Origin of the sequence: Gallibacterium genomosp. 1 (genome assembly GCF_000771875.1) — a bacterium.
In the GTDB taxonomy this organism is placed as follows: Bacteria; Pseudomonadota; Gammaproteobacteria; order Enterobacterales; family Pasteurellaceae; genus Gallibacterium.
This window is the reverse complement of sequence record NZ_JPXX01000005.1, coordinates 1-115,343: the sequence shown is the minus strand read 5'-3', so window position 1 is coordinate 115,343 and position 115,343 is coordinate 1. Positions and strand designations below refer to the sequence as shown.

General features: G+C 39.1%; 96 protein-coding genes and 1 riboswitch (1 of these 97 running past the window's edge). Of the genes, 38 read left to right on the top strand and 58 right to left on the bottom strand.

What is annotated here, in order from left to right; all coding sequences use genetic code 11:
• The 3 genes from pheT to JP36_RS01790 all read right to left on the bottom strand — a co-directional run.
• On the bottom strand, positions 1–1,934 hold the 5' portion of the coding sequence (gene pheT / locus JP36_RS01800; RefSeq protein ID WP_039171373.1) for a phenylalanine--tRNA ligase subunit beta. 454 nt of this gene lie to the left of the window's left edge; 1,934 of the gene's 2,388 nt are visible here — the first part of the coding sequence; the start codon lies at positions 1,932–1,934; the stop codon falls past the left edge of the window.
• A gap of 23 nt (positions 1,935–1,957) precedes the next feature.
• Complete coding sequence (gene pheS, locus JP36_RS01795; RefSeq protein ID WP_039171372.1) at positions 1,958–2,941, bottom strand: phenylalanine--tRNA ligase subunit alpha; 984 nt, start codon at positions 2,939–2,941, stop codon at positions 1,958–1,960.
• 234 nt (positions 2,942–3,175) lie between these two features.
• Positions 3,176–3,874 carry a TIGR01621 family pseudouridine synthase gene (locus JP36_RS01790; protein ID WP_039171368.1) on the bottom strand — a complete coding sequence of 233 codons (699 nt, stop codon included), beginning with the start codon at positions 3,872–3,874 and terminating at the stop codon, positions 3,176–3,178.
• Between the two features lie 200 nt (positions 3,875–4,074).
• Between JP36_RS01790 and cdd the strand changes: the two genes are divergently transcribed.
• Together cdd and fbp are read left to right on the top strand one after the other, a co-directional pair.
• Positions 4,075–4,992 (top strand): cytidine deaminase, encoded by a 918-nt coding sequence (gene cdd / locus JP36_RS01785; protein ID WP_039171365.1) that lies wholly within the window; start codon positions 4,075–4,077, stop codon positions 4,990–4,992.
• A gap of 133 nt (positions 4,993–5,125) precedes the next feature.
• Positions 5,126–6,130 (top strand): class 1 fructose-bisphosphatase, encoded by a 1,005-nt coding sequence (gene fbp / locus JP36_RS01780; protein ID WP_039166874.1) that lies wholly within the window; start codon positions 5,126–5,128, stop codon positions 6,128–6,130.
• Between the two features lie 67 nt (positions 6,131–6,197).
• Here the strand turns inward: fbp and gorA are convergent, their stop codons facing one another.
• The 4 genes from gorA to JP36_RS01760 all read right to left on the bottom strand — a co-directional run bounded on the left by gorA (position 6,198) and on the right by JP36_RS01760 (position 9,994).
• A complete protein-coding gene (gene gorA / locus JP36_RS01775; RefSeq protein WP_039171363.1) occupies positions 6,198–7,547 on the bottom strand; it encodes a glutathione-disulfide reductase in 1,350 nt (449 codons plus the stop codon).
• A gap of 106 nt (positions 7,548–7,653) precedes the next feature.
• Positions 7,654–8,496 carry a 23S rRNA (adenine(2030)-N(6))-methyltransferase RlmJ gene (locus tag JP36_RS01770; protein WP_039171358.1) on the bottom strand — a complete coding sequence of 281 codons (843 nt, stop codon included), beginning with the start codon at positions 8,494–8,496 and terminating at the stop codon, positions 7,654–7,656.
• 10 nt (positions 8,497–8,506) lie between these two features.
• Positions 8,507–9,049: a methylated-DNA--[protein]-cysteine S-methyltransferase gene (locus tag JP36_RS01765; RefSeq protein WP_039171354.1), complete on the bottom strand. Its 543-nt coding sequence runs from the start codon at positions 9,047–9,049 to the stop codon at positions 8,507–8,509.
• 57 nt (positions 9,050–9,106) lie between these two features.
• Positions 9,107–9,994: a DMT family transporter gene (locus JP36_RS01760; protein WP_039171351.1), complete on the bottom strand. Its 888-nt coding sequence runs from the start codon at positions 9,992–9,994 to the stop codon at positions 9,107–9,109.
• Positions 9,995–10,213: 219 nt separating this feature from the next.
• Here JP36_RS01760 and ruvA point away from each other — a divergent pair, with 219 nt between their 5' ends.
• A complete protein-coding gene (gene ruvA, locus JP36_RS01755; RefSeq protein WP_039171348.1) occupies positions 10,214–10,822 on the top strand; it encodes a Holliday junction branch migration protein RuvA in 609 nt (202 codons plus the stop codon).
• 22 nt (positions 10,823–10,844) lie between these two features.
• Positions 10,845–11,843 (top strand): Holliday junction branch migration DNA helicase RuvB, encoded by a 999-nt coding sequence (gene ruvB, locus JP36_RS01750; RefSeq protein ID WP_039171345.1) that lies wholly within the window; start codon positions 10,845–10,847, stop codon positions 11,841–11,843.
• 363 nt (positions 11,844–12,206) lie between these two features.
• Here the strand turns inward: ruvB and hutZ are convergent, their stop codons facing one another.
• From hutZ to JP36_RS01735, 3 genes are read right to left on the bottom strand one after another with little or no spacing between them, the layout of a single operon-like run.
• The gene (hutZ, locus tag JP36_RS01745) at positions 12,207–12,725 is read right to left on the bottom strand and encodes a heme utilization protein HutZ (RefSeq protein WP_021461822.1); all 519 of its coding nucleotides are present in this window, start codon (positions 12,723–12,725) and stop codon (positions 12,207–12,209) included.
• Positions 12,719–13,228: a heme utilization cystosolic carrier protein HutX gene (gene hutX / locus JP36_RS01740; RefSeq protein ID WP_021461823.1), complete on the bottom strand. Its 510-nt coding sequence runs from the start codon at positions 13,226–13,228 to the stop codon at positions 12,719–12,721. The genes hutZ and hutX overlap by 7 nt, the downstream gene beginning before the upstream one ends.
• 23 nt (positions 13,229–13,251) lie before the next feature.
• Positions 13,252–15,384, bottom strand: a complete 2,133-nt coding sequence (locus JP36_RS01735) for a TonB-dependent hemoglobin/transferrin/lactoferrin family receptor (RefSeq protein ID WP_039171342.1) — start codon at positions 15,382–15,384, stop codon at positions 13,252–13,254.
• A gap of 146 nt (positions 15,385–15,530) precedes the next feature.
• Here JP36_RS01735 and JP36_RS01730 point away from each other — a divergent pair, with 146 nt between their 5' ends.
• Both JP36_RS01730 and JP36_RS01725 read left to right on the top strand, forming a co-directional pair.
• Positions 15,531–17,234: a ShlB/FhaC/HecB family hemolysin secretion/activation protein gene (locus tag JP36_RS01730; protein ID WP_039171339.1), complete on the top strand. Its 1,704-nt coding sequence runs from the start codon at positions 15,531–15,533 to the stop codon at positions 17,232–17,234.
• Positions 17,235–17,278: 44 nt separating this feature from the next.
• Positions 17,279–21,100: a filamentous hemagglutinin N-terminal domain-containing protein gene (locus JP36_RS01725; protein WP_039171336.1), complete on the top strand. Its 3,822-nt coding sequence runs from the start codon at positions 17,279–17,281 to the stop codon at positions 21,098–21,100.
• Between the two features lie 139 nt (positions 21,101–21,239).
• Here the strand turns inward: JP36_RS01725 and nanA are convergent, their stop codons facing one another.
• The 12 genes from nanA to pepN form a co-directional block, all read right to left on the bottom strand.
• Positions 21,240–22,121 (bottom strand): N-acetylneuraminate lyase, encoded by an 882-nt coding sequence (gene nanA / locus JP36_RS01720; protein WP_013747029.1) that lies wholly within the window; start codon positions 22,119–22,121, stop codon positions 21,240–21,242.
• A gap of 23 nt (positions 22,122–22,144) precedes the next feature.
• Positions 22,145–23,011 (bottom strand): MurR/RpiR family transcriptional regulator, encoded by an 867-nt coding sequence (locus JP36_RS01715; protein WP_013747028.1) that lies wholly within the window; start codon positions 23,009–23,011, stop codon positions 22,145–22,147.
• Positions 23,012–23,026: 15 nt separating this feature from the next.
• A complete protein-coding gene (gene nanQ / locus JP36_RS01710; RefSeq protein ID WP_039171332.1) occupies positions 23,027–23,494 on the bottom strand; it encodes an N-acetylneuraminate anomerase in 468 nt (155 codons plus the stop codon).
• A gap of 9 nt (positions 23,495–23,503) precedes the next feature.
• On the bottom strand, positions 23,504–24,388 hold the full coding sequence (locus tag JP36_RS01705) for an N-acetylmannosamine kinase (protein WP_039171329.1): 885 nt from the start codon (positions 24,386–24,388) through the stop codon (positions 23,504–23,506).
• A 10-nt stretch (positions 24,389–24,398) separates the two neighbouring features.
• Positions 24,399–25,085 (bottom strand): N-acetylmannosamine-6-phosphate 2-epimerase, encoded by a 687-nt coding sequence (locus JP36_RS01700; RefSeq protein ID WP_039171325.1) that lies wholly within the window; start codon positions 25,083–25,085, stop codon positions 24,399–24,401.
• Between the two features lie 211 nt (positions 25,086–25,296).
• Positions 25,297–26,268 carry an HTH-type transcriptional regulator CysB gene (gene cysB, locus JP36_RS01695; RefSeq protein WP_039171322.1) on the bottom strand — a complete coding sequence of 324 codons (972 nt, stop codon included), beginning with the start codon at positions 26,266–26,268 and terminating at the stop codon, positions 25,297–25,299.
• A gap of 21 nt (positions 26,269–26,289) precedes the next feature.
• Positions 26,290–27,183 (bottom strand): 23S rRNA pseudouridine(2605) synthase RluB, encoded by an 894-nt coding sequence (gene rluB, locus JP36_RS01690; protein WP_039171318.1) that lies wholly within the window; start codon positions 27,181–27,183, stop codon positions 26,290–26,292.
• A gap of 34 nt (positions 27,184–27,217) precedes the next feature.
• Positions 27,218–27,841: an L-threonylcarbamoyladenylate synthase gene (locus JP36_RS01685; RefSeq protein ID WP_039171314.1), complete on the bottom strand. Its 624-nt coding sequence runs from the start codon at positions 27,839–27,841 to the stop codon at positions 27,218–27,220.
• A gap of 77 nt (positions 27,842–27,918) precedes the next feature.
• Positions 27,919–28,758 (bottom strand): PHP domain-containing protein, encoded by an 840-nt coding sequence (locus JP36_RS01680; protein ID WP_039171311.1) that lies wholly within the window; start codon positions 28,756–28,758, stop codon positions 27,919–27,921.
• Between the two features lie 16 nt (positions 28,759–28,774).
• Positions 28,775–29,320 (bottom strand): cell division protein ZapC domain-containing protein, encoded by a 546-nt coding sequence (locus JP36_RS01675; protein ID WP_039171310.1) that lies wholly within the window; start codon positions 29,318–29,320, stop codon positions 28,775–28,777.
• A gap of 102 nt (positions 29,321–29,422) precedes the next feature.
• Entirely contained in the window at positions 29,423–30,439 is a 1,017-nt protein-coding gene (pyrD, locus tag JP36_RS01670) for a quinone-dependent dihydroorotate dehydrogenase (protein WP_039171307.1), read from the bottom strand.
• A 73-nt stretch (positions 30,440–30,512) separates the two neighbouring features.
• A complete protein-coding gene (gene pepN / locus JP36_RS01665) occupies positions 30,513–33,125 on the bottom strand; it encodes an aminopeptidase N (protein ID WP_039171305.1) in 2,613 nt (870 codons plus the stop codon).
• 205 nt (positions 33,126–33,330) lie between these two features.
• Here pepN and purE point away from each other — a divergent pair, with 205 nt between their 5' ends.
• From purE to JP36_RS01650, 3 genes are all read left to right on the top strand, one after another.
• Positions 33,331–33,831: a 5-(carboxyamino)imidazole ribonucleotide mutase gene (gene purE / locus JP36_RS01660; protein WP_039171303.1), complete on the top strand. Its 501-nt coding sequence runs from the start codon at positions 33,331–33,333 to the stop codon at positions 33,829–33,831.
• 2 nt (positions 33,832–33,833) lie between these two features.
• Complete coding sequence (purK, locus tag JP36_RS01655) at positions 33,834–34,922, top strand: 5-(carboxyamino)imidazole ribonucleotide synthase (protein WP_039171302.1); 1,089 nt, start codon at positions 33,834–33,836, stop codon at positions 34,920–34,922.
• Positions 34,923–35,019: 97 nt separating this feature from the next.
• The gene (locus JP36_RS01650) at positions 35,020–36,210 is read left to right on the top strand and encodes an amino acid aminotransferase (RefSeq protein ID WP_039171299.1); all 1,191 of its coding nucleotides are present in this window, start codon (positions 35,020–35,022) and stop codon (positions 36,208–36,210) included.
• 80 nt (positions 36,211–36,290) lie between these two features.
• Here the strand turns inward: JP36_RS01650 and JP36_RS01645 are convergent, their stop codons facing one another.
• Positions 36,291–36,731, bottom strand: coding sequence for a YcgN family cysteine cluster protein (locus tag JP36_RS01645; protein ID WP_039171297.1), 441 nt, complete (start codon positions 36,729–36,731; stop codon positions 36,291–36,293).
• A 194-nt stretch (positions 36,732–36,925) separates the two neighbouring features.
• Between JP36_RS01645 and ppc the strand changes: the two genes are divergently transcribed.
• From ppc to JP36_RS01625, 4 genes are all read left to right on the top strand, one after another.
• The gene (gene ppc, locus JP36_RS01640; protein ID WP_039171295.1) at positions 36,926–39,562 is read left to right on the top strand and encodes a phosphoenolpyruvate carboxylase; all 2,637 of its coding nucleotides are present in this window, start codon (positions 36,926–36,928) and stop codon (positions 39,560–39,562) included.
• Between the two features lie 108 nt (positions 39,563–39,670).
• Positions 39,671–40,219, top strand: a complete 549-nt coding sequence (locus JP36_RS01635) for a PadR family transcriptional regulator (RefSeq protein WP_039171292.1) — start codon at positions 39,671–39,673, stop codon at positions 40,217–40,219.
• Positions 40,220–40,234: 15 nt separating this feature from the next.
• Positions 40,235–40,735: a GNAT family N-acetyltransferase gene (locus JP36_RS01630; protein WP_039171290.1), complete on the top strand. Its 501-nt coding sequence runs from the start codon at positions 40,235–40,237 to the stop codon at positions 40,733–40,735.
• A 22-nt stretch (positions 40,736–40,757) separates the two neighbouring features.
• Positions 40,758–41,078, top strand: coding sequence for an HI1450 family dsDNA-mimic protein (locus JP36_RS01625; protein ID WP_039135810.1), 321 nt, complete (start codon positions 40,758–40,760; stop codon positions 41,076–41,078).
• A 56-nt stretch (positions 41,079–41,134) separates the two neighbouring features.
• On the opposite strand, the gene JP36_RS01620 is transcribed toward JP36_RS01625, so the two are convergent.
• Complete coding sequence (locus JP36_RS01620) at positions 41,135–41,962, bottom strand: D-hexose-6-phosphate mutarotase (protein ID WP_039171288.1); 828 nt, start codon at positions 41,960–41,962, stop codon at positions 41,135–41,137.
• Positions 41,963–42,097: 135 nt separating this feature from the next.
• Here JP36_RS01620 and JP36_RS01615 point away from each other — a divergent pair, with 135 nt between their 5' ends.
• Positions 42,098–44,032, top strand: a complete 1,935-nt coding sequence (locus JP36_RS01615; RefSeq protein ID WP_039171286.1) for an ATP-dependent DNA helicase — start codon at positions 42,098–42,100, stop codon at positions 44,030–44,032.
• Positions 44,029–44,742: a tRNA (adenosine(37)-N6)-threonylcarbamoyltransferase complex dimerization subunit type 1 TsaB gene (tsaB, locus tag JP36_RS01610; protein WP_039171283.1), complete on the top strand. Its 714-nt coding sequence runs from the start codon at positions 44,029–44,031 to the stop codon at positions 44,740–44,742. Before JP36_RS01615 ends, tsaB begins: the two co-directional genes overlap by 4 nt.
• A gap of 282 nt (positions 44,743–45,024) precedes the next feature.
• On the opposite strand, the gene aroG is transcribed toward tsaB, so the two are convergent.
• The 9 genes from aroG to prfA form a co-directional block, all read right to left on the bottom strand.
• Positions 45,025–46,113: a 3-deoxy-7-phosphoheptulonate synthase AroG gene (gene aroG / locus JP36_RS01605; RefSeq protein ID WP_039171280.1), complete on the bottom strand. Its 1,089-nt coding sequence runs from the start codon at positions 46,111–46,113 to the stop codon at positions 45,025–45,027.
• A 77-nt stretch (positions 46,114–46,190) separates the two neighbouring features.
• Positions 46,191–47,441, bottom strand: coding sequence for a lipoprotein-releasing ABC transporter permease subunit LolE (lolE, locus tag JP36_RS01600; RefSeq protein ID WP_039171461.1), 1,251 nt, complete (start codon positions 47,439–47,441; stop codon positions 46,191–46,193).
• Positions 47,441–48,160, bottom strand: a complete 720-nt coding sequence (gene lolD, locus JP36_RS01595) for a lipoprotein-releasing ABC transporter ATP-binding protein LolD (protein ID WP_052119428.1) — start codon at positions 48,158–48,160, stop codon at positions 47,441–47,443. The genes lolE and lolD overlap by 1 nt, the downstream gene beginning before the upstream one ends.
• Entirely contained in the window at positions 48,153–49,337 is a 1,185-nt protein-coding gene (locus tag JP36_RS01590) for a lipoprotein-releasing ABC transporter permease subunit (protein ID WP_039171278.1), read from the bottom strand. The genes lolD and JP36_RS01590 overlap by 8 nt, the downstream gene beginning before the upstream one ends.
• A 109-nt stretch (positions 49,338–49,446) precedes the next feature.
• The gene (locus JP36_RS01585) at positions 49,447–50,388 is read right to left on the bottom strand and encodes a 2-hydroxyacid dehydrogenase (RefSeq protein WP_039171276.1); all 942 of its coding nucleotides are present in this window, start codon (positions 50,386–50,388) and stop codon (positions 49,447–49,449) included.
• Between the two features lie 95 nt (positions 50,389–50,483).
• Entirely contained in the window at positions 50,484–51,338 is an 855-nt protein-coding gene (kdsA, locus tag JP36_RS01580) for a 3-deoxy-8-phosphooctulonate synthase (protein ID WP_039171274.1), read from the bottom strand.
• Positions 51,339–51,354: 16 nt separating this feature from the next.
• Positions 51,355–52,197 (bottom strand): SirB1 family protein, encoded by an 843-nt coding sequence (locus JP36_RS01575; protein ID WP_039090390.1) that lies wholly within the window; start codon positions 52,195–52,197, stop codon positions 51,355–51,357.
• 1 nt (position 52,198) lies between these two features.
• Positions 52,199–53,065 carry a peptide chain release factor N(5)-glutamine methyltransferase gene (gene prmC, locus JP36_RS01570; protein ID WP_039171458.1) on the bottom strand — a complete coding sequence of 289 codons (867 nt, stop codon included), beginning with the start codon at positions 53,063–53,065 and terminating at the stop codon, positions 52,199–52,201.
• A 7-nt stretch (positions 53,066–53,072) separates the two neighbouring features.
• Positions 53,073–54,155: a peptide chain release factor 1 gene (gene prfA / locus JP36_RS01565; protein ID WP_039135818.1), complete on the bottom strand. Its 1,083-nt coding sequence runs from the start codon at positions 54,153–54,155 to the stop codon at positions 53,073–53,075.
• A 243-nt stretch (positions 54,156–54,398) separates the two neighbouring features.
• Here prfA and JP36_RS01560 point away from each other — a divergent pair, with 243 nt between their 5' ends.
• The gene (locus tag JP36_RS01560) at positions 54,399–55,607 is read left to right on the top strand and encodes an aromatic amino acid transporter (protein ID WP_039135819.1); all 1,209 of its coding nucleotides are present in this window, start codon (positions 54,399–54,401) and stop codon (positions 55,605–55,607) included.
• 84 nt (positions 55,608–55,691) lie between these two features.
• On the opposite strand, the gene JP36_RS01555 is transcribed toward JP36_RS01560, so the two are convergent.
• From JP36_RS01555 to hemC, 7 genes are all read right to left on the bottom strand, one after another.
• Positions 55,692–58,757, bottom strand: a complete 3,066-nt coding sequence (locus JP36_RS01555) for a type III restriction-modification system endonuclease (protein ID WP_039171272.1) — start codon at positions 58,755–58,757, stop codon at positions 55,692–55,694.
• A gap of 9 nt (positions 58,758–58,766) precedes the next feature.
• On the bottom strand, positions 58,767–60,401 hold the full coding sequence (locus tag JP36_RS01550) for a site-specific DNA-methyltransferase (RefSeq protein WP_418904658.1): 1,635 nt from the start codon (positions 60,399–60,401) through the stop codon (positions 58,767–58,769).
• Positions 60,402–60,442: 41 nt separating this feature from the next.
• Entirely contained in the window at positions 60,443–60,631 is a 189-nt protein-coding gene (locus JP36_RS11940; RefSeq protein WP_418904657.1) for a hypothetical protein, read from the bottom strand.
• Positions 60,632–60,741: 110 nt separating this feature from the next.
• Positions 60,742–62,007, bottom strand: a complete 1,266-nt coding sequence (locus JP36_RS01545) for a heme biosynthesis protein HemY (protein ID WP_039171270.1) — start codon at positions 62,005–62,007, stop codon at positions 60,742–60,744.
• A gap of 15 nt (positions 62,008–62,022) precedes the next feature.
• Positions 62,023–63,552, bottom strand: a complete 1,530-nt coding sequence (locus tag JP36_RS01540; protein WP_039171268.1) for a uroporphyrinogen-III C-methyltransferase — start codon at positions 63,550–63,552, stop codon at positions 62,023–62,025.
• A gap of 27 nt (positions 63,553–63,579) precedes the next feature.
• Positions 63,580–64,338: a uroporphyrinogen-III synthase gene (locus tag JP36_RS01535; protein WP_039171266.1), complete on the bottom strand. Its 759-nt coding sequence runs from the start codon at positions 64,336–64,338 to the stop codon at positions 63,580–63,582.
• Complete coding sequence (gene hemC / locus JP36_RS01530) at positions 64,339–65,268, bottom strand: hydroxymethylbilane synthase (RefSeq protein ID WP_039171264.1); 930 nt, start codon at positions 65,266–65,268, stop codon at positions 64,339–64,341. It lies immediately after the preceding gene.
• Positions 65,269–65,479: 211 nt separating this feature from the next.
• On the opposite strand from hemC, the gene JP36_RS01525 reads away from it, so the two are divergent.
• From JP36_RS01525 to JP36_RS01485, 9 genes are all read left to right on the top strand, one after another.
• Positions 65,480–67,951 carry a class I adenylate cyclase gene (locus JP36_RS01525; RefSeq protein ID WP_039171262.1) on the top strand — a complete coding sequence of 824 codons (2,472 nt, stop codon included), beginning with the start codon at positions 65,480–65,482 and terminating at the stop codon, positions 67,949–67,951.
• Between the two features lie 172 nt (positions 67,952–68,123).
• Positions 68,124–68,753, top strand: coding sequence for a response regulator (locus JP36_RS01520; protein ID WP_039135826.1), 630 nt, complete (start codon positions 68,124–68,126; stop codon positions 68,751–68,753).
• Positions 68,754–68,888: 135 nt separating this feature from the next.
• A complete protein-coding gene (locus JP36_RS01515) occupies positions 68,889–70,028 on the top strand; it encodes a hypothetical protein (RefSeq protein WP_039171259.1) in 1,140 nt (379 codons plus the stop codon).
• A gap of 1 nt (position 70,029) precedes the next feature.
• Positions 70,030–70,395: a DUF488 domain-containing protein gene (locus tag JP36_RS01510; RefSeq protein WP_039171258.1), complete on the top strand. Its 366-nt coding sequence runs from the start codon at positions 70,030–70,032 to the stop codon at positions 70,393–70,395.
• 179 nt (positions 70,396–70,574) lie between these two features.
• The gene (locus JP36_RS01505) at positions 70,575–71,285 is read left to right on the top strand and encodes an OmpW family outer membrane protein (protein ID WP_039135829.1); all 711 of its coding nucleotides are present in this window, start codon (positions 70,575–70,577) and stop codon (positions 71,283–71,285) included.
• A gap of 132 nt (positions 71,286–71,417) precedes the next feature.
• A complete protein-coding gene (gene bioD, locus JP36_RS01500) occupies positions 71,418–72,059 on the top strand; it encodes a dethiobiotin synthase (RefSeq protein WP_039171255.1) in 642 nt (213 codons plus the stop codon).
• 58 nt (positions 72,060–72,117) lie between these two features.
• A riboswitch (Lysine riboswitch) is annotated at positions 72,118–72,288 on the top strand.
• Between the two features lie 82 nt (positions 72,289–72,370).
• The gene (gene lysC, locus JP36_RS01495) at positions 72,371–73,723 is read left to right on the top strand and encodes a lysine-sensitive aspartokinase 3 (protein ID WP_039171252.1); all 1,353 of its coding nucleotides are present in this window, start codon (positions 72,371–72,373) and stop codon (positions 73,721–73,723) included.
• A gap of 232 nt (positions 73,724–73,955) precedes the next feature.
• Positions 73,956–74,939 (top strand): sialic acid TRAP transporter substrate-binding protein SiaP, encoded by a 984-nt coding sequence (locus JP36_RS01490; protein ID WP_039171251.1) that lies wholly within the window; start codon positions 73,956–73,958, stop codon positions 74,937–74,939.
• Between the two features lie 66 nt (positions 74,940–75,005).
• Positions 75,006–76,856 carry a TRAP transporter large permease subunit gene (locus tag JP36_RS01485; RefSeq protein ID WP_039171248.1) on the top strand — a complete coding sequence of 617 codons (1,851 nt, stop codon included), beginning with the start codon at positions 75,006–75,008 and terminating at the stop codon, positions 76,854–76,856.
• A gap of 60 nt (positions 76,857–76,916) precedes the next feature.
• Here the strand turns inward: JP36_RS01485 and JP36_RS01480 are convergent, their stop codons facing one another.
• Together JP36_RS01480 and JP36_RS01475 are read right to left on the bottom strand one after the other, a co-directional pair.
• Positions 76,917–77,612: a CidB/LrgB family autolysis modulator gene (locus tag JP36_RS01480; protein ID WP_039089263.1), complete on the bottom strand. Its 696-nt coding sequence runs from the start codon at positions 77,610–77,612 to the stop codon at positions 76,917–76,919.
• Entirely contained in the window at positions 77,609–78,022 is a 414-nt protein-coding gene (locus JP36_RS01475; RefSeq protein ID WP_039135835.1) for a CidA/LrgA family protein, read from the bottom strand. Before JP36_RS01475 ends, JP36_RS01480 begins: the two co-directional genes overlap by 4 nt.
• Before the next feature lie 82 nt (positions 78,023–78,104).
• On the opposite strand from JP36_RS01475, the gene JP36_RS01470 reads away from it, so the two are divergent.
• From JP36_RS01470 to JP36_RS01460, 3 genes are read left to right on the top strand one after another with little or no spacing between them, the layout of a single operon-like run.
• Positions 78,105–78,800, top strand: a complete 696-nt coding sequence (locus JP36_RS01470; protein WP_039171246.1) for a thermonuclease family protein — start codon at positions 78,105–78,107, stop codon at positions 78,798–78,800.
• 8 nt (positions 78,801–78,808) lie between these two features.
• Complete coding sequence (locus JP36_RS01465) at positions 78,809–80,017, top strand: aminotransferase class V-fold PLP-dependent enzyme (RefSeq protein WP_039171244.1); 1,209 nt, start codon at positions 78,809–78,811, stop codon at positions 80,015–80,017.
• Positions 80,014–80,388 (top strand): SufE family protein, encoded by a 375-nt coding sequence (locus tag JP36_RS01460; protein WP_039171242.1) that lies wholly within the window; start codon positions 80,014–80,016, stop codon positions 80,386–80,388. Before JP36_RS01465 ends, JP36_RS01460 begins: the two co-directional genes overlap by 4 nt.
• Positions 80,389–80,495: 107 nt before the next feature.
• Here JP36_RS01460 and thrS read toward each other — a convergent pair whose 3' ends face one another.
• A complete protein-coding gene (gene thrS / locus JP36_RS01455) occupies positions 80,496–82,427 on the bottom strand; it encodes a threonine--tRNA ligase (RefSeq protein ID WP_039171240.1) in 1,932 nt (643 codons plus the stop codon).
• Between the two features lie 196 nt (positions 82,428–82,623).
• A complete protein-coding gene (folE, locus tag JP36_RS01450) occupies positions 82,624–83,280 on the bottom strand; it encodes a GTP cyclohydrolase I FolE (RefSeq protein WP_039171238.1) in 657 nt (218 codons plus the stop codon).
• A 181-nt stretch (positions 83,281–83,461) separates the two neighbouring features.
• Here folE and JP36_RS01445 point away from each other — a divergent pair, with 181 nt between their 5' ends.
• Both JP36_RS01445 and rimI read left to right on the top strand, forming a co-directional pair.
• Positions 83,462–83,896 carry a DNA polymerase III subunit psi gene (locus JP36_RS01445; protein ID WP_039171236.1) on the top strand — a complete coding sequence of 145 codons (435 nt, stop codon included), beginning with the start codon at positions 83,462–83,464 and terminating at the stop codon, positions 83,894–83,896.
• On the top strand, positions 83,868–84,314 hold the full coding sequence (gene rimI, locus JP36_RS01440) for a ribosomal protein S18-alanine N-acetyltransferase (protein WP_039171234.1): 447 nt from the start codon (positions 83,868–83,870) through the stop codon (positions 84,312–84,314). The genes JP36_RS01445 and rimI overlap by 29 nt, the downstream gene beginning before the upstream one ends.
• A 29-nt stretch (positions 84,315–84,343) precedes the next feature.
• On the opposite strand, the gene ribD is transcribed toward rimI, so the two are convergent.
• The 9 genes from ribD to aceE form a co-directional block, all read right to left on the bottom strand.
• Positions 84,344–85,462: a bifunctional diaminohydroxyphosphoribosylaminopyrimidine deaminase/5-amino-6-(5-phosphoribosylamino)uracil reductase RibD gene (gene ribD, locus JP36_RS01435; RefSeq protein ID WP_039171232.1), complete on the bottom strand. Its 1,119-nt coding sequence runs from the start codon at positions 85,460–85,462 to the stop codon at positions 84,344–84,346.
• Entirely contained in the window at positions 85,462–85,914 is a 453-nt protein-coding gene (gene nrdR / locus JP36_RS01430) for a transcriptional regulator NrdR (protein ID WP_013746959.1), read from the bottom strand. Before nrdR ends, ribD begins: the two co-directional genes overlap by 1 nt.
• 110 nt (positions 85,915–86,024) lie before the next feature.
• Positions 86,025–89,969 carry an ATP-dependent RNA helicase HrpA gene (gene hrpA / locus JP36_RS01425; RefSeq protein ID WP_039171230.1) on the bottom strand — a complete coding sequence of 1,315 codons (3,945 nt, stop codon included), beginning with the start codon at positions 89,967–89,969 and terminating at the stop codon, positions 86,025–86,027.
• A gap of 9 nt (positions 89,970–89,978) precedes the next feature.
• Positions 89,979–91,274: an adenosylmethionine--8-amino-7-oxononanoate transaminase gene (gene bioA / locus JP36_RS01420; RefSeq protein WP_039171227.1), complete on the bottom strand. Its 1,296-nt coding sequence runs from the start codon at positions 91,272–91,274 to the stop codon at positions 89,979–89,981.
• Positions 91,275–91,355: 81 nt separating this feature from the next.
• Positions 91,356–93,221: a peptidylprolyl isomerase gene (gene ppiD, locus JP36_RS01415; RefSeq protein WP_039171225.1), complete on the bottom strand. Its 1,866-nt coding sequence runs from the start codon at positions 93,219–93,221 to the stop codon at positions 91,356–91,358.
• 112 nt (positions 93,222–93,333) lie between these two features.
• Positions 93,334–95,736, bottom strand: coding sequence for an endopeptidase La (lon, locus tag JP36_RS01410; RefSeq protein WP_209434461.1), 2,403 nt, complete (start codon positions 95,734–95,736; stop codon positions 93,334–93,336).
• Positions 95,737–95,903: 167 nt separating this feature from the next.
• The gene (gene lpdA, locus JP36_RS01405; RefSeq protein ID WP_039135847.1) at positions 95,904–97,328 is read right to left on the bottom strand and encodes a dihydrolipoyl dehydrogenase; all 1,425 of its coding nucleotides are present in this window, start codon (positions 97,326–97,328) and stop codon (positions 95,904–95,906) included.
• A gap of 96 nt (positions 97,329–97,424) precedes the next feature.
• Entirely contained in the window at positions 97,425–99,311 is a 1,887-nt protein-coding gene (gene aceF / locus JP36_RS01400; protein ID WP_039171218.1) for a pyruvate dehydrogenase complex dihydrolipoyllysine-residue acetyltransferase, read from the bottom strand.
• A 31-nt stretch (positions 99,312–99,342) separates the two neighbouring features.
• Positions 99,343–102,006 carry a pyruvate dehydrogenase (acetyl-transferring), homodimeric type gene (gene aceE / locus JP36_RS01395; RefSeq protein WP_039171215.1) on the bottom strand — a complete coding sequence of 888 codons (2,664 nt, stop codon included), beginning with the start codon at positions 102,004–102,006 and terminating at the stop codon, positions 99,343–99,345.
• 371 nt (positions 102,007–102,377) lie between these two features.
• Between aceE and rimO the strand changes: the two genes are divergently transcribed.
• Together rimO and msrB are read left to right on the top strand one after the other, a co-directional pair.
• Entirely contained in the window at positions 102,378–103,715 is a 1,338-nt protein-coding gene (rimO, locus tag JP36_RS01390; protein WP_039171209.1) for a 30S ribosomal protein S12 methylthiotransferase RimO, read from the top strand.
• 120 nt (positions 103,716–103,835) lie between these two features.
• Complete coding sequence (gene msrB, locus JP36_RS01385) at positions 103,836–104,798, top strand: peptide-methionine (R)-S-oxide reductase MsrB (RefSeq protein WP_039171207.1); 963 nt, start codon at positions 103,836–103,838, stop codon at positions 104,796–104,798.
• A 74-nt stretch (positions 104,799–104,872) separates the two neighbouring features.
• Here the strand turns inward: msrB and pepA are convergent, their stop codons facing one another.
• A complete protein-coding gene (gene pepA, locus JP36_RS01380) occupies positions 104,873–106,381 on the bottom strand; it encodes a leucyl aminopeptidase (protein WP_039171204.1) in 1,509 nt (502 codons plus the stop codon).
• A gap of 182 nt (positions 106,382–106,563) precedes the next feature.
• Between pepA and lptF the strand changes: the two genes are divergently transcribed.
• Both lptF and lptG read left to right on the top strand, forming a co-directional pair.
• Entirely contained in the window at positions 106,564–107,655 is a 1,092-nt protein-coding gene (gene lptF / locus JP36_RS01375; protein ID WP_039171202.1) for an LPS export ABC transporter permease LptF, read from the top strand.
• 3 nt (positions 107,656–107,658) lie between these two features.
• The gene (gene lptG / locus JP36_RS01370; RefSeq protein ID WP_039171199.1) at positions 107,659–108,729 is read left to right on the top strand and encodes an LPS export ABC transporter permease LptG; all 1,071 of its coding nucleotides are present in this window, start codon (positions 107,659–107,661) and stop codon (positions 108,727–108,729) included.
• A gap of 81 nt (positions 108,730–108,810) precedes the next feature.
• On the opposite strand, the gene JP36_RS01365 is transcribed toward lptG, so the two are convergent.
• Positions 108,811–109,479, bottom strand: a complete 669-nt coding sequence (locus JP36_RS01365; protein WP_039171195.1) for a YtjB family periplasmic protein — start codon at positions 109,477–109,479, stop codon at positions 108,811–108,813.
• Positions 109,480–109,567: 88 nt separating this feature from the next.
• Here JP36_RS01365 and serB point away from each other — a divergent pair, with 88 nt between their 5' ends.
• From serB to ligA, 4 genes are all read left to right on the top strand, one after another.
• Positions 109,568–110,494 (top strand): phosphoserine phosphatase, encoded by a 927-nt coding sequence (gene serB / locus JP36_RS01360; RefSeq protein ID WP_039171193.1) that lies wholly within the window; start codon positions 109,568–109,570, stop codon positions 110,492–110,494.
• 12 nt (positions 110,495–110,506) lie between these two features.
• The gene (locus tag JP36_RS01355) at positions 110,507–110,998 is read left to right on the top strand and encodes a YajQ family cyclic di-GMP-binding protein (RefSeq protein WP_039135857.1); all 492 of its coding nucleotides are present in this window, start codon (positions 110,507–110,509) and stop codon (positions 110,996–110,998) included.
• A 21-nt stretch (positions 110,999–111,019) separates the two neighbouring features.
• Entirely contained in the window at positions 111,020–111,184 is a 165-nt protein-coding gene (locus JP36_RS11595) for a DUF5363 family protein (protein ID WP_167332832.1), read from the top strand.
• Positions 111,185–111,268: 84 nt separating this feature from the next.
• The gene (gene ligA, locus JP36_RS01350) at positions 111,269–113,284 is read left to right on the top strand and encodes an NAD-dependent DNA ligase LigA (RefSeq protein ID WP_052119427.1); all 2,016 of its coding nucleotides are present in this window, start codon (positions 111,269–111,271) and stop codon (positions 113,282–113,284) included.
• 54 nt (positions 113,285–113,338) lie between these two features.
• Here ligA and JP36_RS01345 read toward each other — a convergent pair whose 3' ends face one another.
• The 3 genes from JP36_RS01345 to JP36_RS01335 form a co-directional block, all read right to left on the bottom strand.
• Positions 113,339–113,806 carry a GNAT family N-acetyltransferase gene (locus JP36_RS01345; RefSeq protein WP_039171191.1) on the bottom strand — a complete coding sequence of 156 codons (468 nt, stop codon included), beginning with the start codon at positions 113,804–113,806 and terminating at the stop codon, positions 113,339–113,341.
• A gap of 2 nt (positions 113,807–113,808) precedes the next feature.
• On the bottom strand, positions 113,809–114,069 hold the full coding sequence (locus JP36_RS01340) for a DUF1778 domain-containing protein (protein ID WP_021462499.1): 261 nt from the start codon (positions 114,067–114,069) through the stop codon (positions 113,809–113,811).
• Positions 114,070–114,221: 152 nt separating this feature from the next.
• Positions 114,222–115,343: porin (locus tag JP36_RS01335; RefSeq protein WP_156106913.1), on the bottom strand; the 1,122-nt coding region annotated here is incomplete at its 5' end.

The window sequence follows — 115,343 nt, the reverse complement described above, 5'->3', positions numbered from 1 at the left end:
TGTAAGGCTGGATACGATTTTGCAACAAATTTAATATTTTTTCCAGCGTTGGAGAGATCAAAAATACTTTCTAGATCACCTTTCAAATCAAAGAAGTTGACAGCTTCCGACTTAATCGCCCAATGTTCATTATGACGATTACCTGAAATTACCCCACCAATCACAAACTCTTGACGCACACCAATCGGATGATCGGCATCAACAACAAAACGCAAACCGCTTTCAAATAGACGGATTCGAGATTGTTGACGATTTTGGTTATATGCCACTGCACCAAGCAATCCGCTCAATAAGGAAACACGCATTGCTGACATCTCAACAGAGATCGGATTTGGCAAAATCAACGCTTCTTGCTCAGGGTGCAATAAACGCTGCACTTTCGGATCAACAAAACTATAAGTGACCGCTTCTTGATAATCGTGCTCAACAAACGCTGTTTTAATGCGGCTTAATGAAACATCAGACTCTTTATGTTCGCGCATCATTAAATGTGCCAACGGTGCATTATTAGGAATTGTGTTATAACCATAAATACGAGCCACTTCTTCGATTAAATCTTCTTCGATTTCAATATCAAAACGCCAACTAGTAGGTACCACAGTCCAAACATCGTTTACATAGGAAACCTGGAAGCCTAAACGCTGCAAAATATCAGTAACACTTGCAGTTTCAATATGATGACCTAGCAAGTTATCCAATTTTTCACGACGCAATGTTACCGGATTTAATTTTGGTAATGCATTTTCATCAACAACCTCACAAATTTCACCAGCTTCACCACCACAAATTTCGATTAACAATGCAGTGGCACGTTCCATCGCATAGCGCTGTAATTCAAAATCCACACCACGTTCAAAACGGTGCGAAGCGTCTGTATGCAAGCCATACTGTCTGGCTCGTCCGGTGATTGCCAACGGTGCAAAAAAGGCGGATTCTAAAATCACATTTTGTGTATTTTCATTCACACCGCTTGCTTCTCCACCAAAAATACCTGCCATTGCCAATGGACCATTTTGATCAGCGATTAATAACGTATTCTCTTTTAACTCTGCGGTTGAACCGTCCAACAATACTAATTTTTCACCGTTTTTCGCCATTCTGACTTGGATTGGTTGCGTCACCTTATCGGCATCAAATGCGTGCATCGGTTGACCTAACTCCAACAAAATATAATTGGTGACATCAACCACCGGATCGATAGAACGGATACCGCAACGACGCAATTTTTCTTGCATCCAGATCGGGGTTGCCGCTTTCACATTGACATTTCTTACCATACGCAATAAATAACGTGGGCAAGCTTCAGGTGCTTTTAATTCAATCGCCACTTTGTCGCTGATAGTGGATTTAACCGGTGTAAACTGCAATTCGTTCATTGCTGCTTTATTCACCACTGCCACTTCTCGAGCAATGCCTCGGATACTTAAACAGTCCGCACGGTTCGGTGTTAAACTGATCTCAATCGCTTTATCATTTAAGTTAAGATATTCACGCAAATCCATACCGATCGGTGCATCTGCCGGTAATTCGATAATACCGCTGCCGTCAGTTGAAATGGCTAACTCGGCATAGGAACATAACATTCCTTCCGAAGGTTGCCCGCGCAGCTTGGCTTTCTTGATTTTAAAATCACCCGGTAACACTGCGCCGACTTTCGCACAAGCCACTTTCAATCCTTTACGACAATTTGGTGCACCGCAGACGATATCTAATAACTCACCGCTACCGACATCCACTTTAGTTACGCGCAGTTTATCGGCATCCGGATGTTGTGCGCATTCCACCACTTCACCAACCACAACATTACTAAATTCACCGGCAACCGCCTCAACACCATCAACTTCCAAGCCTAACATTGTGATTTGATCACATAACTGTTCGGTGCTAATCGCAGGATTAACCCATTCTCTCAACCACGATTCATTGAATTTCATTTTGTCAAATATCTCCCTGCAAATTAGTTAAACTGTTTTAAGAAACGTAGATCATTTTCAAAGAAAGCGCGCAGATCGGTCACGTTGTAACGCAACATTGTTAAACGCTCTACCCCCATACCAACCGCAAAACCGGAATATTCATTCGGATCAATACCGACATTGCGTAACACATTTGGGTGTACCATTCCGCAACCTAACACTTCCAACCATTTTCCATTTTTTCTCATCACATCCACTTCCGCAGAAGGTTCAGTGAATGGGAAATAAGAAGGACGGAAACGCACTTGCAAATCTTCTTCAAAGAAATTACGCAAGAAATCGTGCAACAAACCTTTTAATTCAGTGAAATTTGCCTTTTTATCAACAAACAATAACTCAATTTGATGGAACATCGGCGTATGTGTTTGGTCATAATCGTTACGATAAACACGACCCGGCGCAATAATACGAATCGGCGGACGCTGTTTTTCCATGGTTCTAATCTGCACGCCTGAAGTTTGCGTACGCAATAAACGTTCCGCATCAAACCAGAAGGTGTCGTGGTCGGCACGTGCCGGATGGTGTGCCGGAATATTTAGAGCATCGAAATTATAGTGATCGGTTTCAATTTCCGGCCCTGTTTCCACCGCAAAGCCAAGTTCAGAGAAGAATTTCACCACACGTTCAATGGTTAATGTCACCGGATGAAGCCCACCGTTTTCCAATTTACGTCCCGGCAAAGTAACATCAATCCGTTCTTTTGCCAATTTGGCATTCAATTCCGCCTCTTCCAATTCAGCTTTTTTCGCATTCAATGCGGATTGTGCTATCTGTTTTGCTTCATTAATTTTTGCTCCCATTGCCGGACGCTCTTCGACAGAGAGATCACGCAGCCCCTGCATTAATAATGTGTAAGGCCCTTTTTTCCCGAAATACTCAACACGAATGGCTTCCAACGCTTTTCCGTCCTGAGCTGCTGCAATCGCCGCTAAGGCTTGCTCTGTAATCTGTTCTAGGTTTTGCATACCTTTCCTCTATGATTTAGATAACTCAATAATCGTCAAAATTTGTCATAAAAAAAGCCTCCATACTGAGGAGGCTTGTCAGTTTAATTGCCAAGATTTTAGTTAAACCAATCGCCTCTTAGATACTAAGAGCAAAAAAATCGAAAACTAAAAAATAATGTGGTCATAATTAAACTGAAATGAAATTGTTAAAAGTGAAGTAATGATAATACTAACCGCTTAAAAAATCACGTTTTATTGTTGTATTTCTGTAATTTCTTGTTGTAATACCGCCGCAATTTGCGCTTTTACGCACTCCCGCTCAAAATAAACACCTTGCGGTAACAGCGAATAGCAAAACCGCTCTCCGGCAAATGAAAACGCCAATAGGGCTGCGTGTAGATAGCAACGATCTGCCGGTGATTTATCGCCATACAAAGGATCACCCAAAATCGGGCTGCCCAAACTTTTCATTGCAACCCGCAGTTGATGTGTTTTTCCGGTTTGCGGTTTTAAGACAAACAAACGCAATCCGCTTTCACAACTGATTGAATAAAAACGAGTAATTGCCGGATTACTGCAGCTTGGCGACAATTTCCACATTGATCGCCGGCTCCGCACCATATCGCCTTTAATCAAACCCTGTTTTTTCTTCGGTTTTCCCGTTGCCAATGCCAAATAAATTTTTTGCACCTGATGTGCGGCAAACTGTGCCGATAATTCCGCTGCCGCTTGTCGATTCAAGGCGCACAATAATAAGCCGGAGGTGCTTTTATCCAAACGATGAACCAACCAAACCTGCTCCACACCAAGCTGTTCGGCAAGCTGTGTCGTTAAACCCTGTTCATTATCATCTTTATGTACACTGACACCACAAGGTTTATTGATTACCACAAAATTTTCTGTTTGAGCCACAATCTGAAAAGGCATTAACACCACTTCTCCAATAACCATAAAAGTTCGCCAGTATAAGCGATTTCAAAAATAATGGTATGAGTGCATAAAAATATTCACAATTTTTCCAAGAAAAACCGACTCAAAAACAGTATTTATCACAAATAATTTTACCTACATCACAAAAATGAAGGTTATTTAAACCGGATAGCATAATTTGTTCTATCATAACGCCATAGGTCAGAAATAAGAGGGATATTATGATGGCAACAACTAATCCAAAAATTAAAGCAATTCAGATGCAGCTCGCGCAGTGGGATGATCAAATTCTCGCTAATGACATTTATCAAGCCCTTTCTCAACAACATTTTGTTGGAAAATTATCGCCACAAGTCGTCAGTGATCTTTGCAAAAATTTCAAATTGAGCGTAAATCACTTGGCTTTGCAATTACTACCTATCGCTGCCTGTTATTCCGTTACGCCTGTTTCCAATTTTAACGTTGGTGCTGTGGCACACGGTATCAGCGGTGCGCTTTATTTCGGTGCAAATCAAGAATTTTGCGATAGCAGTATGCAGCAGACCATCCACGCCGAACAGAGTGCGATTTCGCACGCTTGGATGAATAATGAAGCCACCATTACCGCTATCACCGTAAATTACACACCCTGTGGGCATTGCCGCCAATTTATGAACGAATTGAACAGTGCGGAACAGTTTTATATTCATTTACCGCACGCCCAAAATAACCGTTTACACCAATATTTACCCGATGCTTTCGGTCCGAAAGATCTTGATATCAAGACTTGTCTGTTTGATCCACATAACAACAAATTAACCATTGACAGTTTTGAACCGTTGGCTCAACAGGCATTATTGGCGGCGAACCGTTCTCACGCACCTTATAGTCAGGCTTATTGTGGTGTCGCACTGTTATTAAAAGATGACACCATTTTAACCGGTCGCTATGCCGAAAATGCCGCATTTAATCCAAGTTTGCCGGCATTACAAGTGGCAATAAATCTGGTGAGATTATCCGGTTATCACGATCAGGATATTACCGCAGCGGTGATGGTTGAATTGCCTACCAAAATGCAACAACGCTCAATGGCAGAGCAACTATTGCAAGCAATTAACCCGAATATTAAATTTCAATATTTCGTTGCGAAAATAAACTAATCGAATCGAAAGGTAAAATAAATTTGTGATCCGTTTCGCATTTTTTTATTTTAGTTTAAAAAATTTTTATAACATTTATTAGAAAATGTTATCTTTAATAGTATAACTTCTCATCCTAAAAGTAAGGTTTATTATGAAAACTCTAGGTCAATTTATTGTAGAAAAACAAGCCGAATACCCTAATGCCAAAGGTGAACTTAGCGGTATTCTCTCCTCTATTCGTTTAGTGGCTAAAATTATCCACCGTGATATTAACAAAGCCGGTTTAACGAATGATATTATCGGAAATTCAGGTGTTCAAAATGTACAAGGCGAAGCACAAATGAAACTTGATGCATTCGCCCACGAAAAAATGAAAGCAGCACTTATTTCTCGTGATGAAGTTGCCGGTTTCGGTTCGGAAGAAGAAGAAAATATCGTTGCTTTCGATACAGAACGTGCACGCAATGCAAAATATATTATCTTAACCGATCCTTTGGACGGCTCATCTAATATCGATGTAAACGTTGCCGTTGGTACTATTTTCTCTATCTATCGCCGTGTTTCACCAATCGGTCAACCGGTTACCTTAGAAGATTTTCTGCAACCAGGTAATCGCCAAGTTGCCGCCGGTTATATCGTTTACGGTTCATCCACCATGTTGGTTTACACCACCGGTAACGGCGTAAACGGTTTTACTTACGATCCTTCGCTCGGTCTATTTATTCTTTCCCACGAAAATATCAAAATTCCACAAGATGGGGCTTGCTACTCCATTAATGAAGGACATTATTTGAAATTCCCAATGGGCGTGAAAAAATATATTAAATATTGCCAAGAAGAAGATGAAGCAAGCAATCGTCCTTATACATCACGTTATATCGGCTCATTGGTTTCCGATTTCCACCGTAATATGTTGAAAGGCGGTATTTACATTTACCCAACCACCACGCGTTATCCGAACGGTAAACTTCGTCTATTGTATGAAGGCAACCCAATGGCGTTCCTTGCTGAACAGGCTGGCGGTATGGCGACTGACGGTTATCGTCGTATTCTTGATATTCAACCGACCGCATTGCACGAACGTACACCGCTCTTTATCGGTTCAAAAAATATGGTGGAAAAAGCCGGTCAATTTATGAAAGACTTTAAAGAATAATTCCTATCAAAAAAACAAAAAATCCTCGCTATTTCAATAGAATAACGAGGATTTTTATTATAAAAAATTAACGCATTGTTACAAATTCTTCCGAACCGGTCGGGTGAATTGCCACTGTATTATCAAAATCTTTTTTAGTCGCGCCCATTTTAATGGCAACCGCAAAGCCTTGAATCATTTCATCGACACCGAAACCAATGCCGTGCAGACCAACAATTTTCTCTTCCGGACCGGCACAAACCAATTTCATTCGACAAGGCTGACGATGTTGTGTGACCGCCGTGTACATCGAAGTAAAGGTAGATTTGTACACTTTCACATTTTCTGCGCCATATTGTTCAATGGCTTGAGGCTCGGTCAATCCTACAGTACCGATTGGCGGATGGCTGAAAACAACAGTCGGGATTAAATTGTAATCTAAATGTTCAGTCGGTTTATTGTTGAATAAACGTTCAGATAAACGGCGACCGGCAGCTACTGCAACCGGTGTTAATTCAACCGCACCGGTATTATCGCCGACCGCATAAATACCTTGCACATTGGTATTCTGATATTTATCAACTTCAATAAAGCCTTTGCTGTTGGTTTTCACGCCGGCAGCTTCCAAATTGAGCTGATCGGTCATCGGTACACGACCGATCGCCCAGACAAGGCAATCTACGGTTTGTGAGCGACCGTCTTCCAAAAAGAGTGTGAGTGAGCCGTCATCATTTTTCACCACTTTTTGTGGAATCGCGTGAGTGTGCAAAGTTGCGCCCTCGCTATTCATAATTTCCACTAAAGTTTCAACAATTAACGGGTCAAAATTACGCAACGGCGCGTGTTTGCGCACAAATAGATGCGTTTCAACGCCCAAACTATGTAAAACGCCTGACAATTCCACTGCAATGTAACCGGCACCGACTACAGCAACACGTTTTGGCAATGCTTTCAATGCAAATACACCATCGGAATCAATGCCGTATTCAGCACCTTCAATGTTTGGATGACTTGGACGACCGCCGGTTGCGATCAAGATATGTTTCGCTTTGATTAATTCGCCGTTGACTTCAACAGTGTGTGCGTCAACAAATTTCGCAAAACCGCGAATGACATCAACTTTGTTATTGCCGAGAACTCGCTCATAGGATTGATGAATACGATCAATATAGGCTTCACGGCTTTCACGTAATTTTGTAAAATCAAATTGGTTAACAGTCACATCAAAACCATAATCCGGCGCATAAAGGTTAATGGCTTCTGCAATTTGCGCACCGTACCACATCACTTTTTTCGGCACACAACCCACGTTTACACAAGTACCGCCAAGATATTTGGCTTCAATAATGGCACATTTTTGACCATAGCTGGCAGCACGGTTAATCGAAGCGATACCGCCGCTGCCACCGCCAATCGCAATATAATCATATTCTCTCATTTTTGTTCTCCCATTAAATTTAAACTGTTATGGCGTCTATTTTGACGAAATTAAATAAAATACGCCAACTGTTAACATAAATTGGTTTAATTGGTAATAGCGATATTTATTCCGGCGTAATCCAATGAAGATCCCAATGCCCGGTGCCATCCGGCGCTAAAACGTTGGTTAAATACGGCAGAATGGCTTTCATTTGTGCTTCTAATTTCCAAGGCGGATTAATCACAATCATTCCGCTTGCCGTCATTCCTCGTTGTGCGGTATCAGGGCGAATACCCAATTCAATTTGTAGGATTTTACGGATCTGAGTCTCTTCTAAAGCGCGCACCATTTTCTTAATTTGTTGACGTAAAACCACCGGATACCAAATGGCGTATGTGCCGGTAGCAAAACGTTTATAGCCCTCAACAATGGCATCCACTACAAGCTGATAATCCTCTTTTAATTCATATGGCGGATCGATCAGAATAAATCCACGCCGTTCTTTGGGCGGCAAGACTGCCTTCAACTGCTGAAAACCGTCATCACGTTTAACCTGTACATTTTTATAAGGCTGCATATTTTTGCGTAATAACGGATAATCGCTCGGATGTAATTCGGTTAAAATGGCTCTGTCTTGCGGACGCAATAAATTTGCCGCCAATAGCGGAGAACCGGGATAAAAACGAAGTTTTTGTTGGGAATTTACTTTCGCAACTTGATCCAGATAATATTTCACCGTTTCGGGAAGATCTTGGCGTTGCCATAAATAACCGACGCCTTGCTCAAATTCCGCTGTTTTTTCTGCTTCAAAACTTTGTAATGAATAAAGACCAGCGCCGGCGTGTGTATCTAAATAGAGAAAGCCTTTCTCTTTCTGCTGTAACGCATCAATAATTAAAAGTTGCACAATATGTTTCAGCACATCGGCAAAATTGCCAGCATGAAAACTGTGGCGATAACTTAACATAAATTTCCTCTTATTTTTCTAATTGATGCCAATGTTTCGGATTGACAAATTCAATGCCTTTATCAACAAAAGCGATGTTTTCGTGTTGCAACAAATAGCGTTTTGCCGGCAATCCGCCACCAAAACCGGTGAGCTGCTGTTGTTTGCCGAGAATACGATGACAAGGCACAATAATGCTGATAGGATTTCTTCCAACAGCACCACCGACCGCACGCACGGCTTTTGGTTTTCTTATTTGATGAGCAATATCAGCATAACTAGCAGTTTGACCAAAAGGGATTTTTAATAATGCAAACCAAACGGCACGTTGAAATTCCGTGCCAATTAAATGTAATGGCAGATCAGAAAATTCTGTTCTTTGTCCAGCGAAATATTGTATTAAAGCGTTTTTTGTTTGTTGCAACACCGGATGTTGATCATCATAACGCCAATTTTGCTGTGTCTGTACCTGTTCGCGTTCAAACAATACACTAATTAAATGTTGTTCTTGAGCAAAAAGCTGTAAATTGCCAATCGGAGAAGACATTGTCAGCCAATAAATATGATCTGCCATTTGATTAATCCTTTTTAAAAGCTCGCTATTGTATTGGAAGCGGTTGAAATAGAAAAGTTAATAATTTTTACGGCGAATAAACGCGATTAAATTTTTAATTCGATAAATTAATAAGGCGGCGAGGATTAATACGCTACCAGCCAATTTTAATGCTGTTAATTGTTCATCAAGCCACCAAACACTCATTATCATTGTCCACACCGGTTCAAGCAACATAATAATAGAAGCGTTAGCAATATTGCAGTAACGTTGCCCGATTGTTTGCAACATATAACGGAAATTGGTACCGATTAGCACGCTAATGGTTAGCCACATAATTGCTGAAGTCGGCACTTCACTTTTCCACGGTTCAACTATTAATGAATAACTAAGGCAAAGCACACCGACTACAGAAAGTTGCAATGTAGTTAAAGCTAAAGCCGGAATTGATTTTGAATATTGATTGTGTAAAACAAAATAACTTGCTGAGAATAGCGAGGCAAGTAAATAGAATAGACTGTCAGTCGAAAAATGCAATTCACCTTTAGAAATCGCCAATAAATAAACACCGGAAAGTGCAATCGGCAAAGCAATCCAAAATGAGCGTAACGGTTTATTATGAAACACCAACCAAGAAATCAATGGTGCGATTAACATTGAAATGCTCATCAAAAAAGCTCCCTCACCAAGATTATTGCTATAAGTAATAGCAATAATCCAAGTTGCCATAAAAGCAGCGAATAACAGCCCTGTGGCGCTGGCACGCATTACTTCGATTCGAGTTAAACGTTTAAATTGTGGATAGGCAAATGGCAAGAATAACAAAGCAGCAGAGAAAAAACGCAATCCAATAAAACCGACAGGCGGAAAGCCGACTAAAGCATACTTTGAGAAAAACCATCCCAAAGCTGCCAAAATGGATACAAAAAACAGAATAATTTCACCAATGCCATCTTTTTTTGCCATAAATTTTTCTTCTTATAGGAACAATGAAGGACAATGTTTCTATTATGAGCATTCAGGAAAGGCGTGTAAAACTTTTTTCAAGTCAGTCGCGGATAATGGCATAATAAATCAGGAAAAAATACTAATTAACTGGATATTTATACAGTTTAAAGGTATGCTAACGAACACATTTTTATAGGGCAAGGCGCACTTGTGCTATGAAGACAAAATGAGGTAATTATGATTGGGCATTTACGCGGTATTTTATTGGAGAAATCGCCACCAGAAATTTTGTTGGAGGTTAACGGCATTGGTTATGAAGTGTTATTGCCAATGACCAGTTTTTATCATTTGCCGGAAGTGAATATGGAAGCCGCCATTTATACGCATTTAGTGGTGCGAGAAGATGCGCATCTGCTATTCGGTTTCTATCATAAGCAGGATCGCACACTATTTAGAGAATTAATCAAAACCAATGGTGTCGGCCCTAAATTAGCGTTGGCTATTTTGTCAGCGATGTCGGTAAGCGAATTTTCTTATGCGATAGAGCGCGAAGAGTTGTCGAAGTTGGTGAAGATCCCCGGAGTGGGAAAGAAAACCGCCGAGCGTTTGATTGTTGAACTGAAAGGCAAATTTAAAGCGTATCAGCACGATGATTTCTTTATTGAACAGACCGCAACGCAAAGCGGCATCGATACAGAGAAAGTTTCCGCAACGGATGACGCCATTTCTGCGTTAGTTGCGTTGGGTTATAAACCGGTAGAAGCAGAAAAAATGGTGAAACGTGTGGCAAAACCGGAATGGGATAGCGAACAGTTGATTCGTGAAGCCTTGAAGAATGCCTTATAACAATACATAGAAGCAAAGAGATATGATTGAAGCAGACCGTATTATCAGCCCTACAGCAAAAGCGGAAGAAGAATATATCGACCGCGCAATTCGTCCAAAATTATTGCAAGATTATGTTGGACAGCCACACGTTCGGGAACAGATGGATATTTTTATCAAAGCGGCAAAAATGCGTAATGATGCACTTGATCATCTATTGATTTTTGGCCCTCCCGGTTTGGGAAAAACGACATTAGCCAATATTGTCGCCAATGAAATGGGGGTGAATATTCGCACCACTTCCGGCCCAGTGTTAGAAAAAGCGGGAGATTTAGCAGCAATGTTGACCAATTTAGAGCCTTATGATGTGCTGTTTATTGATGAGATTCATCGTTTATCACCGGCAATCGAGGAAGTGTTGTATCCGGCAATGGAAGATTATCAGCTGGATATTATGATTGGTGAAGGGCCAGCAGCACGGTCGATTAAATTGGATTTGCCTCCTTTTACTTTGGTTGGCGCAACGACTCGTGCTGGATCATTGACTTCGCCATTGCGAGATCGCTTTGGCATTGTGCAACGCTTGGAATTTTATTCCATTGAAGATTTAACCTCCATTGTGGTGCGTAGCGCAAATTGTCTTAGTCTCCAGATTGATGAGCAAGCAGCACACGAAATTGCACGCCGTTCACGCGGTACACCTCGAATCGTGAATCGATTATTGCGTCGTGTTCGCGATTATGCCGATGTAAAAAATGGCGGTTTTATTTCGGTAGAAATTGCTAAACTAGCTCTAACAATGCTAGACATTGATTCAGAAGGCTTTGACTTTATGGATCGTAAACTATTAATGGCAATTATTGAACGTTTTGACGGGGGACCGGTCGGTTTGGATAATTTAGCGGCGGCAATTGGTGAAGAGAAAGAAACAATAGAAGATGTTTTGGAACCTTATTTAATTCAACAAGGCTTCTTACAACGTACTCCACGAGGAAGAATCGCCACATTGCATACTTATCGACATTTTGGAGTAAGTAAATAAAATCTATTATCAATATAAGCTTTGCTATGTTTAAGGAGTCTATGTAATCCCGAAGCATTATCGAAATTATCTTTTCACTTATGAAGGCAAACTATTCAAATAATTGAAGCAAGAACTTGCGGGTAATAATAGCTACGAAATCATATAAATTATGTTTATAAAGCGTGCTTCGATAAATACAAATGGGTTATTACCGAGATATTTTCGAAACAGCAAGAGATAAATCAGTATAGTAATGGGGAAACTCTAGCAAAAGTCGATGAATTAAATCATCGACCTCATAAATGTTTAGGTTAACGAACGTCTTATGAAATTTATTTTGACGAGGAATTGCATTTGGCTCGACAATTTAAGCCTCAAAAACTACGACTCCTCAATATGCCCCTGATCTAAATGCACAATATCAATTTCATTATTGGCATCAACTTGGAAGGCTTGTCCAAATCCTTTTACAAATAGCCCCTGTTTCGGAATAAGGTGGAAGAGGGAGAAATCTTGCATTTTGACCAATTCCTTCATTAGATTGCCGTGGCGTTGTTGCAGTAAGCCTGTGCCAAGTTCCCATTCGGGAGCGTTTCGCGGCACTTCAATCACTTCTGCCTCGGCGGTTAAGCGGTGGCGGGCGAAAATTTGGCGGCTGGATTGCTCGTCTTCAATCAACATTAAAGACACCTTGCCATTTTGTTTCAAATTGCGGGCGTGCTTGGCGATGGTGGAAATAAAAATGTAGTAGCCTTTTTCGCTTTCCGCAAAAGGGGCGTAGCTCGCGTTCGGCATTCCCGCTTCATCTACAGTGGCTAATAACAGGGTTTTACATTGTTGTTTTAATTCTTCAATTTCGGGTTTTAAGCGCTGATTTAAACGCTGTTGGCGATCTAGCATAAAATTTCCTTATTTTTCAGTTGGTTAAATTTTTCTACTTGATGAGGGAAAAGCTGGCGTTGCGTATCTCTGCCGAGATAAATTTTAAATAGTACATTGTCATCTTCGGTAATAAAGGCGATGGCATAGCTTTCTTTGCCACGAAATGGCTTGCTGATAAGGGCAATGTCTTTTACGCGGTCTAATTTGAGATGCCCGTGCAAGGCGATATCTGGCTGTTTATCCATATTCAGATTGAAATAGCCGTAGCCTATTTTACCCTGCGGAAAAACGCCCGATATTTCAAAGATCGAACCCGCTTTTTCGATAATCGTCACCACCTCGCCCCAAGTGTGGATTTCCGCAAGCAGGGCTTCCACTTGCCCCGTAAAGAAAGACACAAAGTGCGGTGGTAAATTTTTGAGAATTTTTCCTTCGGGAACTTGGAATTTTTCAGCTAAATCAAGGGTGTGTAAATCAGGCTGAGATTCTAACACCTGAGCAATTTGTTGTTGCAATGTCATAACTTTCCTTTTTTATTGAACTGTTAGAATTGATAAGCCACGCTCACTTTCACATTTCGCCCTGCCGATGGCGTGAGGCTAAAAGCTTGGGTGTAGGCTTTGTCAAAGAGATTTTCAATCGCAAAATCAACACGTAAGTTTTCCCACTCCCCTTGTTTTGGTGCATAGGTCGCGGTGAGATCCGCGAGGGTGTAAGCGGGATATTCTTGCGTGGTTTTGCTTGGTAAGCGTTTTTGGGCAAAGTAATGGCTTAAGCGACCGCCAACGGAAAATTTATCTGCCACCACGGCATAATTTCCGCCAACAATGATCCTATCTGCATTAATATTTTCCAAGGCTTCACCCGTTTGACGATCTTTTCCTCTGAGCATTCCATAATTGGCATAGAGCGACCAGCTTGGCGTTTGGTATTCTGTGCTGAATTCTACCCCACGCAAACGGGCATTTTGAACATTGCGGTATTGAAATATTTCAGGAATATCTTTTGCTTCATCATTATATTTAATTACTTCAAGATTAATAAAATCTTTCACGTCATTTTGGAAAAGTGCGGTGCTAATTTTTAACGAATCTTCCGCTTTCCACAGATTTTGCCAATGGAAGTTAAAATTAATTTCTTTATTACGGGCAACTTCGGGCTTGAGATCCGGGTTTGATTGGAAAGAAGTAACCAGCATTCTGTCATAACCAAAATGATTGCCCGAAACATAACGTTCTTGCAGGCTCGGAGCACGGAAAGCCTCGTTATATTTCACATTAATGTCAAACCAGTCTGTTGGCTGATAGCTGAGCGTCAATGCAGGCGATAAATGGCTTTTTTGATAGCTTTGTGAGCTGACTTCTGAGGTTTTGTAATGATCAAATCGCAACGCTGGGGAAAGCGTCCATTGCTCTGCAAGTTTCAAGTGGCTAAGCAAATAGGTTCCCCACACATTGGCTTTTGCATTGTAAGGGTTTGGGCGGTATTTTGCGGTCGCAAGATCTCTACAGCCCGCGAGGGGATTATTGGCACAAGTCCCATCAAGTTGTTTTTTCTCCCTTGCGGTAATGGCGTGATCTTGATAAAAATCCACCCCATAAATAAAAGCAGCTCGCTCAAATTCTGAGCTATTGCGGAAATTAAAACCCCAAGTGCGATAACGAGTTTCGTCATTAGCGAGGGTGCGTTGGTTTTGCTCCGTTTCTTTAGTGCGGTTAGTGTAGAGGGTCAATTCACTATTTATCCAGTCTGATTCTGGATTAAAAAGATAACGCAAAGAAAGCCCTGTATCGACAATTTTTTGCTGTGCTAAATCTGTTGTTCCGCCCGCTTCGCTGTAATCCACTTTACCACCTGTGTCACGGCTTTTCTTAACATAATCAAAAAAATCAATAGGCGTATAAGGCTCTGCCATTTCATTATTAGCAGGGGCGAGTTGCTTATTGACTGTGTGGCGGAAATTTAGTTCAAGACGGTTAGTTTCGTTAATTTGCCAGCCCGCTTTCAACAAGCCCCCTTGTTGAGTTAAGCCACTGTAAGGCAACTCACCCAAACTTTCACCCAAACGTAAATTATTGCTTTTATTGCGAAAACCCTGAACTAGCACATCAAATTTTTCATTCGCACCATAAGCTGCCACTTGCGTCTCACTAAGGGAACTAGCGGATTGGTAACCCTGTTTGACTAACACCCCCCAAGGCTCATTATTTTTAAGTAAGTCAAAGGCATTAAGCGTTCGCATTGCCATTACGCCACCTAATGCACCACTCCCCCACAAGGCACTACTTGGGCCTTTCACCACTTCAATTTGCCCCAAGGTGCTTGGCGGAAGAAAATAAGATCCGCGATGTTCCAAATTAAAATTTTGTCGAACGCCATCAATCACTTGCACAACACGGGTTCCGCTAAGCCCTCGTATATTTACTTTTTGAGCAAGTGGACGACTCCCTCCAGAAATTGAAATATTCGGTTTAGATGAAATTGCTTGAGCAACGCTCGTTGCTTGTGCTTCCTCTAACTGATTTCGATCTAAACGTTCAATTTTATTTTGTGTTTGAGCATACTCTGTCGGATCTCGTAAAGCAGAAACTTCTATTTCCTCTAACATTTCTGCCCCGCCTACTGATGGCAGCAATGAACAAAGTGCAAAGTAAATAGGTGATCGCTTTAATTTCATTGGAAAAACCTCTCATTCACTGTTTTATTAATTGAGTTGATAGTATTTGTTAAAAAATAAAAAGTCAACACTATTGATAATAATTTTCATTTGTGTATGATCGTTTTCGAAATAAACTCTTAACCCTTTTTTATTAGGTGAATATTATGCGTTATTCTAATTATCTACTTGGTTGTATTCTTACTTTACCGTTATATGTTCAAGCTCAAGAAAGCTTTCAAGATCAATTGCAACAGGCTGGGGCTATTTCACAGGAACTCAATCAACAACGTAAACGTTTAGAAAAGCCTGATGGGCAGTTATTCAAACAACCCGTACATATTCATTCGCAAAGCAATAATGCACTGCGTTTTGAATTAAATCAGATACATATTAAATTGCTCAATGAGACAGGTTTAGAAACGCCAGTAAAACAAGATTTATCGCATTTAATTAAACCTTATCTTAACAAATCAATAACACTTGATGATTTAAACCAACTCACAGAAAAAATTACGCAATATTACCGTGAGCATAATTATTTAGTTGCTCGAGCTTTCTTACCCCCTCAAGAAATTGAAAATGGTGAGCTTACAATCGGCGTGATGGAAGGGAATATTGGGAACATTAACATTGATAATCAAAGCAAATTATCCGCTAATTTTGTCAGACGAATGGCAAATACAAGTATTAATAGCCAACGTTATTTATCTCAAACAGAAACGGAAAAATTAGCATTACTATTAAATGATATTCAAGGAATTAAATCTAAATTAAGTGTACAGGCTGGGGAAAAGACAGGCACAACAGATGTTAATGTCCTTTTGCAAGATGCCAAACGTTGGCAAGCTTATGTTTTTTCCGATAACCAAGGCTCAACGAGTACAGGACGCTATCGGATAAGTGCGGGTGGAAAATTGTTCAATTTGGCCGGATTAGGTGATGAGCTGAGTATCAATGCGTTAAGCTCCCAAAACCGTCGTTTGAAAAATATTCGGATTGAATATTCGGCGTTATTAGATGGATATGGAACAAAAATCGGTACTTACTTCTCATATTTAAACTATAAATTAGGCGGTGATTTCGCTGCATTAAATGCTAAGGGATATAATCAAAATGTAGGGATTTATCTTTTACATCCAACTATCCGCCAACCTGATTTACACGTTAATACCAAACTTACACTTTCACATAATCGTATTGCAGATAGCCAAGTCGCTAGCCAAGAAGTAGAAAATCACACTCGGATTAATCTCGTTAATTTAGAATTAAATGGCGTTTGGAATAGCCTACCAAAGGGAACGACCTATTTTAATATGGCAATGAGTATTGGGCTGGAACATAATCAAACGTCAGAAGCCTATCAAAATCGTCCTCTAGATTGGCAAGAAAATAATAAATTTACCTTAACCAATATTGAATTAGGACACGAGCAGATCTTACCTTATGATTTTGCCTTTGATATTAATGTGAAAGGGCAATTAAGTGATCGAAACCTCTCTTCTAATCAAAAAATGTTATTAGGCGGTCAATCTGCTGTGCGAGGATATCGAGCCGGTGCGTTTTCCTTATCTGACGCCATCATTGGACAATTTACGCTCAAACATTATTACCCACTTTTCAAAGAAAGTTTACTCACGACATCAGCATTTTATGACATTGGTGCGGGTAAAAAATACCACAAGATCAGTACCTATAATCAACGTCCTGAAGAAACGAATCAAATCAAATTACAGAGTATAGGTGTGGGATTCCAGCTTTCTGCTCCGAATAATTATTCAATAAATGCGTACTATAGCCGCCCTATTGGTCACAAATTGGCAAATGAAAAAGATCACCAATTTGTATTGTCATTCTTAAAATTGTTTTAAGTTATTGGAATATCAATGTCTTACAATCATTTAGGAGCTAAACTATGAAAACTTCTCTTAGCCTTATTTCTTTAGCCATACTGTCTAGTTCAGCTATCGCTAACAATATTGATGTAAATGCGTTACCTAAAAATCACAAACTCACTCAAGGTGACGCCAGCATTTCACAAAGCAATAATGCAATGACTATCGATCAAAAAAGCGATCGTGTTTCTATTGATTGGAAAAGTTTTAATATTGGCAAACAAGCCAGTGTTACATTCAATCAGCCCGCTTCCTCAAGTATCGCCTATAACCGTGTAACGGGGGCGGATGTTTCCACCATTCAAGGCAAGCTTAATGCCAATGGACGAGTGTTTTTATCTAACCCTAACGGCGTGATCTTTACCAAAGACGCACAGGTGAACGTGGGTGCGATTCTTGCCACGACGAAAGAGGTGGAAAAACTCGCGGAGAAACCCCGAAATAGCTATTCGCGTGATGAGCTTCGTTTCCAATCTAAAAATCAGCAAAAGCAAGGCGAAATTCGCAATGAGGGAGTCATTCAGGCGGAAGAAGCCATTTATTTGGTGGGCGATAAGGTCGTGAATAACGGAAAACTTCACCTAACGGGAAATCCTGAAGAGGTAATTAAACTGAATTATTCGGGCAATCTTGATGGCATAGCGGTGAAAAATAAAACGGTACTGTTGGGGGCGGGGGATAGTTTTACCTTTGATTTAGCCAATTTCAGCATTAGCTTAACGGGTAAACAGGTAGCAGGGCTAATTGAAAACAAGGGAGCGATTATTTCTAATGACCGCATTTTGCTTACTGCCAAAGGGGAAGATCAGCTTAAGCATTCAGCGGTAAATAATGCGGGCTTGCTGGAAGCCAATGATATCGCCATTGAGGGCGGAAAAATCGTTCTCACGGAACAATCGGATATTCGCTATGGCAAAGATAGCCGTAATGGGGCTACCCTTAAAATTACGCAAACGGGGAAAGACAAAGACGCGAGCATAAAAATAGGCGGAAAAATTACCGCACTTGCACAAACAGACAACGTTAAACAAGCCACTTATCACCATAATGATCGCTTCCAATCAGGAAAAATGGCGCGTGATGAACAAGGAAAAATTCTTTATACAGCGGACAAAAAAACGATTGCTAAAGCGGAACAATCCGAGAATGGTTTAATTGGAGATGATGGGAAACGCTATACCAATCAAAGTGATGTCGTTTTTGTGATTAGTGCTAAAAATGGAGGCTATCAAACAGACAGGAGAGGTTATAGACCTGAGTTTAACAAGAAATTTGATGCATTACGCTTGCCTTATCGTGATGAACGCATTTTAGAAATTGGTTATAACGAAAAAAATGGTGAATTGAGCGATATCAAAATTATTAAACGTAATAATAATCTTGATTCCATTAACAGTAAAATTGCTGACATATTAGAAGAGAAGATTAAGGCAAAAGATTTTTCTTTCCTCAAGAAAAATGAATTGGATTCTTTAACCGCAAAAGTTATTGAGGAGCAAAAACAAGAACTTATTAATAAACTGGGCATTAATGAGAAACAGTTATCTCTTTTATCGGGCGATCAAACCGTTAAGGTTGGGGAACGAGTTTATACTGCTCCAGCCGTTTATTTATTAAAATCAAATGTCACTCAGATTTTAGAAGAAGTGAAAAAAACCAAACCCGATGCAAATTTTGAAGATTTGACATTATTAGCATCGATTTTGAATAATCGTCGTCCTGTTTCTCAAGGTATTGACAACAGTAAAACGAAAACAGGCTTTCTGAATGACGAGAAAAAACAAATTTATCCTTTAATGGTGTCACAGAGTTTATCGGAAAAGCTAAAACAGAATATTGCCTTACCTTTAACAACAATCAGTACACAAACTCAGCTTGAAATTCAAAATGCAGATTTTAATCATATTGAAGGCGGAAAACATAATGTAATGATTTTAGCCAATAATTCCAAAGATAATGAAGCAACGATTCGTTTACAAAGAAGCCATATTAATCTTGGTGGAGGTGCTTTCGGCATTGGAAGTACAACAGGATTTGTGCCTTTACAAGAAAATATCTTGCAAGTAAAACAAGAAAACGGGCAATTGATTTCCTTATACAATGTAACAGGTACATCTCTAAAACAGAAAACGCTAAATGAATTATTAAAAAACATTAAGTTTTATGATTTTAACTCAAAATTCCAAACTAAAGATAATCAGCAGATTTCTTTACCTGAACTTTGGACGCAATTTGTAGAAAATCCAACGATTCAAAATAAGAATGTTGAAAATGCTAATTTTTATACTTTTGTGAAAGAGAATTTCAAGGCGTTTGTGCAAGACAAGTTAGTAACAGTTCCTACTCAAGTGGATACCGTTTTATCTCGCTCAACATTTTCTGATGGCAGTGCCATTAATTCAAATTGGAAAAAAATTGAAGTTGCCAAACAAGCCACTAATATTCCAGGCCTTACCGCTCATCAATACGCCCCATTTAACGTTGAACTAAACGAAGTCACTTTCCAAAAAAGTAAAGACTTCATCATTGCGGACGGATTTAAAACAGTTCAGTTAAATAAAGTTACCAGTAAAGATGAGATCGGAATCTATATCAATGCAGGTAATCAGCGTTCTTATTTCAGCAAAGAGACTAATTTATCTGAAAATGTGAAAAAGCAAGGCTATGAATATCTGATTGCTAATTTAGAAGAACGCATTACACGAGGGAATTTTTCCGTCTTAAACGAACGTTATGATTTTAATCAATATAATTGGGATGTAAATAATACGCCATTTACACGCAAACTTGCTCATAGTGAAAGAGCAAGCCGTGCGGCAAATAGAGAATTAAACAGAGCCTTTGCTGAATGGGTAGGCGATGCTACAAGCCAGCGTTCGCATATCGACGGCACAAAAATCACAATTCGAGATAGCCAACTAAACAGTAAAGATGGTTTTATGCATTTACTTGCCAAAGATGTCGATATTCAAAATAGCCATTTAACGGTCAATTATGCTCGACCGCTTTATGATGATTTTATGCCTAAAGCCAGCAAAATAGGGATAAATGCGAAGAATATTCGATTAGATCATAGCCACCTATTCGTCAGCGGAGAGGATAGGTTGAATACATCCGCAATGCCGGGGGCAGCTGGTATTTTCTTAATTGGTGATGTTGTCGGTAAAAATAGCAGTATTTATGCTAAAACATATCAGGGGTATAGTATCCGAACCAGTGGAAAAACAACGTTAAGTGGAGAGTCTTCGGCAAAAGATTTACGCATTACCATTATTCATACTGGGCCTTATCCAAAAGACAGTGGTTCCGTATTTGGTGCAAATAGTGCGGACTACTTTATTGAAGGAATAGGTTTTGATGTGGGAGATATTATCCAAAGAGATGAAAAAGGGAATGTTATATCGGGTACCACATTAAGTAATCTAGAATTTAATATTTTTGCCCCTAATGGTGCAAGAGCCTTTAAATCTTACGATAATTCTAGCAAAGATTATGTTCCGAATATCAAAGTAATGAAAAGTGCTATCTTCAATTATTTTGAACGACCACGCATTGTTTCTCTTGCCTCAAATGTTGTTACTGGCAAAAGTCAGGCACTGACCTTAAGAGATATGCTACGCAATATTGATCAAATTCAAGGTGTCAAAGCAAGCAATTTAGGTTTACAACAAGCGAGTAACACGAACCTTCCAACCTCTTTAAATCAAATAGATAACATAATACAAAATGTTTCTTTACCAGAAGAGCGAAGTGAAGTTGAAATTTGTGATGCAAGCAGCCAAGAATGCTCTACACTTCCATCGAAGATGAATGGAAAAGTCAGCGTGGGAGAGATTTTGTAAGATAATATGTAGAAGATCAAGTCTGATCTTCTACACATTAACCGTGCAAAATCATAAAAATCTTATAAAAAACTAACACCTTCTCAAACCAACAAAAAACCGGTGTTTCCGCCGGTTTTCTTTTCTATTTTTAGCACTATTAAGCAAGATATTTTGATTTTAACTCTTTCGCAAATGCGATTTTTTCTGGAGTTAATTCTTTGGTCATCGGTTCGCGACAATAACCGGCATCCACGCCATCCAATTTCAACAACTCTTTAATGGTGAGATAAAGTCCGTTAGATAAAATGCCTTCGATCAAGTCGTTGGTAACGTGTTGAATTTGACGAGCTTCTTCGATCTTACCTTGTTGAGCCAATTCAAAAATTTGTCTTGCACGCACACCATTGACATTGAAGGTACTGCCGATGGCACCGTCCACGCCCAATACTGCCGCTGAAAGCATCATTTCATCAAAACCTGCCCAGATAAGGTGGTTCGGATAAGCTTTACGTACACGTTCCAATAAATAGAAATCACCGGCAGTGAATTTTACGCCAATAATTTTTGGATTTTTATAAAGTTCACCAAACTGTTCCACACCGATATTCACGCCGGTTAAGAACGGAATTGAGTAAACGATCATATTATTACCGGTTTCCGCCACGATGGTGTCGTAATAGTTTTTGATTTCAGCAAAACTGAATTTGTAATAGAAAGGTGTTACTGCAGAAAGAGAGTCATAACCTAATTCAGTTGCATATTTACCCAACTCAACCGCTTCCTGTAAATTAACGCTACCAACTTGTGCAATTAATGCCACTTCATCTTTCGCTTCATCTTTGGCAATGCGGAAAATCTCTTTTTTCTCTGCGGTTGAAAGCATAAAGTTTTCGCCGGTGCTGCCACCGACATACAAACCATTCACTTTCATTTTATCAATGTTGTAACGGATAATTTCTCGCAATCCTTTTTCATTGATTGAGCCGTCCGCATTAAAAGAAACTAATAATGCACTGAAGATACCTTTTAAATTTTTCATAAAATTTTCCTTTATTAACAGAGTTATTTAATTCGTTGTTCCAAAATAACATTAATGGTTTTCTGTTTCGCTTTAATCGCTTTTTGTTCTTCTTTACGCACCAACAACGCATAAATCAGATCCATCACGAACAGCTGCGCAATTTTTGTACCGATTGAATCCCCTTGCATTTGCCCTTGACGATTACCATTAATCAAAACATAATCCGCTTCTTCGGTAATTGGCGAGCGTAAATTGTGCGTCAACGCGACGGTTTTTGCTCCAGCTTTCTTCGCAATGCGTAACGCACGGATGATCTCTTCCGAATAACCGGAATGACTAATCCCGATCACCACATCTCCCGCTTTCATCAGCGAAGCCTGCATATACATAAAGTGGTTATTCGTGGTTGCATCCACCTGCAAGCCGATGCGCATTAATTTATGTTTTACATCTTCAGCGGTAATGCCTGATGAACCGACACCGAACAAGAAAATACGTTTAGCTTTGTAAAGTTCATTAACCACTTGATCCAACTGATCAAAATCAAGCAAATTGATGGTTTCCCCCACCACATTCACCAACGCAGTTTGTAATTTTTTGGCAATTTCAAATGCGTTATCCTCTTCCGATACTTCTGTATCCAACAAGGTTTGGTTCTGCTTCTCTTGTGTCGCCAATTCAATCGCAAGCTCTAATTTGAAATCGGTATAACCTTTAAAGCCGAGTGTCCGGCAAAATCGAATAAAAGTCGCTTCACCAACATTGAGTTGTTCCGAAACTTCCGACAAAGAAGATTGGCTTAACAAATTCGGTGAAGCCAAAATTGCCGCCGCAATTCGCTTTTCCGTTTTCGTCAAACTGGTTTGCAATGCTCCAATCGTATCAAGAATTTTTCCGCTTTCAGACATAACGCCTCCCTTTACTTAAAGCAAGGTAACCGGAATTTTTACCACCAATTTTTTCAAATGTTGCACTTTGCCTTCGACATTACAGCCCGGTTTATGCGGTTCATAAGGAAGAAAAATCGCAAACATTTTCGGGCGCAACACAATTTCACTTTTGGCATCAATATCCGGTGTTAATTGGTAATCATCTTTTTCATCATATTCGCTATAAAGTGATAAATCAGGATAAACAGGGCTACATTGAATGGCCTCTTTACCGCTGATTAAAACTTGAATATCTAAATATTGACGATGAATTTCCGCTTTTTTACTGCCGGCATCGGTGGTATCAAACTCCATTACATTCATATAAATTTGATCGGTAATATTATGTTTACCCAATTCCAAACCTGCTAAATCAAGTGTCTGCAAATGATCCAAAGCCTCTGCAATCACTTTCGGCAAACCCAATTTATATTCCGCTTTTGTCAAATCTCCAATAAACATATCTGTTCCTTATTTTAATGTTGTTAAATTCTGCTCAACCCACCACGCTGCGCCAATCAAGCCGGCATCTTGTCCGTGAAACGCTCGTTCGACCGCACATTGATAAAATTTAGGCTGTTGTTGCAAATAGCTTTTCACCAGTGGTAAATAACCTTCTGCCAAACCGACACTACCACCGATAACCACTTTTTGAATATCCAATCCAATCACTAAATCTGCAATTAAGTTAGCGATAGTTTTCGCTGAACGCTGCACCAATGCGGTCGCTTTTTCATCCTGCTGACGAAAACGCTCAAACACCTCTTTGGGTGAACAAGGGTGTTCCCAAACGCTGGCTGCCGCTTCAATCGCACGTCCGGAAGCAATCGCTTCAACGCAGCCTTGTCGTCCGCAACCACAAATCGGTCCGTTCGGATCAGCCAATGTATGGCCAATATGTCCTGCCACACCGTTCGGTTCTGTTAATAAGTGACGCTGTAAAATAATGCCGCCGCCAACCCCGGTAGAAACGGTAATAAAAACAAAATTTTCCACTTGATCGGCATTCTGCTCTTTATATTCGGCACAAGCCGCCGCCTGTACATCATTTAATAAACCGATCGGTTTATCGGTATGACGCGCAATGCTCTCTTTTAATGGAAACTCTGCCAATCCGCCTAAATTTTTCGGATTTAATGCCGTTAAGATGCCATTATTAATAATGCCGGTGGAAGCAACCGCCACGCAGTCAAATTGCCCTTGATACTGCTGTACAATCTCCGCCAAGACCTTATGCATCTCATCAACCACATTTTGTGTCGGTGTTGCGATTTGACGGCGACAAGTTACCGTCCCATTATTAACCAACGCTGTTGCAATTTTGGTGCCACCGATATCTAACGCTAAAACTTGCATAGGTTTCTCCCTATTTTGCTGATTTGACTGCATCCGCAAACCAGCTGACAATATGTTCCAAACGAGTCAATGCTGATCCGACCGTAACTGAATGCGCGCCGATTTCAATCGCTTTTTTCGCCAATTCAGGTGTGTTGTAACGCCCTTCTGCCATTACTCGACAACCGGCTTTTGCTAAATCAATTACTAATTGATAATCCGGCTCTAACGGCACTGTACCTCCGGTATAACCAGACATTGTACTACCAATCAAATCAACACCTAATTTTTGGCAGAATATCCCCTCATCAAAAGTAGAGCAATCTGCCATTGAAAGTTTGCCCAATGCTTTAATTCTTTTCACAGTTTCTTCAATCGTTGTCGGGCGAGTACGAAAGGTGCCGTCAAAAGCGATGATATCTGCTCCTGCTGCTGCAAGTTCTTCAATATCGTCTAAAAATGGCGTAATCCGCACCGGACTGTCTGGCAAATCGCGTTTAACAATGCCGATAATTGGTACATTGACGGTTGGTCTTGTTGCTTTTAAATTCTCAATCCCCTCAATACGTAAACCAGCGGCACCGCCAATCACTGAAGCCTGCGCCATTGCAGCGACAATTTCAGGATGATCCATTGGACCATCATCGACCGGTTGACAAGAAGCAATTAAACCGTGCTTAATTGCTGCCAAAATTTCTTGTTGATTTAAATTTGACATATAAACTCCAGTAATTTTATTAAAATAGAAGTTAGACTTCATAATGGGTGTAATTTACTCTTATGTCATCTTAAGAACAAGCAAAATAATTTTTTTTTGAGATCAAGATCTCACTTTTTTGCAAAAATGGAGGGATTTTACAATCAAATGGAGGAGAAAATTAAAAAATTATGCAGAGTAAAATTCTCTGCATAATTTGCTGCTATAAGATTTAAAGATATTCCAACTCAACGTCATCAAACATTTTGCGAATCATATCATTATCACGAATCTGTTCAGCAGTTTCCACTTGGGAGCGTGTTAGATGTGGTGCAAAAATATTAATAAAGTCATAAGTATAACGGCGTAAAAATGAGCCTTTTTTGAATGCAATTTGCGTCATACTGGCTTTGAAAAGATGGCTAGCATCAATTGCAACCAAATCGCTATCCTGATCGCTATAAGCCATCGATGCCATAATGCCAACACCCAAACCAAGACGTACATAGGTTTTGATCACGTCTGCGTCTGTTGCTGTAAAAACAGTATTTGGCAAAATACCCTCACGATTAAAGGCATAATCAAGATCGGAACGCCCAGTAAAACCGAAGATATAGGTAACGAGCGGATATTTCCCCAACTCTTCTATGGTTAAATGTTCAACTTCCACTAATGGATGGTCTTTCTTTACAATCACAGAACGATTCCACATATAACAAGGCAATAAAATCGCATCTTCAAATAAATATTGTGCTTCAGTAATAATTGCCAAATCAATTTCACCTGAAAGCAGCAATTCATAAATTTGTTGTGGTGAGCCTTGATGAATATGCAAACTAACATCTGGATAACGTTTGACAAACGTTTTTACTACTTCCGGCAATTTATAGCGTGCCTGAGTATTAGTGGTGGCAATGCGCAATGTGCCGACGTCTGGGCGTTTATGCTCATCGGCAATTGCTTTAATACTCTGTTCTTTCACCAATAATTCACGAGCAATTGCAATAATTTTTTCTCCGGTAGGTGTTAAACTTTGAATATGTTTACCGTTACGTTCAAAAATTGATAATCCAAGCTCATCTTCTAACAATTTAACCTGTTTACTAATACCGGGTTGGGAAGTATAAAGTGACTTTGCAGCATCAGTAATGTTTAAATTATTATTTGCAATTTCAACAATATAACGTAATTGTTGTAACTTCATTCTTCCTCCCTGAAGACCACTTTAACGTTTTTGATAACGTTTTTTGAGTGAATGTTGTTTAACCGCTTTACGAATTTGATTCGATTTGAATGAGCGTGAATTTTTATTGTCCACTTTGCTTTCAGTTTCGAGAGGTAAATCAACCAACTGGCGCAAATAATTTACTTTTTCTAACGGTAATTCAACCCAACCGCCACGAGGTAAGCCTTTCATCAAGTCAATATTACCGTAACGAGTACGGATTAAACGACTCACCTGAATGCCTTGTGACTCCCATAATCGACGGACTTCACGATTTCGACCTTCCGTTAAGGTGACGGAAAACCATTGATTCATTCCTTGACCACCTTGTGCAGAAATCTTTTTAAAACTTGCAGGGCCATCTTCTAATTGCACACCTTTACGCAATTTTGCCAGCATTTGCTCTGTAACCTGACCAAATACGCGTACTGAATATTCACGTTCAACTTCTTTGCTAGGATGCATTAAGCGATTAGCTAATTCGCCATCCGTAGTAAATAATAATAAACCTGAAGTATTAATATCCAAACGTCCAACCGACACCCAACGAGCATTATTAATGCGAGGTAAGCGCTCAAAAACGGTCGCTCGTCCTTCAGGATCGTGACGGGTACATAGTTCTCCTTCTGGTTTGTAATACATTAAAACTCGACAAATATCTTTGCGTGCAGCAATTAATGAAACCAGCTGTCCATCGACACGAATTTTGGTATCGTTTTTTACTTCAACACGATCACCTAATGAGGCAATTTTACCATTCACGCTTACACGCCCCGCCGCAATAATCGTTTCCACCTCACGGCGTGATCCGATACCGGTACGAGCCAATATTTTTTGTAATTTTTCACCGACAATTTTGTCTGTATTTTCTTTCTCATTTTGCTTGAGTTGCATAAATCTCCTTGTCGTCTTCACAGACGTCTAATAGTTAAATAAAAGGTTCAATGCTACCGCTGCCTTTTCTTAAAATCATTGGAGGCTCAACCGTTAAATCGACTACTGTTGTCGGATCTTGCCCAAGATAACCACCGTGTATAATTAAATCAACTTGATTTTCCAATAAGTTACGAATTTCTTCCGGATCAGATAAGGTGAAATATTCTTCTCCCGGCAGCATCAAGGAGCAGGAGAGAATAGGTTCACCTAATGTTTTTAATAACGCCAACGCAATATTATTATCTGGCACGCGAATACCAATAGTCTTACGTTTAGAGGTCATTAAACGTCTCGGTAGCTCTTTCGTTGCTGTTAATATAAAGGTATAACGCCCCGGTGTATTATTTTTAATCAAACGATAAACAGTATTGGTAACCAATGAATAGTTGGATAACTCCGATAGATCGCTACAAACCAAAGTAAAATTATGCCCTTCGGGCAATTTACGAATACGAATAATGCGATCCATTGCGTGTTTATCACCGAGCATACAACCTAATGCATATCCGGAATCTGTCGGATAAACGATAACACCGCCGTCACGTAGAATATCGACAGCTTGATTGATCAAACGTTGTTGGGGATTGTCCGGATGAATATAGAAAAACTGGCTCATAACACCCTCCTGTATTGTGACAACAAAAACGGCTTATTATATAACGCATTCGCTCTTAAAATCACAAAAGATTTATATTATCGTTGCCAAACTGTTTTAACATTTTCAGGAATAGTTAAGTTTTTGCCCAATTCTATCCAACCGCACGGATAATGGAAATCTGAACCGACAGAAGCAGACAGTGATAATTTGCCCAACCACTGAATTAACATTTTTTGCTGATTGTGATCAACGCCACCGGCAATTTCTACCGCATCGCCGCCCCATTGTTGGAAATTCTCAATCAGAGTACGGATTTTATTATTCGTCATCTGATAACGCATCGGATGTGCCACCACCGCAATGCCGCCAGCTTGATGGATAACCTCTATCGCTGTCGGAATATCACACCAATTTGCTTTGACGTAACAAGGCTTTCCTTGAGAAAGATAACGCTTAAAGGCTTGCCCTTCATTGCTTACCATACCGATATTGACTAAATAACGTGCATAATGCGCTCGCGTTACCTCACCACTGGCCAAAGCCTGCGCTTCAGCAAAAGCATTTTCCAATCCAAATTTTTTAAACTTTTCACCAATTTCCACCGCTCTGGTATAACGTAATTGTGCTTGTCGTTGCAATAATTCAGTCATTGCCGGATGAGTTGCATCGAAATCTAGCCCCACAATATGAATAGTTTTGTTTTGCCACACTGTTGAAATTTCAACTCCGCTGATTAAGGTAATTTGTTGCTTATGAGCTGCTATTTTTGCTTCGGCAAGGCCATCGATCGTATCGTGATCGGTTAATGCCAACACCTCAACGCCTTGTTCTTTGGCGCGGGCAATTAATGCTGTTGGCGACAATACACCATCTGAAGCATTGCTGTGGGAATGAAGATCGATTTTTGTTGCAGAAATCTGTGATAACTTTTGCATTATGTTCTCAAATTAATTATGCGTATTGTTGGAATATCACTTGCGGTGCGGAAACTTCAATCATCAGAGATTCAAGTCGATTAATGTTAATTCGAAAAACATCACCGAACTGAAATTGAGAATTTGGTAATTTTATTTGTTCATCTAAAACAATCACACTAGCAATTCCCCCTTCAATATCGGTAATTAATAATGTTGCCCATATTTGACTTTGCGAGATTAAGCATTTTGCCAATCCAATATTTGTCGGCATTTGAGATTGTTCAAGTAAAGTAAAAAACCAATTTTGTTGTTGTTTAGGCAATAAAAAATGGCGACAGGCAACTGCACTATAAGCTAATTGATGACAAACTTCTTCTGATAATTGCAATGGCGATAAAATATCAATAAAGTGATTAACTAAATCAAAATCAGCTACTTCAAAAGTACTATTTCCCATTCCATCTCTATTCAGCACATTTTTATTTAGTGTTGTTTCAACAATTGTATCATTAGGTAATATTGCAGTGAGGCGATCTCGCACACTATCATAGCTCCATTTACACTTATTATTGAATGCCATAAAAATAACTTACCTAAAAATAAAATAATAATGTAGTTGATTATATGATAAAAAAAGAGAAAAGTGCGATTTAAATAACACTTTTCTCTAAATTTTCCTTTATTATGCAATATTTTTTACTAATTCCTGCACCAAATTTGGTCCGTGATAAATTAAACCGGAATAAAGTTGCAATAATTCTGCACCTGCCGCCATTTTTTGCTGAGCATTTTCCACACTATCAATGCCTCCACTGCCGATAATTGGAATATCACCTTTTAATTCTTGATATAAACGAGCAATAATTTTCGTGCTTAAATCCTGTAATGGTTTACCGCTTAATCCGCCCTGTTGATCCGCATTTTCCAAACCGGTAACCGTATCTCTTGATAAAGTAGTATTAGTGGCAATCACGCCATCAAATTGATGACGACGCAAACTATCTGCAATCGCCACCAACTCCGCTTCGGTTAAATCTGGTGCAATTTTTAACGCTATCGGCACATATTTATTCTGCTGCGCTGCCAATATTTTTTGTTTCTGTTTTAATGCACCTAATAAATCTTCCAATAACTCGCCATATTGTAATTGACGCAATCCCGGAGAGTTCGGTGATGAAATATTGACAGTAATATAATCAGCATATGGATATACTTTTTCTAAACAGAGCAAATAATCATCTCGTCCTTTTTCTACAGGTGTAAAAGTATTTTTACCAATATTAATTCCCAATACGCCGTCATAGCGAGATCTCTTAATATTTTCGATCACCTTATCCACGCCATCGTTATTAAAACCGTTTCGATTAATTATTCCTTCTGCAGAAATTAAACGAAATTGTCGAGGTTTTGCATTACCGGGTTGCGGTAATGGCGTTACCGTTCCCACCTCAATAAAACCAAAACCTAATGTGCCGAAACCGTCAATTGCTTCAGCGTTTTTATCTGCACCTGCTGCTAATCCAATCGGATTTTTAAAAGTAATTCCCATACATTGTTTTGGTGTTCCTGTAACTTGAAAATATTTCTCAAGCAAACATTTTGCCGGACTATGACCGACCATCCCCAATAAATGAATTGTTAATTCGTGGGCTTTTTCCGCATCTAATGAAAATAAGACTTTGCGAATTATTTGATACATACTCGTACACCTCGCTGGATAGTTAACTGTAATATTTTAATAGAAAAAGAGAGGCTAGTGCCTCTCTTTTAGTTTATTGTAATGCCTTGTCTATTTTCTCAAATAAATCACGAGAAAGATTTTCTACTTCTCTCAAACGTTCCAAACCGCGCTTCATCAATGTTTGTCGCTGATTGTCATATCGTGACAAACGAATTAATGGTTCAATTAAACGTGCTGCCACCTGTGGATTTGAACTATTTAAACGAATCAAAACATCAACTAAGAAACGATAGCCTGAACCATCAATTGCGTGGAATGCACTTGGATTTTGTGAACAAAAACTACCTACTAATGCACGTAACCGATTCGGATTATTAAAATTAAAACTTGGATGTTTCATCAAATTCTGCACAATTTCTAACACATCCTCATCCGGACGAGTTGCCTGCAACGCAAACCATTTATCCATCACTAATCCATCGTGTTGCCATTTTTGCTCAAAATCTGTCAATAACTCATCACGGCAAGCTAGTTGTGCTTGAGTTGACATAGATAATGCCGCCAAAGTATCAGTCATATTATTAGCGTGGGTATAATGTTTATACACTAACGTATTACCTAATTCGGTAAAGGCTAAATAACTTAAACAGACATTATTGAAGCTACGTAAAGCGATACTCTTCTGATCAATATGATATTCATCTTGCTGTGTAAAGTTATATAAACGCAATAGTTGATCTTTCAAAGTAGAAGCAATCTCTTTCTGCATAAAACTACGCACTGCACGAATACCTGATGGATCAATGGTTTTGAATAACTCTGCAAACTCAGTTTCTTTCGGCAATGTCAAAATTAATGCTGTCAATTCAATATCTTGATTATAATTATCCAGCAAATAGTGCAGTGCCTGAATAAATTCCTCCGAAAGTTGCATTGTTTCATTTTGTTGATAATGCTGTAAATTTTGGCGTAATTCATTAGCCAATAACATCTGGCTAGCATCCCAACGAATAAAACCGTTTTCCGCAAATTTCATTAAGGTAATCAACTGTTGTTTACTATAAGGAAATTCTAATTTAACCGGCGCAGAAAATTCGTTTAATAATGCTGGAACCGGTTTTTTGTATACTGGTGAAAATTCAAAAGTCTGTTCATATTGTGTAATATTCAGCACATCGGAACTTAATTCAACACCTTGCACTTTCAATGGCAACACTTGTCCTGCTTCGTCATACAGGGAAACACGAACTGGAATATGTAGATTGACTTTATCCATTTGATCCAAAGTTGGCGGAGTCATTTGATTGATATGCAGGCGATAGGTCAAAGTATTGGTATCATATTCATCTGTTATGTTTAATTCCGGCGTACCAGATTGACTATACCAACGACGGAATTGAGTTAAATCGCCCCCAGAAGCACGCTCCATTGCGGAAACAAAATCCTCACAAGTTGCTGCTGTTCCATCATTTTCTGCAATATACAATTTCATTCCTGCTTGGAATTTTTCTTCTCCTAGAAGTGTATGAATCATACGAATTACTTCCGCCCCTTTTTCATAAACAGTAACAGTATAAAAATTGTTCATTTCAATTACTTTTTCTGGGCGAATCGGGTGTGCCATTGGACTGGCGTCTTCCGCAAATTGTACTGCACGAAGGAATTTCACATTATTAATTCGATTCACAGTACGAGAACCGGTATCAGATGAAAACTCTTGATCTCGGAAAACAGTCAACCCCTCTTTTAAGCTGAGTTGGAACCAATCTCGACAAGTAATACGGTTACCTGTCCAGTTATGGAAATATTCGTGGGCAATAACTCTTTCTATGTCAAGGTAATCATTGTCAGTTGCAGTTTGTGGGTTTGCCAATACAAATTTAGAGTTAAAGATATTTAAACCTTTATTTTCCATTGCCCCCATATTAAAGAAATCAACAGCAACAATCATATAAATATCAAGATCGTATTCGAGATCAAAGCGATCTTCATCCCATTTCATTGCTTTCTTCAAACTGACCATTGCCCAATCAGCACGATTTAAATTACCTTTATCAACATAAAGTTCCAATGCCACTTCGCGTCCGCTACGTGTGGTGAAAGTATCACGCAATACATCGAAATCACCTGCCACCAATGCAAAAAGATAGCTTGGTTTCGGGAAAGGATCTTGCCATTCTACCCAATGAAATCCATTATCCAAGTCCCCTTGACGAACGCGATTACCATTAGAAAGCAAAATCGGATATTGCGCTTTATCGGCAATAATGCGTGTGCTGTAACGTGCCAACACATCAGGGCGATCCAACATATAAGTAATTTGACGGAAACCTTCCGCTTCACACTGGGTACAAAGTGCTTCACCGGATTGATACAAACCCTGTAACGATGTATTTTTCGCTGGAGAAATTAAGGTAACAATCTCTAATTCAAATTTGTCACGTACAATCGTTTCTAAATCTAAAATCAAACCATCATTTACTTTTTCATATTGAGAAAATGGTTCATCGTTCAGTTTGATTGAAACTAAATCTAAGCTTTGTCCATCAAGATGTAATTTGGTCGCTTCTGGATTTAATTTATGCACCAAGCTCTTTGCCGTGACTTTAGTTTGTTGTGCATCGAGTTGAAATTCAAGAAAAATATCACTAATTGTGTAATCAGGCTTTTTATAATCTTTCCGATATTTAGCTTTTGGTAACATAAATCTTCCATCCATAAAAACATAAAAAAACGTGTGCTAGGATAAAGTTTTATTCCTCAAGTTGCAATCTGATTTCAAGGATTTTCAATGGTTTCTTCCTATCGTCGCTATCTTTGATTTTAATTCAAATAAGATTGTCATATTTCACTGCTCATCAATAAATGCTATCCTTATACCCTCAAATTCACTACTAGGAAATTATGTTATGCCTCAAACTGAAATTGCGATTGTAATGGGTTCCAAAAGTGACTGGAATACAATGCAAGAAGCCGCCAATATTCTCGATCAATTACAAATTCCTTATTACGTTGAAATTGTTTCTGCTCATCGTACCCCCGATAAATTATTCCAATTTGCTGAAACTGCTGCTGAAAATGGCTATAAAGTTATTATTGCTGGAGCTGGCGGTGCGGCGCATTTGCCTGGAATGTTAGCAGCTAAAACTCTTGTTCCTGTACTTGGCGTGCCAGTAAAAAGCTCAATGTTGAGTGGTGTAGATAGTTTATATTCTATTGTACAGATGCCAAAAGGCATTCCGGTCGGCACATTAGCTATTGGCCCAGCCGGTGCAGCAAACGCCGGTTTGCTTGCAGCACAAATTCTTGCCGTTTTTAATGCTGATTTAAGCAATCGTTTACGTCAATTTCGCCAACAACAAACCGATGATGTATTAAATCATCCCGATCCACGAGTTATAGATCAATAATTATGCAAAAAAGTTCTCTTTATCCAACAATTTACGTTTTAGGTAATGGACAATTAGGTCGAATGTTACGTTATGCCGGTGCGCCTTTAGATATTAATGTTGTACCTCTTGCATTCCAACAAGCTCTGTTTGAATTGGAGCAACAAGCGTTGATAACAGCCGAAATTGAACGTTGGGAGCAAACACCATTAACCGAACAGCTTTCTTCTCACCCAAATTTCATTAATAAAAATATTTTTGCTTATCTTGCAGATCGCCTTACCCAGAAACAATTGCTTGATCAGCTTGAACTTGCTACTTCTCCGTGGCTACATTTAACCGCACAAACTTCGTGGCAACAGGTGTGGCAAAATGTCGGTGAAAAAGTGGTCGTAAAACGTCGTACCGGCGGTTATGACGGTCGTGGTCAATGGATTGTCGATCAACATAATACCGATGTGATTACTGAAGCGTTATTCGACCACACTATCGCCGAAGCCTTCATTCCTTTTGACAATGAAGTTTCTCTGGTTGGTGCCAGATTCGCCGATGGTCGTACCTATTTCTACCCAATCACGCAAAATTTACAGCAACAAGGCATTTTACGTTACAGTGTTATAATATCAACCAAGCCGCATCCGATGCAAGCTGAAGCGGAACGTATGCTTGGTAAAATTATGCAACATTTAGATTATGTCGGCGTCATGGCGATGGAATGTTTTGTGGTGGGTGATAAATTGTTGATCAATGAACTCGCGCCACGTGTACATAACAGCGGACACTGGACACAACTAGGCGCAAATATCAGCCAGTTTGAGCTTCATCTACGTGCATTATTGAATTTACCGACGCCCAAATTAGTCGCAAGAATGCCGACCGTAATGGTCAATATTATCGGCACCGAACATCACAAAGAGTGGTTGGCATTGCCTTATTCTCAACTACACTGGTATGGCAAAGAGGTGAGAGCCGGCAGAAAATTGGGGCATATCAATATTGCACATCCTGATAATATGCAGCTGATAGAGATTTTAAACCAACTTGAACCGTTACTGCCGGACGATTACCAATCCGGTTTAGCTTGGGCAAAACAGCAATTACAAATTGCATAAAATAAAATTAAATCGCTAGAAACACTTGTCAAAGTCAACGCTTTAACGGTATAACTAGCACACTGTTAACACAACAATTATGTAGAAGGAAAATCTGATGTTTGAACATATTGAAGCCGCTCCGGCTGATCCTATTCTTGGTTTAGGTGAAGCATTTAAAGCTGATTCACGCAGTAATAAAGTTAACCTTGGTATCGGCGTTTATAAAGATGCCAACGGTCAAACCCCTATCGTTAAAGCAGTAAAAGAGGCTGAAAAACGTCTACTTGCCAATGAAAATACCAAAAACTATCTTGGCATTGACGGTTTAGCTGATTTTAATCGTCAAACACAAATTTTATTATTCGGTGCTGATCACGACATTGTCAAAAATAAACGTGCGAAAACAGCACAAAGCCTTGGCGGTACCGGTGCATTGCGTATTGCCGCTGAATTTATTAAACGTCAAACTTCTGCAAAAAATGTTTGGATCAGTGCGCCAACCTGGCCAAACCATAACGCCATTTTTAAAGCGGTCGGAATGAATATCTGTGATTATCGCTATTATGATAAAGTTACTCACGGCTTGGATTGGGAAGGAATGATTGCTGATTTAGAAAATGCACAAGCAGGTGATGTAGTATTATTCCACGGTTGTTGCCATAACCCGACCGGTATCGATCCTACACCGGAACAATGGGCAACATTAGCAAAAATGTCGGCTGAAAAAGGCTGGTTGCCGTTATTCGATTTTGCTTATCAAGGATTTGCTAACGGTTTGGAAGAAGATGCGGTCGGCTTACGCACTTTTGCCGCAAACCATCAAGAATTGTTAGTAGCCAGTTCTTATTCCAAAAACTTCGGTTTATACAACGAACGTGTCGGCGCATTCACACTTGTTGCTGCCAATGAAGAAATTGCTACTAAAGCATTCAGCCAAATTAAAGTTATCATTCGTACCCTTTACTCTAACCCGTCATCTCACGGTGCGAGTGCTGTTGCAACCGTTTTAAATGATGCACAGCTAAAAGCGGAATGGATTGCTGAATTGGATGAAATGCGTGGCAGAATCAAAGCAATGCGTCAAAAATTTGTGGAATTGCTGGCTAAACACGGTGCAAAACAGAATTTCGATTTTATTATTCAACAAAACGGGATGTTCTCTTTTAGTGGATTAAGCCCTGAACAGGTTGATCGCTTAAAAGAAGAATTTGCCATTTATGCTGTTCGTTCCGGTCGTATCAATGTCGCTGGCATCACCGAACAAAATATCGACTATTTATGTGAAAGTATTGTGAAAGTACTTTAATCACTGATTAGATCAAGTCGCTCCTCATCGAGCGACTTTTTTATGACATAGCAGCATATAAAATTTACAATTCAACCGAGTCAAAACTCATCCACCACAAACTCAAACCAATCAATCACATCCTGTTCGTGAATACCATTTGTAACCATCACATTAGCTTTGTGCATTTCAGATTGATTCCCCACCAACAGCGGATGCCATTCCGGTAAAGGTTTGCCCTCATACAGTAATCGATAAGCACAGGTTTTCGGCAACCACGTGAAATCAGGTAAATTTTTCTTGGTTAATTTAGTGCAGTCCGGCATTAATTTAAAACGATGTACATAATTTCGACAACGCCCTGTTTCTAAATCCAACAAATCGCAAGCAATACGGGTAAAATAGAGCCGTTGTCGTTTGCCTTTTCCTTCAATAAACTTTCGATAGCAGCATTTACCGCAACCATCACATAACGCTTCCCATTCATCCTCATCCATTTCCAACAAACTTTTCTGTTGCCAAAACGCTTCACTTAATGCCATTTTTCAACCACTCCATTTTTTATCTTAATTCTTACCCAAATTGAAATTTTTCTAAAATTTTATCTAAGAATTATGAATTTTATTAAAAATAATCTAACAAACAATTTTTTTATTAAATAAATTAATTATCGTTTGACCTTATTCTCCTTTTTTTGTTATATCTACCACTATCGAAAGTGAAATGAGGTACAACAATGATCGAACAATATTCTGCAATGCGCAACAATATCAATATGCTTGGACATATGCTTGGCGAAACTATCAGCGATGCTCAAGGAAATGATATTCTTCAACTTATTGAAAAAATAAGAATTTTATCAAAAAGCTCTCGTTCCGGCGATGAACAGGCACGTCAACAACTATTGCAAACATTAGAAAATATCTCCCCGAATAATATTATTCCAGTGGCGCGTGCTTTCAGTCAATTTTTAAACCTCACGAATATTGCCGAACAATACCAAACTATTTCTCGCCACCATACTGATGAAGTAATGTCTGAACGCTCTATCGCAGCGTTGCTTACTCGTTTAAAGCAGGATAATAATGTTTCAAAGCAACAAATAATTGAAGCCGTACAACAACTATTGATTGAACTAGTATTAACTGCACATCCGACCGAAGTAACTCGCCGCTCTTTAGTACATAAATATGTTGAGATCAATAATTGTCTGCGTAAATTGGAAAATGCCGATCTAACCCTACTTGAGCGCCAACAAATTGAGCGTCGTCTTCTGCAATTGATTGCTCAGGCGTGGCACACTAATGAAATCCGTACACAACGCCCTACTCCATTTGAAGAAGCTAAATGGGGATTTGCAGTTATTGAAAATAGCTTATGGTCTGCCGTGCCACAATTTTTACGTCAATTAAATCAGGATTTGAAACAACATCTACAATTTCAATTACCTGTTGATTTAGCCCCTGTTCGTTTCTCCTCTTGGATGGGTGGCGACCGTGACGGCAATCCATTTGTTACAGCTGAAGTTACGCAAAAAGTTTTATATTTGGCTCGTTGGAAAGCGGCAGAACTATTCCTCACTGATATTCAGCAGCTTTCTGATGAACTCTCTATGATTGAATGCTCTCCTGAATTTATACAAAAATATGGTGATCACGAGGAACCATACCGAACAGTAGTAAAAGATCTTCGTGTTCGTCTTAACAACACCCTAAATTATTTTGATGATAAATTGGCTAACCGTACACCAACAATTCATCTGGAACAGATTATTACTACTGATGAACAATTATGGCAGCCACTATACGACTGCTATCAATCACTATGTGCTTGCGGAATGCGGATTATTGCTAACGGCTTATTACTTGACTGCTTACGCCGTATTCGTTGTTTTGGTGTTACTCTCTCTCGTTTGGATATTCGTCAAGAAAGTTCTCGCCACGAACAAGCTATTGCTGAAATTACTCGCTACATCGGTCTAGGTGACTATTCACAATGGAGTGAAGATGATAAACAGGCATTCCTGATTCGTGAATTAAGTTCTCGCCGCCCATTAATTCCGCAAGATTGGCACCCTTCAGCAGAAACAAAAGAAACTTTAGATACCTGCAAAATTGTAGCACAACAGCCACAAGGTATTATCTCTTGCTACATTATTTCAATGGCACGCACAGCTTCTGATGTATTGGCTGTTCACCTTCTGCTAAAAGAAGCTGGCATTAAACGTGCATTGCCGGTAGTACCACTATTTGAAACTTTGGATGATTTGGATAATGCTGAAACTGTAATGCAGCAATTATTTGATATCGGCTGGTATCGGGGCATTATAAATAATAAACAGATGATTATGATCGGCTATTCCGATTCTGCCAAAGATGCCGGAATGATGGCTGCTTCTTGGGCGCAATATCGCGCTCAAGAAGCATTGGTCAATCTTTGTGAAGATCGCGGTATCGAGTTAACACTGTTCCACGGACGTGGCGGTACTATCGGTCGTGGTGGAGCTCCAGCTCACGCTGCGCTGCTCTCTCAACCACCTAAATCTTTAAAAAATGGTTTACGCGTAACCGAACAAGGTGAAATGATTCGTTTCAAATTGGGGTTGCCAGAAGTGGCCGTACAAAGCTTAGATCTTTATGCTAGTGCTGTTTTAGAAGCCAATCTATTACCACCACCAAACCCAAAACAGGGTTGGCGTGAAATTATGAATGAACTTGCCGACACTTCTTGTAAAATTTATAGACAAGTGGTTCGTGGTAATGCCAACTTTGTACCCTATTTCCGTGCAGCAACACCAGAACAAGAACTTTCAAGATTACCTCTTGGTTCTCGTCCCGCAAAAAGAAACCCAACCGGTGGTGTCGAAAGTTTACGAGCTATTCCTTGGATTTTTGCTTGGATGCAAAATCGCTTAATGCTACCAGCGTGGCTTGGCGTAGGTGCGTCATTACGCACGTTATTTGAACAAGGTAAAAGGGAAACCATTGAAGAGATGTGTAAGTCCTGGCCATTTTTTTCTACTCGTATCGGAATGGTCGAAATGGTATTCAGTAAAACCGACTTATGGTTAGCTGAATATTATGATCAACGCTTAGTACCGGAAAATCTGTGGTACTTAGGAGAATCATTACGTGAACAACTGAAAGCTGATCTTCAAACCTTGCTTTCACTTTCACACGAAGACCGTTTAATGGCGGATCTACCGTGGATTGCTGAATCGATTAAATTGCGCAATATTTATACCGATCCTCTCAATCTATTGCAGGTAGAATTATTGCATCGATTACGTAGTGGTGAAAATAACCACGCCTTAGAACAAGCTTTGATGATTACCATTACCGGTATTGCTGCCGGAATGCGTAATACAGGATAATTTTAGCAAAACAAATAAAACGGTGGTGAATTTTACTACCGTTTTTTAACTATATAAATCTGCCTAAATTCAGTAAAATATCGCCATTCTTATTTATCCTAAACAGTTATGGCGTTATCTCATACAATACTTTCAATTTTGGCACATCAAGCTGCCACCGGTTATGATATCAGTAAAAAATTTTCACAAACTTATGGATTAATCTGGCAAGCAACTCATCAGCAGGTATATCGAGAATTAAATTTATTAGAAAAACAGGGGTTAATCTCTTTTTCGTTGCATTTCCAACAGGGGAAACCTGATCGCAAAGAGTATCAATTAACCGATCAGGGTGAACAACAGCTGAAAAAATGGCTGCTGGAAAGCACGCTAACAAACGGAATTTTACGAGATGAGTTTATCTCTCGCATTTTGGCAGCATTGAAATGTCATCCGCAAATGGCATTCAGCGCAGTAAAAAAACGACAGCTCGCTCATCAGCAAAATATCCAAAATATGCAAAAATTGATGCAGGAATTAGAACTGCTTGAGGAAAAAACACTTTATGATACGTTAATGATTCTGTTGCTAAAGCGTAGCATTCGCCAAGAGTATGTCAATCTGCAATGGTTAGAACAGGATCTATTGCCTATGCTACAGTTGTTGCAACAGGAATAATAAAAGGAGAAAAAGATGCCCATTACAATTATTAGACCAGCACAACAGCAGGATTTACCAGCATTACTAGACATTTATAATCACGAAATCATTAATGGTGTTGCCACCTTTGATTTACAGCCTAAGTCACTTATGGAAAGACAAAGTTGGTTTGATGAACACAACAAAAATAATCATCCACTATTGATTGCCGAACGTGACGGTGAAGTGCTTGGTTATGCCTCACTCTCTCGCTATGCGGAAAAAGCAGCATACAATTCAACAGTTGAACTTTCTGTTTATATTGCACCATCGGCAAGACGGCAAGGTATCGCCTCACAATTAATGAGTGCCATTATTGAGCTGGCTAAAAAAAATTCCGCCACCCATTTAATCGTATCATTAATTACAGGAACCAATTTAGCAAGTATTACTTTACACCAAAAATTCGGTTTTAATAAAGTCGGAACACTGCATCAGGTCGGCTACAAACACGAACAATTTTTAGATGTTCATATTTATGAGCTATTAGTTTAATTTCACTTACACAGGTATTTTTATGACTGAAATTCAAAAACTCGATCCGGATACAGCAATCGATATCGCCTATGATATTTTTCTTGAAATGGCGCCAGAAAATCTTGATCCTGCTGATATTATATTGTTTAACCTTCAATTTGAGCAACGTGGTGCAGTTGAAATGGTTGAAACCAGTGATAATTGGGACAATGAAATCGGTGTATTGATTGATCCTGATGAATTTGCTGAAGTCTGGGTTGGATTAATTAATGATAATGATGAAATGGATGATATTTTTGCCAAAATTTTGATTTCACATCAAGAACAGGATCGTCAATATCACATTATTTGGAAAGAATAATATAAATAAAAATCTGCCTAACTTCATCTGTTAACCGTTAGACAGATTTTTTCTGATTATTGTTGTGCAATACGCACTTCAACTGAATCATCCTGTTTAATCTTTTGATCAATCCGTGCAGTTTCTACACAAAGCATTGTGCGGTATCCATATTCGTTCATCGCACTGGTCGCTTTATGCCACGGATTCCATACCACAACATTGCTCGCATTATGATGTTCCACCTCAATAAAACGCGCATTTGCCTTATCTTCAATATGATTAATACGGTTTTCACCAGAATATATATAATCAGTATGTTGATGAATAGACAATGGTGATACTACATCAATCTCCTCTTTGGCTACTGAATCAAAACAATGTTTCGGCAACCCAAAAATTGTGGTCTTCTCAATATCACCAATATTAAAATAAGTATGCAATGCTAATTGTGCTTCGCTGTTATCTAATTGGGTAAATTTAACCCTACAATCTTCAGAAAATGCCATTCTTACTCGCGCAATCGCAATATTATTTTCAGAATATAACCCAAAAATTAACTTCACTTCGTGTTCGGATACTTGCCAATCACTCAACACCCATTGCCGCAAGCGCGCAAAACCGTGTGCCGGTTCGCCATTTGCACCAAACCACGGATAACAGATCGGTATACCACCACGAATTGCAATTCCTTGTTTAAAAGGTTCTGCATCACTCAACCATAATATATCCTGCGCCGCATACTTAGGTTGCCAGCTTAATAATTGCGCCCCCTGCAACGAAACAATCGCCCGACCGGTTTCGTGTTCCACCACAATCATCGAAATTTCATTATAGCGTTGCAGAGAAATATTGGGATGAATCTGTTCAATAAACTGCATTTTGTTTAACAGCGAAAATGTCATTATTTATACCTCAAAAAATAATCGGAAAATATTGGTGCTAGCATAGATCGATTAGTGCGTGAAAAAAAGTTATAATCTGAAAATTCTCCCATTTATTGAGATAGTTAAAACTTTTCTAAAAAATTACTGGTAAAAATGTCAAAAATCCAACAACTACAACAAATTTTCTCCACTGATGGCTTACTCAGTAAATCTATCGCCAAATTTCAACCTCGCCTTGAACAGCTTGAGATGGCAACAGCCGTATTAAATACAATAGAAAAACAATCACAACTCATTGTTGAAGCCGGCACAGGCACAGGCAAAACTTTCGCCTATTTAATTCCAGCACTGCTCAATAAAGAAAAAACCATTATTTCCACCGGTTCTAAAAATTTGCAAGATCAGCTGTTTCAGCGTGATCTCCCCACTATTATTAAGGCTATGAAGTTTGATGGTAAAATCGCTCTACTTAAAGGAAGAGCAAATTATCTCTGTTTAGATCGGTTGGATAAAATCTACCATCGCGGTATTTTAGGTGATCGTTCGCTATTAAAAGATTTAAAAGCGGTGCAAAAATGGCGTAATGCAACAAAATCCGGAGATTTAAGCGAGTGTAATGCACTGCCGGAAGACAGTGCCATTATTCCACAACTGACTAGCACTACAGAAAGCTGCCTTGGTGCGGATTGCCCGTTTTATAAAGATTGTTTTGTGTTAAAAGCTCGTCAAAAAGCGATTGAAGCCGATTTAGTGGTGATCAATCATCATCTCTTTTTCGCTGATATGGCGATTAAGGAGAACGGTTTCGGAGAACTCATTCCCAATGCCGATGTTATTATTTTTGATGAAGCTCACCAATTGCCGACTGTCGCCTGCCAATATTTCGGTGAAACGCTCAGTTCTCGCCAAATTTTTGAACTTTGTCGTGATGTGAATCTAGTTTACCGCTCTGAACTGAAAGATATGACGCAATTAGGCAAAGCAAGTGATTTATTGGAAAAAATTACTCAAGATTTCCGTTTAACTTTTGGATTGGATAACCAACGTGGTGATTTACGGCAACTCTTTGCCAAAGATGAAATTGTCAAAGCTTTTCAGCAACTACAAGATAAATTGAAATTTCTACTGGAAGTAGCAAAAAAAGGAGAAAAGCGTAACGAAACATTGGATCGCATTATCGAACGCATTGAAGATTTAATAAAATTAAGCGACCGTTTAGCACAGGTACAACAAGTTGGTTACTGTTACTGGTTTGAAATATTCGGTAAACAGTTTAGCCTGCACATCACCCCATTGACCATTGCCGATAAATTTCAGCTACAACTGGAAAAACAGCAAGCAGCGTGGATTTTCACTTCTGCTACACTAGATTCCGGCGATAATTTTTCCCATTTTGCTGCCGAGTTAGGTATTATCAATGCACAGAAGAAAATTTTGCATAGCCCTTTCAATTATGAAGAACAAGCTCTACTCTGTATTCCACGTTATCTGCCGGCAAGCAACCGTGGTAATACGCTACAACAATTAGCTCAAATGCTGTTACCGATTATTGAAGCTAATCAAGGGAATTGTTTTGTGCTTTGCACCTCAATTTTTATGATGAAAGGCTTTGCTGATTACTTTCGCCAACATAGCCATTTAAATGTGTTACTACAAGGAGAAACCAACAAAAGCAAATTATTGCAACAATTTACGCAAAACAAGCATACTGTTCTTGTTGCAACCCAAAGTTTTTGGGAAGGCATTGATGTTCGTGGCGATGCACTTTCTTTGGTAATTATTGATAAATTGCCATTTGCTTCACCGGACGAACCGCTACTAAAAGCACGAATTGAAGATTGTCGTTTACAAGGCGGTGATCCGTTTAATGATATTCAAATTCCTGAAACCATTATTACTTTAAAACAGGGTGTAGGGCGTTTAATTCGCGATATTAATGATCGCGGTGCAATCATCATTTGTGATTCTCGTATTGTAACACGCCCCTATGGACAACAATTTTTACAAAGCCTCCCACCAGCAAAGCGTACTCGGGATTTAACGAAAGTAATCAATTTTTTGCAAAAAATTAAGGATAAAACAGAATGAAACCTACTTTACTCGCATTAGACACTTCAACCGAAGCCTGTTCCGTTGCATTACTTTTTAACGATGAAATCACCTTTTTCGATGAAATCGCACAACGCACACATACACAACGTATTTTGCCGATGATAGATCAATTACTGCAACAATCCGGAATCAAATTAACGCAAGTTGATGGTATTGTATTAGGGCGTGGTCCCGGCAGTTTTACCGGTGTACGTGTTGGCGTTTCTGTTGCGCAAGGGTTGGCGTTGGGTGCAGATTTACCGCTCTACCCTGTCTCAACATTAACCGCTATGGCACAAGCCGCTTATGAGCAACAACAAGCAAAAAGCGTGTTAAGTGCTATTGATGCCAGAATGAATGAAGTCTATTTTTCACAACTGCAATATCAGGCAGTTATTTTGGACGGCGTACAATATGATCATTGGCAAACTATTATTGAAGAACAGGTTATTGCTCCGCAAAATTTGTTTTTACAATTAACAGGAGATTATAAGAACACCCTTAAAGTCGGTAGCGGTTGGGCAGCATATACTGAGCTTTCCGCTGTTTCGGCTAAAGAGAGCAACATCACTTTGCCTTCCGCTAAATATATGTTATCTCTTGCAAAACTAGCCTATGCCCAAAATAACTCCATCTCTGCCACCGCACTCGAACCGGTCTATTTACGCAATGAAGTCACTTGGAAAAAACTTCCGGGAAGAGAATAATTAAAAAAATGATGGTTGCTAATTTACATACCATCATTTTTTGAATTTTAAGAGACTTATTTGCTCACCGGAGAATGAAAATTCATCTAAATATTCTTTATTCTTTCTATAAAACTTCATACATTTTGATATTTAACAAACTAACCATCAAACAATAAATACTGATTAGAAAAGACTAAAAGAACAGCTAACCCTACCATAAAGAGCGAGGTTTTAAATTGTATTCAGAAAAAATACGGGGTGAAATATTTCACCCCGTATTACCTCATATTTTGAAAATAACTAAGCAAGTTTTGCACGTCTAGCTTTCACGGCTTCGGCAAGATCATATAACAATTTTTCGGTATCTTCCCAGCCAATGCAAGCATCAGTTACACTTTGCCCATAAACCAGTGAGTTTTTACCATCAATAATATCTTGACGACCTTCAACAAGGTTGCTTTCAATCATTACCCCGAAAATATGGGTTGAACCTTCGCTTAATTGACGACAAACATCATCACACACTTCAAGTTGTTTTTTGAACTGTTTTGAACTGTTTGCGTGACTAAAATCGATCATTACGTGTGGGATTCTGCCACTTTTTTCAATGTCATTCGCCACTTTTAAGACGTGTTCTTTTGAGTAATTCGGACCTTTATCGCCACCACGTAAAATAATATGACAATCATTGTTTCCTTTTGTAGCCACAATCGCAGAATGACCAAATTTGGTAACAGACAAGAAATAGTGTCCTGATTCTGCTGCACCAATAGCGTCTAATGCAATTTTTACACCACCGTTAGTACCGTTTTTGAAACCAACCGCACAAGATAAACCAGAAGCTAATTCACGATGCACTTGAGATTCAGTGGTTCTTGCGCCGATTGCCCCCCAGCTCATAAAATCAGCAATATATTGTGGTGTGATCATATCTAAAAACTCACCGGCTGATGGCACTTCAAGATCATTAATATCTGATAATAATTTACGTGCCATTCTTAAACCGTCATTAAGAGTATAAGTGTGATCTAGATGAGGATCGTTAATTAAACCTTTCCAACCCACAGTTGTGCGTGGTTTTTCAAAATAGACACGCATAATCACTTCCAGTTCACCTTTCAATTCTTCACGCAACACTTTTAAACGTTTCGCATAATCCAATGCTGCTTCAGGATCGTGAATTGAACAAGGTCCAATAACAACCAATAAGCGATCATCTTCTTTGTGTAAAATATTATGTACTGCTTGGCGAGCCTGTTTAACGGTTTTTGCTGCGACTTTACTTGCCGGATATTTTTCCAATAATGCAATCGGGGGAAGAAGTTGCTCTACTTTTGCAATACGAACATCATCGTTTTCAATACGAATATCTTTTTTAATCACTGCCATTTAAATACTCTCTTGTTTTTATGTACTACTAAACTAGTGCAAATACTAGCATATAATGTTTTATTTTCAACACTTTTTTAATGATTATTTAAAACTTTCGCCGGTTGTAATTTTGCTGCACGAATTGCCGGATAAAGTGAGGCAAGCAAACTTAATAGCAAAGTAGCAACAAATACCAAACCAACATCACTGAAATGCAATTCACTCGGCATAAAATCAATAAAATAAACGCCATCCGATAAAATTTTAGTATGGAAGATTTTTTCAATCACGTAAATAATCTCGGTTAAATTCAGCGCCACCACAATACCCAAAATAATCCCCCATAAACAGCCTTTCATTCCGGAAAATAAGCCATACCAGAGGAAAATTCGGCGTATAAAACCACTGTTAGCACCTAATGTACGCAAAATGGCAATGTCCCCCTGTTTGTCTTTCACAGCCATAATTAAGGTAGAAATAATATTAAAACAAGCAATACCAATCACCAACACCATTGCAAGATACATCACGGTTTTGATTAACGAAATATCACGATACATATAACCGAAACGCTCTATCCAGCTATGTGCTGTTAACACTTGTGGATAATCTGCTAGTGAGGAAAAATCAAAATTATTGACAGCAAAAGGTGAATAAACTGCAACCTCAACACCACTTACCTGTGTAGGTTGATAATCAAGATATTGTTGAGCCAATGCTAATGGAATAAACGCATAGCTGTGATCTAGCTGTCCGTCTAAACGCAAAATTCCAGCAACCTGCAAACGGTGACGTTGAGGTTGTGTCATTTTGTTAAGTTCTTGCTGATTTTGATTAGATACCAATAACGACACCCAATCACCGACATTAACATTGAGATCTTTAGCAATGCCATAACCTAATATAATTCCTTGATTTTTTTCGGAAAAAGTTTGCCAATGCCCATCCAACACAAATTGCCCAACTGCACTCACTTGTTGCAATAATTTAGGCTCAATGCCTTTCACCTGAATCACTTTCAATTTACCGCCAGCTTCCGCCAAAGTAGTGAAAGTTACATAAGGCGAAATGCCTTTAATCTCTCTGTTCGTATGCAATGCTTGTACTAATTTTTGCCAATTTTGAATCGGCTCTTTTTGATAACCACTAATATCAATATGTGGCACAACCGCCAAAATGCGTTGATCCAATTCTCGTTGAAAGCCGTTCATTGCACTTAAGCCAATAATTAAAACAGCAACACCTAACGCAATGCCTAAGGTTGAAAACCACGAAATCAATGAAACCAAGCGATTTTTCTGTTTCGCTCGCTGATAACGCCAGCTGATAAAAAACGGCGTACTCATCATAAACATTCCTCTATGCTAAGTATCCCGTCACGCATAAGATATCTTTTCTGTAATTTTGCCGCTAATGATAGATCGTGTGTCACTAATAAAAATGCAATGTTTTTTTCTTGATTAAGTTGTTGAATTAATTCAAAAATATTTTCTGTTGTTTTTTGATCAAGATTACCAGTTGGTTCATCCGCCAACACTAAGTCAGGATTATTCACCAATGCTCTGGCAATAGCAACCCGTTGTCGTTCACCGCCTGATAATGCCGAAGGACGATGATTAATACGATGAGTCAATCCCACTGCTGTTAACATAACCTCCGCCTGTTGATAAGCTTCTCGACGATCTTTTCCAGCAATCAACATTGGCATTGCCGCATTTTCCAATGCAGTAAAATCCGCCATTAAATGGTGAAATTGATAGACAAATCCTAAATGGCGATTGCGTAGCTGTGCCACTTGTCGGTCAGAAAGTGTAGATAATTGCTCACCGTTTAAAAAAACCTCGCCCGAAGAGGGTTTATCCAACCCGCCCAACAGATGCAATAATGTACTTTTTCCTGATCCGGAGCTGCCTACAATCGCCGTTAATTCGCCTCGATATAACTGAAAAGAGACATTCTGTAACACTGTCATTGGCTTATCGCCCTCTTGATAAATTTTAGAAAGCTGCTGACAAGCTAATAATGGTTGTGTCTGATTAGTAGTATCTGTCATAAAATTACTCATAGCGTAACGCCTCCGCCGGTTCAATTTTTGCTGCTCGATATGCCGGATAAAGCGTTGAAATAAAAGATAAAGTTAATGAAAATAAAATGATCACGATAATCTGTTCCGGATCTATTACGGTTGGTAACGGAAAACTTAACGAATCAAACCAGCTAAGAACAGGTGTGAGGTAATTGGCGGATAATATGCCCAATATTGCTCCAATAAGAGTGCTTAAAAACCCAATCAACATCCCTTGATAGATAAAAATCGCCATCACCTGCAAACGAGTAAAACCTTGCGTTTGTAAAATGGCAATTTCACTTTGTTTATCCAATACCATTAAGCTTAGTGAAGTAACAATATTCGCAATTGCAACCAAAATGATAAGACTGACCAACAGCGACATCATATTTTTTTCCATTTTCACCGATTGGAAAAACTCCCCTTTTTGACTGCGCCAATCATCAATCTGCCATTTATCTTTCGGGAAATAGTTCAGCAACTCGGTAATCAAGAAAGGATCTTGTAAAAACAGACGTTGCCCCTGCACTTGATCCGGCTTTAATCGTAATAATCTACCCACATCCTGCAAAGCAGCAAAGATCTGATTATCTGCACTCCAGTCAGGATAAATCGCTGCCACTGTGAACAGACGCTGCATCGGCATACGCCCTAACGGCGTATAAACACTGTTTTCCGGAATCAATAACCGTACTTTATCGCCGACAACCAATTTATTTTGACGCGCAAGTTGTGCTCCGATGATCAGATTAAACTCCCCCGGTGGTATCAGTGTTGCCAATTTCTCATCAACACCGCTTAATAACGGGTCATCCTGACGCTGTTGTACCCCAATTAATTGGGCCGCACTTAAACCATCACTGCTTTGCATAATCACATTTGCTCGATTAATCGGCACAACTTTAGTAACAAAATCTGGTAATTTCGGTAGTTGATCTTGCGTTAAAGAGAATGGCGACTGTTGTGGGGTAATGATCGCTTGCGGAATATTCTCCAGTACATTCTGTTTCTGGTAATCTTCTAATCCGTTCATTACCGATAATACAATAATTAATGCCATAACGCCTAAGGTAATTCCGACACCTGCCAAACGTGTAACTAAGCGACCAAAACGATCACCACTTTTGGATCGCCAATAACGTAATGCCACCATTAATGGGACGTTTACCGACATAATTTTCCTTATTTTTTACCCTAAATAGCTCTTTTGTTTAAATTTAATAAAAATTATGGGTGCAAAAACACACCCATTATTTCATTCGTATCTGTTATAGTGTCAATACTCATTTACCTGTTGCGACAAACTCTTCAATATTTTGTGTAACTTTATTCACCAAAGTGGTTACCGCAGAATCTGATGCCCACGCAATATGTGGAGTAATCAATAAATTTGGTAAACGTTTCGCCGCCTCCATTAAAACATTGCCTTTTTCCGGTGGCTCTTGACGCATCACATCCAATGCGGCACCTGACAATTTTCCGGAAGATAGTGCTTCAAACACTGCCTGTTCATCCACCAACGGACCACGACCGGTATTGATCAATAAAGCACCATCCTTACAAAGTGCCAATGTTTCACGATTGATTAAATTTTGTGTGGTTTCAGTCAATGGACAATGCAAGGTAATAATATCGGCTTGAGCCAAAACATCTTCAAATTTGGTATAGCCTTCACGGATAGTTTCTGCACCTCGATGTTCAGCGAACAATACTTTCATTCCGAGCAGTTCTGCCAAACGTCCGACTTCACAACCTAAATTACCACGACCCAAAATACCTAATACTGAGCCTTTTACATCTTTTATCGGATAATCAAAATAACAAAATTGCTTACAGTCCACCCATTTATCGCTGAGCTGATCGCGATACCACCCCATCAAACTGTGGCGTAAAGCATAAATCATACCAAGAACGTGTTCAGGTACGGTAACAGAAGAATATCCGCTAACATTTTTAACGGTAATACCCAATTCTTTTGCTGCATTAAGATCAACATTATTAGTTCCGGTCGCTGTGATAGCAATCAGTTTCAATTTTGGCAATTGCTGCATCACTTCTCGACTAAAAATCACCTTACTGGTAACGGCAATTTCTGCATTATGCATTCGTTCAATCACCTGATCTGCCGAAGTATATTCATATTCCACCCATTCGTGTTCAAACTTAGGACGAGGGATAGGGATATGTTTAGGAATAGCGGTACTGTCTAAAAATACAATTTTCATATTCGGCTCCTTATATTAGTCGGGAATGATACACTTTTTATTTAACGTTACTAGGAAACGTAAACGCATTTCTATCGCATTTATCACAAATTTTCTTAATTTGAAGTATCTAACTCCACAAAACTTTTCACTAAATCGTCCACCGCTTTGATTTGCGACACAAACGGTTCAAGTTTATCTAAAGGCAGTGCGGAAGGTCCATCACATTTTGCTTTTGCTGGTTCTGGATGAGCCTCCAAAAACAATCCTGCCAAACCAACTGCCAAACCAGATCTTGCTAATTCAGTAACCTGTGCGCGACGACCACCTGATGCTACACCAAATGGATCTCTGCACTGTAAAGAATGCGTTACATCAAAAATAACAGGGCAACCTTTCGACACCTGTTTCATAATACTGAAACCTAACATATCCACGACTAAATTGTCGTAACCAAAATTAGTACCTCGATCACACAAAATCACTTTATCATTGCCACACTCTTTAATTTTTTCAACGATATTTCCCATTTGCCCCGGACTTAAAAACTGCGGTTTTTTCACATTAATCACAGCACCGGTGCGTGCCATTGCTTCTACTAAATCGGTCTGGCGAGCTAAAAACGCCGGCAATTGAATAATATCCACCACTTCAGCAACCGGTTGACATTGATAAACTTCGTGAACATCGGTAATGATGTTAACACCGAAAGTTTGCTTTAATTCTTCAAAAATTTTTAAACCTTCCTCCATTCCAGGGCCACGATAAGAATGGATTGAAGAACGGTTCGCTTTATCAAAAGAAGCTTTAAAAATATACGGCACGTTTAACTTGTCTGTCACTTTAACATATTGTTCACAAACTTGCATCGCCATATCACGACTTTCCAACACATTCATACCGCCGAACAGCACAAACGGTTTGTCATTCGCAATTTCTATATTACCTACTTGTATAATCTTATTTTGCATAAATATTTCCTATAACTTATTGAAATGAATAAGGAATATGTTTTAAATCCTGTAATTGTAATCTGATTAACGGAGCTACCGGATCTTGCGGACACTGCTCAATAAAATAGGTTAAATCTGGAACTGCCAAATGAAAACATTCCATATTGCCATAAACCACCCCTCGATCTCGAATTTCATAAGGATCATCTGGCGTTTCCGATAAACGATGTTCAATCAACGCTAACGCCTGTTCATTACGTCCTTCCCGAATTAAAGCGCTTTTTAGCACTTGATACATTCTATCTTCCAAATCAATTAAATCACCTACACCAACATACTCTTCCGATAACGGTGTGCCAAAGCCAAGATAGCCTTCCAACCACGTTTGAATGGTTTCCTGAGAAACATATTTACCGTTCCAAGGGTCGATAAAAGCAACTTCATCATCCACATCCACCCGCAATAAAAATTGTGTTGGGAAATTCACACCACGTATCGGCAAATGAAAATTAGCGGCAATAAAAAGTAATATTGACCCTAACACTGCCGGCGTTCCCTCTTTGGTGGCAAAGACGTGAGGCAACATCAGATTGGAGGCGTGAAAATAGGTTTCACGATCACAAAAAAAGCCTTTTTCTCCATAGAAAAACTGAAGCAACAGATGTACTCGCATTTTGACATCTGTTTCCCCTTCAATAAATTTGCCAAATTCACGAATCAAATGCCCTAATCTGGAATAGATACTGCTTTTCTTGAAATCGGCATCAATAATTTGGTTAAAAGAGATAAGTTGATTTAATAAATATTTCCCTGCTTTTTCTCTTTCTAAAGCGATTCTAAGCGCCTCATCATTATCTATTATTCTATTTTTTTCCATACTACCTATCCCACTTTGCATAGGTGACACGCTGATTGCCACCATAATCTAAAACGGTTTTTACTGCACACCAATTATAACGTTTAAACAGTGCCTGCACTGCATCCGCCTGCTGCCAACCGTGCTCAATCAACAAATATCCGCCGGTATTCATAAAGGCAGTTGCTTGCTCAATAATTCGTTCAATATCCGCTAATCCTTCCTTTTTTGCTACCAGTGCGGATAACGGCTCAAAACGCACATCCCCTTGTTTAAGATGAGGATCATTTTCGGCAATATAAGGTGGATTACTGACAATAAAATCAAATTTTTGTGTTGACAAGGATGAAAACCAGTCACTTTGCATAAACTCAACATTGGTTAAATGGTTACGTTGCCTATTTTGTTTTGCCAACAGCACTGATTCTGCCACACGATCTACGCCAATAATGCGATAATCTCGCTTTTGTTGGGTTAATTCAGATGCTAACGCTAGCGCAATCGCCCCAGTTCCTGTGCCTAAATCTAAAATTGATAACGCCACTTCGCTTGAATAGTGCTGCAATAGCGATAACGCTGTTTCCACCAAACATTCGGTATCGGCTCTTGGAATCAGCGTTACCGGCGAAACCAATAAATCCAAACTCCAAAATCCTTTTTCACCAAGAATATAGGCGATCGGCTCGCCTTGTAGACGACGTTGCAGCAACAGTTCCAAGCGTTGCTGCTGTGCTTCACTTAATCCTGTTTCTGCAAATGCCATAATTTGTGCTTTGTTTTTCTCTGTCACAAAGCACAATAAGGCATTTGCATCTATTTTCGCATCCTCGCTACTCTGTGCGGCACTTAATCGTGCAACCGCCTGTCGCAACCATTGCTGATAATTCAAGTGCGAATTACTCATTTTCAGATAAAGCAGCAAGCTGTTCCGCTTGATATTCGGTGATAATAGGTTGAATTAAGTCATCAATTTTTCCGTTCATAATTTCATCCAAACGGTATAAGGTTAAATTGATGCGATGATCGGTAACACGCCCTTGTGGGTAGTTATAAGTACGAATTTTATCGGAACGATCTCCCGATCCTAACAAACTACGTCGAGTATCCGCTTGCTCTGCGGCTTTACGCTCCTCTTCCGCCTGCACTAATCTGGATGCCAACACTGACATCGCTTTCGCTTTATTTTTATGTTGTGAACGTTCATCCTGACATTCCACCACAATACCGGTTGGAATATGAGTAATACGCACCGCAGAATCGGTGGTATTAACGTGCTGTCCTCCGGCACCGGATGAACGATAAGTATCAATACGCAAATCGGCTGGATTAATTTCAGGCAAGGCGGATTCCGGCAATTCCGGCATTACTGCCACAGTACAGGCTGAAGTATGAATTCGACCTTGCGATTCAGTTTTTGGCACACGTTGCACACGATGACCACCGGATTCAAATTTTAATTGACCATAAACATTCTCACCGCTGATTTTGACGATAATCTCTTTATAACCACCCTGCTCGCTCTCATTCGCACTCAACACCTCCGTACGCCAACGCTTACTTTCCGCATAACGGCTGTACATTCTGAACAAATCACCAGCAAAAATTCCAGCTTCATCGCCACCAGTCCCAGCACGAATTTCTAAATAACAGTTATACTCATCATTCGGATCTTTCGGTAACAATAGAATCTGTAACTGTTGTTCGCTCTCTTCAATGCCTTGAGTACAATGTGCAATTTCTTCTTCCGCCATCTCTTTCATACTCGGGTCATCAAGTAGAATTTGTGCCTCTTGCAAATCACTATTAAGCTGTTTCCAGCGAGCAAAACATTTCACCACCTCTTCCAATTGTGAATACTCTTTTGAATATGCTCTGAATTTCTCCTGATCATTGATTACTGAAGGGTCGCCAAGCAACGCCTGTAACTCTTCATAACGCTCATCTAATGTTTCTAATTTACTGATAATAGAGGCTTTCATCATTCACCTTTTATAAATGTTATAACTTGAACTGAAAAATCTGCTTATTCTAACGAATAATCATAATGATGAACAGGCAAATCACATCATTCTTTTCACTCGTTTCGTCCCGATATTTGTTACAAACAGAATAAAAAATAAGCTATTAAAACAATGAAAATCGGAAACTGTAAAAAATAGATTACATTGTAAACCTTTTTATATACAATCAAGGCTCTCATCCACTCTCAAAGAGAATTTATTATGAAAAATAAAACGTTAGGTAGTGCTTTAATCGTCGCCGGAACCACCATCGGCGCAGGAATGTTGGCGATGCCGATTACATCCGCTGAAATGGGGTTCGGTTACACTTTATTATTACTTTTTATCCTTTGGGCTTTGCTTTCTTATAGTGCGTTGTTGTTTGTTGAGGTTTATCAGAAAGCGGAACGCAAAGATGCCGGAATAGCCACCTTGGCTGAACAACATTTCGGTATGGTTGGTAGGGTTTTAGCCACCTTATCCCTTGTGATTTTTATGTATGCTATCTTAACCGTCTATTCTTTGGGCGGTGGTGATCTTTTTGCACCGTTTTTAACGATTTTCGGTGAACACGCCTCCACTGCGGCGATCATCGGTTTCGTGGTTATTTTGGCGATTGCGGTCACTATCGGTACAAACGCCGTTGATGGTTTTACCCGCCTATTATTCCTGATTAAACTGGTGGCGTTTGCCTTAGTGCTGTTCTTAATGTTGCCAAAAGTAACCGCTGAAAATTTGGGTGCTTTACCGCTTAATTACTTTTTAATTATCTCCGCCAGCCCGGTCTTTTTCACCTCCTTCGGTTTCCACGTTGTTATCCCAAGTATCAACAACTATTTAGATGGAGATATTCGCCGTTTACGTATTGCCATTATCGGCGGAACCGCTATTCCGTTGGTGGCGTATATTGTGTGGCAAATGGCAACTCACGGTGTTTTTGAGCAATCACAATTTGTGCAAATTATTCGTGATGACCCAACATTAAACGGCTTGGTTAACGCTACTTACAAAGCAACTGGTAGTGATTTAATCAGTGGTGCGGTGCGTACCTTCTCAACTTTAGCATTAATCACCTCTTTCCTAGGTGTATCGTTAGCATTAGTTGACTGTTTAGATGATTTGTTAAAACGCGTTCACATTACAGCAAATCGCTTCACTTTAAGCCTATTAACCTTTGTCCCGACGCTGTTATTTGCATTGTTCTATCGCGATTTCTTAGCGGTATTAACTTATGCTGGTCAAATGTTCACATTCTATGGTTTGGTACTACCAGTTGGTATGGTGTGGATGTTAAGACGCAAATATCCAGATTTACCATATCGAGTTATCGGCGGTAATATCGGTTTATTGGTTGCCTTGGTGCTAGGATTATTAATCATCAATGTGCCATTCTTAATTGATGCCGGCTATTTACCAAAAGTTGCCGGTTAACGACTTTCCTCAAATAAATGACACAAAGACCGCAGAACATTGCGGTCTTTGTTTTTTATGCAGCATCTGCTTTTCATGTGGTTTTCACTGCACAATTTCCACTAACTTTTCAAAACTCTCTACCACATCATATTGCACCTTTTCAGGTGTAAAACGGCGATTCATTTCGGCAAAGAATTTTTTAGCACATTCGATTTTGCTCTGCTCAATAGTGCGCAAATCCATACTCGACATCGATCCCTTCGTTTCAGCGACAAAATAGACGTGTTTCACTGTTCCTTCTTTAAAAGCGATTGCCCAATCGGGGTTATAATCACCTACCGGCGTAGGGATAAAGAAGCCACGTGGCAATTTGGCATAAACCACAACTTCGGCACTGGTTTCCAAATGTTGGGCAAATTCACGTTCAATTTTGGAATCAGTAACTACATAGTCATAAATATGATGTCTTGGCGTAGCAAGCGCATTTTGCAGTTTGGACGCATTTTGCCCTAAGGTAAAAATGCTTGGATCAAATTTTTCTTCAATCGTGTCATAGGCAAGATGCTCAATAATCGTCGTGGCTTTTTGTTCATTAATCAGGCGAATCGCTTCGGTAATGAATTGCTCGGGATTGATTGCAAACTTCGCCAATGCGATCTTTTTCATTCCCATCAGCATCTTTGCTACCGTTTGTCGTGTCAACTGCGTACCTTCAGTGATTTTACCAATCAAATCATAACGCACGGCAGAATACGCTGAATGATAGCTCTCTTGTGGTGTGCTTTCTTTGAGCTGAAAACTTCTGCCGCCTTGCAGGTCTTCATAAGCGATCTGTGCTTTTTGTTCACCCTTTTCCACGCGGTATTGCAACGGTGCAACGTGTAAACTATTTAATGCTCCAATCGCTTTTTCAACCAACTCATTAGAATCAAAATGCACAGTATAGACAGCTTTATGATTGATACGCTGCCACAATGCTTTAAAGGCTTGTTTGTTAAAATTTTCATTAAGTGCATTAAGTTTTGGTGCACGGTCATCATCCACCAAAGCACTCAAGGCTTCGGCATTATAGAGGTTGTCAATCAGATGGCGAATACTCGGCGCATAAGGCTGTAAATCTTCAGGCAGAGACGCAAGGTTTCCAGCTTTTTTCGCTGAATGATATTGCTCAGTGATTTGATCATTTTCATCGACATAATCATTCTTAACCAAATACTGATAGATTTTTTTCGCCGTTCTTTCATCCACTTTGATTTTTTCGCCTTGTACATTTTCAATGGTTTTACCGGTGAAATAAGCAATTTCGGCTTTTTGTGGACGAGCGGAAAGCGATTCGCTGATGTCTTTTTGCAAGCCTTTGACAAAATCTTGATAACTCTCATTCGCCACTACAGTCAGCACATTAATATCATACACAGTGGCAGGATTATCCATACGTTCACCCGTTTGATTGACCGCAAGGCGCAAACCACGCCCTACTTCCTGGCGGCGAGAGATGGCGTTATCACTATGTTTCAGTGTACAAATCACGAAAACATTTGGGTTATCCCAACCCTCACGCAACGCGGAATGCGAAAAAATAAAGCGCACAGGTTCTTCAAAAGAGAGCAAGCGTTCTTTATCTTTTAAAATCAGATCATAGGCATCAACATCATCGGCTTCATTCCCATTGTTCTTTTTCACTTTGGGATCAATCAAACGCTTGTTCTTATCAATAGAAAAATAGCCGTTATGCGTTTTTTCGCTAGAAATACCTTTTAAATAATCGCCGTAATCGCCTAGTTCCAGCCACGGCAATTCATTTAAACAGGCTTTGTACTCTTCTTCAAAAATGCGAGCGTATTCACCTTTTTCGTCAGGTTGATCATAATCACGATATTTCGCCACTTCATCAATAAAAAACAGCGATAGCACTTTAATTCCACGTACAAACAACTGACGCTCTTTCTCAAAATGGGCGGCAATCGCTTCACGGATTTGAATACGGCGCAACACCGTTTCATTGATATCGCCGATCGCCTCGCCTGTTTTTAATTCCATACCATTGAGAAAACTGACACTATCGATATTGGCGTTGATGTCTGAAACAACAAAGCCCGTACGGTATTGTTCCAAACCACCTGAAAGATCAAACAAATTGTCGCCTTTCTTGAATTTTCGGCAAATGCGTTTGATATTGCCTGAAGCATTTTTTTGCTCAAACTCGATCACCGCTTCCGGCGGTTTTTTCGGGGAAATCTCAATTTTTTCTAAATACAAATAGCCTGCTGTGCCTGCCAAACCTTTGACACTGATGCCACGCACGGCAATTTTTTTCACCAATTTTTGGTTATAGGCATCCAATGCATCCAGCCGGAAAATCTTGTTGTAAGTGGTTTTATGGGTGGCAGAATAACGCAGCACCATCAATGCCTTAAACTGCTCCAAAGATTTCAGCGTTTTATCACCTTCCATCTTTTGCGGTTCATCCAAAATCAAAATAGGACGATTGGCACTGATCACCTCAATCGGACGGCGTGATTGAAAGTCGTCCAATTCCTCATAAATCCGGCGATTGTCTTTCCCGGTGGCATTAAACGCTTGCACGTTAATCACCATTACGTTAATGCCTGCATCACTGGAAAAACTCTCTAAATGGTGCAGCTGCTTGGAATCATATACAAAAAATTTTGCTTTTTTACCGTAAGTTTCTTGAAAATGATCGGCGGTAATTTCCAGCGTTTTTTTCACGCCTTCACGAATGGCAATGCTTGGCACCACAATAATAAACTTACACCAGCCATATCGCCGATTCAGCTCAAACATCGTTTTAATATAACAATAAGTTTTGCCTGTGCCGGTTTCCATTTCAATATCTAAATTGATAGGGGCAATTTTATTTTTCACCAACTTTTCGGAAACAGGCAAATTTTGCCGCTGCTGTACATTTTGCACATTGTCCAATAATTGTTCAGGAAGGATTTCAATGTCGGCATTGCGGTAGGCAGCACTGTTATTGTTATCGTTAAAATTCATCGCAAGTTGCGAATTTCCGGCACGTTTCTTCTTACCCAAATCCATACGGTAATGAAAGTTGGTTTCGCCATATTGCGGTTGATGAGCAAAACAATCCACCACCGCTTTTACCGCTTCGCTTTGATAAGCTTGAATTTTGAATTTCAGTTTCATCGCCATTCCTTAAATCGTCTTCACTTCCGTACTTTCGGAATATTGTTGAAAAATTTGTCCGGCATTGATTTTTGCTGCATCGTCTTTAAAGCTGTCATCACGGAAGACGGCTCGCAAAGGTCGGTATTTAGTCAATGCAGTGATGAAATCATTATCCACTGTCTGTTTATCAAAGCAGGCGATCAGCGTATTGCCGTCAACGAAAAAGACAGTACGCCCCATAATTTGTTTGATCTCAATCGGCAACGACAAATCCACGCTCCAATCGAGCATCACTTGGAATAATAAATCTTCAGGCGTGCGGTCGGGTTTGATGTTGTCGCTCACTTGGTTCAGCCAATCCTGTTGAGATTGTTGTATTTTTTTGAGGGTTTCTTCAGGAGTGTAATAGACGTCCGCCATATTGGAGGTGTCGGTTTTCAGCACACGAAAACCGCCGTCCCAGTTTTCAGGCAGCTTATCGGCAAAATCGTTGCGAATTTTGTCGGCAGCACGGCGAATGCGTTCTTTGGTAATTTCAGCAATGGTGGTAAACCCTGCTTTAAAGGCTTCAGATTTTTCCTCTGTTTTTTCAGGCAACTGCACACAAATAAAACGGCGATTGCCTCCGTCTTCGGCATTGAGCTGCATTACGGCGTGAGCGGTTGTGCCTGAACCTGCGAAAAAGTCTAAAAATATTTCATTATTATTTTTTGTGAAAAGACTAGTCCCTTGAATTAACTCTTTTACTAGACTAAGCGGTTTTGGATATTCAAAAAATTTATTTAATTTAATTTGTTCTAAGTCTTTAACACCTTCCTTGTTTAAATGCTTCAGAATGCTATAGAATTTAGTACCATCTTCATCAACTCTTCGCAATCTTCCGACAATGTGTTTTCCATTTTTAGGAATCAAAATATAGCTTCCTTGTCTTATTCCTTCATCTATTTCTATTTTTTTATCTATTCCCTTAACCTCTTCAATTTCTTCATAAAGCAATGTTCCGTATTTCCCAAATTCTCTACGCAACCAATCTTCTTCAATCCAATATTGAATACCATCCTTTTCAACTACTTTTCCTCTAATATCTTTCGGTTTAAAAATACCTTTAAAACTGCCTAAATTTTTAACATAGGTTAGCAAGTTATCATGACCTTTAATAACTTTTTTTGCTAACCCACCGCCTTCAGAACGAATAACAACCATATCTGCAAAAAAATTCCTTTCCCCAAATACCTCATCACATAATCTTTTTAAATTTGCCTGTTCATTATCATCAATTGAGATAAAAATCACGCCGTTATCCGCCAACAGATTTCTTGCCAGTTTTAATCTCGGATACATCATTGACAGCCAGTCGGAATGAAAACGCCCATTGCTTTCGCTGTTAACTTCCATACGGTTGCCCTCTTCATCTTTTTGGTTGGAACGGCGTAAATAATCTTCGGTATTTTCGGCAAAATCATCGGCATAAACAAAATCTTTGCCGGTGTTATAAGGTGGGTCGATGTAAATCATTTTGACTTTGCCAAGATAGGTTTCTTGCAAAAGTTTGAGGGCATCTAGGTTATCGCCTTCAATAAAGAGGTTTTCAGTGGTGTCAAAATCCACGCTTTCATCACGCACAGGGCGCAGGGTTTTGGCAATAGGTGCGTTGGCGGTCAAAAGTGCTTCGCGCTTACCGGGCCAATTGAGCTGATAACGTTCTACCCCCCCCCCCCGACCAGGCTACCGGAAAGCTCTTGCTGTAACAGCTCAAAATCAATGGCAATTTTGGGTTTGCCATTTTCATCTAGGATTTCGGTGGTGCAATTGGGGAAAATTTCTGCGATTTTTGCAATGTTTTTGTCCGTCAGATTAGGGCTGTGCATTTTTAGCTTTTCTATATTGCTCATTTTTTAATTCCTTGATAACCATAAAAATCTGCACCTTACTCAGTTGGCTAATTAATCCAACTTTTGGGATGCAGATCAAAGCGTATTTTTAAATCTTAAATAAAACGAAACTATTTTTTCTCTAAACTCAACACATCATCTGTGGTTAGTTCAGTATTATCATCAATCTTCATTGTGTCTTTCAAACACTGCTGACGGATTTGTTGAGCTGCGGTCATATCATTTGCTTTCTCAGCCAAATAAGCCGCAACAGTATAATCTTGAACTTCAATATCGGCTTTATCTTCTGTTGCTAAAATTTTTGCAAACGCCTGTCGAGCTTTATCAAATTCATTAGCATGTAATGAAAGATAACCAATTGCTCGGACAAAAGCACAATTCAATTTAGCATCAGTCTGCAATTTAGCCGATTTTTCTAACCACTTCAGTATTTTGCTGCTGTTAGCCACTTGCAAGCGAGCAATTTGCGTGACAAAAGCCAACATTTCGCTGCTTTCAATACGTTTAAATGAATCTAATACCAATCGATAAGCTGAATCGTGATCATCACTATCAATTAAGCGACGGATCATACCAACAATTGCATAGCTGTTTTGACGACGTGAACGCGGTTGATCTTCCCACCATTTCAATAAACCGTCGATACCCTCTTCATTCATTTTTTCATCAAGCAGACCATCAACAACCTGATGTTGTAATTGCATAAATTCAGCTTCAGCATATAAACCGCTTTTACCAATCTTCGGTAATAGATTATCCAACGCCAAATAAGCGTGAGAACGAAGATAAATTTCCACCGCCAAACGCAACACTTCGACATTTTTCGGCGCCAACACTAGCAAACTGTCCACCGCTGTTCTTGCCGTCGGTAATTTATTCTGTTGTAACAGGATACGAGTACGTGCCAATTCAACAATTAAATTATCTGAACCGGCAAGCTCTGTCGCTTCAATTAAGTATTTATTAGCGCTGAATTCATCACCACGTTGTTGCGCGGCTTCCGCTGCTTTAACAAAATTCAAAATTGGTTCGGATGAGTGTTTCGCATTTTTACCTATCAATTTTTCGGCTTTAGCGTAATTTCCTTCATCCATCTTCACAAACCCCTGCAAAATCTGTTGCTGAGCTTTACGACGTTTTCTCACAGAGAACCAATTATAAGTACCACTACTTAAACGGAAAAATCGAGAAATCACCCATTCAATACCATAAACAAGCGCCAATGCGACAACAAAAAATATCACCAGCATTGTAATGCTCATCTCAATACTGTGAGATTCTGTCAAAATACGTACATAACCCTGTTTACCGGAAATGTAAGGCCCACCAATAAAACCAACCAGCAGGATAATCATTAAGAATAATACTCTGAACATATCGTATCTCTCCCACTATTCTGTTTTTTCCGGAATTTGTTCTGTATTCGGATTTTCCGATACAGGTTGTTGTGCTTCAGGTACTTTATCATCCACAACCGATTCAGAGCCAACCTCTGTTGTAACTTTCTCTTCCTCTTTATTTTCTTCTAGAATTTGTGAATTCGCTTTCAAATCAACTTTCTCAATTTGATGTGACTGTTTATGTAGTATTTCATCAAGAATAGTCAAACTTTCAAAGGTATTCGGCGCATCAACGTAAATAGACTGTTCTGATAACTCATCTAGCTGTTGTAAGAATTTTTGTGTTAAAGCACTATCAACATTAAAGTAACTTCTTACCCAGCTAGTAACAGCTTCAAGTGAACTTTTATAAAGCTCATTCTGCTGGCGAGGCACAGCTAGGATAGCAATCTGCAATCGTAAACGAATATTTTCACGTAAATAGATATCCTGATTTGGAGCAAGCAGTGCTTTTTCAACCGGATCTCGTGGTTGAATGCGGATAAAATGATTTAAGAAAGAATTGGCAGATTTTTCAATATTACTTTTCCAATCACTAATAGAGTTTGAAGGCTCATCACTATTTCCACTATCACTGTTACTAGCAGATAAATCCAATAATTCCAAATCATCAATAGAATTAGCCAATTGTGATAATTTTTGCATAATAGCATTTTGATCAACATCATTCACATTTGCTAACCGTTTTAAATCTTGTGCAATTGCGGTACGCACGGTAATTGCACGAGGATCGGTAACATCATTGAGTACTAAATCAGCCTCTTTTAATAATGAAATAGCCGTTCCTAAATCATTATCTATGATCAATTTACGCTGTGCATTACTCAATAGAAAATCCGCTTCCGACATTAGCCACTCATTCGGCTGAGTTTGCGATCTTTCTGCCATAGTTTTATTAAGCTGCGTCTGTAATGCAATAATCTGCTGTTCGGTAATACCTTTATTTTGTTGTAACACATCTAATGTTGATTTGGTTGCATTCAGCTCCTGTTCAGTTTTCGTTAATGCTTCTTTTAATGAGTTGACTTCTGTCATATCGACACTATTTGACGATGCTGCTTTTATCACTACTTGCTGACTTGATTCTAATGCTGAAACCTGTTGTTGCAAGTTAGATAGCTGTTGCTGCCCAAGATAATAGCCAGCAGCACCGACACCCAAAGCGACCAATAATGCCAACAAAGCTAATCCTTTGCCGCCACTGGATTTTTGTTTATTTTCTGTTGTTTTCATTGCTTTTTCCGCTTGTGTTGAAGTTGAATTAACCGAAGTTTTATCCTCTTCCACAGTGGTATCCACTTCCACTCTTTTATCTAATTTATCCTCTTTCTTATTTGCAGAAGCCTTTTTCTCATCAGTAACAACAATTTTTTCTGCCGTATTTTCTGCTTCCACCGCTTGAGAATCTACCTGCTCCCTTTTATCAGGATCCTTACTGCTATTCTCATCTGTAGTCAACGACGCGCCTTCGTTTATTTCCGCACTGGTTTGAATATCAGTTTCGTTATGTTGTTTTTTCATCACTACACACCTTATCTATTATTTATCTCAAGAATGGGGATAAAAGGATAATATTGTTTTTAATAAACTAAGATTATCTGCCTTTTCAGAGAGAATAATCTTATCTGGTTGCCAACCTGCATCCAACGCAAGCTGTTTCAGGCGATTACTAATCAGTGCCAATTTACAACTCTTCAACCAATTATGTTCACTTTTTGGAATAAAATCCAGCAAATACCGCAAAATTTCACCACTGGTCACCACAATTGTATCAATACCAGCACGAGAAAAAAATTTCAATTCAGCTTCACTTAACTGCTGTGTTCGGCGACAATAACACGCCACTGTTTCCACAACTGCACCACGTTCCGGTAACTGATGCGGTAACAATTCTCGACCAGCTTGCCCTCTCAGTATAATAACACGTCGACCATTACAATTTTGCATTTGTGACAATGCTAATAAACCCTCACTATTCTCATTAGCAAAGGGATAATGCACAGGTTGTTGTGTCGCCTCACTTAACAAAGCGGCAGTTTTTCGCCCTACTGCAAAATAATGCACATCTTTACGCCACCCGAAACCAGTATTTTGTAACACTTGATGAACATATTGTACCGCATATTGCGAAACACATATTACATAATCATCGGCAGCAAGTTGTTGCAATTTTTGTGGCACATCATTTAATTGTTCACCTGTTTCAATTTTAATGAAAGGCGCATAAATTGCCGCTACTCCCTCTTTATTTAACATCTCCGTTAGATGCTGACCAGCATCTTCCGGTCTTGTGACTAAAATACCCATTTATGATTTCATCGCTTGTAATAATAAAGCTTCTGCACCTTGTTCTAACAGCAACTCCGCCACTTGTACACCCAGCTGATCCGCTTGTGTCCGAGCTGCAGTTGCTTCAGCTCTTAATACCTTGCTACCATCAATCGAACCAACCAATGCACGCAAAAAGAGTTGATCACCATTCAAAATCGCATAACCGGCAATCGGCACTTGACAACCACCCTGTAACCTATTGTTCATTGCCCGTTCGGCAATGACGCGATCCCAAGTGTCTTGGTGTAACAACGGTTTCAGTAATTGATTCACCCATTCATCATCCTGACGACATTCCACACCGACTGCACCTTGCCCGACCGCCGGCAAGGAAACTTCCGGCGCAATAAAACTACGGATACGTTGCTGCTCTCCCAAACGGATTAATCCGGCGGAAGCTAAAATGATGGCATCATATTCGCCCTCATCCAATTTGCGTAATCTGGTACCGACATTACCTCGTAAGATTTTTAACTGAATATCAGGACGAAGTGCTTTCAACTGACATTGCCGCCTTAAACTTGATGTTCCCACTACTGCATTTTGTGGTAATTCATCCAAACTTGCATATTGATTGGAAACAAATGCATCGCGCGGATCTTCACGTTCACAAATGACACTAAGATGTAATCCTTGTGGGAACTGCATTGGTACATCTTTCATAGAGTGAACAGCAATATCAGCTCTCCCCTCCAGTAATGCCAATTCCAACTCTTTTACAAATAGCCCTTTACCACCAATTTTTGCTAATGGTGTATCTAAAAGCACATCACCTTTGGTCACCATTGTAACCAATTCCACTTTTAATTCAGGGTATAAAACTTGCAGTTTATGTTTAATATAATTGGCTTGCCATAATGCCAAAGGGCTTTGACGCGTTGCAATTCGGAGAACATTTTTTTGCATAATTAACTCTTTTTCTTCAAATTATTATTTACTCTATATCCTACCATTGTTGCCCGACATTGTCAGTGTTTCCCCTTGGCAACTTCATTGAGATTTATCAAAAACTATGCATCTGTGATAGGTCTACTATTTACCAATAAAGGTTAAAGTGTTAAAGTTTTTGTCAAATTATGTATTGAGATCATTTATCATAAGAGATAATAGGCCGTTGATGAACAATCTGGATGTCGCCAAAAAGAAAGTTGAACAGCTAGATAAACTACGTTTAGAACGGGCGCTTGCTGGAGCACCAAACGAGTTTCAGTATGTTCTAAATTTAGTTTGTGTTTTATTGCATCATAATATTCCCGAGCTACCGGGATATGTAGAAGATGCCCCTTTCGGTATTGTTAATTTTTCTTTCAACCGTTATCAAGAAAATTATCTTTCTTCAACACTATCCAATTTAGAACGTTATAGTCTTAATCATAACAACACTCATAAAGCCGATATTTGTGGTGTTTATGCAATGGGTAGCTTAGGATCAATTACACAAACTTCTCGCTCAGATCTAGATTTGTGGGTTTGTGCCACTCGTAGCTTAACCCTAATTCAACAACAAAAATTACAACAAAAATTTTCTCTTATTTGTCAATGGGCACATAACGTTGGCGTGGAATTAAATCTGTTTTTAGTCGATCAGGATCGGTTTCGTTATAAACAAACTGCCGATCCACTTTCTGCCGATAATTGCGGTTCAAGTCAATATATGTTATTGCTAGATGAATTTTATCGTTCTGCCATTCGACTCGCGGGTAGCCCTTTATTGTGGCTACATTTAGCAGTCGAAGATGAATCAAAATACGATGAAACCGTGCGTCAACTTATAAATAACGGTCAATTAAACCCAAATGAGTGGGTAGACTTCGGTGGTTTAGGTAATCTTTCTGCTAATGAATATTTCGGCGCAACCTTATGGAATCTCTATAAAGGCATTGATTCACCTTATAAAGCGGTTATCAAAATTTTATTACTTGAATGCTATTCGTGGGAGTTTCCTAACACTAAACTAATTTCACACCAATTTAAACTAGACTTATTACTAGATCGCAATGTCATTCATCATTTTGACCCTTATATGGCAATGTTGGACAAAGTAACCGACTATCTGTTACGCATCAATGATCTGGAACGCCTTGATAATGTACGCCGCTGTTTTTATATCAAATCAATTGAAGACATTGATAATAATGAATTAACCGGTAATTGGCGCATTACCCTATTAATGAGACTAGCACGTCAGTGGCAATGGAATAATGATACCATTCAAGAATTAAATCAGAAAAAATATTGGCGGATCAAACAGATAAGAAAAAGTTACAACAGCCTTGTTAATTTATTAATGTGTAGTTATCGCCAATTAATGGAGTTTGCTCGTAAATATAATATTTCCGGAGTAGGCATTATTCCTGAAGATATCAGTATCTTAACTCGAAAACTTTACGCTGCATTTGAAGAGTTACCAGGCAAAGTAACCTTGTTTAACCCTAATATTTCCACCAATATTGCGGAAAAAGAACTCACTTTTGTTGAAACCGATGGCAATTCAGCAATGAGCAAAGGTTGGTATCTGTTAAATCAAGCACCGAAAATTTCTTCATTATCAAAATATCGCCACGTTGAGTACAATCCACAGCTCAATAAACTGGTCTGTTGGGCTTATTTTAATGGTGTATTAACTGAAGAGACAGAATTTAACATTATCAGCAAAAACGTCTCATTGGAAACTTTAAAACAATTCATTGCAGATTTAAGAAACACCTTCCCGGTACAAGTTAAACCTGCAACCAATGCCGATTTGTATCAACCTTGCGAAATTCGCAATTTAGCAGTTATCGTCAATTTAGTGAACGATCCTACAGAAGAAGCCTCACTACTCGATCACCATTTCCGTTTACAGCCTAAACATCTGTTCAATAATTTAAGTAGTAAACAGACAAAATTAATTGGCAGTATTGATTTTACTTATCGTAATTTATGGAATGAGATCAGAACACTGCATTTTGAAGGCCCAAGCGCTATTTTTCGTGCATTAAAAGTATTATCCAACAAAATTTATCGAAGTTCCGTACCGATCAACTCCGTCAGTGTATTCTGTTATAGCAGACATTATCGGAATATTCTTAGTCGTTTTGTAAGTGAACTGATAGAGCGTTGCATCAACATTCAAACCAGTAATTTAATCAATAGCAATCAGCTTAATACTCTGCACGTTGCTAGCGAAGCGTGGAATCACTTTTTTCATAAAAATGAATTCAATATTACAGAAGAAATTTTGAATGAAAACCAACATAAAAATATCGCTATTGCTCAAAAACCGCACACTGGAGGTGAATTAAAATATCCTCAAGCAATAGAATTCTATTCAAATGAAGGCTTTCTTCAATTCTTTTTTGAAGATAATAATGACAATACGTTTAATATTTATATTCTTGATGAAAGCAATCAGCTCGAAGCTTATTATCATTGTGATGGTGTTAAAAGTCAGAAAATTGAAGAAATCAATCAAATCTATCGTACCGCTTCAAACGGAGATAATAATACACCATTCCAAATTTCAAAAAATAAATTTAATTACCCACAGTTTTATCAAATTAATCATCTACAAGGAAAAACGACAATCACTCCATATCATTCAGAGTAGTTTCTCCCCCCCCCCTAAATGACGGCAATTTCGCTAAGACAGGGAAAGGTTTTATTTAACCTAAATCAATATTTATCTTCATTAAGATAAAATTTCCCCAGCAAAATAACACTCTTCATATTCATCTTGTGATAGTATGTATCGTATTTTTGAAAAAATGGGATTATTTTAGATGAAGAAAACAACAGTTTTAGTGATTGATGATCACCCATTAATGCGTCGAGGCATTACTCAACTCTTACAATTAGATGATTCGTTTGAAATATTAGCTGAAGCCAGTAATGGCACTGAAGGGTTGGCATTAGCCAAACAATTCTCACCGGATATGATTATTCTAGACCTCAATATGAAAGGGATGTCCGGTTTAGATGTGTTAAAAGCATTACGACTTGATGATATTGATGCTCGTATTGCCGTCTTAACTGTCTCTGATGCTCGTTCTGATATTTTTGCACTGATAGAAGCTGGTGCTGACGGTTATCTATTAAAAGACACTGAACCGGACACTTTATTAATACAGTTGAAAAAAATTGCTGAAGGACAGGTTGTGTTAAGCGATGCTGTTAAACAACGCCTGTTAGACAATCACTCCGCTAATGATCCATTACAACTATTGACCGAACGTGAAATGGATGTATTAAAACTTATCGCTACCGGTTTATCTAATAAACAGATTGCTAATCAATTATTTATTTCTGAAGAAACTGTTAAAGTACATATCCGAAATCTATTACGCAAACTGAATGTACATTCTCGTGTTGCCGCCACAGTACTCTATCTGGAACACCGGCATTTAGATTAAAACTTAATTGACGGGCTAAATGGGTTACTTTCGATAAAAATTAGACAAATTCACTGTAACCCTGATTACGCTTTACAAATTCTTGATATAATAGCTCGCCATATAACACCACACATCGAAAGATTAGGTAAATAAATGAAGTTATTCTCTTTCTGCTTTTTTAGTCTACTGTTGCTTTTATATACCACTACTGCCAATGCTAATTGGAAACAGGTTGGTAAAGCTGAATATAACTGGGGACCATTCCATATTTATACCGTTTCTCTATTCACTGAAAACGGTACTTACAGCAGTGAACAACGCCCACTTATGTTAAGAATTAAATTTGCCAAACCAGTTGAAGGAAAAAACTTTGCAATTTCTCTCTTCAAAGAGATGGCATTGGATAAAATGCCAACTGATCAAGCAGAAAATTTAAGAAAACGCCTTATAAAGAATTTTCCCGATTTTAAACCTGACGATGTGTTGAATTATATTGCCTTGGATAACGAAGGTTATTTTGTTTTAAATGACACTATTTTAACTGAACGATTTGATCCCACATTTAATCGAGAATTTATTGCCATTTGGTTGGATTCTCCAAGCAGTTTCAAGCAGTTACAACCGCGTTTATTAGGTGAAAAGAAAGAAGAACAGACGGCAACAACCGTAACAGAAAATGCCGATGCAACCAAAGCAAATTCAAGCACACAAACTGCTGATAGCAATTCTACCGAAAATACACAACAATCTGCTAAAACACCTGAAACAGAGGAAAAAGTAAAAGCGGATAACTCCAGTGTAAACAGTACTCACAGTTCAAGTACAAAAGAAGAAAAACCAATTAAAGCTGATGGCAGCGACAAATCAGCAACAGAAACTAATAAGGTTAGAAAACAAGATAATAGTGCGGTAGAACAAACAACGAGCGATGTAGAGAGTAAAATTAAGTCATCGCAACCACGAACCTCTTCAACGCAAGAGATAACTAAAAAGAGTGCCGATGCAAATCAGGCATCAAAAATGAAGGAATCCGATATGAAAACCCAATCTGTTAGCGCAGACACCAAAACTGTTAACACAGACACAAAATCAACAGCAACAAACACGCAAACAGACGATAAAAACGCTGTGAATGAAGAAAAGACGAACACAACAACGGATAGCAAAAAATCACAGCAGGAAGATTCAGACACTGAACAATCAAAAGCGCAAGAGCCAGATGCTGAAGAACCAATCGAACCGGCAATTGAATGTGATCCAATTTTGCCATTCTTAAAACAATATCATTGCTAATATGAATAATTTAGAAATTAAGCGTATTTATCAACCCATCAACAATTGCGATGGGTTTCGTATTTTAGTGGATAGGTTATGGCCTAGAGGCATTAAAAAAATTGATGCTGAAATTGATTTATGGGCAAAAGAAATTACACCTTCACCGCAATTACGCAAATGGTTCAACCATCAAGCTGAGAAATTTGAACAATTTAAACAAAGCTATCTTATTGAATTAAACAATAATCCTTATGGTGTTGAATTTGTAGAGATATGTAAACAACAAATATCACAGCAAAATGTTACGCTACTCTATGCAGCTAAAGATCCTCTATATAATCACGCATTGATATTAAAACAGTGGTTATTGACTCAATTAAAATAAAATTGATCTAAATTCAAGTTTATACTTTCTGCTAATTTTCTGATTTTTGATATATTTCAAAAGTTCCAAATTAATTAAAAATTAATTGATATTTATCAAAAAAATGCCTACTCAAAAGAGGTATCTTTATTTTCGTCATTAAGACAGTGTCTCAGATACCCATTTTCAAGGAGAGTTTTATGAAAAAATTAGCACTAGCACTTGCAACTTCCGCTGCACTATTAGCAGCTTCTTCTGCAGCAATGGCTCACCAAGCTGGTGAATTCTTTGTTCGTGGTGGTCCAATCTTAGCTGTTCCGAATACCGATACTCACAACTATAAAAGTGATCTTCCATTATCTTATGATTTTGATGTAAACAGTAATGCACAACTTGGTTTAACTGGTACTTATATGATTACTGATAACCTCGGTGTGGAATTATTGGCAGCATCTCCATTTAGCCACGAAATTAAATTAAATACACTTTCTGTAGGTAATAATGATATTAAAGATGTCGGTACTATTGCGAAAACCAAACATTTACCACCTAGTCTCTATTTACAATACTATTTCTTAGATGCAAATTCTCCGGCTCGCCCATATGTCGGTGCAGGTATTAATTATACTCATTTCTTTGATACTCACTTTAATTCAACAATTGACAATGCAGGATTAGGTGTTACTGCACATAATCTTAAATTGAAGGATTCTTGGGGTCCAGTTGTAAATGCTGGTATTGATATCAATATTACCGATAAATTATTCTTCAACACCTCTGTATGGTGGGCTAAAATTAAGACCAAAGCGACTTTCGATTTGAAAGAGGCTAATGGTAAAATGCACTCTCAAGAAGCACGTGTTACTCTTGACCCAACCATCTTCTTCGTTGGTTTAGGTTATCGTTTCTAATTTACTGTTAATCGTTAAACAGTAACATTCCAATTAAAGCCATAGCAAAAATTGCTATGGCTTTTGCTTGATCCCATTCTCAATGTGCGTATAGTAATGCGTTTGTTTTTAGCTAAAATATAAGGAATTGCGATGCAAAATGTTCTTTTTATCAGCGGTATCGATACCGAAATTGGAAAATCCGTAGCCACAGGTGTTTATGCCAAAAATTTAATGGCTCAAGGTTTTTCTGTTATCACGCAAAAAATGATACAAACTGGTTGTGATAACATTTCAGACGATATTTTAGTTCATCGCAAAATTCAGGGAATTGGACTAACCGAAGACGATTTAAACGGTAACACCTGCCCTTATCTTTTTCATTATCCTTGCTCTCCACATTTAGCAGCAAAAATAGAAAATCGCCAGATTGATGCTTCAATTATTGATGAAAAAACAAAATTATTAGCACAGCGATATGATTATGTCTTGCTCGAAGGAGCTGGAGGATTAGCCGTTCCTTATCAAGCAGATAAAACCACACTTGACTTTATCGCTGAACGCCAATATCCATTGATTTTAGTCACATCAGGTAAATTAGGTAGCCTCAATCATACTTTGTTGAGTCTGATGGTTTGTCAACAACATAACATTGAAGTAAAGGCATTGGTCTATAATCGTTTCCCTGAAAAAGATAAATTAATCGAACAGGATAGCCAACAATATTTACAACAATATTTACAACAACATTCACCACAAACTGAATTTATTTTGTTAGAAAAGTTTAATTTTTAAAATTTTATTTGACAATTCTCGCATTAACAGGTATTTCTATACGGGCTTGTAGCTTCGGCTACGCAGGAGAGGCGCGGAACTCAGGTCGTTATTTTTAGGTCTGGCACCAAAGAGAAATAATCAGGGGAGTTTCGCCGAGATAAACAACACTACCAGGGTTTTGTTTATCGGCTATTAGGGCTGAATCCCTAAGGCTGTCATCGGTAAACGATGGAGAGCTTCTGAACAAGTCAAGTTTCATCTCTTCCAAGTTTTCCTTAACCTTCTGCAAATTTAATTTTACTCACAATATCATTATTTAAGGAAAAACTATGTCACATTTATCTGTTGCTAAATTTGGTGGTACTAGCGTTGCTAACTACGCTGCAATGCAGTCTTGCGCAAAAATTGTTATTTCTGATCCGAAAACTCGTGTTGTCGTGTTGTCAGCTTCTGCTGGCATCACCAATTTATTAGTAGCTCTTGCTAATGGGTGTGAAAAAACAGAACGTGAAAACTTACTCAATCAAGTTCGACAAATCCAATATAATATTTTAGATGAACTTAAAGATGCGGCAGTATTACGAGAAGAAATTGATCGTTTATTAGATAATATTGAATCACTTTCAGATGCAGCAGCCCTAGCTACTTCACCGGCATTAATTGATGAAATCATCAGCCACGGCGAAATGATGTCTACATTAATTTTCGTGGAAGTCTTACGTGAGCTAGGTGCAAGTGCCACTTGGATTGATGTTCGCACTTTGGTGGCAACCAACGATCATTATGGCAAAGCAGCGCCAAATGATGAATTAACTCAACAAAACTGTGATCGAGTATTAAAACCTTTAATTGATCGTGGTGATCTTATTATTACTCAAGGCTTTATCGGTCGTGCGCCAAATGGCAAAACAACGACTTTAGGTCGTGGTGGTAGTGATTACTCTGCTGCACTATTAGCGGAAGTCTTGGATGCCAATGATGTATTAATCTGGACTGACGTTGCCGGCATTTATACCACTGATCCTCGTATTGCACCAGCAGCACAAAAAATTGATACTATGAGCTTCTCTGAAGCTGCGGAAATGGCAACTTTCGGTGCGAAAGTACTTCATCCAGCAACTTTATTACCAGCCGTGCGTAGCAATATCCCTGTTTTTGTCGGCTCAAGTAAAGCACCAGAACAAGGTGGAACTTGGGTAACTCGTGATCCGCAACCTCGTCCGTTATTCCGTGCGATTGCATTGCGCCGTGATCAAACACTAGTCACTTTATCCAGTTTAAGTATGTTGCACGCACAAGGCTTTTTAGCAAATGTCTTTAATATCCTAGCAAAATACAAAATCTCTGTAGATACCATTACCACTTCAGAAGTCAGCATTGCCTTAACATTGGATAAAACCGGTTCTGCCTCTTCCGGCGCAGAATTACTGTCTAATGAACTTCTCACTGAATTAAGCGAAACCGCTTCTGTTAAAGTGGACACTGGTTTAGCGTTAGTTGCTTTAATCGGCAACAATTTGCATAACACAGCCGGCGTAGCAAAACGTTTATTCAACACCATTGCCGACTACAATGTGCGTATGATCAGCTATGGAGCCAGCAATAACAACGTTTGTCTATTAGTAAAAAGTGAAAATGCGGACGATGTCGTTCGTAAATTACACAAAGAACTTTTTGAATAATTTTGGATATCAAACGAGAGCCTTTGCCAATGCAAAGGCTTTTTTTTTACTCAAAATTAACACAAATATGATGAATTTTTTGTAATTTTTGTGATTTATCTCTCAGTAATGAAATATTACTTCATTTATAATAAAAAAATGATTTATAGCAATCATAAAAGAAACGAGCATCGTCTATTTTTGTACGATCTGCTACTTTCACCCAACTATCTAACTCTATAGGAGAAACGCAATGAAATTTAACAAATTATTACTTGCCACACTATGTATGGGACTTTCTGCAACCGCATTTTCCGCAGAATATGACTTAAAAATGGGCTTAGTAGCTGGTCCAACATCAAATGAATACAAAGCTGCTGAATTTTTTGCTAAAGAAGTTAAAGCAAATTCTAACGGCAAAATTGAGATTTCACTTTATCCAAGCGCACAACTTGGTGACGACCGCTCAATGATTAAACAACTTGGTGATGGTGCATTAGATTTCACTTTCGGTGAATCTGCCCGTTTCCAATTATTCTACCCATCAGCAGAAGTGTTTGCACTTCCTTATATGATTCCGAATTTCAAAGTAGCAAAAGAAGCATTGTTTGATACTAAATATGGTCAAAATTTAGTAAAAAAAATCCACGATGAATTGGGCATCACCATTTTAGCCGATGCTTATAACGGTACTCGCCAAACCACTTCTAACCGAGCCATTAACAGCATCAAAGATATGAAAGGCTTAAAACTTCGTGTACCAAATGCCGCAACTAACCTTGCATATGCAAAATATTCCGGTGCTGCACCTACCCCAATGGCATTTTCTGAAGTTTATTTAGCACTTCAAACCAATTCTGTAGATGGTCAGGAAAATCCATTGCCAACCATTCAGGCACAAAAGTTTGAAGAAGTTCAAAAATATTTAGCTTTGACCAACCATATTCTTAATGACCAACTTTATTTAGTCAGTAATGCAACTCTTGAAGATTTGCCTGAAGATCTGCAAAAAGTAGTTAAAGATGCCGCTGAAAAAGCCGCTGATTACCATACAAAACTATTTGAAGATGGTGAAAAAAATCTTATTGCTTACTTTGAGAGCAAAGGTATGACAGTTACTAAACCGGATCTTGCCCCATTCAAAGAAGCAATGAAACCTTACTATGAAGAATACATTAAGAAAAATGGTAAAGAAGGTGAAGAGGCAATTGCTGAAATCAATGCTTTGACTAAATAATCCTACAAACCTTAGCGTCATACGACGCTAAGGATTTTCTAACCTAAGATGTATGGGGTTATATTTATGAAATATTTTAATAAACTCGAAGAGTGGCTAGGTGGTGTGCTTTTTTTGATTATATTTGTTGTTCTTATTGCACAAATCTTAGCACGACAAGTTTTTAATGATCCTTTAATCTGGAGTGAAGAGTTAGCTAGATTGTTATTTGTTTACGTTGGAATGCTTGGCATTTCAATGGGTATTCGGACACAACAACACGTCTTTATTGACTTTCTAACTAATATGATGTCTGAAAAAATGCGAAAAGCAGCAGTTTCTTTTTCTCAGTTGTTAATTTTCATCTCGCTTATTTTATTTATCCATTTTGGAATTAAACTCTACAATGGAGCTACTTTTGAGATTGTTTCATTGGGTATCTCTGAAAAATGGCTTTACGCTGCATTGCCGTTATTATCCGTGTTAATGTTAATCCGTTTCTTACAGGCACAAGTTGAGAACTATCGTAATAACTTGAGTTATTTTCCTGCTGTATTCTTTCTTATTAGTGCGATTTTATTGATTTCATTAATTTTAGTTCATCCGGATATATTTAAAATTCTACGTGTAACCAACTATGTAAAATTTGGCAGCGAATCTGTTTATATCGTCCTGTTAGTTTGGTTGATCATTATGTTTATTGGCACACCAGTCGGTTGGTCGCTCTTTATTGCCACTATTCTCTACTTCACAATGACGCGTTGGAATGTGGTCAATGCTGCATCTTCAAAACTAGTAGACAGCTTAAACAGCTTCTCTTTATTAAGTGTGCCATTCTTTATTCTTACCGGAATTTTGATGAACACTGGTGGTATTACCACTAAAATTTTCGATTTCGCAAAAGCATTACTCGGACACTATCGTGGCGGTATGGGGAACGTCAATATCGGTGCTAGTTTGATTTTCTCCGGAATGTCAGGTTCTGCTCTAGCTGATGCGGGTGGTTTAGGTCAGTTAGAAATTAAAGCAATGCGTGATGCCGGTTATGATGACGATATGTGTGGTGGCATTACAGCAGCCTCTTGTATTATAGGACCATTAGTACCACCAAGCATTGCAATGATTATTTATGGTGTGATTTCCAATCAATCTATCGCAAAATTATTTGTTGCCGGCTTTGTGCCGGGTGTATTAGTTACTATTGCGTTAATGGTAATGAATTATTTTATTGCTAAAAAACGTAATTATCCACGTACACCAAAAGCTTCGTTAGACGTGCTTTGCCGTGAATTTAAAGGTGCTATCTGGGCATTATTGACGCCAATTCTTATCATTGTCGGTATTTTCTCAGGTTTATTTACCCCAACGGAAGCTGCTGTTATTGCTGCGCTTTATTCTATTATTGTAGGTAAATTCATCTATAAAGAACTCACTTTACAAAGTCTATTCAAAGGTTGTGTAGAGGCTGTAGCGATTACTGGTGTAACCGTGTTGATGGTAATGACCGTAACTTTTTTTGGCGATATGATCGCACGTGAACAGGTTGCAATGAAAATTGCAAAAGTTTTTATTACTTTTGCTGATTCACCATTGATGGTTTTAGTGATGATCAACTTATTGTTGTTATTCTTAGGAATGTTTATCGATGCTTTAGCATTACAATTCCTGGTATTGCCAATGTTGATCCCTATTGCAGTACACTTCAATATTGACCTAATCTTCTTTGGTGTAATGACAACCTTGAATATGATGATCGGCATTTTAACTCCACCTATGGGAATGGCATTATTTGTGGTAGCTCGAGTCGGCAATATGCCAGTCAGTACGGTTACTAAAGGAGTACTACCGTTCTTAATTCCAATCTTCACGACACTGGTTTTAATTACGATTTTCCCTCAAATTATTACCTTTATTCCTAATCTGCTATTACCAGGTTAATCTGATTCCTGAAGAAAAACCCATCAGTTGTAAAACTGATGGGTTTATTTTTTACAAAGGTTAAGAAAAAATCTTCATCACAATTAAAAATAAATCAAATAACAACGGCGCACATAATGAGGTAATCACACCACATAATACTAACGAAATAGAACTGAATGTACCTGCTTTTTTATCTACATCCATACAGGCTGCAGTTCCTAATGCGTGGGACGCCGCACCAATAGATAAACCTATTGCTTCACTACGCTTTAATTTTAACAATTTAACAATGCTATAACCAAATACCGAACCAACCAATCCAGCAATAATCACCAGTACAACAGTAATGGTCGGTACACCACCGATGGTATGAGATACCGCCATTGCCAATGGTGTAGTAATTGATTTAGCAAATAATGTTGCCATTACTTGATTGTTCGCACCTAACAAAAATGCAATAAAAGCACCACTAAACATTGCAAATACGGAAGAAAAGGTAGTAATAAATAAAATGCTACGCCACGATTTTTTAATCTGTGGCAATTGTTCATATAAAGGCAATGCCAACGCAACAATAGACGGAGCTAACAGCATATTCAAGGGCTTATTACCAGCAATATAAGAATGATAAGGAATGTGAAAAATCAATAAAATGGCAACTAATGCACAAACCGTTAAAACAAACGAATTAAAAACGATAGATTTTAATTTCTTATTAATGGTTACCGCAATGGCAAACACGACTATGGTTAATACGGAATAGAGATAAATCATTTTGTAACCCTCACTGCCCGTTTTTCCGCTTTTTTTCTCAATCTGGCAAAAGAGCGGTATGAATACAGATATTCAGCCAACAAACCGGTCATCACAATGACCAAACAGGTACTGACTACAGTCGGGATCAATAACGATACCGCCTGTTCTGTCAATATATCAAAATAATCAATGATACCGACGCTGAGAGGAATGAAAAGCAGTGCCATATAACGAATTAATAATGCTCCGCTCGGCAATAACCACTCTTTTTTTATCAATTTCAGCACTAAACAGATAAATAACAGTAACAATCCCCATATGCTGGAAGGAATACCTATCGGAAACAGATAATTAATCGCTTCTCCCAAGTACAACATCACGTACAGAATTGCAATAGAACGAAATAATTGAAAAATTTTATAAAACATTTTTAATCGAAATATGCCATAATAGGTCACTATTTTACTCCTATTTTGTGATCTATGTCACACTTTAATCGATGAAATTATGATGAAAAAACTATTAATTATCTTATTTTTTTCACTATTTACTTTGAACAGTATTGCCGTTCGAGAAATCAACTGCCAAGTAGTATCAATTAGTGATGGTGATACTTTTACCTGTTTATTAGCCAACAATAAAACAATTAAAGTTCGTCTTGCCCAAGTGGATGCTCCGGAAAAAAAACAACCTTACGGTGATCGTTCCCGTCAATTGTTATCACAATTAATTTTTAAAAAACAGGTGCGTTTAAGTTCAAGCGAATACGATCAATATCATCGTGTTCTTGCAGAAGTATTTGATTCACAAGGGAGAAATATCAATCTTATAATGGTACAACAAGGGTTAGCTTGGGCTTATCGTCAATATATGCACGATAAACAATATTTAGCTGCCGAAGTGCAAGCCAGACAACAACGTCGTGGTTTATGGCAAGATGATAATCCAATTTACCCAAGTAATTGGCGAAAACATAGTAAAAATCCTAGTTTAAAGTTAGATAATCCGCCAGTACCAACACTGGGTAATGTCGATATAAGAACAAAACAACAAAAAACCGTAACTACTCCTGCAAATTGTCAGCAACATCGTAGCTGTAAAAGTTTTAATTCTTGTGCAGAAGCGACTGCATTTTTTAAACAGTGCAATGCTACTTATCTTGATGGCAATCATGACGGAATTCCTTGTAACTCTTTGTGTCGTTAAGGATAACAATGCAATCTTTCACCATTAAACAGTTTCGTAAAGACTTTCCTTTTTTTCAAACAAAAAATGCTGCCGTTTACTTGGATTCAGCGGCAACAACATTACGACCACAAACATTGATTGATACCACAGTTGAATTTTATCGTTCCGCCGGCTCAGTGCATCGTAGCCAATACGATTGGCAACAAACACAGCATTTTGAACAAGCACGACAACTGACGGCTGACTTTATCGGTGCAGAAGATAGAGATTGCATTGTTTGGACTTCCGGTACAACACACAGTCTTAATGCTATTGCCTATGGTTTAGATCATTTTCTACAGGCAGGCGATCAAATCATCATTAGTGAGGCGGAACATCACGCTAATTTTGTTATTTGGCAACAACTGGCATTGCAGAAACAGTTGCAATTAACGGTATTACCGTTACAGGCAGATTATAAAATTGATGAAAAGGTATTAGTACAGGCATTATCCTCTAATACCAAAATTGTTGCACTAAATTGGGTATCAAACATCACCGGCTATAGCCAACCGATTGAAAAATTCTGCACACTAATTCGTCAACTGGCAGAGAATGCATTTATTATTGTTGACGCGGCACAAGCTGTTTTACATCATAAAATTAATTTACAAGCATTAGACATTGATTTTATTGCTTTTTCCGCGCATAAATTGTTTGGCCCAACTGGGCTAGGCATATTAAGTGGTAAAAAATCTGCTCTCAATCAGTTACAACCACTCTTTTATGGAGGCAAAATGGTGGAGAATGTTACGTTACAACACAGTACTTTCCAACCATTACCTTATCGTTTAGAAGCAGGAACACCTAACATTGCCGCAGTTATCGGGTTTGGAGCAGTATTAGCTTGGTTACAACAATATCATTACGCCACATTAGCTCATCATACATTAATGTTAGCTAGCCTTACACGTCAACGCTTAACACAATATCCACATTGTCGAGTATTAAGTGCAAATGATGGGCATATTATTAGCTTTGTATTTGATAATATTGAAAATAGCGATTTATCCACACTGTTAAGCGAACAACAGATCGCTTTGCGTACCGGTCAACATTGTGCCCAACCCTATTTACATTTTCTGCACCAATATGGCACTTTACGCCTCTCCTTTGCGCCTTATAATAATCAACAGGATATTGAGCGCTTTTTTGATGCTTTAAATAATGCGCTCGCCATTTTGGAGGAGCAATGACATTTACAGAAATTCAGCAACTTTTTGCTCAAACTCAAACTTGGGAACAGCGTTATCGACAATTAATTTTTCTAGCTAAACAATTAGAAAAACCTGATGATGAAACTCTCTCAAACATACCGCTGATTGAAGGCTGTGAAAGCCGATTATGGTTTAAACTTGATGACGATCGCTGTATCGCCTATAGTGATGCTCGTATTTTAAACGGCATTTTGTTTATCATTAAAACTGTTCTTTCGGAAACTCCGATAACACAGCGTTCCAGTTTGCAAATCACACCGTTATTGCAACAACTCAAAATTGATCAGCGTTTAAGCGAAACTAGGCTAAATGGACTAAAAAAGATTGAACAGCTAATCCAAAACGCATAATTCATAGATTCTTATCTTGACGTCCTCCCGTCCTAAAGGATGGGGATTCCTACCAGTGCTCATATAAAAAAGCGACCATTCGGTCGCTTTTCAATTCTGAATCCCTATTACTCTTCACCAAGAAGTTTTAAATCACGATTTCTTACTTGATTTTTCAAGATCTCGGTAAACTCTTCCACACTGAAAGTACCCAAATCCGCACCTTTACGTGTACGAACTGCCACTTTGCCTTCGGCAATCTCTTTATCACCGCAAACCAACATATAAGGCACACGTTTTAAGGTATGCTCACGGATTTTGAAACCGATTTTTTCATTGCGTAAATCTGATTTCACACGTAATCCGGCATCAGATAAGGTTTTAACAACCTTTTGCACATAATCTGCTTGGCTATCGGTAATATTCATTACCACTGCTTGAGTCGGTGCCAACCACGCAGGGAAGAAACCGGCATACTCTTCGGTAATAATACCGATGAAGCGCTCAATTGAACCTAAAATAGCACGGTGAATCATAACCGGTGTTTTACGCTCATTATCTTCCGCCACATAAGAGGCATTTAAACGACCCGGTAACGCAAAGTCTAACTGAACAGTGCCACATTGCCATTCACGACCAATACTATCTCGTAAAGCAAACTCCAATTTCGGACCATAGAATGCACCCTCTCCCGGCTGCACTTCATATTCTAAACCATTATGTTCAAGTGCTTTTGCCAAATCCGCTTCAGCACGATCCCACATTTCATCAGAACCGATACGATGTTCCGGACGAGTTGAAAGTTTGACATAAATATCAGTAAAGCCAAATGTACTATAAATGTCATAAACCATTTTAATACAGGAAGTTACTTCGCTTTCAATCTGATTTTCAGTACAGAAAATATGTGCATCATCTTGAGTGAAACCACGAACACGCATTAAGCCGTGCAAAGAACCTGAAGGTTCATTACGGTGGCAAGAACCAAACTCCGCCATACGCAATGGTAAATCACGGTAAGATTTCAAACCTTGATTAAAAATTTGCACGTGTCCAGGACAGTTCATCGGCTTAATCGCATACTCACGGTTTTCTGATGAAGTAGTGAACATTAAATCACCATAGTTCTGCCAGTGACCGGTTTTTTCCCAAAGCACACGATCCATCATAAATGGACCTTTGACTTCTTGATAATCATACTGTTTTAATTTAGTGCGAACAAAAGTTTCCAATTCACGGAAAATTGTCCAACCATCATTATGCCAGAACACCATTCCCGGAGCTTCTTCCTGCATATGATATAAATCTAACGCTTTACCAATTTTACGGTGATCACGTTTTGCAGCTTCTTCAAGACGTTTCAAATATTCAGCAAGCTGTTTCTTATCTGCCCAAGCTGTACCATAAATACGCTGCAACATCTTGTTATTGCTATCGCCTCGCCAATAAGCTCCAGCCACTTTTTGCAATTTAAAGTGATGACAGAAACGCATATTAGGGACGTGTGGACCACGACACATATCAATATATTCCAAATGATGATAAAGCGCCGGTGTAGCGTTTTTTTCAATATTTTCTTCTAAAATTGCCATTTTGTACGGCTCACCACGTTGTTCAAATACATCGTGTGCTTTTTGCCAAGAAACCGGCTCTTTGATCACGTCATAATTAGTTTTCGCTAATTCCAACATTCTTTTTTCAATTTTCTCTAAATCTTCCGTAGTTAAAGAATGATCAAGATCAATGTCATAATAGAAGCCATTTTCTATCGTTGGTCCAATTGCCATTTTGGCGTTAGGATAGAGTTGTTTTAAGGCGTGACCTAATAAATGAGCGCAAGAGTGGCGAATAATTTCTAATCCGTCTTCATCTTTAGCAGTAATAATTTCAACATTTGCATCTTCGTTGATTAAATCACAAGCGTCTTTACGCACACCGTTCACACGTCCGGCAATACACGCTTTAGCTAAACCTGCACCAATACTTTGTGCCACTTCAAGCACTGTAACCGGTTGTTCAAATTGACGTTGAGATCCGTCAGGTAATGTAATAATTGGCATAATAAAAATCCTTACAGTGGTAACCCATACGAGAGGTTACTTGTGTTAATGTTTATTTTCGAATTTTATTGCTATTTCTACTTCAATAGCGAAACAAAACACTATTTCATAGCAAAAATTGCAATAAAATACCCACAAGTTATTGCGGGCAAGAGTATATCACAGCCTCAATAGCAATAAAATTTTAAAATTTAAACTATTTTGATATCAAAGATAAAAATTCCTGCTTAATGGCACGATCCTGACGGAAAATACCCCCATAGGCAGAGGTGACTGTAAAGCTATTCGCATCACGAACTCCGCGACATTTTACACAAAAGTGAGTTGCTCTAACATAAACTGCCACATCATCCGTTTCTAAAATCGTTTGAAATGCCGTTAAAATCTGTTCTGTCAATCTTTCTTGAACTTGAGGACGTTGTGCAAAGAAATCAACTACGCGGTTAATCTTTGATAAGCCAATTACCCATTTTTTAGGATAATAAGCAACTGCGACTTTACCTGAAAAAGTAACAAAATGATGTTCACAGGTGCTGGTCAAATTAATATCATTCACCAACACCATTTCACTAACATTCATTCTATTTTCAATACGAGTAATCTTCGGGAAATTATGGTAATCCAAACCACTAAAAATTTCGTCAAGATACATTTTTGCCAAACGTTTAGGTGTCTCTTCTAAACTGTCGTCTCTTAAATCTAAACCAAGAATCGTCATTACCTCTTTCATATGCTGTTCAATTTTTTGACGACGTTCATCCTGAGTCCCCACACGTGGCATCATTGGTGTTTCCAGACCTTTAGACAATAAAGCGGCTCTAACTTGTTGAGCCTCCAATGAAATTGTATTCATCTACCTCTCCTTATTATGAAGTTTCTATTTTAACAATGGTGATACATTTGTGAAAGAGGGATTTAAAATTCACTGAAACCGTAGAAAGAACTCTCTAAAATTGTTCTATTCTTCTTATTTTTGCTCTGTATTTCTAAAACAAAAATGCTATGATTGGCAGCATTAAATTTTGGAGAAGAAAATGATTAACAGACGAGAGTTGTTACTACAAGAAATGGGCATTACCTTTTGGCAATTAGTACATCCTGAAGTGTTACAGGGTGTAGGAATAATTAATGTGCCAGCCGATATTCATACCATTATTCTATCAGAACAGCATTCGATAATAGGCTCACAGTTAATACAAGATTTACTACGTGCAGCAGAAACAACTACTGATAAAGCCTTAATTATAAACTGTCAACAATTACAACGTTTAGAGAGCGATCATCCACTGCTTGTGTTTTGTGTTGAAGATTGTTTATCACAATTTCAAAACTCAGCATTAGCCAAAATTGCCACACAAATCATTTCATTAAATTCAACATTAATCTTGTCCGTTCAACAAAAACGAACCATTTGGCAACAAATCCAGCACTTTTTACAAAATGAAAACACAATTTCAAACCATCACTGATCACGATTTCACGCAACTATTTCAGATTGAACAAGCGGCACATAGTGTGCCTTGGAGTTTAGCTACACTCAAAAATAATCAGGGTGATAATTACCTTAATTTTAAGGTTTTATATCAAAATAGCATTATTGGATTTTGTATCTGTCAAACTGTTCTTGATGAGGCAACACTATTTAATATTGCAATTGATCCGCAATTTCAAGGAAACGGTTTCGGCAAAGCACTATTACAACATTTGATGAATGAATTAATAGCAAAAGGGATTACAACCTTGTGGCTAGAAGTAAGAGAATCCAATCAAAAAGCAAGAAAATTGTATGAAAATCTCGGCTTTAATGAAGTTACCGTACGAAAAAATTATTATCCTGTTGTCAGTGGTGGACGTGAAAACGCTGTAATTATGGCGTGTTACCTATAGTCTTTAAAATAAACAACACGCCATTTAGCTTATTTAATATACACTAATTTAACATCATCACCGATTAAGCTAACATCACTTAACCGCCATTGTGGTGCATCCTTCAGATGTTGCAATTGCGGCAAATGACAAAGCCCTTTTGCCTGATCACCTAACAATTTCGGTGCAATATAGACAATTAATTCATCTACCAAACCGGCTTCAATTAGCGCTCCGGCTAAAGTTGCACCTGCCTCCACCCAAACTGAATTTATCTGCTGTTTCCCTAGCAAATTAAGTAAATCCGTCAAATAATAAGGGCTTTCTGGTAATTGCTGCTGCTGACAAAATGCCGGGAAATGTTCCATATTACGTGCGCTCGGACTGACCAATAAAATTGAGCTTTCGCTTTCAAACAAACGCCCTCTAGGCTCGATTTGATGTTGAGAATCTAAAATAACACGCAATGGTTGACGTAATTTTTCTTGCGGATAGATTGATTGCACCTCAAGCGGTAATTGTTGCCAACGCACATTTAATGCGGCATTATCCGTCAATACGGTCTTACTGCTGGATAAAATAGTAGATGCCATTGCGCGATATTGCTGCACATCCTGCCGTGCCGCTTCACCTGTAATCCATTGGCTTTCACCATTCGCCATCGCAGTACGACCGTCAATGCTGATCGCCATTTTCAGCTGCACATAAGGGAAGCCGGTACGCATTCTTTTTAAAAAACCTTTGTTCAACTGTTCCGCTTGCTGTTGTAATAGCCCGACCGCCGTTTCAATACCGGCATCCGCCAGCATTTTTAAACCACGTCCGGCAACTTGCGGATTCGGATCTTGCATTGCTGCCACCACACGCTTGACCCCGGCTTCAATCAGCCCTTTCGCACAAGGTGGCGTTCTGCCGTAATGCGAACAGGGCTCGAGTGTAACATAAGCTGTCGCTCCGTTCGCTTTTTCTCCTGCTTCTCGCATTGCCATCACTTCTGCGTGAGGTTCGCCGGCTTTTTCGTGATAACCTTTACCGACAATTTCCCCATTTTTAACCAACACACAACCGACTGCCGGATTAGGTGTGCAAGTAAAACGCCCTTTTTTTGCCAATTCAATCGCCAATGCCATAAATTGGTGATCTTGCTGTGAAAATTCAAAATTTTGCATTATTCTTTATTTAGTTTGTCTATTTCTTCACTGAACTGTTTAATATCATCAAAACTGAGATAAACCGATGCAAAACGGATATAGGCAACTTTATCCATTTTTTTCAACTCATTCATTACCAATGTACCAACCATTTTGCTTGGCACTTCTCGCTCACCGGTGGCTTGCAATGTATGCATTATGCGGTTGACCGCCGCCTCAATCTGCATTTCACTGACCGGTCGTTTCTCCAATGCGTGATAAATACCGGCACGCAATTTTTCCTCATTAAAAGGTTCACGATTGCCGTTATTCTTAATAATACGAGGAATCACCAATTCCGCAGATTCAAAAGTGGTAAAACGCTCTTTGCACTGGGTGCATTCACGGCGACGTCTGACTTGATAGCCTTCGGAAACAAGACGACTATCAATCACTTTCGTTTCCGGCGCTGAACAAAACGGACAATGCATATTGCCTCCTTCATAAATAATTTATTTTATTCACTCCCCTATACTACCTGATACAAAACAGATAGAAAGGGGGAATATAAAATATTTCATTGCAAAATGGTTGTGAAAAATCAGCCTAACTGTTGTAACAAATTAAAAATACGCTTATCTGAGATCGGATATGCGGTTTTTAACTGCTGTGCAAAGAGGCTGACACGTAACTCCTCAATCATATAACGAACTTCCAAAATTTCATCACTGATCGGTTTAGATTTCGGCAATTTATTCAATAGCTGTTGATAAGCCTGCTGCACGCTCTCTATTTTCAACATTAAGGCACGATCACGATTGACATCCTGTGCCACTTTATCAAGCCGTTTATCAATCGCTTGTAAATAGCGTAATAAATCTGCTAAGCGTTTATAACCGCTCTTCGCCACAAAACCCGGATAAATCAAATGGTTAAGCTGCGTTTTAATATCGGATAAAGCAAACGCCAAATTAAAATCCAGACGCCCTTTCATCCGTTTATTAATTTCATATGCCAACGTTAAAATCTGCTCAACTTTTTGTGCAATATCCACAGTAGCATCATTTAAATTTTCACGGACAAAATCTCGCAACTGTTCAAATTGCTGCTCCTGCCAAACCACACCGCCAAAATCGCTGATTAATTTATCCACCGCACAAGCAATACAGTCATCAATAAGCTGCAATACTGTGCCAAACGGAGTGAAATAAAGCCCTAATTTTGCTTTATTCGGTAATTTTTCGTGTAAATATTTTATCGGTGAAGGCACATTCAACAGCAACAGACGGCGCAATCCTTGACGCATCGCACGTTGCTGTTCAAATTCCGTTTCAAACAATTTAATACCGACCGACTCCTTCTCATCAACAATTGCCGGATAGGCTTTGATACTGAAGCCACGTTTTTTTTGCTCATAGTATTGCGGCAAAGTATCAAAATTCCAAATATGAATACCGCTCTGCTCAATGCCGTCATCTGCCACTTCAGTAATACTTTGCTGCACTTGATCTTTTAAAGAAACTTTTAAAGCATCAAGATCGTTGCTTTCTGCAATTTTACGTCCTTTTTCATCAATCACGCGAAAACTCATTTTCAAATGTGACGGCACTTGTTGCCAATTCCATCCGGTCGGTTCAACCCAAACACCGGTCATTTTGCGTAGCTGTTCACTTAAACTTTCCACCAATGGTTTTTCCAATGGTGTCACTCGCGCCAAAAAGGCTTCGGCATAATTCGGTGCCGGTACAAAATTACGGCGCAATGCTTTCGGTAAGGATTTAATCAATGCCACCACCAACTCCTGACGCAACCCCGGAATTTGCCATTCAAAGCCATTTAATTCGATCTGGTTGAGTAACAGCAATGGAATATGTACGGTTACGCCATCCGCATCCGTTCCCGGTTCAAACTGATAACTTAATTTCAGTTTTAAATTGCCTTGATGCCAAAAATTAGGGAAATCTAAGGTACTGACCGAGGTTTCATCATTCAACAGGAATGACTTTTCAAAATTGAGCAATTCTGCATCTTTCTTCTGTGCCTGTTGCCACCAACGATCAAAATGGCGTTGTGATACCACCTCCGCTGGAATACGCTGATCATAAAAATCAAACAACGCCTGCTCGCTGACTAAAATATCACGACGACGTGTTTTATGTTCCAACTCTTCCACTTCTTTGATAAGCTTCTGATTTTCAAAGAAGAATTTATGTTTAGTGTGCCAATCTCCCTCCACTAATGCAGAACGAATAAAAATCTCACGACAAATCATTGGATCAATGGCACTATAATTAACCGTTCTTGCTTGTACGATCGGTACACCGTACAGTGTTACTTTTTCACTAGCTAAAACAGCTCCCTGTTTTTTCGACCAATGTGGCTCGTGATAACTTTTTTTCACCAAATGCTGTGCCAACGGTTCAATCCATTCCGCTTCAATCGTCGCAACAACTCTACCCCATAATTTAGACGTTTCGACTAATTCTGCTGCCATACACCATCGAGGTTGTTTTTTAAACAATGTGGAAGCTGGAAAAATTGAAAAATGGGCATTCCTTGCGCCAAGGTATTGCTGTTTTTCCGTCTCTTTACTACCAATATGTGAGAGCAATCCGGCTAATAGTGCAGTGTGAATCGGCATATATTCTGCTGCTTCAGTATTGATCGCAAGCCCCATTTCCCGAACACTTAAACGTAACTGATGATAAATTTCCTGCCATTCACGAATTCGTAAATAATTGAGGTAATCTTTTTGACACAAACGTCTAAATTGATTTCGAGAAAGCTGTTTCTGCTGTTCCTGAATATAACGCCACAAATTTACGAAAACCAAGAAATCCGAATGTTTATCCGCAAAACGGCGATGCTTATCATCTGCTGATTGCTGTTTATCAAGTGGTCTTTCTCTCGGATCTTGAATCGACAATGCGGCAACAATTACCAACACTTCACGCAGGCTACCGTTACTTGCTGCCATCAACACCATTTTTGCCAAACGAGGATCTACCGGCAGACGTGCGAGTTGTCGTCCACTTTCCGTTAAAATCCGTTTGTCACCATAACGCCCTTTCACCATTTTGAAGGCCTGCAACTCATCCAATAAACGTAATCCATCTTGAATTTGGCGACGATCCGGTGCATCAACAAACGGAAATGATTCAATATCATCCAGACCTAATGCGGTCATTTGCAAAATGACCGATGCAAGATTGGTACGCAAAATCTCCGGATCAGTGAATTGCGGTCTACTATTAAAATCCTCTTCAGAATAAAGACGAATACAAATCCCTTCACTAACACGTCCGCAACGCCCTTTACGTTGATTTGCCGAAGCTTGTGAAATCGGCTCAATCGGCAATCGCTGTACTTTGGTGCGATAACTGTAACGTGAAATTCTTGCTGTGCCGGGATCAATCACATATTTAATTCCGGGAACAGTCAAAGAAGTTTCCGCAACATTGGTGGCTAAAATAATGCGATTTAAAGCTCCCGGATGGAAAATGCGATTCTGTTCCTGTGCCGATAAACGAGCATAAAGCGGCAAAATTTCAGTATGGCGTAAATCCCTTTTTTCTAAGGCTTCTGCGGTATCACGAATTTCACGTTCACCATTCATAAAAATTAAAATATCACCTCGACCCTCCGCCTGTAATTCATCTACCGCATCAAAGATCGCCTGCAACTGATCTTGATCTTCACTCTCCGCAATTGGTCGATACCTCACCTCAACTGGATAAGTTCGCCCCGAAACCTCTATAATCGGTGCATTATTAAAATGTTTAGCAAAACGCTCAACATCAATGGTCGCTGAGGTAATAATCACTTTTAAATCTGGTCTTTTAGGCAATAATTGCTTTAAATATCCCAAAATAAAATCATTGTTCAGGCTACGCTCATGAGCTTCATCAATAATCAACACGTCATATTGATTTAAATAACGATCCGCTTGAATTTCCGCCAATAAAATACCATCTGTCATCAATTTTATCTGCGTATTTTCACTGACTTGATCATTAAAACGTACCTTATAACCAACAATATCTCCAAGCTCGGTTTGTAACTCTTCTGCGATTCGGGTGGCAACAGAACGTGCGGCAATACGGCGAGGTTGCGTATGCCCGATAAATCCTTTTTTCCCTAAACCCAATGCTAAACACATCTTTGGAATCTGTGTGGTTTTGCCCGATCCTGTTTCACCGGCAATCACCACTACCTGATGAGTGGCGATTGCACTCATAATTTCTTCACTACGTTGGCTCACCGGTAAATCTTCCGGAAAAGTAATTTGCAATGGACGTTGTTGTCGTTGCAATAATTTTTGCTTTGCCGTTTCAACCGCATTGGTTAATAAAGCCTGCAATTCCGCTTTTGCCTGTGCCGGAGCTTTTTTTATTCTCGCCGCTAACAAATATTTATCCGCGAACATTACCTGATCAAGTTCAGATAACAATTGTTTTTGCCACGCTGCTAATGGTGCTCTGTTTACGTTTTTATGTTTCACATTGCGCTGAGATTTTGTTGCTGTTTTTGTTTGAAATTCCGTCATATTTTTTAACTATTCTTCGATTTGATATTCTGCTTTTAAGGCTGACAATAGCCCTGAAATTAATTGCGCCAGTTCAGTTTCGCTAATAATAAATGGCGGCATAACATAAACCAGTTTGCCGAATGGACGCAACCAAACCCCTTGCTCAACAAATTTAGGCTGTAAGGTTGCTATATTCACGGCTTGTTTCATTTCAATCACCCCGATTGCGCCCAACACTCTTACTTCCTGCACACAATCCCATCGTGCTGCTTCCGCCAAGCCCTGTTTTAATTGCTGTTCAATTCGTTTTATCCGTGCCTGCCAATCGCTTTGTAATAATAGTTTAATTGAGGCATTTGCCACTGCACAAGCTAATGGATTTCCCATAAAAGTTGGCCCGTGCATAAAACATTTTGCCTTACCGGTACAAATAGTTTCCGCTACTTGCTTAGAAGTTATCGTTGCCGACAAGGTCATATAACCCCCAGTTAACGCCTTCCCAATACAGATAATATCCGGAATCACATTAGCGTGCTGATAAGCAAATAGTTTTCCTGTACGTCCGAAACCAGTAGCGATTTCATCAAAAATAAGCAAAACACCATACTGTTCGCATAGTGCTTTAGCTTTCTGTAAATAAACAGGGGAATAAAAATACATTCCACCCGCACCTTGCACAATCGGCTCAAGAATCAAGCCAGCAATGGTTTGATGATGTTTTTCCAACAAATCCTGTAACGGTAAAATCGCTTGCTCCTGCCACGCCTGATCAAATTTTATTGGTGGCTGTGGCAAGAAATATTGGATCGGCAAACTTTTACTGAAAAGTGAGTGCATTCCAGTAACCGGATCGCAAACCGACATTGCGTGCCAAGTATCACCGTGATAACCAGAGCGAATAGTAGCAAACTGATAACGATTACTTTCACCTTTAGCCTGTTGATATTGAATTGCCATTTTCATTGCTACTTCAACCGCAACTGAACCGCTATCGGCAAAAAAAATCTTATCCAATGGTTGCGGTAAAATGGAAAGAAGTGTTTGCGCCAGTTCTGCCGCCGGTTCGTGAGTAAAACCGCCAAACATAATATGACTCATTTTACTGATTTGTTGTTGCAGTGTTTGATTTAACTCCGGATGATTATATCCGTGTAATGCTGCCCACCACGAAGACATTCCATCAATTAATGTCCGACCATCTTTTAATGTAATTACTACACCGTCCGCTCGTTCCACCGGATAAACTGATACCGGTTCAAGCATAGAAGTATAAGGATGCCAAATATGCTCACGATCAATAGAAATAAGTTGCTGTAAATCCATTCTTCTCTCCTAAAAATATCGCCTCACAAGGAAATCCTAATGAGGCGCTATTTTTGCTTTAATCATTCAATCAGCCATAATTTATTCTTGTAGCTGATCTAACATTTCCTGATTAATTTCAATCTTTGCTTTCTCACGCAATGCTTTCAATAGTGTTGCTTGCAAATCATTTACACGGAACTGCATCAATTGCGAAATAAATACTTTTTGTTGTTCAGCTGATAATTGACCATCTTCAACTTTATCCAAAGCAATCGCTACAATATCACCATTTTGATCTATGCCAACGTGATAACTTGGTTTACCATCTACCGGTAACGGCATTGCAAAAATCTGTTTATCCAATGCCGGATTTTTGCTTTCCGCATAAATTGTTGTCAGATTTTGTTTAAATTCTATCGCACTATTATCACCGGATTGTAATTTAGTTACCAACGACTTCACACGATCCAATTCAATATTTTCTGCTTTCTCTCGCTGTAATAATGTTGTAATTTGCATTTTTGCTTCAGCTAAAGATTTAGTACCTGCCGCTTTATGATCTACAACTCGGAAAATGATACTGTGGTTTTCACCAACGCTAATCATTTGTGAGTTCATACCTCCCTGAACAAGTTCTGGGCTGAACATTTCAGTAATCACATTGCTAAAATTTAAAGCCGCCGGTACATCATCACGTGCAAAATAACTTGTCTCTTCAACTGTTAAATTGCCCTCTTTGGCAGCATTAACCAAACCACTTTGATCTTCAAATGCTTTATCTGCGACCGCTTTTTCAACACTAAAATATTTACGTTCTGCCAGATCCTGACGCACAAGATCAGTAATACGACTTTTAACCTCTTCTAGCGGTAATACTGTAGCTTCATTACGAGCCAACACTTTAATAATGTGATATTTATCATCCACTTTGGTTGGTTTGCTATAAGCTCCTACTGCTGTGTTATCAGCCACAGTCTCAAAGGCTTTCGGTAATTGTCCTGCAACCACCCAACTTAAATCACCACCATTAACCGCTGTTAAACGGTCAATAGAATATTTTTTCGCTAACTCAGCAAAATCTGCACCCTGTTGCAATTTGTTGTAAATATTATCCGCTTCCGCCTGTGTATTTACTTGAATATGAGCAATATGCTGTTTTGCCTGCCCCATAAATTGAGATTTATTGTCTTGATAATATTGAGCAACTTCAACATCACTCACTTTCAGCTCTTTCGCCAAATTATCTTTATTAACATCAATATATTGTACTTTTACTAACTCAGGTGTGGCAAAAGCAGCCTTATGCTCATTGTAATATTTCTCAATTTCCTGATCTGAAATGGTCTGTTTAGCCGCTAAATCCGCTACTGGGAAAGTTGCTAAACGCACATTTCTTTTCTGAAAGAATAATTTCACAAATTGCTGTTGTTGCGCTTCAGTTAAGAAATCACTTGCCAATAAAGATCCCATTAATTGTGATAAAACTAAATCCTGACGCACAATTTCCGCATATTGATCCGGAGTAAGATTATTATTAGCTAACAATTGTTGATAAACTGCGTTATCAAATTGACCATCTTTTTGGAATACTGGATTCATTACGATCGCCTGCTTAATCGCTTCATCGCCTACACCCAATCCCAACTCTTTGCTGTATTGGCGTAATAATTCATCATCAATTAAACGATCCAATACAGAATGACGTAAACCGTTGGTAAATTCGGCAGAATCCGCCACTGCAGCAAATTTATCCCCCATCTGCATCGCCAGCTGTTGATATTGGCTTTGATATTGTTGTTGGAAAAGACGTTGGGAAATTTCAACACCATTTACGGTTGCCGCCGAGGTGTTTTGGCGGGAAATTAAATAACCGGCAACACCACTCAACACAAATGAAATGGCAATGACCGACATTAATACTTTCCAGACCATACTATGTGTATAGCCACGCAGTTTCTCCATCATAATGAGAGCTTCCTTATAATAAAAACAATAATGGACAAAATTATATAGAAAAGTTGGGTTGGCTGCATCTATTAAAAAGCCGGTCATCTTATTTTGACCGGCTTTTTGCTGATTAATTGACAGTTGATGTCATATTTTTACTACTACGTTTTTTCGGAGTGGCTAAATTTTTCACTACCTCAATCCCGACCGGTGGTTTTTCCAGTGCCAATGCTAAAACTTCATCAATAGTTTCAACCGGACGAATATCCAATGCAGATTTCGCATTTTCCGGAATTTCTTCAAGATCTTTGACATTATCTTTCGGGATTAAGACGCGCTTAATACCTCCACGATGTGCTGCCAATAATTTCTCTTTTAAGCCACCGATTGGCAACACTTTACCACGCAAAGTAATTTCACCTGTCATTGCCACATCGGCACGCACAGGATTACCGGTTAAGCAAGAAACCAAAGCGGTACACATTGCTATCCCTGCACTTGGGCCATCTTTCGGGGTTGCCCCTTCAGGAACGTGAATATGAATATCTCGTTTTTCATAGAAATCCGCATTAATACCCAACTGTTCAGCTCTAGCACGAACTACCGTCATTGCTGCCTGAATGGATTCTTTCATTACATCACCCAAAGAACCAGTGTAATTTAATTTACCTTTGCCTGACACTGAAGCCGCTTCAATAGTTAATAAATCACCTCCAACTTCTGTCCACGCCAAACCAGTAACTTCTCCAACACAGTTTTGATTATCTGCTTTGCCGTATTCAAAACGTCTGACGCCAAGATAATCGTGTAGATTACTACTATCAACAACAACTTGTTTCAAGGATTTATCCAATAATAAATTCTTCACTGCTTTACGGCAGATTTTAGAAATATCTCGTTCTAAATTACGCACACCCGCTTCACGTGTGTAATAACGAATAATATCTAAAATTGCTTCTTCTTTAACGATTAACTCTTTTGCTTTCAAACCATTACGTTCCATCTGTTTGTTCAACAAATGACGCATTGCAATGTTCAGTTTTTCATCCTCGGTATAACCAGAAAGACGAATGACTTCCATACGATCAAGTAACGGTCCCGGTATATTCATTGAGTTGGAAGTGGCAACAAACATCACATCGGAAAGGTCATAATCTACCTCAAGATAATGATCACTGAATGTGTTATTCTGTTCCGGATCTAACACCTCCAATAACGCTGATGCCGGATCGCCACGCATATCCGCACCCAATTTATCAATTTCATCCAACAAGAATAATGGGTTTTTCACACCCACTTTCGCCATATTTTGGATAAGTTTACCCGGCAAAGCACCAATATAAGTTCGACGATGACCACGAATTTCAGCTTCATCACGCACGCCACCTAACGCCATTCTCACATATTTACGACCGGTAGCTTGAGCAATAGATTGCCCCAATGAAGTTTTACCAACCCCCGGAGGCCCTACCAAACATAAAATTGGTCCACGAATCTGATTGGTACGAGTTTGTACCGCTAAATATTCTAGAATGCGTTCTTTAACACGTTCCAATCCATAATGATCATTATTTAAAATTTCTTCCGCCTGTTTTAGATCTTTTTTCACCTTAGTGCGTTTATGCCACGGTACTTGTACCATCCAATCAATATAAGTACGAACCACAGAGGCTTCCGCTGACATCGGCGACATCATTTTTAATTTTTGTAATTCCGATTCCGCCTTTTCTTGAACCTCTTTAGGCATTTTTGCATCAGCAATTTTTTTCTTTAATTGTTGTACTTCATTTTCAACAGTTTCTACTTCACCAAGCTCTTTTTGTATTGCTTTAATCTGTTCATTCAAATAGTAATCGCGTTGATTTTTTTCCATCTGTTTTTTCACACGATCACGAATTTTTTTATCCAAGCTACTGATTTCCATTTCCGCTTGAATTAACCCTAGTAACATTTCAAAGCGAGCAAAGACATTATCTTGTTCCAATAATGTCTGCTTTTTCTCTAATGAGAATGGTATATTGCCTGCTAAAGTATCAACCAGTTTTTTCGGATCGTGAATATCTTTCAATGCGGTTAATACTTCAGGTTTAACTTTATTATGTTGTTGATGTGCAAATTTATCCAATTCAGTTAAAACTGTCGTCTGAATAACATCCAACTCAACATCATTATCTACGATCTCAGTGATTTCACTTATCTCGGCAGAATAATATTCCTCACTCTCAAATGAAAGTACTTTCGCTCTTGATTTTCCTTCGACAAGTACCTTTACTGTGCCATCCGGCAATTTCAACAATTGAATAATAGTAGCAACTGTTCCTATTTGGTAAATATCTTTTGCAGTCGGCTCTTCCAAATTAGCTTCTTTTTGAGTCACTAATAAAATATCTTTGCCACTATCCATCGCTTCATCAAGACTACGGATAGACTTTGTTCTTCCTACATATAGCGGCATTACGATATGTGGAAACACGACAACATCCCGTAACGGTAAGACAGGAATCTGTTTTTGTGGTAACTCTTTGCTCATAATTATAGTTCTCTTGTCTATTTCTATAGTTTGAGGTATATGGGGGAACTTTTTTTGATATCAAGGGTAATAGGTCTTTTTCATCTAAATAAGTAAAAAATCTGCACCTCAACTTTTGGTCAATGTGCAGATTTTAGATTGTAGTATAAACTTAATGAGTTCTTAACAAATTATTTTTTCTTTTTCGCTTTTGCGTTCGGTAAATCAGTTACTGTACCTTCAAATACTTCTGCCGCTAAACCGACAGATTCGTGTAATGTAGGGTGAGCGTGAATTGTTAATGCCAAATCTTCCGCATCACAACCCATTTCAATTGCAAGACCGATTTCACCTAATAATTCACCCCCGTTAGTTCCAACAATTGCCCCACCAATTACACGGTGTGTATTCTTATCGAAAATAAGTTTTGTCATACCATCCGAGCAGTCTGAAGCAATCGCACGACCTGATGCAGCCCAAGGGAAAGTTGCCACTTCATAAGAAATGCCTTCGGCTTTACATTCTTTTTCTGTTTTACCAACCCAAGCCACTTCAGGTTCAGTATAAGCAATAGATGGGATCACTTTCGGATCAAAATAGTGTTTTTGTCCGGCAATCACTTCTGCCGCTACGTGACCTTCGTGAACACCTTTGTGAGCCAACATTGGTTGACCAACAATATCACCAATTGCAAAGATATGAGGAACGTTAGTACGCATCTGTTTATCGGTACGAATAAAGCCACGTTCATCCACTTCAACACCTGCCACTTGTGCATCGATTAATTTACCGTTCGGTGTACGACCGATAGCAACTAACACGGCATCATAACGGCGAGTTTCATTTGCGCCTTTTCCTTCCATAGAAACATAAATACCGTCTTCTTTCGCTTCTACCGCAGTAACTTTAGTTTCTAACAAGAGGTTGAATTTTTTCTCGATGCGTTTAGTAAAGATTTTAACCACATCTTTATCAGCTGCCGGAATAACCTGATCAAACATTTCCACAACATCAATTTGTGAACCTAGTGCGTGGTAAACAGTTCCCATTTCAAGACCAATAATACCACCACCCATAATCAATAATTTTTCAGGTACTTCTTTAAGTTTTAATGCATCTGTTGAATCCCAAACGCGCGGATCATCGTGTGGAATAAACGGCAATTGAATTGGACGAGAGCCCGCAGCAATGATTGCGTTATCAAATGTAATTTTAGTTTCGCCTTCTTCTCCGGCAACAATAATGCTGTTTGCACTGGCAAATTTTCCATAACCGTTTACGATTTGAACTTTACGCATTTTTGCCATACCAGCTAAACCACCGGTTAATTGACTGATAACTTTCTCTTTCCAACCACGAATTTTTTCAATATCGGTTTTTGGTTCACCGAAAACAATACCGTGCTCAGCTAAAGATTTAGCTTCTTCAATCACTTTAGCAACGTGCAATAATGCTTTAGACGGAATACAACCTACGTTTAAGCATACCCCACCAAGAGTTGAAAAACGTTCAATAATAACGGTTTCCAACCCTAAATCTGCACAACGGAATGCCGCTGAATATCCTGCAGGACCAGCACCTAAAACAACTACTTGTGTTTTAATTTCTTTATTCATGTTAAGCCTCTTGATTTTTTCTCTAACAAAATGTTAGGACGGCAATTAAATTAATTATAACAAAAGCCTGATCAACTCAGGCTTTCGTTTCCATTACTACATGACTAAGCGGCGTAAATCCGACAACACACCACTAATATAGGTAATAAAGCGTGCACCGTCCGCTCCATCAATCACTCGGTGATCGTAAGACAATGACAATGGTAACATCAAGCGTGGTGTAAATTCTTTACCATTCCACACCGGTGTCATCTCTGAACGAGAAACCCCTAAAATTGCCACTTCCGGTGCATTAACGATAGGGGTAAAGTGAGTACCACCGATACCACCTAAACTTGAGATAGTAAAGCATCCGCCTTGCATATCTGAAGCTGTTAATTTACCTGCACGCGCTTTCTTCGACATTGCTGCCAATTCACGAGAAAGTTCAATAACACCTTTCTTATTAACATCTTTAAACACCGGTACAACCAAACCGTTTGGTGTATCTACCGCCACGCCGATATTGATGTATTTCTTCAAGATCAGACGTTGTGCATCTTCAGTAATTGAACTATTGAAGTTTGGATAAGCTTCCAACGCTTTTGCTACCGCTTTCATAATAAAGACAAGCGGAGTAATTTTAACATCAAGTTTCTGTTTTTCAGCTAATACATTTTGCTCTTTTCTGAATTTTTCTAGCTCAGTAATATCTGCTTTATCCCATTGTGTTACGTGAGGGATCATTACCCAGTTACGGTGTAAGTTAGCTCCTGAAATTTTCTTAATGCGTCCCAATTCAACTTCTTCAGTTTCACCGAATTTGCTGAAATCAACTTTCGGCCACGGCAACAATCCTAAACCTGATCCGACATTACCTCCAGCAGACGATGTAGAAACAGAACCACTTTCAACCGCTTTAATAGCCGCTTTAACATAAGCTTGAACGTCTTCTTTTAAGATACGACCTTTACGACCTGTACCTTTCACTTTATCAAGGTTCACACCAAATTCACGCGCTAAACGACGAACAACCGGAGTTGCGTGAGCGAAACTTGCGCTCTTAGTCACATCTTCATTAGAAGCTGCCGAGGCTGGCGCTGATGCTGCCACTTGAGGAGCAGGCGCTGCTGCAGGTTGTTGTGCCGGAGCTATCACAGGCGCTGTGCCAGCTACTTCAAAGCGCATAATTAATGAGCCGGTAGAAACCTTATCTCCTGATTTAATTAAAATTTCTTTTACTACACCGGCAAAAGGAGCAGGCACTTCCATTGAAGCCTTATCACCTTCAACCGTAATTAATGATTGTTCTTCAGCAACGCTGTCACCTACTGCTACCATAATTTCGGTCACATTCACTTCATCTCCGCCAATATCCGGAACGTGAACGTCCTGAACACCTCCACTAACCGCAGGTGCTGCCACCTGAGTCTCTTCCGCTGCAGGAGAAGGTGCTGCTGCAGCTGCTGCGCCGGCAATTTCAAAACGCATAATCAATGAACCGGTAGAAACTTTGTCACCTGATTTAACTAAAATTTCTTTTACCACACCAGCAAATGGCGCAGGCACCTCCATTGAAGCTTTATCGCCTTCAACGGTGATTAATGACTGTTCTTCGCTAACAGTATCGCCTACTGCAACCATAATTTCAGTAACGTTAACTTCATCTCCGCCGATATCCGGAACCTGAACATCAACAACAGAAGCTGCTGCAGTCGGTGCTGCCGCTGGAGATGGCACTGCTTCCGCTGCAGGAGCAGGTGCTGACGCACCCGCTGCTTCTAATACCAACATAGGAGTACCGGTAGAAACTTTATCACCCACTTTTACCAATACTTCTTTTACCACACCTGCTTCCGGTGCTGGTACTTCCATTGAGGCTTTATCGCCTTCAACATTGATCACACTTTGATCAACATCAATGGTGTCACCAACTTTAACCATAACTTCTGTTACAGTAACTTCATCACCACCGATATCTGGAATAGCAATTTGTTTTGACATAATTTATATCCTTTGTGATTGTTACAGTTCATTATGCGTGTAAAGAATACGCTTTATCGGTATCGATACCATATTTCTTAATGGCTTCAACTAACACTTTCTTATCTAAAGTGCCGGCCTTCACTAATTGAGATAATGCCGCCACCACAACGTGATGTGCATCAACTTCAAAGTGTGAACGTAAATTTTCACGGCTGTCTGAGCGACCGAAACCATCAGTACCTAACACCAAATAGCTGCTTGCCGGAACATACGCACGAACTTGGTCAGCAAATAAACGCATATAGTCGGTTGCCGCAATTGCCGGCGCATCATTCATAACTTTAGCAATATATGGCACTTTTGCTTCTTCTTCCGGATGCAACGTGTTGTAACGTTCAATTTCGTTACCTTCTCTTGCTAACTCAGTAAAAGAAGTTACGCTATAAACATCTGAAGATACACCAAAGTCATTTGCCAATAATTGTGCTGCCTCGCGTACGTGACGAAGAATGGCACCTGAACCTAGTAACTGAACCTTACCTTTACCTTGACCGGTTACGGTTTCAAATTTATAGATACCTTTACGAATACCCTCTTCCGCACCTTTCGGCATTGCCGGTTGATCATAGGTTTCGTTTAATGTAGTGATATAGTAATAAACATCTTCTTGATCCGGGCCATACATACGGCGTACACCGTCTTGGATAATAACTGGTACTTCAAATGCAAATGCAGGGTCATAAGAAACACAACTTGGAATGGTTAATGATTGAATGTGACTATGTCCGTCTTCGTGTTGTAAACCTTCACCATTCAAGGTTGTACGACCAGATGTACCACCAATCATAAAGCCACGCGCACGTTGGTCTCCTGCCAACCACATTAAATCACCAACACGTTGGAAACCAAACATTGAGTAATAAACGAAGAATGGAATCATCGGTAAATCGTTAGTGCTATATGAAGTAGCTGCTGCTAACCAAGATGCAGTTGCACCCTGTTCATTGATACCTTCCTGTAAGACTTGTCCATCAGTCGCTTCACGATAATATGCAACCTGTTCACGATCTTGTGGAACATAGTGCTGACCGTGCGGATTGTAGATACCGATTTGACGGAATAAACCTTCCATACCGAAAGTACGCGCTTCATCGGCTACGATTGGAACGATATGTTTACCAATAGATTTATCTTTCAACAATATATTTAATGTACGTACAAATGCCATTGTGGTTGAAATAGGACGTGCTTGAGCTTCAAATAATTGAGAAAACTCTTCAATTCCAGGCACTTTAAATTCTTGAGTAAAACGTGGTAAACGAGTCGGTAAATAGCCTTGTAATGCTTGACGGCGTTCGTGAAGATATTTGTACTCATCTGAACCTTCAGCGAAAGTCACATATGGAAGTTTTTCAAGATCCGCATCGGAAACAGGCACATTAAATTGATCACGAACGTGTTTAACGCCGGAAAGATCCATTTTCTTAACTTGGTGAGCGATGTTTTTACCTTCCGCTGCATCCCCCATACCATAACCTTTGATCGTTTTAACAAGGATAACAACCGGTTTGCCTTTAACTTGTTTCGCTTTATTGAATGCAGCAAATACTTTAATCGGATCGTGACCACCACGGTTCAATGCCCAGATTTCATCATCTGTCATATCTTTAACTAATTCCGCCGTTTCTGGATAACGCCCAAAGAAGTGTTCACGAACATAAGCACCATCTTTAGATTTGAAGTTTTGATAATCGCCATCAACCACTTCCATCATCAATTGAAGCAATTTGCCGGAGGTGTCTTTCTGCAATAAACGATCCCAACGACGTCCCCAAATCACTTTAATTACTTCCCAACCAGCACCCTTAAAGTTGCTTTCCAATTCTTGGATAATTTTACCGTTACCAGTTACCGGTCCATCCAAACGTTGCAAGTTACAGTTGATAACAAAGATTAAGTTATCCAATTTTTCACGTGCAGCAAATGCAATCGCACCGCGTGATTCAACTTCATCCATTTCACCGTCACCAAGAAATGCATAAACAGTTTGATCTGAAGTATCTTTCAAGCCACGATTTTGTAAATATTTTAAGAAACGTGCTTGATAAATTGCATTTAATGGACCTAGCCCCATAGAAACAGTAGGGAATTGCCAAAATTCCGGTAATAAGCGAGGATGAGGATAAGAAGGAATACCTTTTCCGTGAACTTCTTGACGGAAATTATCCATTTGTTCTTCGGTCAAACGCCCTTCAACAAATGCACGTGCATAAATTCCCGGTGCAATATGTCCTTGGAAGAACACTAAATCACCACCATTTTTTTCGTTACGAGCTTTAAAGAAGTGGTTGAAACAAACTTCATATAATGTTGCGGAGGATTGGAATGATGCCATATGTCCGCCTAATTCAAGATCCTTTTTAGAGGCACGTAATACTGCCATAATCGCATTCCAACGAATTACACTGCGAATGCGACGTTCAAGATCTAAATTACCCGGATAATTAGGTTCTTCATTAACTGGAATGGTATTAATATAGTCTGTTGTCATTCCAGTAGGAAGTGAAACGTCATTAGCTCTTGCACGTTGAATGAGTTGTTCAATGATATATTGCGCTCTTTCAACACCTTCTTCACGAATTACTGAATCGATTGCCAACATCCAATCGTTGGTTTCAATCGGATCCACGTCATTTTTTACCATATCCGACATGGGCTATTCCTTTTATCTTATTGTGGTTAAAAAAATGTGTGACGCACAAAACTGCCAACTATGCATCACCCAGCTGAAAAAGTTGTTAATTAACATTTGCGTTGCTTTCGGAGCTTCACAATTTATTAACTAATTTTAGAAATTTTATTAGATTTTTTGAAATAAAGATAGAAAAAATTTGTCTTACCATAGCAAAACCAGCTGATTTTGTCTATTTTTTTACCATCCATTTTGGGACGTAACCACAAAGGATTACCTATTTAGAACAAAGTGTTACTTCTAATTGCTCTGATAAAAATTCGCTTTCTATCGACAAATTCTGTACAATTCGCCACCTACTAAAATTCCATTACAAAATAGATAACAAAATTATGACAATAACAACTCCAAATATTGGCTTTTTGAGCCTTGGTTGCCCTAAAAATTTAGTGGATTCCGAACGTATTTTAACCGAGCTACGAGCAGAGGGTTATAACATTGTACCAAGTTATGACAATGCCGATTTAGTGATAGTCAATACTTGCGGTTTTATCGACAGTGCTGTTCAAGAATCATTAGAAGCTATTGGCGAAGCCTTAGAAGAAAACGGCAAAGTTATCGTTACCGGTTGTTTAGGTGCTAAAGAAAATCAAATTAGAGAAGTACATCCTAAAGTGCTTGAAATTACTGGCCCACACAGTTATGAAGCGGTGATGACACACGTCCACAAATATGCACCGAAACCGGAATATAACCCTTATATCAATGTTGTACCGAAACAAGGGGTAAAATTAACGCCTAAACACTATGCTTACGTTAAAATTTCGGAAGGCTGCGATCATCGCTGTACTTTCTGTATTATTCCATCTATGCGTGGCGATCTTGATAGCAGACCAATTAATACCATTTTAGATGAAGCCAAACGGCTTGTTGATGCCGGCGTTAAAGAGTTGTTGATCGTTTCTCAAGATACTTCCGCTTACGCATTGGATAAAAATCAAAAAGAACAAAAAAGCAAAACCGTTTTCTGGAATGGGATGCCGATTAAAAATGATTTAATTACGCTTTGCGAACAGCTTGGAACATTAGGCGTTTGGGTGCGTCTACATTATGTTTACCCTTATCCACACGTTGATAAGCTGATTCCTTTGATGGCACAAGGCAAAATTTTGCCTTATTTAGATATTCCGTTACAACACGCCAGTCCGAAAATTCTAAAAGCAATGAAACGTCCGGGTTCAATCGAACGTACATTGGAACGTATTAAACAGTGGCGTGAAATCTGTCCGCAACTGACATTACGCTCAACATTTATTGTCGGTTTTCCAGGTGAAACTGAAGAAGATTTCCAAATGTTATTAGATTTTATTCAAGAAGCACAACTGGATCGTGTCGGCTGTTTCAAATTCAGTCCGGTTGAAGGTGCGGTAGCCACAGAAATGGCAGAACAAGTACCAGAAGAGGTGAAAGAAGAACGCTTCCACCGGTTTATGCAATTACAGCAACAAATTTCCGCCCAACGCTTACAACAAAAAATCGGTAAAACTTTGCCTGTAATGATCGATGAAATTGATGAAGAAGGTATTATCGGGCGTTCAATGGCAGATGCACCTGAAATTGACGGTGTCGTTTATATTGATAATGTCAGTGAACAACAAGTCAAGATTGGCGATATAGTGATGGCTACCATTCATAATGCCGATGAATATGATTTATGGGCAACCATCTAACCGTTATTTAACTGTTGTTGCAGTGGGGAGAAGTTATCCCTATTCTACTGCCAAATAATAAAATCAATGCCTAATGTGTTGCTCGCTAAGTACAAATTGCTTTAATTTTGTGAGGTATAAATGACAGAACAAAACAAAATCCTAACCAGCGAAATTTATCTTGCCGGTGGCTGTTTTTGGGGATTAGAAGCCTACTTTGCCGCTATTGGCGGTGTCTTGAATGCCGAATCAGGTTATGCCAATGGTAACAGTGAAAATCCAAGCTATCAGCAAGTTTGTAATGGTAGTGGACACGCTGAAACAGTCAAAGTCTGTTATGATACTGCTCAAATCAATTTATCAACATTGCTTGAGTACTATTTCCGTGTCATCGATCCAACCACTTTAAACCGACAAGGGAATGATTTGGGTATCCAATATCGTACCGGCATTTATTATACTGATGATCGACAAAAACCGATTATTGATGCGGCAATGGCACGCGAACAGCAAAAATGGCAACAACCTTTGCTAGTTGAGGTGCAACCTTTGCGAAACTACTATCCTGCAGAAGAGTATCACCAACGTTATTTAGAAAAAAATCCGAGTGGCTACTGTCATATTGATCTGAGAAAAGCGGATAATGTCATTATTGATGCCGACAAATACCATAAACCTACTTTAGCAGAAATCGAACAAAAATTAAGTAAAGAATCATTTGCTGTTACACAGCAAAATGCCACCGAACGCCCTTTTTCAAATCGTTACTGGGATTTTTTTGAAAAAGGTTTATATGTCGATATAATCAGTGGCGAGCCACTTTTTGCCTCTTCTGATAAATTTCCGTCACAATGTGGTTGGCCAAGTTTCAGCAAACCGATTTCATCCGATGTGGTTACATATCAGCGTGATACCAACCACGGAATGATCCGTACCGAAGTGCGTTCTCGTATTGCCGATGCGCATTTAGGACACGTTTTTGAAGATGGTCCGCTCGAAACCGGTGGCTTGCGTTACTGCATCAACAGTGCGGCTTTACGTTTTATTCCTTTTGCGGAGTTGGTACAAAATGGCTATGGCTACCTGCAAAAACGGATTAAATAACAACCGCTTAAAATAACAAAGCGGTGTGGATCTTAAACCTCCACACCGCTTTTTATTTGAAGTTATCTCTGATATTAAATATCAAATTTAACATTAGCGCGATTCAATAAGAACTGCACCAATAATGAAACCGGACGACCGGTCGCCCCTTTGTCTGCACCTTGTTTCCACGCTGTACCTGCAATATCCAAATGCGCCCAATTATATTTTTTAGTAAAATTCGCTAAGAAACAAGCAGCGGTAATAGCACCACCCCAACGCCCACCGACATTTGCTAAGTCCGCAAAATTAGATTTCAATAAATCATTATACTCATCATTCATCGGCAAACGCCAAGCTTTGTCATTAGACTGCTCCGCCGCATTTTGCAACTCATTGGCAAGATTATTTAACGGCGAAAATAATCCACTATTGACTCCCGCTAATGCCACCACACAAGCGCCGGTCAACGTTGCAATATCAATCACTACTTCCGGCTCAAAACGCTCAACATAAGTTAACGCATCACAAAGCACTAAACGCCCTTCAGCATCGGTATTCAACACTTCTACGGTTAAACCGGACATTGTGGTCAAAATATCACCTGGACGATATGCATTACCACCCGGCAAGTTTTCACAGCCTGCCAACACACCAATCACATTTAACGGTAAATTTAATTCAGCAACAGCTTTCATCACACCATAAACGGTTGCTGCACCACACATATCATACTTCATCTCATCCATACCAGCACCCGGCTTCAATGAAATACCGCCAGAATCAAAAGTTAGCCCTTTTCCGACAAAAACGATTGGTTTTGCATCAGGATCAGGATTATTTTTAAATTCAATGATCGACATAAACGCTTCATTACGCGATCCTTGTGAAACTGCCAAATAGGATTTCATTCCCAATTTTTCCATCTGCTGCTCATCAACAACGTGGCTATTTAGAGTGTCATAAGCCTGTGCTAATTCAATCGATTTATCAGCTAAATAACGAGGCGTGCAAATATTTGGTGGCATATTGGCTAAATCTTTCGTTTCTTTAATGCCGTTACTGATCGCCATTGCGTGTTGAATTGCAGACTCAGCAAGCGGTAATTCACGGCGCATCGGAACATTGAATACTATTTTACGTAATTCACGTCTAATTTCCGTTTTCACCCGCTTAAATTGAGTAAAGCTATATAATGATTCCTGAGCTGCTTCCACCGCCAAACGCACATTCCAGTAAATGTTGCGCCCTTTAACGTGCAAGCCGGTTAAATAACAAACCGCCTCCATTGAGCCGGTTTCATTTAACACTCTCACTGTTTTTTGAATAATCTGTTTATATTGTCTTTCATCCAATTCACGCTCTTTACCGCAACCGACCAATAAAATGCGATCTGCCGGAATATTAGGAACGTGATGCAATAACAAGGTCTGTCCAACTTTTCCTTCAATATCGCCACGTCGTAATAACGCACTGATATAACCTGCACTGATATTATCCAACTGCTCTGCCGATGCAGATAAGCGACGCGGTTCGAAAACACCCACCACTAAACACGCAGTACGTTGTTTTTCAACACTGCCGTTTTTGACACTAAATTCCATATTGATATTCCTTCACTATGATTTCTATTGTTGTTAGGCCCTGAAACAAGGTATTATATGCGCCTGAATTTATGTTTTTGAAAAAACTTGAAAACAGATCTACTTGTGAGAACGATTGATTAAAGTATCGTTTTTTATAAAAAAATCAAGCAAAAATAAAGAGAAAACACAGGTCAGCTGCCGTGATTTTGACAAAATATCTAATCAAAGAAACATTAAAAAGCCAACTGGCTATTTTATTTATTTTACTCGTCATTTTTTTAGCACAACAACTTGTCCGCGTTTTGGGCTCTGCCGTCAATGGTAATGTTCCTGTTGATGTCATCTTACCACTGCTTGGATTAGGAATGCCGACAATGGCACAACTGATGTTGCCACTTAGCCTATTTTTAGCACTTTTACTTACTTTGGGAAGATTATACAGCGAAAGTGAAATTACTGTGATGCAAGCGTGTGGCATCGGGCCGAATGCTTTAGTCAAAGTCGGATTGATACTTTCGCTTGTCACCGCCGCAATTGCTGCTTATAACTCCCTTTATCTCACACCGTGGGCATTAAAAAAACAGGTAGAAGTGGTAGAAAATGCAAAAGCTAATCCAAGTGCATCTGCGATTACTCCTGGACAATTTATCTCCTCCAATAACGGCAATTTTGTACTGTTTGTTGATAAAGTAAAAGGCAATCAACTTTCCGATATCTATCTGTTCCAAACTAAACAGGTCGGCAAAGTGAAACCATCTGTAATCGTTGCCGAACAGGGAAGTTTCTCCACAGCAGAAGATGGTAGCCAAACATTAACATTAAAAAATGGCGAACGCTTTGAAGGAAGTGCAGTTCTGCCAGAATTTCGTATCACCCAGTTTCAGGATTACTTGGCATTTCTAGCATTTAATGCGGCAAAAACAGAAGAAAACGATCTTGATATGCAAGATAGTAATGCTTTATTGAGAAGTAATTCCGCTAATGCCAAAGCTGAGTTTCAATGGCGCATCAGCCTGTTTTTAGCAGTGCCATTGATGATGTTGCTCGCAATTCCATTGAGCAAGGTTAATCCTCGACAAGGTCGTTTTGCTAAAATCATACCTGCATTATTGCTCTATTTAATCTATTTTTTATTGCAAAGTTCACTCAAAACGGCGGGAATCAATGGAAAAATTGAGTCTCACTATTGGATGATTTTAATAAATATCCTGTTTTTACTCTTAGGCATCATCCTCAATTCTGAGATTATCCAGAGTAAATTCATCCAACTTTTTAAACGAGCAAGAGGTTAATCTATGTTTAATACCTTAGATCGTTATATCGGTAAAACAATTTTAGCGACTATTTTTGTTGTTTTATTTTTATTAGTCGGACTTTCTGCCATTATCAAGTTTGTTGAACAGTTCCGTGCTATCGGCGAAGGAAATTATGACACGGCTAAAGCAATCGCCTACACCCTGCTCACTATTCCGAAAGATATTGAGACTTTTTTCCCAATGGCGGCATTGCTAGGAGCGTTAATCGGTTTAGGCTCTTTAGCTTCAAACAGTGAGCTAGTCGTAATGCAAGCTTCCGGTTTTTCACGTTTTCAAATCGGCTTATCGGTTATGAAAGTTGCTATTCCATTGATTATTCTTAATATGGCATTGGGTGAATGGGGAATCCCACAGACGGAGCAGTTTGCAAGAGAAATGCGTTATAAATCGCTTACTGGTGGCTCACTGCTTTCGGTTAAAGGTTCAGTATGGGCGAAAGATGGTAACAGTTTTGTTTATATTCAACATATTCCAAAAGAAAATCAGTTAAACGGCATTTATATCTATCAATTTGATCAACATCGTAATTTACAAAAAATGAGTCAAGCCAATCGGGCAACTTATGCAAATAACGAATGGCGTTTTAATCAAATTTCAGAATCGGAGCTAAACGGTGATCATATCACTAACCAAAAATATCTAAATAAAGTTTGGGAAACTAGCATTACTCCAGATAAATTAGGGATGGTGTCATTAAGACCTAGTATGCTATCAATTACAGGGTTATCAGACTATATCCAATTCTTAAAAAATACCGGACAAGATACCAAAACGTTTGAACTCACCTATTGGCGAAAATTATTACAACCAATTTCTATCAGCGTGATGATGCTTTTGGCACTGTCATTTATTTTCGGTCCATTACGTAGTGTTACTTCCGGCGTACGTGTGGTAACAGGAATCTGTTGTGGTTTTGCTTTTTATGTTTTGGATCAAGTCTTCGGGCCATTAAGTTTAGTCTATAATATTCCACCGTTTATCGGTGCATTAGCGCCAAGCATCTTCTTTGCAGCCATTATTTGGTGGTTAATGGCTCATAAACGGCATTAATTCCCCAATGTTTAATCAAACAAAAAGTGAGATCAAAATAACGATCTCACTTTTTGTAGCTACTACTAATTACCACTTTCATTATCGCTTAAAACGCCGGCGTTGTTGATGAAATGCTTTGGAACGCTGTTGATTTTCTTGTACCTTTCTTAATATTCTCATCGGCACTAATTTAATTTTTCTGCGTCGAAAAAAATGGTGAAAACTGCTGGCAATCACAGCCCCTACCAATAAAATAACAATCACTTCAGCATATAAATAACGAAACTGTTGATTAATCTTACTCTCACTAGTTTGCCCGTATTGCCCATCAAAAGTTACTCGTAAAAAGCCAATCACACTGTTTCCATCAAAAATCGGTTCAACAATCTGTTGTGTCTGTTGCAATGATTTTTCCCCTTCTAAACCTAACTGTTGCCGCAAATTGAGCGCATTGCGACTTTGAGCCAACAACTCACCATTGCCACTATAAACCGAAGCGTCTAGCACAAATTTTTCTCGACTTAGTGTCGTTAGTTGATCCGCCAGTTTCTCTACAGAAACATTATTATTTAATAAAGACGAAAATAGATTAGCCTGTTGTCTTACCAAAATATGCGACAAATTAGACACCTGATTAATACTCGCCAATTGCGAACCGAATTTAAACTGATTTATGCCAAATAAAATAGTCGCAATTGTAAAACCACTAACAAGCAAAATAGCGATCAGTAGCAAAATTTTGACACTCTTCTCTCTTACTGTATGCAAGTTATTACCTTTATATTTCTATTCTGAGCAATTTGTGATTAAATGCGGATTGTAGCTTTTCTTTTCATTCTAAAAAAGGTTTTTTTATATGCAAACTCTCGTTCCCGTAATCAATAAACCGGATAATTATCGTGCCGATCAGCAGCAATTTTTACTCTATTGCCAAAATTTCGATATTAACAAATTAGCTCAATTCAGCGCCCAAACTACCGATATTTCGCTACTTGCCGAATGGGATATTTTTGATTATCACTGTGTAATGATGCAACACGACCAACCACAAAATTATATTGAGCTTGCACACCAATACGGTTTTGATCTTTTTGTGATCAGCGGCTATCCATTGCTTGAAAAAGCCGGTTTACTGGTGATGGATATGGACTCCACCGCCATTCAAATTGAATGTATTGATGAAGTGGCAAAATTAGCCGGCACTGGAGAAATGGTTGCCTCAATTACAGAAAGTGCAATGCGTGGTGAACTTGATTTCAAACAGAGTTTACGCAAACGTGTAGGCACCTTAAAAGGTGCGCCGGCAACCATTTTAGATCAAGTACGCAATAATTTACCGATTATGCCCGGTTTAGAGCAGACAATCTCCGAATTACAGAAACTCGGTTGGAAAGTGGCTATCGCTTCCGGTGGCTTTACCTATTTTGCCGAAGTGTTACAAAAAAAATTCGGTTTAGTCGCCGTTTGTGCCAATCGTTTTGAAATTGAAAACGGCATTTTAACCGGCAAAGTAGAGGGAGAAATCGTTGATGCACAATATAAAGCCAATGTATTACAGCAATTAACAGAACAATACCAAATTGAAGCAACACAAACTATCGCCATCGGTGACGGTGCAAACGATCTATTAATGATGCAAAGCGCAGCCCTTGGCGTTGCTTACCACGCCAAACCAAAAGTACAACAACAGGCACAAACTATGGTAAACTTCGCAGACTTAACCGCGTTGTTGTGTATTTTGAGTGCCAATCAACAACAATATAACTTTCAACAACAAAAATAATGAGGAAATAAAATGCCTTCTTTTGATATTGTTTCAGAAATTACTATGCACGAAGTTAAAAATGCGGTGGACAATGCCAATCGTGATTTAAGCAATCGCTGGGATTTCCGCAATGTAACCGCATCAATTGAATTAAATGAAAAAAATGAAACCATCAAGGTTGCCACTGAATCCGATTTTCAGGTAGAACAATTAATTGATATTTTGCGTAATGCGATGCAAAAACGGAATATTGAACCAAGCGCATTGGAAATTCCGGAAAATTACGAGCATAGCGGTAAAACCTATGCCAAAGAAATTAAAGTTAAGCAGGGAATTGAGACCGATCTTGCAAAGAAAATCAGCAAAATGATCAAAGATTCCAAATTAAAAGTTCAAACCCAAATTCAAGGTGATAAAATTCGTGTTACCGGAAAATCCCGTGATGATTTACAAAGTGTAATTCAATTAGTCAAATCTGCTGAATTGGGACAACCTTTCCAATTTAACAACTTCCGCGATTAACGCTGAATAAGGAGGAACACTATGCCACAAAGTGAAAAGAAACCGAGTATTTTTAAACAATGGTTAAAAAAATATGATGATTTCTGCCGTGAACTTGGCATTGATCAAGGTGCTTGCCGCAGTTGTGTTCCTATCTATAAACAAGATCCGGAAGCGGAAAAACCGGCAGAGAAAAAAGCCCGTTAATTAATCACTCACACTTAAATCATTACAGTTAATCGGTTGTTACCGATTAACTTTTTTATTTCAAATTTTACATTAATGCACATTATGAACACCCTTCAACAACAGATTGAACAACTAAGAAATGATCTTCGTTACCACGAATATCAATATCACGTTCTCGACAATCCGGTGATTCCGGATGCGGAATATGATCGAATGATGAACCAATTAAAACGTCTGGAAGCGGAACATCCGGAACTGATCACGGACGACTCACCGACCCAACGGGTCGGGGCAAAACCGGCGAACGGCTTTCAACAAATTCGCCACGAATTGCCGATGTTATCGCTTGATAACGCGTTCTCGGATGAAGAGTTCTTCGCCTTTATTCGCCGTATTGAAGATCGACTTGGTGTCTTGCCTGATCCGTTCACATTCTGCTGTGAACCAAAATTAGACGGCTTGGCAGTCAGCATTCTTTATGTCAACGGCAAATTAACACAAGCGGCAACACGTGGCGACGGTGTTACCGGTGAAGATATTACCGCCAACATCCGTACTATTCGCAATATTCCGCTACAATTACGCACGGCTACACCGCCGGCACGTTTAGAGGTGCGCGGTGAAGTCTTTATGCCGCACGACGGTTTTGAACGCTTAAACAATCACGCATTGGAACACGGCGAAAAAACCTTTGCCAATCCACGCAATGCCGCCGCCGGTTCCTTGCGTCAGCTCGATCCGCAAGTTACTTATCATCGTCCGTTAATGTTGAACGCTTACGGTATCGGCATTGCCGAAGGTGTGGAATTACCGAACACCCATTATGATCGTCTGCAATGGCTGAAAAGCATCGGCATTCCGGTGAATAAAGAGATCCGCCTTTGTAACGGCACGACAGAAGTGTTGGGCTTTTATCGTTCCATCGCCGAAAAACGCAGCAGCCTCGGTTATGACATTGACGGCACAGTGCTAAAAGTGAACAGCATTCCATTGCAGGAACAGCTCGGTTTTATTTCCCGTGCACCACGTTGGGCGATTGCCTATAAATTCCCGGCACAGGAAGAATTAACCATTCTCAATGATGTTGAATTTCAGGTGGGACGCACCGGCGCAATCACACCGGTGGCGAAACTTGAACCGGTTTACGTTGCCGGCGTAACCGTCAGCAATGCGACATTGCACAATGGTGATGAAATTGCTCGTTTAGATATTGCAATCGGCGATACCGTTATTATCCGCCGTGCCGGTGATGTGATTCCGCAAATTATCGGTGTGGTTCACAATCGCCGTCCGCCGGATGCCAAACCGATAATTTTCCCAACTCGCTGTCCAGTTTGTGATTCAGCAATTGTACGTATTGACGGCGAAGCAGTTGCCCGTTGTACCGGTGGATTGGTATGTGAAGCACAACGGAAAGAGGGATTAAAACATTTCGTTTCACGCAAAGCAATGGATATTGACGGTGTCGGCGATAAGTTAATCGAACAATTGGTAGATCGTGAATATCTACATACACCTGCTGATCTCTTCACCTTAAGCAAAGAAACCTTGATGGGGTTGGAGCGTATGGGCAAAAAATCAGCAGAGAAGGCACTTGCCAGCATCGAAAAAGCGAAAAAAACCACCCTTGCCCGTTTCCTGTTTGCGCTGGGTATTCGTGAAGTCGGTGAGGCAACCGCACGCAATTTGGCGAACCATTTTCACACCTTGGAAAATATCAAAAACGCCACCTTTGAACAGTTGCAACAGGTGCAGGACATCGGTGAAGTGGTCGCCAACCGCATTATTCTGTTCTGGCAAGAGCAACATAACCGCAACGTTGTGGAAAAATTGATTGAACAGGGCGTAACTTGGGACGATGTTAGTGCCACAGAGATTGCCGACAATCCACTTAAAGAAAAAACCGTCGTGCTGACCGGCACATTAACACAAATGACGCGCGATCAAGCGAAAGCGTTGTTATTGCAGTTGGGCTGTAAAGTTGCCGGCAGTGTTTCCAGCAAAACCGATTTTGTTATTGCCGGTGATAACGCCGGTTCAAAATTGCAGAAAGCGGAAAGTTTGGGCGTAAAAGTCTTAACCGAACAGCAATTTTTAGACTTAATTCCGCAAGATTAACTTTCGCTACATCATCATAGCCCTCTGTGAAAAGAGGGCTATCTTTTGAACTCATCACAATTTCAACATTAATAATCTGTCATCAATAGGAGAGGTTTGAAACCCATAATTTAAATAAAATCGCCTTGCATTATCGTTAAGTGCGTGTACCAACAAAGCTTTCACGCCGACTTGTTCTGCTACAATTTTTGCTCGTAATACCACATCTTTAAGCAAAGCAGCACCTAATTTTTGCCCTTGATATTTCACGTCTATGGCGAGTCTGCCTAACACAATAACGGGAATCGGTTCGGGCATATTACGTTTTAATGCACCGGATACAAACTGATGCGTTACTGATCCTGCGGCTAAAGCATAAAAACCGACAACAACATTTTTGTTGCAAATCACAAATGTTCTACTTGCTTGATTTTGCTGATTTTTCAAGGCATTACGCTTAAGCCACAAATTTAGCACCTCTTCACCGCAATCGAACAAGCTCAAATGATGATGGGACTTCAATAATTCAGGTGCGGAATACATTTTTACTCCCACGGTGATTTAATATTCATTAATTTTTCTAGACCGGCATTTGTTGAATGAGGTTGCTCCAATATCTCAATAAAACGATTAAATTTTTCATCATTTAATTGGAATACTGTTCTATCTAAAATCACATTTTGAGCATAGATGCAGGCGGCATCCAGCATAAAATCGGACCGCGTTTTACCAAGCAAAGACGCAGCATAATCAATTAAATCACGCTGACTGGGTTCGGCTCGTAAGTTAATCGCTGCAGTACGCATAATTCTCTCCATTATCTACTAATACACAATCAATATACAAATTGTATTGTGTATTGATTGTATATGCAACATTATTGCGTAATGGATTTAATTAATATAAAAAAACCCCGAGAAAATTCTCGGGGTTATAGAGGTATGTTTATTGATAACGATTAGAAGTAGACACGGAAACCTACGCCGATTTTGTTATCTCTATCTTTATCATCATTATCATATTTATATTGTGTTGTACCACCTTCTAAATAAGCAACTACAGATTTAGTAAACCAGTAATCAGTACCTAAGATAAAGGTGTTACGTTTAGTCCAATATTTTCCATCTGCAGAGGTAGCTTTACCATTAATATATTCACCATAGATAGAAGCATTATCTAAGTAGTTATATTTTGCACCAACTTCAAGTTCACGTACTTTATTAGCATAAACTGAACCATACGCATCAAATGCATTTACATCATCAGTAGCTTTCTTTTGAGAATAGTCAACAGCTATTGCAAATGGACCAGATACTAATTCAACGCCAACTAAGAATGCATTAACTTTATGTTCATCATATTTATCAGTTACTGCGTCTAATGCAGCTTTGTTATATACTTTTGTTCCATCCGCAGCCACACCTACAACAGGAAGATCTTTCAAATCATCTTTATCAACAGCAAAACTTCCTGACTTAGCTTTAAGTTGAGAAAAACCTGCTTCAAAGTTTACACGGGTATCTTGAGCAAATTCTGGGCTTGTATAGAAAGCAGATACACCAAATCCAGATTTGTGGTTGTATTTATCCTTATCATTTTCACCAAAGAGATAATCTAAACCGAAACTAAAGCCGGCAAAATCAGCAGAACGGAATTTAACAACTTTATCTCCGGAAGTTGCAGTTTGTTTTACCCCACCTAAATCATAGGTATAGTCTGATAATGCAACATCATCAAGGTTGGTTAATTGTTTACCAAAGGTTAAAGTACCTACACCCTCTTTTGCAAAGCCGGCATAAACACGTTTCGCTTCAATATCACCAAATGATTTTTTATCATTGGCATCAAAACGAATTTCTAAATTAGCTAATGCGCTATAGCCATCACCTAAATCTTGTGTTCCTTTGATGATTACACGTGAACCTACGTTTTTAAGATCAGCACGTTCATCTGTATTTTTACTCAAAAGCACACGGAAAGAACCACCAACATCAACTTTAGTTCCGTCTTGGTTATAAACCACGGCTGCGTTTGCGGAAGTGGCTGCTACTGCTGCAACTACCAATGCGACTAATGTTTT

Excerpts from the sequence above, each read along its gene's own strand:
- pheS (WP_039171372.1), bottom strand. The coding sequence starts at position 2,941 with ATGCAAAACCTAGAACAGATTACAGAGCAAGCCTTAGCGGCGATTGCA.
- JP36_RS01790 (WP_039171368.1), bottom strand. The coding sequence starts at position 3,874 with ATGGTTATTGGAGAAGTGGTGTTAATGCCTTTTCAGATTGTGGCTCAA.
- cdd (WP_039171365.1), top strand. The coding sequence starts at position 4,075 with ATGATGGCAACAACTAATCCAAAAATTAAAGCAATTCAGATGCAGCTC.
- fbp (WP_039166874.1), top strand. The coding sequence starts at position 5,126 with ATGAAAACTCTAGGTCAATTTATTGTAGAAAAACAAGCCGAATACCCT.
- gorA (WP_039171363.1), bottom strand. The coding sequence starts at position 7,547 with ATGAGAGAATATGATTATATTGCGATTGGCGGTGGCAGCGGCGGTATC.
- JP36_RS01770 (WP_039171358.1), bottom strand. The coding sequence starts at position 8,496 with ATGTTAAGTTATCGCCACAGTTTTCATGCTGGCAATTTTGCCGATGTG.
- JP36_RS01765 (WP_039171354.1), bottom strand. The coding sequence starts at position 9,049 with ATGGCAGATCATATTTATTGGCTGACAATGTCTTCTCCGATTGGCAAT.
- JP36_RS01760 (WP_039171351.1), bottom strand. The coding sequence starts at position 9,994 with ATGGCAAAAAAAGATGGCATTGGTGAAATTATTCTGTTTTTTGTATCC.
- ruvA (WP_039171348.1), top strand. The coding sequence starts at position 10,214 with ATGATTGGGCATTTACGCGGTATTTTATTGGAGAAATCGCCACCAGAA.
- ruvB (WP_039171345.1), top strand. The coding sequence starts at position 10,845 with ATGATTGAAGCAGACCGTATTATCAGCCCTACAGCAAAAGCGGAAGAA.
- hutZ (WP_021461822.1), bottom strand. The coding sequence starts at position 12,725 with ATGCTAGATCGCCAACAGCGTTTAAATCAGCGCTTAAAACCCGAAATT.
- hutX (WP_021461823.1), bottom strand. The coding sequence starts at position 13,228 with ATGACATTGCAACAACAAATTGCTCAGGTGTTAGAATCTCAGCCTGAT.
- JP36_RS01735 (WP_039171342.1), bottom strand. The coding sequence starts at position 15,384 with ATGAAATTAAAGCGATCACCTATTTACTTTGCACTTTGTTCATTGCTG.
- JP36_RS01730 (WP_039171339.1), top strand. The coding sequence starts at position 15,531 with ATGCGTTATTCTAATTATCTACTTGGTTGTATTCTTACTTTACCGTTA.
- JP36_RS01725 (WP_039171336.1), top strand. The coding sequence starts at position 17,279 with ATGAAAACTTCTCTTAGCCTTATTTCTTTAGCCATACTGTCTAGTTCA.
- nanA (WP_013747029.1), bottom strand. The coding sequence starts at position 22,121 with ATGAAAAATTTAAAAGGTATCTTCAGTGCATTATTAGTTTCTTTTAAT.
- JP36_RS01715 (WP_013747028.1), bottom strand. The coding sequence starts at position 23,011 with ATGTCTGAAAGCGGAAAAATTCTTGATACGATTGGAGCATTGCAAACC.
- nanQ (WP_039171332.1), bottom strand. The coding sequence starts at position 23,494 with ATGTTTATTGGAGATTTGACAAAAGCGGAATATAAATTGGGTTTGCCG.
- JP36_RS01705 (WP_039171329.1), bottom strand. The coding sequence starts at position 24,388 with ATGCAAGTTTTAGCGTTAGATATCGGTGGCACCAAAATTGCAACAGCG.
- JP36_RS01700 (WP_039171325.1), bottom strand. The coding sequence starts at position 25,085 with ATGTCAAATTTAAATCAACAAGAAATTTTGGCAGCAATTAAGCACGGT.
- cysB (WP_039171322.1), bottom strand. The coding sequence starts at position 26,268 with ATGAAGTTACAACAATTACGTTATATTGTTGAAATTGCAAATAATAAT.
- rluB (WP_039171318.1), bottom strand. The coding sequence starts at position 27,183 with ATGCAACTCAAGCAAAATGAGAAAGAAAATACAGACAAAATTGTCGGT.
- JP36_RS01685 (WP_039171314.1), bottom strand. The coding sequence starts at position 27,841 with ATGAGCCAGTTTTTCTATATTCATCCGGACAATCCCCAACAACGTTTG.
- JP36_RS01680 (WP_039171311.1), bottom strand. The coding sequence starts at position 28,758 with ATGCAAAAGTTATCACAGATTTCTGCAACAAAAATCGATCTTCATTCC.
- JP36_RS01675 (WP_039171310.1), bottom strand. The coding sequence starts at position 29,320 with ATGGCATTCAATAATAAGTGTAAATGGAGCTATGATAGTGTGCGAGAT.
- pyrD (WP_039171307.1), bottom strand. The coding sequence starts at position 30,439 with ATGTATCAAATAATTCGCAAAGTCTTATTTTCATTAGATGCGGAAAAA.
- pepN (WP_039171305.1), bottom strand. The coding sequence starts at position 33,125 with ATGTTACCAAAAGCTAAATATCGGAAAGATTATAAAAAGCCTGATTAC.
- purE (WP_039171303.1), top strand. The coding sequence starts at position 33,331 with ATGCCTCAAACTGAAATTGCGATTGTAATGGGTTCCAAAAGTGACTGG.
- purK (WP_039171302.1), top strand. The coding sequence starts at position 33,834 with ATGCAAAAAAGTTCTCTTTATCCAACAATTTACGTTTTAGGTAATGGA.
- JP36_RS01650 (WP_039171299.1), top strand. The coding sequence starts at position 35,020 with ATGTTTGAACATATTGAAGCCGCTCCGGCTGATCCTATTCTTGGTTTA.
- JP36_RS01645 (WP_039171297.1), bottom strand. The coding sequence starts at position 36,731 with ATGGCATTAAGTGAAGCGTTTTGGCAACAGAAAAGTTTGTTGGAAATG.
- ppc (WP_039171295.1), top strand. The coding sequence starts at position 36,926 with ATGATCGAACAATATTCTGCAATGCGCAACAATATCAATATGCTTGGA.
- JP36_RS01635 (WP_039171292.1), top strand. The coding sequence starts at position 39,671 with ATGGCGTTATCTCATACAATACTTTCAATTTTGGCACATCAAGCTGCC.
- JP36_RS01630 (WP_039171290.1), top strand. The coding sequence starts at position 40,235 with ATGCCCATTACAATTATTAGACCAGCACAACAGCAGGATTTACCAGCA.
- JP36_RS01625 (WP_039135810.1), top strand. The coding sequence starts at position 40,758 with ATGACTGAAATTCAAAAACTCGATCCGGATACAGCAATCGATATCGCC.
- JP36_RS01620 (WP_039171288.1), bottom strand. The coding sequence starts at position 41,962 with ATGACATTTTCGCTGTTAAACAAAATGCAGTTTATTGAACAGATTCAT.
- JP36_RS01615 (WP_039171286.1), top strand. The coding sequence starts at position 42,098 with ATGTCAAAAATCCAACAACTACAACAAATTTTCTCCACTGATGGCTTA.
- tsaB (WP_039171283.1), top strand. The coding sequence starts at position 44,029 with ATGAAACCTACTTTACTCGCATTAGACACTTCAACCGAAGCCTGTTCC.
- aroG (WP_039171280.1), bottom strand. The coding sequence starts at position 46,113 with ATGGCAGTGATTAAAAAAGATATTCGTATTGAAAACGATGATGTTCGT.
- lolE (WP_039171461.1), bottom strand. The coding sequence starts at position 47,441 with ATGAGTACGCCGTTTTTTATCAGCTGGCGTTATCAGCGAGCGAAACAG.
- lolD (WP_052119428.1), bottom strand. The coding sequence starts at position 48,160 with ATGAGTAATTTTATGACAGATACTACTAATCAGACACAACCATTATTA.
- JP36_RS01590 (WP_039171278.1), bottom strand. The coding sequence starts at position 49,337 with ATGTCGGTAAACGTCCCATTAATGGTGGCATTACGTTATTGGCGATCC.
- JP36_RS01585 (WP_039171276.1), bottom strand. The coding sequence starts at position 50,388 with ATGAAAATTGTATTTTTAGACAGTACCGCTATTCCTAAACATATCCCT.
- kdsA (WP_039171274.1), bottom strand. The coding sequence starts at position 51,338 with ATGCAAAATAAGATTATACAAGTAGGTAATATAGAAATTGCGAATGAC.
- JP36_RS01575 (WP_039090390.1), bottom strand. The coding sequence starts at position 52,197 with ATGGAAAAAAATAGAATAATAGATAATGATGAGGCGCTTAGAATCGCT.
- prfA (WP_039135818.1), bottom strand. The coding sequence starts at position 54,155 with ATGAAAGCCTCTATTATCAGTAAATTAGAAACATTAGATGAGCGTTAT.
- JP36_RS01560 (WP_039135819.1), top strand. The coding sequence starts at position 54,399 with ATGAAAAATAAAACGTTAGGTAGTGCTTTAATCGTCGCCGGAACCACC.
- JP36_RS01555 (WP_039171272.1), bottom strand. The coding sequence starts at position 58,757 with ATGAAACTGAAATTCAAAATTCAAGCTTATCAAAGCGAAGCGGTAAAA.
- JP36_RS11940 (WP_418904657.1), bottom strand. The coding sequence starts at position 60,631 with ATGAGCAATATAGAAAAGCTAAAAATGCACAGCCCTAATCTGACGGAC.
- JP36_RS01545 (WP_039171270.1), bottom strand. The coding sequence starts at position 62,007 with ATGTTCAGAGTATTATTCTTAATGATTATCCTGCTGGTTGGTTTTATT.
- JP36_RS01540 (WP_039171268.1), bottom strand. The coding sequence starts at position 63,552 with ATGAAAAAACAACATAACGAAACTGATATTCAAACCAGTGCGGAAATA.
- JP36_RS01535 (WP_039171266.1), bottom strand. The coding sequence starts at position 64,338 with ATGGGTATTTTAGTCACAAGACCGGAAGATGCTGGTCAGCATCTAACG.
- hemC (WP_039171264.1), bottom strand. The coding sequence starts at position 65,268 with ATGCAAAAAAATGTTCTCCGAATTGCAACGCGTCAAAGCCCTTTGGCA.
- JP36_RS01525 (WP_039171262.1), top strand. The coding sequence starts at position 65,480 with ATGAACAATCTGGATGTCGCCAAAAAGAAAGTTGAACAGCTAGATAAA.
- JP36_RS01520 (WP_039135826.1), top strand. The coding sequence starts at position 68,124 with ATGAAGAAAACAACAGTTTTAGTGATTGATGATCACCCATTAATGCGT.
- JP36_RS01515 (WP_039171259.1), top strand. The coding sequence starts at position 68,889 with ATGAAGTTATTCTCTTTCTGCTTTTTTAGTCTACTGTTGCTTTTATAT.
- JP36_RS01510 (WP_039171258.1), top strand. The coding sequence starts at position 70,030 with ATGAATAATTTAGAAATTAAGCGTATTTATCAACCCATCAACAATTGC.
- JP36_RS01505 (WP_039135829.1), top strand. The coding sequence starts at position 70,575 with ATGAAAAAATTAGCACTAGCACTTGCAACTTCCGCTGCACTATTAGCA.
- bioD (WP_039171255.1), top strand. The coding sequence starts at position 71,418 with ATGCAAAATGTTCTTTTTATCAGCGGTATCGATACCGAAATTGGAAAA.
- lysC (WP_039171252.1), top strand. The coding sequence starts at position 72,371 with ATGTCACATTTATCTGTTGCTAAATTTGGTGGTACTAGCGTTGCTAAC.
- JP36_RS01490 (WP_039171251.1), top strand. The coding sequence starts at position 73,956 with ATGAAATTTAACAAATTATTACTTGCCACACTATGTATGGGACTTTCT.
- JP36_RS01485 (WP_039171248.1), top strand. The coding sequence starts at position 75,006 with ATGAAATATTTTAATAAACTCGAAGAGTGGCTAGGTGGTGTGCTTTTT.
- JP36_RS01480 (WP_039089263.1), bottom strand. The coding sequence starts at position 77,612 with ATGATTTATCTCTATTCCGTATTAACCATAGTCGTGTTTGCCATTGCG.
- JP36_RS01475 (WP_039135835.1), bottom strand. The coding sequence starts at position 78,022 with ATGTTTTATAAAATTTTTCAATTATTTCGTTCTATTGCAATTCTGTAC.
- JP36_RS01470 (WP_039171246.1), top strand. The coding sequence starts at position 78,105 with ATGAAAAAACTATTAATTATCTTATTTTTTTCACTATTTACTTTGAAC.
- JP36_RS01465 (WP_039171244.1), top strand. The coding sequence starts at position 78,809 with ATGCAATCTTTCACCATTAAACAGTTTCGTAAAGACTTTCCTTTTTTT.
- JP36_RS01460 (WP_039171242.1), top strand. The coding sequence starts at position 80,014 with ATGACATTTACAGAAATTCAGCAACTTTTTGCTCAAACTCAAACTTGG.
- thrS (WP_039171240.1), bottom strand. The coding sequence starts at position 82,427 with ATGCCAATTATTACATTACCTGACGGATCTCAACGTCAATTTGAACAA.
- folE (WP_039171238.1), bottom strand. The coding sequence starts at position 83,280 with ATGAATACAATTTCATTGGAGGCTCAACAAGTTAGAGCCGCTTTATTG.
- JP36_RS01445 (WP_039171236.1), top strand. The coding sequence starts at position 83,462 with ATGATTAACAGACGAGAGTTGTTACTACAAGAAATGGGCATTACCTTT.
- rimI (WP_039171234.1), top strand. The coding sequence starts at position 83,868 with ATGAAAACACAATTTCAAACCATCACTGATCACGATTTCACGCAACTA.
- ribD (WP_039171232.1), bottom strand. The coding sequence starts at position 85,462 with ATGCAAAATTTTGAATTTTCACAGCAAGATCACCAATTTATGGCATTG.
- nrdR (WP_013746959.1), bottom strand. The coding sequence starts at position 85,914 with ATGCATTGTCCGTTTTGTTCAGCGCCGGAAACGAAAGTGATTGATAGT.
- hrpA (WP_039171230.1), bottom strand. The coding sequence starts at position 89,969 with ATGACGGAATTTCAAACAAAAACAGCAACAAAATCTCAGCGCAATGTG.
- bioA (WP_039171227.1), bottom strand. The coding sequence starts at position 91,274 with ATGGATTTACAGCAACTTATTTCTATTGATCGTGAGCATATTTGGCAT.
- ppiD (WP_039171225.1), bottom strand. The coding sequence starts at position 93,221 with ATGATGGAGAAACTGCGTGGCTATACACATAGTATGGTCTGGAAAGTA.
- lpdA (WP_039135847.1), bottom strand. The coding sequence starts at position 97,328 with ATGAATAAAGAAATTAAAACACAAGTAGTTGTTTTAGGTGCTGGTCCT.
- aceF (WP_039171218.1), bottom strand. The coding sequence starts at position 99,311 with ATGTCAAAACAAATTGCTATTCCAGATATCGGTGGTGATGAAGTTACT.
- aceE (WP_039171215.1), bottom strand. The coding sequence starts at position 102,006 with ATGTCGGATATGGTAAAAAATGACGTGGATCCGATTGAAACCAACGAT.
- rimO (WP_039171209.1), top strand. The coding sequence starts at position 102,378 with ATGACAATAACAACTCCAAATATTGGCTTTTTGAGCCTTGGTTGCCCT.
- msrB (WP_039171207.1), top strand. The coding sequence starts at position 103,836 with ATGACAGAACAAAACAAAATCCTAACCAGCGAAATTTATCTTGCCGGT.
- pepA (WP_039171204.1), bottom strand. The coding sequence starts at position 106,381 with ATGGAATTTAGTGTCAAAAACGGCAGTGTTGAAAAACAACGTACTGCG.
- lptG (WP_039171199.1), top strand. The coding sequence starts at position 107,659 with ATGTTTAATACCTTAGATCGTTATATCGGTAAAACAATTTTAGCGACT.
- serB (WP_039171193.1), top strand. The coding sequence starts at position 109,568 with ATGCAAACTCTCGTTCCCGTAATCAATAAACCGGATAATTATCGTGCC.
- JP36_RS01355 (WP_039135857.1), top strand. The coding sequence starts at position 110,507 with ATGCCTTCTTTTGATATTGTTTCAGAAATTACTATGCACGAAGTTAAA.
- JP36_RS11595 (WP_167332832.1), top strand. The coding sequence starts at position 111,020 with ATGCCACAAAGTGAAAAGAAACCGAGTATTTTTAAACAATGGTTAAAA.
- ligA (WP_052119427.1), top strand. The coding sequence starts at position 111,269 with ATGAACACCCTTCAACAACAGATTGAACAACTAAGAAATGATCTTCGT.
- JP36_RS01345 (WP_039171191.1), bottom strand. The coding sequence starts at position 113,806 with ATGTATTCCGCACCTGAATTATTGAAGTCCCATCATCATTTGAGCTTG.
- JP36_RS01340 (WP_021462499.1), bottom strand. The coding sequence starts at position 114,069 with ATGCGTACTGCAGCGATTAACTTACGAGCCGAACCCAGTCAGCGTGAT.